This window comes from Enterococcus sp. SMC-9, assembly GCF_021011285.1.
GTDB classification, from domain to species: Bacteria; Bacillota; Bacilli; order Lactobacillales; family Enterococcaceae; genus Enterococcus_C; species Enterococcus_C montenegrensis.
This window is the reverse complement of sequence record NZ_JAILYE010000006.1, coordinates 172,328-287,670: the sequence shown is the minus strand read 5'-3', so window position 1 is coordinate 287,670 and position 115,343 is coordinate 172,328. Positions and strand designations below refer to the sequence as shown.

At 37.3% G+C, this 115,343-nt stretch carries 99 protein-coding genes and 1 other annotated feature (2 of these 100 running past the window's edge); of the genes, 74 read left to right on the top strand and 25 right to left on the bottom strand.

From position 1 onward, the window contains the following. The 4 genes from K4422_RS11340 to K4422_RS11325 form a co-directional block, all read left to right on the top strand. Positions 1 to 549, top strand: the 3' portion of a protein-coding gene (locus tag K4422_RS11340; protein ID WP_230711206.1) for a helix-turn-helix domain-containing protein. It extends 927 nt beyond the left edge of the window; 549 of the gene's 1,476 nt are visible here — the last part of the coding sequence; its start codon lies off the left edge, out of view; the stop codon is at positions 547 to 549. Between the two features lie 241 nt (positions 550 to 790). Beyond that, positions 791 to 1,318, top strand: a complete 528-nt coding sequence (locus K4422_RS11335; RefSeq protein WP_230711175.1) for a GNAT family N-acetyltransferase — start codon at positions 791 to 793, stop codon at positions 1,316 to 1,318. Between the two features lie 96 nt (positions 1,319 to 1,414). Then, positions 1,415 to 2,734: a putative DNA modification/repair radical SAM protein gene (locus tag K4422_RS11330; RefSeq protein ID WP_230711174.1), complete on the top strand. Its 1,320-nt coding sequence runs from the start codon at positions 1,415 to 1,417 to the stop codon at positions 2,732 to 2,734. A gap of 41 nt (positions 2,735 to 2,775) precedes the next feature. After that, positions 2,776 to 3,528 (top strand): TIGR03915 family putative DNA repair protein, encoded by a 753-nt coding sequence (locus K4422_RS11325; RefSeq protein ID WP_230711173.1) that lies wholly within the window; start codon positions 2,776 to 2,778, stop codon positions 3,526 to 3,528. Between the two features lie 518 nt (positions 3,529 to 4,046). Here K4422_RS11325 and K4422_RS11320 read toward each other — a convergent pair. The 4 genes from K4422_RS11320 to K4422_RS11305 form a co-directional block, all read right to left on the bottom strand. Next, positions 4,047 to 5,411, bottom strand: a complete 1,365-nt coding sequence (locus K4422_RS11320; RefSeq protein ID WP_230711172.1) for a hypothetical protein — start codon at positions 5,409 to 5,411, stop codon at positions 4,047 to 4,049. Further along, positions 5,408 to 5,977: an RNA polymerase sigma factor gene (locus K4422_RS11315; RefSeq protein ID WP_230711171.1), complete on the bottom strand. Its 570-nt coding sequence runs from the start codon at positions 5,975 to 5,977 to the stop codon at positions 5,408 to 5,410. Before K4422_RS11315 ends, K4422_RS11320 begins: the two co-directional genes overlap by 4 nt. Before the next feature lie 415 nt (positions 5,978 to 6,392). Beyond that, complete coding sequence (gene argH, locus K4422_RS11310) at positions 6,393 to 7,784, bottom strand: argininosuccinate lyase (RefSeq protein WP_230711170.1); 1,392 nt, start codon at positions 7,782 to 7,784, stop codon at positions 6,393 to 6,395. Between the two features lie 301 nt (positions 7,785 to 8,085). Then, a complete protein-coding gene (locus K4422_RS11305; protein WP_268991035.1) occupies positions 8,086 to 9,300 on the bottom strand; it encodes an argininosuccinate synthase in 1,215 nt (404 codons plus the stop codon). 462 nt (positions 9,301 to 9,762) lie between these two features. Between K4422_RS11305 and rplM the strand changes: the two genes are divergently transcribed. Both rplM and rpsI read left to right on the top strand, forming a co-directional pair. Next, entirely contained in the window at positions 9,763 to 10,209 is a 447-nt protein-coding gene (gene rplM / locus K4422_RS11300; protein ID WP_303754245.1) for a 50S ribosomal protein L13, read from the top strand. 15 nt (positions 10,210 to 10,224) lie between these two features. Continuing rightward, positions 10,225 to 10,617 (top strand): 30S ribosomal protein S9, encoded by a 393-nt coding sequence (rpsI, locus tag K4422_RS11295; protein WP_206903211.1) that lies wholly within the window; start codon positions 10,225 to 10,227, stop codon positions 10,615 to 10,617. A 91-nt stretch (positions 10,618 to 10,708) separates the two neighbouring features. Here rpsI and K4422_RS11290 read toward each other — a convergent pair whose 3' ends face one another. After that, positions 10,709 to 11,896, bottom strand: coding sequence for a tyrosine-type recombinase/integrase (locus K4422_RS11290; protein ID WP_029487383.1), 1,188 nt, complete (start codon positions 11,894 to 11,896; stop codon positions 10,709 to 10,711). Positions 11,897 to 11,943: 47 nt separating this feature from the next. Continuing rightward, positions 11,944 to 12,234, bottom strand: coding sequence for a helix-turn-helix domain-containing protein (locus tag K4422_RS11285; RefSeq protein WP_003128904.1), 291 nt, complete (start codon positions 12,232 to 12,234; stop codon positions 11,944 to 11,946). Between the two features lie 209 nt (positions 12,235 to 12,443). Between K4422_RS11285 and K4422_RS11280 the strand changes: the two genes are divergently transcribed. The 24 genes from K4422_RS11280 to K4422_RS11165 all read left to right on the top strand — a co-directional run bounded on the left by K4422_RS11280 (position 12,444) and on the right by K4422_RS11165 (position 36,612). Next, complete coding sequence (locus tag K4422_RS11280; RefSeq protein WP_230711169.1) at positions 12,444 to 13,277, top strand: helix-turn-helix domain-containing protein; 834 nt, start codon at positions 12,444 to 12,446, stop codon at positions 13,275 to 13,277. 187 nt (positions 13,278 to 13,464) lie between these two features. Then, a complete protein-coding gene (locus K4422_RS11275; RefSeq protein WP_016173357.1) occupies positions 13,465 to 13,812 on the top strand; it encodes an ArsR/SmtB family transcription factor in 348 nt (115 codons plus the stop codon). Next, complete coding sequence (gene arsD, locus K4422_RS11270; protein WP_029487385.1) at positions 13,790 to 14,164, top strand: arsenite efflux transporter metallochaperone ArsD; 375 nt, start codon at positions 13,790 to 13,792, stop codon at positions 14,162 to 14,164. Before K4422_RS11275 ends, arsD begins: the two co-directional genes overlap by 23 nt. 34 nt (positions 14,165 to 14,198) lie before the next feature. Then, complete coding sequence (gene arsA / locus K4422_RS11265) at positions 14,199 to 15,926, top strand: arsenical pump-driving ATPase (protein WP_029487386.1); 1,728 nt, start codon at positions 14,199 to 14,201, stop codon at positions 15,924 to 15,926. A gap of 91 nt (positions 15,927 to 16,017) precedes the next feature. Further along, complete coding sequence (arsB, locus tag K4422_RS11260) at positions 16,018 to 17,076, top strand: ACR3 family arsenite efflux transporter (RefSeq protein ID WP_230711168.1); 1,059 nt, start codon at positions 16,018 to 16,020, stop codon at positions 17,074 to 17,076. A 10-nt stretch (positions 17,077 to 17,086) separates the two neighbouring features. After that, positions 17,087 to 18,172 carry an ACR3 family arsenite efflux transporter gene (gene arsB / locus K4422_RS11255; protein ID WP_016173361.1) on the top strand — a complete coding sequence of 362 codons (1,086 nt, stop codon included), beginning with the start codon at positions 17,087 to 17,089 and terminating at the stop codon, positions 18,170 to 18,172. 14 nt (positions 18,173 to 18,186) lie between these two features. Further along, complete coding sequence (locus K4422_RS11250) at positions 18,187 to 19,848, top strand: FAD-dependent oxidoreductase (protein WP_029487387.1); 1,662 nt, start codon at positions 18,187 to 18,189, stop codon at positions 19,846 to 19,848. Positions 19,849 to 19,876: 28 nt separating this feature from the next. Next, positions 19,877 to 20,050, top strand: coding sequence for a hypothetical protein (locus K4422_RS11245; protein ID WP_230711167.1), 174 nt, complete (start codon positions 19,877 to 19,879; stop codon positions 20,048 to 20,050). A 92-nt stretch (positions 20,051 to 20,142) separates the two neighbouring features. Continuing rightward, a complete protein-coding gene (locus K4422_RS11240; RefSeq protein ID WP_016173364.1) occupies positions 20,143 to 21,078 on the top strand; it encodes an ABC transporter ATP-binding protein in 936 nt (311 codons plus the stop codon). After that, positions 21,071 to 21,841: an ABC transporter permease gene (locus K4422_RS11235; RefSeq protein WP_016173365.1), complete on the top strand. Its 771-nt coding sequence runs from the start codon at positions 21,071 to 21,073 to the stop codon at positions 21,839 to 21,841. Before K4422_RS11240 ends, K4422_RS11235 begins: the two co-directional genes overlap by 8 nt. A gap of 339 nt (positions 21,842 to 22,180) precedes the next feature. Then, positions 22,181 to 23,248 carry a Fic family protein gene (locus tag K4422_RS11230; protein ID WP_172843735.1) on the top strand — a complete coding sequence of 356 codons (1,068 nt, stop codon included), beginning with the start codon at positions 22,181 to 22,183 and terminating at the stop codon, positions 23,246 to 23,248. Between the two features lie 1,081 nt (positions 23,249 to 24,329). Continuing rightward, a complete protein-coding gene (locus K4422_RS11225) occupies positions 24,330 to 24,674 on the top strand; it encodes a PadR family transcriptional regulator (RefSeq protein ID WP_230711166.1) in 345 nt (114 codons plus the stop codon). Beyond that, complete coding sequence (locus tag K4422_RS11220; RefSeq protein ID WP_230711165.1) at positions 24,664 to 25,488, top strand: DUF1129 family protein; 825 nt, start codon at positions 24,664 to 24,666, stop codon at positions 25,486 to 25,488. Before K4422_RS11225 ends, K4422_RS11220 begins: the two co-directional genes overlap by 11 nt. A gap of 63 nt (positions 25,489 to 25,551) precedes the next feature. Next, positions 25,552 to 25,707, top strand: a complete 156-nt coding sequence (locus K4422_RS11215; RefSeq protein ID WP_230711164.1) for a hypothetical protein — start codon at positions 25,552 to 25,554, stop codon at positions 25,705 to 25,707. Positions 25,708 to 26,372: 665 nt separating this feature from the next. Next, positions 26,373 to 27,173: a hypothetical protein gene (locus K4422_RS11210; RefSeq protein WP_230711163.1), complete on the top strand. Its 801-nt coding sequence runs from the start codon at positions 26,373 to 26,375 to the stop codon at positions 27,171 to 27,173. A gap of 263 nt (positions 27,174 to 27,436) precedes the next feature. Further along, positions 27,437 to 27,982 (top strand): helix-turn-helix domain-containing protein, encoded by a 546-nt coding sequence (locus tag K4422_RS11205; protein WP_230711162.1) that lies wholly within the window; start codon positions 27,437 to 27,439, stop codon positions 27,980 to 27,982. Then, a complete protein-coding gene (locus K4422_RS11200) occupies positions 27,948 to 28,343 on the top strand; it encodes an Rgg family transcriptional regulator (RefSeq protein ID WP_230711161.1) in 396 nt (131 codons plus the stop codon). Before K4422_RS11205 ends, K4422_RS11200 begins: the two co-directional genes overlap by 35 nt. 225 nt (positions 28,344 to 28,568) lie before the next feature. After that, positions 28,569 to 29,126: a hypothetical protein gene (locus tag K4422_RS11195; protein WP_230711160.1), complete on the top strand. Its 558-nt coding sequence runs from the start codon at positions 28,569 to 28,571 to the stop codon at positions 29,124 to 29,126. Between the two features lie 28 nt (positions 29,127 to 29,154). Next, a complete protein-coding gene (locus K4422_RS11190; RefSeq protein WP_230711159.1) occupies positions 29,155 to 29,706 on the top strand; it encodes a hypothetical protein in 552 nt (183 codons plus the stop codon). 413 nt (positions 29,707 to 30,119) lie between these two features. Beyond that, positions 30,120 to 30,506 carry an HIRAN domain-containing protein gene (locus K4422_RS11185; RefSeq protein ID WP_206903243.1) on the top strand — a complete coding sequence of 129 codons (387 nt, stop codon included), beginning with the start codon at positions 30,120 to 30,122 and terminating at the stop codon, positions 30,504 to 30,506. A 207-nt stretch (positions 30,507 to 30,713) separates the two neighbouring features. Next, positions 30,714 to 32,210: an McrB family protein gene (locus K4422_RS11180; RefSeq protein WP_230711158.1), complete on the top strand. Its 1,497-nt coding sequence runs from the start codon at positions 30,714 to 30,716 to the stop codon at positions 32,208 to 32,210. A gap of 14 nt (positions 32,211 to 32,224) precedes the next feature. After that, positions 32,225 to 33,580, top strand: coding sequence for a hypothetical protein (locus K4422_RS11175; protein WP_230711157.1), 1,356 nt, complete (start codon positions 32,225 to 32,227; stop codon positions 33,578 to 33,580). A gap of 181 nt (positions 33,581 to 33,761) precedes the next feature. Continuing rightward, positions 33,762 to 35,384 (top strand): type I restriction-modification system subunit M, encoded by a 1,623-nt coding sequence (locus tag K4422_RS11170; RefSeq protein WP_230711156.1) that lies wholly within the window; start codon positions 33,762 to 33,764, stop codon positions 35,382 to 35,384. Then, positions 35,377 to 36,612, top strand: coding sequence for a restriction endonuclease subunit S (locus K4422_RS11165; RefSeq protein ID WP_230711155.1), 1,236 nt, complete (start codon positions 35,377 to 35,379; stop codon positions 36,610 to 36,612). The genes K4422_RS11170 and K4422_RS11165 overlap by 8 nt, the downstream gene beginning before the upstream one ends. Before the next feature lie 24 nt (positions 36,613 to 36,636). Here the strand turns inward: K4422_RS11165 and K4422_RS11160 are convergent, their stop codons facing one another. Continuing rightward, entirely contained in the window at positions 36,637 to 37,557 is a 921-nt protein-coding gene (locus K4422_RS11160; protein WP_230711154.1) for a site-specific integrase, read from the bottom strand. A gap of 20 nt (positions 37,558 to 37,577) precedes the next feature. Continuing rightward, positions 37,578 to 38,105 carry a restriction endonuclease subunit S gene (locus tag K4422_RS11155; protein ID WP_329957734.1) on the bottom strand — a complete coding sequence of 176 codons (528 nt, stop codon included), beginning with the start codon at positions 38,103 to 38,105 and terminating at the stop codon, positions 37,578 to 37,580. Positions 38,106 to 38,204: 99 nt separating this feature from the next. On the opposite strand from K4422_RS11155, the gene K4422_RS11150 reads away from it, so the two are divergent. The 4 genes from K4422_RS11150 to K4422_RS11135 all read left to right on the top strand — a co-directional run bounded on the left by K4422_RS11150 (position 38,205) and on the right by K4422_RS11135 (position 42,968). Continuing rightward, on the top strand, positions 38,205 to 41,258 hold the full coding sequence (locus K4422_RS11150; RefSeq protein ID WP_230711153.1) for a type I restriction endonuclease subunit R: 3,054 nt from the start codon (positions 38,205 to 38,207) through the stop codon (positions 41,256 to 41,258). 130 nt (positions 41,259 to 41,388) lie between these two features. Further along, positions 41,389 to 41,910, top strand: coding sequence for an SWIM zinc finger family protein (locus K4422_RS11145; RefSeq protein ID WP_230711152.1), 522 nt, complete (start codon positions 41,389 to 41,391; stop codon positions 41,908 to 41,910). Further along, positions 41,853 to 42,395 carry a hypothetical protein gene (locus K4422_RS11140; protein WP_230711151.1) on the top strand — a complete coding sequence of 181 codons (543 nt, stop codon included), beginning with the start codon at positions 41,853 to 41,855 and terminating at the stop codon, positions 42,393 to 42,395. The genes K4422_RS11145 and K4422_RS11140 overlap by 58 nt, the downstream gene beginning before the upstream one ends. A gap of 6 nt (positions 42,396 to 42,401) precedes the next feature. Beyond that, the gene (locus tag K4422_RS11135) at positions 42,402 to 42,968 is read left to right on the top strand and encodes a hypothetical protein (RefSeq protein WP_230711150.1); all 567 of its coding nucleotides are present in this window, start codon (positions 42,402 to 42,404) and stop codon (positions 42,966 to 42,968) included. Between the two features lie 186 nt (positions 42,969 to 43,154). Here the strand turns inward: K4422_RS11135 and K4422_RS11130 are convergent, their stop codons facing one another. Then, positions 43,155 to 46,493, bottom strand: a complete 3,339-nt coding sequence (locus K4422_RS11130) for a CDP-glycerol glycerophosphotransferase family protein (protein WP_230711149.1) — start codon at positions 46,491 to 46,493, stop codon at positions 43,155 to 43,157. 209 nt (positions 46,494 to 46,702) lie between these two features. Between K4422_RS11130 and K4422_RS11125 the strand changes: the two genes are divergently transcribed. Then, positions 46,703 to 48,991 carry a glycosyltransferase gene (locus K4422_RS11125; RefSeq protein WP_230711148.1) on the top strand — a complete coding sequence of 763 codons (2,289 nt, stop codon included), beginning with the start codon at positions 46,703 to 46,705 and terminating at the stop codon, positions 48,989 to 48,991. Positions 48,992 to 49,101: 110 nt separating this feature from the next. On the opposite strand, the gene wecB is transcribed toward K4422_RS11125, so the two are convergent. Continuing rightward, a complete protein-coding gene (gene wecB, locus K4422_RS11120) occupies positions 49,102 to 50,223 on the bottom strand; it encodes a non-hydrolyzing UDP-N-acetylglucosamine 2-epimerase (protein ID WP_230711147.1) in 1,122 nt (373 codons plus the stop codon). A gap of 183 nt (positions 50,224 to 50,406) precedes the next feature. On the opposite strand from wecB, the gene K4422_RS11115 reads away from it, so the two are divergent. Continuing rightward, positions 50,407 to 52,737 (top strand): CDP-glycerol glycerophosphotransferase family protein, encoded by a 2,331-nt coding sequence (locus K4422_RS11115; RefSeq protein WP_230711146.1) that lies wholly within the window; start codon positions 50,407 to 50,409, stop codon positions 52,735 to 52,737. A gap of 270 nt (positions 52,738 to 53,007) precedes the next feature. Here K4422_RS11115 and K4422_RS11110 read toward each other — a convergent pair whose 3' ends face one another. The 6 genes from K4422_RS11110 to K4422_RS11085 all read right to left on the bottom strand — a co-directional run bounded on the left by K4422_RS11110 (position 53,008) and on the right by K4422_RS11085 (position 58,832). After that, on the bottom strand, positions 53,008 to 53,838 hold the full coding sequence (locus K4422_RS11110) for an ABC transporter substrate-binding protein (protein ID WP_230711145.1): 831 nt from the start codon (positions 53,836 to 53,838) through the stop codon (positions 53,008 to 53,010). Next, positions 53,838 to 54,788: a prenyltransferase gene (locus K4422_RS11105; RefSeq protein WP_230711144.1), complete on the bottom strand. Its 951-nt coding sequence runs from the start codon at positions 54,786 to 54,788 to the stop codon at positions 53,838 to 53,840. Before K4422_RS11105 ends, K4422_RS11110 begins: the two co-directional genes overlap by 1 nt. After that, on the bottom strand, positions 54,785 to 55,603 hold the full coding sequence (locus K4422_RS11100; RefSeq protein WP_230711143.1) for a carbohydrate ABC transporter permease: 819 nt from the start codon (positions 55,601 to 55,603) through the stop codon (positions 54,785 to 54,787). The genes K4422_RS11105 and K4422_RS11100 overlap by 4 nt, the downstream gene beginning before the upstream one ends. Beyond that, positions 55,604 to 56,407 (bottom strand): carbohydrate ABC transporter permease, encoded by an 804-nt coding sequence (locus K4422_RS11095; RefSeq protein WP_230711142.1) that lies wholly within the window; start codon positions 56,405 to 56,407, stop codon positions 55,604 to 55,606. Between the two features lie 61 nt (positions 56,408 to 56,468). After that, positions 56,469 to 57,746, bottom strand: coding sequence for an ABC transporter substrate-binding protein (locus tag K4422_RS11090; RefSeq protein WP_230711141.1), 1,278 nt, complete (start codon positions 57,744 to 57,746; stop codon positions 56,469 to 56,471). Positions 57,747 to 57,797: 51 nt separating this feature from the next. Continuing rightward, a complete protein-coding gene (locus tag K4422_RS11085) occupies positions 57,798 to 58,832 on the bottom strand; it encodes an ABC transporter ATP-binding protein (protein ID WP_206903258.1) in 1,035 nt (344 codons plus the stop codon). Positions 58,833 to 59,351: 519 nt separating this feature from the next. Between K4422_RS11085 and recQ the strand changes: the two genes are divergently transcribed. Next, complete coding sequence (recQ, locus tag K4422_RS11080) at positions 59,352 to 61,097, top strand: DNA helicase RecQ (RefSeq protein WP_230711140.1); 1,746 nt, start codon at positions 59,352 to 59,354, stop codon at positions 61,095 to 61,097. A gap of 380 nt (positions 61,098 to 61,477) precedes the next feature. Continuing rightward, positions 61,478 to 63,607 (top strand): HelD family protein, encoded by a 2,130-nt coding sequence (locus K4422_RS11075; RefSeq protein ID WP_230711139.1) that lies wholly within the window; start codon positions 61,478 to 61,480, stop codon positions 63,605 to 63,607. 723 nt (positions 63,608 to 64,330) lie between these two features. On the opposite strand, the gene K4422_RS11070 is transcribed toward K4422_RS11075, so the two are convergent. Continuing rightward, positions 64,331 to 64,741: an Ohr family peroxiredoxin gene (locus K4422_RS11070; RefSeq protein ID WP_206903261.1), complete on the bottom strand. Its 411-nt coding sequence runs from the start codon at positions 64,739 to 64,741 to the stop codon at positions 64,331 to 64,333. A gap of 183 nt (positions 64,742 to 64,924) precedes the next feature. Here K4422_RS11070 and K4422_RS11065 point away from each other — a divergent pair, with 183 nt between their 5' ends. The 12 genes from K4422_RS11065 to K4422_RS11010 all read left to right on the top strand — a co-directional run bounded on the left by K4422_RS11065 (position 64,925) and on the right by K4422_RS11010 (position 75,590). Continuing rightward, the gene (locus K4422_RS11065; RefSeq protein ID WP_230711138.1) at positions 64,925 to 65,389 is read left to right on the top strand and encodes a MarR family winged helix-turn-helix transcriptional regulator; all 465 of its coding nucleotides are present in this window, start codon (positions 64,925 to 64,927) and stop codon (positions 65,387 to 65,389) included. Continuing rightward, on the top strand, positions 65,373 to 65,891 hold the full coding sequence (locus K4422_RS11060) for a GNAT family N-acetyltransferase (protein ID WP_230711137.1): 519 nt from the start codon (positions 65,373 to 65,375) through the stop codon (positions 65,889 to 65,891). The genes K4422_RS11065 and K4422_RS11060 overlap by 17 nt, the downstream gene beginning before the upstream one ends. A 20-nt stretch (positions 65,892 to 65,911) precedes the next feature. Further along, complete coding sequence (locus tag K4422_RS11055) at positions 65,912 to 66,622, top strand: B3/B4 domain-containing protein (protein WP_230711136.1); 711 nt, start codon at positions 65,912 to 65,914, stop codon at positions 66,620 to 66,622. A 222-nt stretch (positions 66,623 to 66,844) separates the two neighbouring features. Further along, positions 66,845 to 67,154, top strand: a binding site (T-box leader). A 73-nt stretch (positions 67,155 to 67,227) separates the two neighbouring features. Next, positions 67,228 to 68,784 (top strand): ATP phosphoribosyltransferase, encoded by a 1,557-nt coding sequence (gene hisG / locus K4422_RS11050; protein ID WP_230711135.1) that lies wholly within the window; start codon positions 67,228 to 67,230, stop codon positions 68,782 to 68,784. Further along, positions 68,777 to 70,054 carry a histidinol dehydrogenase gene (gene hisD, locus K4422_RS11045; protein ID WP_230711134.1) on the top strand — a complete coding sequence of 426 codons (1,278 nt, stop codon included), beginning with the start codon at positions 68,777 to 68,779 and terminating at the stop codon, positions 70,052 to 70,054. The genes hisG and hisD overlap by 8 nt, the downstream gene beginning before the upstream one ends. Continuing rightward, positions 70,051 to 71,103 carry a histidinol-phosphate transaminase gene (hisC, locus tag K4422_RS11040; RefSeq protein ID WP_230711133.1) on the top strand — a complete coding sequence of 351 codons (1,053 nt, stop codon included), beginning with the start codon at positions 70,051 to 70,053 and terminating at the stop codon, positions 71,101 to 71,103. Before hisD ends, hisC begins: the two co-directional genes overlap by 4 nt. 40 nt (positions 71,104 to 71,143) lie before the next feature. After that, positions 71,144 to 71,734, top strand: a complete 591-nt coding sequence (hisB, locus tag K4422_RS11035; RefSeq protein WP_230711132.1) for an imidazoleglycerol-phosphate dehydratase HisB — start codon at positions 71,144 to 71,146, stop codon at positions 71,732 to 71,734. Between the two features lie 271 nt (positions 71,735 to 72,005). Continuing rightward, on the top strand, positions 72,006 to 72,629 hold the full coding sequence (hisH, locus tag K4422_RS11030) for an imidazole glycerol phosphate synthase subunit HisH (RefSeq protein ID WP_230711131.1): 624 nt from the start codon (positions 72,006 to 72,008) through the stop codon (positions 72,627 to 72,629). Further along, entirely contained in the window at positions 72,626 to 73,345 is a 720-nt protein-coding gene (gene hisA / locus K4422_RS11025) for a 1-(5-phosphoribosyl)-5-[(5-phosphoribosylamino)methylideneamino]imidazole-4-carboxamide isomerase (RefSeq protein WP_230711130.1), read from the top strand. The genes hisH and hisA overlap by 4 nt, the downstream gene beginning before the upstream one ends. Then, positions 73,342 to 74,097, top strand: coding sequence for an imidazole glycerol phosphate synthase subunit HisF (gene hisF / locus K4422_RS11020; RefSeq protein WP_230711129.1), 756 nt, complete (start codon positions 73,342 to 73,344; stop codon positions 74,095 to 74,097). The genes hisA and hisF overlap by 4 nt, the downstream gene beginning before the upstream one ends. 14 nt (positions 74,098 to 74,111) lie before the next feature. Further along, positions 74,112 to 74,756, top strand: coding sequence for a bifunctional phosphoribosyl-AMP cyclohydrolase/phosphoribosyl-ATP diphosphatase HisIE (gene hisIE, locus K4422_RS11015; RefSeq protein ID WP_230711128.1), 645 nt, complete (start codon positions 74,112 to 74,114; stop codon positions 74,754 to 74,756). Between the two features lie 12 nt (positions 74,757 to 74,768). Then, entirely contained in the window at positions 74,769 to 75,590 is an 822-nt protein-coding gene (locus tag K4422_RS11010) for a histidinol-phosphatase HisJ family protein (RefSeq protein ID WP_230711127.1), read from the top strand. Positions 75,591 to 75,669: 79 nt separating this feature from the next. Here K4422_RS11010 and K4422_RS11005 read toward each other — a convergent pair whose 3' ends face one another. The 3 genes from K4422_RS11005 to K4422_RS10995 all read right to left on the bottom strand — a co-directional run bounded on the left by K4422_RS11005 (position 75,670) and on the right by K4422_RS10995 (position 78,820). Next, entirely contained in the window at positions 75,670 to 76,473 is an 804-nt protein-coding gene (locus K4422_RS11005) for an ABC transporter ATP-binding protein (RefSeq protein WP_230711126.1), read from the bottom strand. Further along, positions 76,470 to 77,381 (bottom strand): ABC transporter permease, encoded by a 912-nt coding sequence (locus K4422_RS11000; RefSeq protein ID WP_206903275.1) that lies wholly within the window; start codon positions 77,379 to 77,381, stop codon positions 76,470 to 76,472. The genes K4422_RS11005 and K4422_RS11000 overlap by 4 nt, the downstream gene beginning before the upstream one ends. 470 nt (positions 77,382 to 77,851) lie before the next feature. Continuing rightward, on the bottom strand, positions 77,852 to 78,820 hold the full coding sequence (locus tag K4422_RS10995) for an ABC transporter substrate-binding protein (protein WP_230711125.1): 969 nt from the start codon (positions 78,818 to 78,820) through the stop codon (positions 77,852 to 77,854). 657 nt (positions 78,821 to 79,477) lie between these two features. Here K4422_RS10995 and K4422_RS10990 point away from each other — a divergent pair. The 15 genes from K4422_RS10990 to K4422_RS10920 all read left to right on the top strand — a co-directional run bounded on the left by K4422_RS10990 (position 79,478) and on the right by K4422_RS10920 (position 102,059). Further along, positions 79,478 to 80,551, top strand: coding sequence for an ABC transporter ATP-binding protein (locus K4422_RS10990; RefSeq protein WP_230711124.1), 1,074 nt, complete (start codon positions 79,478 to 79,480; stop codon positions 80,549 to 80,551). After that, positions 80,551 to 81,435 (top strand): carbohydrate ABC transporter permease, encoded by an 885-nt coding sequence (locus tag K4422_RS10985; RefSeq protein ID WP_206903278.1) that lies wholly within the window; start codon positions 80,551 to 80,553, stop codon positions 81,433 to 81,435. Before K4422_RS10990 ends, K4422_RS10985 begins: the two co-directional genes overlap by 1 nt. 1 nt (position 81,436) lies before the next feature. Then, positions 81,437 to 82,255, top strand: a complete 819-nt coding sequence (locus K4422_RS10980) for a carbohydrate ABC transporter permease (RefSeq protein WP_230711123.1) — start codon at positions 81,437 to 81,439, stop codon at positions 82,253 to 82,255. After that, positions 82,239 to 83,540: an MBL fold metallo-hydrolase gene (locus tag K4422_RS10975; RefSeq protein ID WP_230711122.1), complete on the top strand. Its 1,302-nt coding sequence runs from the start codon at positions 82,239 to 82,241 to the stop codon at positions 83,538 to 83,540. Before K4422_RS10980 ends, K4422_RS10975 begins: the two co-directional genes overlap by 17 nt. A 3-nt stretch (positions 83,541 to 83,543) precedes the next feature. Further along, on the top strand, positions 83,544 to 84,830 hold the full coding sequence (locus tag K4422_RS10970) for an extracellular solute-binding protein (RefSeq protein WP_230711121.1): 1,287 nt from the start codon (positions 83,544 to 83,546) through the stop codon (positions 84,828 to 84,830). A 402-nt stretch (positions 84,831 to 85,232) separates the two neighbouring features. Continuing rightward, entirely contained in the window at positions 85,233 to 86,780 is a 1,548-nt protein-coding gene (locus K4422_RS10965; protein ID WP_230711120.1) for a bifunctional metallophosphatase/5'-nucleotidase, read from the top strand. Positions 86,781 to 87,108: 328 nt separating this feature from the next. After that, complete coding sequence (locus tag K4422_RS10960) at positions 87,109 to 88,206, top strand: lactate oxidase (RefSeq protein WP_206903283.1); 1,098 nt, start codon at positions 87,109 to 87,111, stop codon at positions 88,204 to 88,206. A gap of 426 nt (positions 88,207 to 88,632) precedes the next feature. Then, positions 88,633 to 90,483, top strand: a complete 1,851-nt coding sequence (locus tag K4422_RS10955) for a C40 family peptidase (protein ID WP_230711119.1) — start codon at positions 88,633 to 88,635, stop codon at positions 90,481 to 90,483. A 697-nt stretch (positions 90,484 to 91,180) separates the two neighbouring features. Next, the gene (locus K4422_RS10950) at positions 91,181 to 97,606 is read left to right on the top strand and encodes a Cna B-type domain-containing protein (RefSeq protein WP_230711118.1); all 6,426 of its coding nucleotides are present in this window, start codon (positions 91,181 to 91,183) and stop codon (positions 97,604 to 97,606) included. A 234-nt stretch (positions 97,607 to 97,840) separates the two neighbouring features. Next, positions 97,841 to 98,461 (top strand): PepSY domain-containing protein, encoded by a 621-nt coding sequence (locus tag K4422_RS10945; protein WP_206903286.1) that lies wholly within the window; start codon positions 97,841 to 97,843, stop codon positions 98,459 to 98,461. A 278-nt stretch (positions 98,462 to 98,739) separates the two neighbouring features. Continuing rightward, on the top strand, positions 98,740 to 98,964 hold the full coding sequence (locus K4422_RS10940) for a hypothetical protein (protein WP_230711204.1): 225 nt from the start codon (positions 98,740 to 98,742) through the stop codon (positions 98,962 to 98,964). Then, positions 98,951 to 99,469 carry a GNAT family N-acetyltransferase gene (locus tag K4422_RS10935; protein ID WP_230711117.1) on the top strand — a complete coding sequence of 173 codons (519 nt, stop codon included), beginning with the start codon at positions 98,951 to 98,953 and terminating at the stop codon, positions 99,467 to 99,469. Before K4422_RS10940 ends, K4422_RS10935 begins: the two co-directional genes overlap by 14 nt. Before the next feature lie 12 nt (positions 99,470 to 99,481). After that, positions 99,482 to 100,072 carry a TMEM175 family protein gene (locus K4422_RS10930; protein ID WP_206903288.1) on the top strand — a complete coding sequence of 197 codons (591 nt, stop codon included), beginning with the start codon at positions 99,482 to 99,484 and terminating at the stop codon, positions 100,070 to 100,072. 4 nt (positions 100,073 to 100,076) lie between these two features. After that, the gene (locus K4422_RS10925) at positions 100,077 to 100,373 is read left to right on the top strand and encodes a hypothetical protein (RefSeq protein ID WP_206903289.1); all 297 of its coding nucleotides are present in this window, start codon (positions 100,077 to 100,079) and stop codon (positions 100,371 to 100,373) included. A gap of 321 nt (positions 100,374 to 100,694) precedes the next feature. Next, positions 100,695 to 102,059, top strand: a complete 1,365-nt coding sequence (locus K4422_RS10920; protein WP_230711116.1) for an MFS transporter — start codon at positions 100,695 to 100,697, stop codon at positions 102,057 to 102,059. Positions 102,060 to 102,343: 284 nt separating this feature from the next. Here K4422_RS10920 and K4422_RS10915 read toward each other — a convergent pair whose 3' ends face one another. Further along, a complete protein-coding gene (locus K4422_RS10915; protein WP_230711115.1) occupies positions 102,344 to 103,333 on the bottom strand; it encodes an acyltransferase family protein in 990 nt (329 codons plus the stop codon). Between the two features lie 63 nt (positions 103,334 to 103,396). Here K4422_RS10915 and K4422_RS10910 point away from each other — a divergent pair, with 63 nt between their 5' ends. Continuing rightward, the gene (locus K4422_RS10910) at positions 103,397 to 104,278 is read left to right on the top strand and encodes an alpha/beta hydrolase fold domain-containing protein (protein WP_230711114.1); all 882 of its coding nucleotides are present in this window, start codon (positions 103,397 to 103,399) and stop codon (positions 104,276 to 104,278) included. A gap of 173 nt (positions 104,279 to 104,451) precedes the next feature. Here K4422_RS10910 and K4422_RS10905 read toward each other — a convergent pair whose 3' ends face one another. Then, complete coding sequence (locus K4422_RS10905) at positions 104,452 to 105,054, bottom strand: TetR/AcrR family transcriptional regulator (protein WP_230711113.1); 603 nt, start codon at positions 105,052 to 105,054, stop codon at positions 104,452 to 104,454. A gap of 97 nt (positions 105,055 to 105,151) precedes the next feature. Here K4422_RS10905 and K4422_RS10900 point away from each other — a divergent pair, with 97 nt between their 5' ends. Further along, positions 105,152 to 105,757 carry an ECF transporter S component gene (locus K4422_RS10900; RefSeq protein WP_206903294.1) on the top strand — a complete coding sequence of 202 codons (606 nt, stop codon included), beginning with the start codon at positions 105,152 to 105,154 and terminating at the stop codon, positions 105,755 to 105,757. A gap of 230 nt (positions 105,758 to 105,987) precedes the next feature. Next, positions 105,988 to 106,623 (top strand): LemA family protein, encoded by a 636-nt coding sequence (locus K4422_RS10895; RefSeq protein ID WP_206903295.1) that lies wholly within the window; start codon positions 105,988 to 105,990, stop codon positions 106,621 to 106,623. A 130-nt stretch (positions 106,624 to 106,753) separates the two neighbouring features. Here K4422_RS10895 and K4422_RS10890 read toward each other — a convergent pair whose 3' ends face one another. From K4422_RS10890 to K4422_RS10880, 3 genes are all read right to left on the bottom strand, one after another. Continuing rightward, the gene (locus tag K4422_RS10890; RefSeq protein ID WP_206903296.1) at positions 106,754 to 108,370 is read right to left on the bottom strand and encodes an FAD-dependent oxidoreductase; all 1,617 of its coding nucleotides are present in this window, start codon (positions 108,368 to 108,370) and stop codon (positions 106,754 to 106,756) included. 212 nt (positions 108,371 to 108,582) lie between these two features. Next, entirely contained in the window at positions 108,583 to 109,077 is a 495-nt protein-coding gene (locus tag K4422_RS10885) for a GNAT family N-acetyltransferase (protein WP_206903297.1), read from the bottom strand. 179 nt (positions 109,078 to 109,256) lie between these two features. Next, on the bottom strand, positions 109,257 to 109,721 hold the full coding sequence (locus K4422_RS10880) for a YhcH/YjgK/YiaL family protein (RefSeq protein ID WP_230711112.1): 465 nt from the start codon (positions 109,719 to 109,721) through the stop codon (positions 109,257 to 109,259). 250 nt (positions 109,722 to 109,971) lie between these two features. Between K4422_RS10880 and K4422_RS10875 the strand changes: the two genes are divergently transcribed. The 6 genes from K4422_RS10875 to K4422_RS10850 form a co-directional block, all read left to right on the top strand. Next, the gene (locus tag K4422_RS10875) at positions 109,972 to 110,841 is read left to right on the top strand and encodes an N-acetylneuraminate lyase (RefSeq protein ID WP_230711111.1); all 870 of its coding nucleotides are present in this window, start codon (positions 109,972 to 109,974) and stop codon (positions 110,839 to 110,841) included. A gap of 21 nt (positions 110,842 to 110,862) precedes the next feature. Beyond that, on the top strand, positions 110,863 to 111,555 hold the full coding sequence (locus K4422_RS10870; RefSeq protein ID WP_230711110.1) for an N-acetylmannosamine-6-phosphate 2-epimerase: 693 nt from the start codon (positions 110,863 to 110,865) through the stop codon (positions 111,553 to 111,555). Positions 111,556 to 111,671: 116 nt separating this feature from the next. Continuing rightward, complete coding sequence (locus tag K4422_RS10865) at positions 111,672 to 112,529, top strand: carbohydrate ABC transporter permease (RefSeq protein ID WP_230711203.1); 858 nt, start codon at positions 111,672 to 111,674, stop codon at positions 112,527 to 112,529. A gap of 12 nt (positions 112,530 to 112,541) precedes the next feature. Further along, on the top strand, positions 112,542 to 113,378 hold the full coding sequence (locus tag K4422_RS10860) for a carbohydrate ABC transporter permease (protein WP_230711109.1): 837 nt from the start codon (positions 112,542 to 112,544) through the stop codon (positions 113,376 to 113,378). Between the two features lie 29 nt (positions 113,379 to 113,407). Continuing rightward, a complete protein-coding gene (locus tag K4422_RS10855; RefSeq protein WP_230711108.1) occupies positions 113,408 to 114,748 on the top strand; it encodes an ABC transporter substrate-binding protein in 1,341 nt (446 codons plus the stop codon). Between the two features lie 66 nt (positions 114,749 to 114,814). Then, positions 114,815 to 115,343 carry the 5' portion of an ROK family protein gene (locus tag K4422_RS10850; RefSeq protein WP_230711107.1) on the top strand. It continues 353 nt past the right edge of the window, so the window shows 529 of its 882 coding nt (coding positions 1-529); the start codon lies at positions 114,815 to 114,817; its stop codon lies off the right edge, out of view.

The following is a 115,343-nucleotide window of genomic DNA, read 5'->3' as shown; positions in this document are numbered from 1 at the left end:
GGATTTTTGACCCGTAGCCGTTATTTACATTTTCAATTGTTAGAGACAAGCACGGCATTTGAAAGTATTCAGCCGGAAATAAACATTATTTATTTTCAGCAAAATTTTCCGCGCGTATTAGCATTTTGCAGGCGGTATATCAGCAATCTTAAGCAAACAGCACCTGATTTGTATCGCAAGAAAAAACAGCTTTTACTGCAGTATCTCTTTTTAATTTTGGATTCGTTTCCTAAAAAATTGATTTTGGAAACGATCAATGTGTATGTCGATTTTTCATACGGCAATTTGTACAACCAATTTATCGTAAAAAACCTCGATTTTTTTAAACAGATCGGCGCAAATGTTGTTCCGACAATCAAGGATGCGGATATTCTACTGACAGACTCACGGGAGTTAGGGCAGGATTACCAAAAAGATTGTGTTGTCTGGTTAGCACCGCCACGACCTTTAGATTGGGCCAACTTGGCTCAAAAGGTAATTCAAAAAAGAGAGGCCAAATACAATGGGGAGAATTTAACTGCCACAGGGACTGGTGGTACTTACAAATAATAGTAGCAAATTTTTTGGGGAAGTTTGCTACTATTATTTGTGCTTTTCAGCAGTAAAGAGGCCGCTAATTTTTACTAAAAAATTGATTGATTTCCTAAGATTATCACTGTTAAGAGACGTAAAATGGTAGAAATTAAGCTCAAAAGCTGCAGTTAGGGCAAAACATTTCTGCATTTTAGCTTCGACAATGGTATAGTTGAGTTAAGAAAATACTTAGAAATTTGGCTAAGAAGGTGAGCAGATGGCAGTAAAAACGCGTTTGGCAAACGAGGCTGAAAAAGAGGCGGTCATAGCTTTTTTTAATAAAGGAATGGCACAAATCAATTATCCAATCGTAAGTTGGGTACCAAAAATCTACCCACTGGTAAGTGATATGACAGCCGCCTTGTCTAAAAAAGAACTTTATGTCGCAGAAATTGACGGTCAAATTGTTGGTAGTGTTATTTTAAATCATGAGCATGAAGTAGAATATTCCGAAATTGCTTGGGAAAATCAACACCTTTTGGATGAAGAGTTTTTAGTCATTCATACGCTATTGGCAGATGCTGATTTTAAAGGTCAAAATATTGGACGTAGTTTGTTAGCGTGTGCTAAAGAAGTTGCGCTAAAAAAAGGCTGTCAGGCCATTCGCCTCGATGTCTTTGCGGATAATTTACCGGCAAAAAGTCTCTATGAAAAATGCGGTTACTTATGGCGGGAGCGTAAAGAATTGCGTTCTTTTGATGACCAGGGCACAGATACGTGTGATTTGTACGAATTGCTACTCTAAAAAATTTACAGCAGACGTCTTTTGACAGGCGTCTTTTTTCTTGTTAAAATACAAACATACGTTCGGTTTGTCTTGTCAGAAAAGGTGGTGCCCAAAATGGATTTAACGAAAAAAATCGGCATTTTAGCGGATGCAGCCAAATATGATGTCTCTTGCTCCAGCAGTGGTGTGAGTGATACGAGTCGCAGTGGGACAATCGGCAGTACTGAAGCTGCTGGAATTTGTCATTCTTTTACCGCAGATGGACGCTGCGTGTCGTTGTTGAAAGTGTTGTTTAGCAATGCTTGTATTTTCGACTGCCATTATTGTGTCAATCGTCGTTCCAATCAGCGCCCGCGAGCTACGTTTAAACCAGCGGAATTGGCGAATTTAGTGCTTGATTTTTATCTGCGAAATTATATTGAAGGCTTGTTTCTAAGCTCGGCGATTGTAAAATCACCGGATTATACCTGTGAGTTGATGATTAAAACACTGGAAATTTTACGCTTTGAAAAAGGCTTTCGCGGTTATATTCACGTTAAAGCGATTCCTGGGGCGGATAGCCTTTTGATCGAGCGCTTGGGATATCTGGCTGATCGTATGAGTGTAAATGTAGAGCTGCCTTCAAAAGATAGCCTGCAGCTTTTGGCACCGGATAAAGATCCTTATGAATTATATAAGCCGATGAAACAAATTGCCCTAAAAAAAGAAGAGCAAAATTTACTGCCCGCACTTTACCGTCACAAGACGCCTTTTGTGCCAGCAGGACAATCTACCCAGATGATTATCGGGGCGAGCCCGGAAACAGATCGTGCAATAGTAAAAATTTCCGGTAATTTGTATCAAAAATATCAGCTAAAACGCGTTTATTATTCTGCTTATATCCCGATGAATGATGATTCACTCCTGCCAGCTGTAACGCAAAAGCCGCCTTTGTTGCGGGAGCATCGTCTGTATCAAGCCGACTGGCTCATGCGGTTTTACAATTTTACCCCCGATGAAATTTTGAAAAAAGAACAACCCAATTTCAATTTATATCTCGATCCCAAGGCCAACTGGGCAATTCAAAATTTGGATCGTTTTCCTGTTGATGTGCAAACCGCAGATCTAAATACGCTTTTGCGCATTCCTGGCGTAGGGCCAAAGAGCGCCCGCAATATATTACGCGCCCGCAAATATTATCGGCTTCATTTGAGCGATTTAAAAAAGTTAGGCGTGGTTGTAAAACGTGCCCAATACTTTGTCAGCTGCAACCACGAAAAATTTCCCGGCTTAGTCCAAGATCCCCAGTGGATTATTGAAGCCTTGATTTCAAAACGCCAATTTAAACAGCTGCAGGCTCTTAATACCCAAAGTTTTGGCGAGCAGATGAGCTTGTTTGATGTCGAACGTTTTGAGCGGCAAAAAGGCCAGCAGCACCAATTTGCGTTGCAATAAGACAATACACAATTTAAAGCATCAGAAAGAAGGGATTTGTGATGGTGTGGATGAAAGAAACGATCGACATTTTGGAATACGATGGGACATTGGCGGGTTTTTATACCGTCATTGACCTGTCATTTCGCCGCCATCAATTTCCGGCTGTCGTGTTAAATCCGGCTACAACGGAAAATAATTTATTTCCGCCGGAGTGGATTAAAACTGATGAAAAAAAAGCCGAAAAGATTGCCCGTCGCCTGCAAGAAGTTCTAACACCAAATAACTATGTATTTCTTCACGACGGCTTTAATACGAGTTTGGAAAACAAGGAGACCTACTTGCTTCACGCGTTACATATTGGCCTTGATACCAAAGATAATTTGCAGAACTTTATTGGTAAACCGGAAATTTTAGCACTAGATACAGCAGTCCGTGCTTTGTATGGTGAGGCTCACCAGTACAAAGGTTTTGTTCGATTTGAATATGTGGAGGACGTTTTGTTTGCTAAAATTACGCCCAAACACTACTGTCTGCCGTATATTTGCCCACACTTTGCAAAGCGTTACGTCAATGAAAAGGTCATGATTTACGATGAAACCCATCAATTATTAGCCTGTCTGGAAAATGGCAGCTATCGTTTATTAGAAAATATCACGCTGCCAAAAGATAAGTTTTTACAAGGCAATGATATCGTAGGGGAGCAGTGGCGCGCCTTTTTAGCCGCTGTGACGATTAAAGAGCGCATTAACCCTAGCGCCCAACGCAATCATTTACCATTGCGTTTCCGCTCTGAAATGACAGAATTTCAATAAACTTTTTTTGAGAGCTCAGTGGAAAAATTACGAAAAAAGCAGTCAGACCCCAGTAGGGCCTAGTGGAAAACTTGTTGAAAAGCAAAGAGGAAAAAAACAATCAAAAAACGCTGTAAAAACCAAGTAAAACTAGTAGAAAAACCTCCTGAAAAAGCTAAAAAGCAAAAAAGCAGGCGACCCATCTTTTAAGTTGAAGATCCAAATAAATTTTGGGTCTTTCACTTAAGCGACAAGGAAGTGGTGCGCTGCTTTTTTTGTTTTTCTATTTTAAGGGAAAAAATGAAGTTTTCAAGAATTAGAGCGACAATAAGGCAAAAATTTGAGAAATTAGAAAAAAATTTATCAAGCTTCTGCCTTATAACTAGCGAGTTGACCAAGTTTGCTCAGCTTTTCTTATTGTCTAGCTTCACAAACTAGCTCTCCAAGAAATAAGACGAAATTTCTAAAAATTTGAGGAACAATTTTAAGAAATCCCGCGCTTATTTTTTGAGAGCTGAGGGCGGTTTGTTCCGCTTTTCTTATTTCATTTTTAATTTTTGCTGGTTAAAGGTGATGCTTTTGATTTCTTTGTTATCTTTTAGACCGAATTCGTAACGAAAATTTTCGGCTTTTTTGTGATTGAGCTGATCGTCATATTCAACGGTGGTTGCAAATTTTGTGCCATCTTCATAGTTTAATGTAATCGTCGTACCGCTTAAATTGCCGGTGTAGTTAAAATCAAGGGCGATAGGTGAAAGCTGGATGTTATCTAATTTCAACTCTCCTTGTTGCGTTGTGAGCGTTTGAGAGGAGATTTTGGTTAACGGAAGTTCTTTGGCTTTTTTCAGTTGAATGGCCCAATCTCCCTCTTGGTAAGTTTCCCACCGCCAACCTGTTAAAACAAGTTTTGCCTGAGTTAAATCGGCTTTTTTAACTGGGAAAATGTACTCTTGATAATCTGCGCGACCAGTTTTGTTGTTATGGGTGCCATAATCGACGCTAAAATCAGCGAAAGAATCAATTTTTTTATCATTTATTACTAACTGCGGGAAAACTGCCGCCATTTTGGGTGTATTGGGTATTTTTAATTGCAGATGGAGTAAATCGTCTTTGTAGGCAATATTTGAAATTGTAAACTGGTTATCTAATTTTTCGTTTACTTGTGAAGGTTTAAGGCCAGTTTTCACCAGTTCATTCCAAGATACACCATAATTTTTGGCAACTTCTTCATTTAGACCGCCTCCTTGCGCTTGTTGTTTCGTTAAATCAATCCAGCTCTTTTTGGTTTGTAGTAAGTTTTGCCAATTTGGGTGATAGGTTGTCGCAAAGTCTTTTTTTCCACTGGTAAAGGCCGTTAATTGAAAACCTGAATTTGGCGTATCATCAGCGCCGATTGCACTGGTTACTAAAGTCGCCGTTTTAGTACTGGCATCATAATGGGTCATTTGGGTATTCCCGCCGCCAAACATTTGCCAACGATCAATCATGGTGCTTTCGTCCAAGCGTTCGCCGGTTAAATCGGTTAGTTGGCTGACAAGATATTGATTACTTCCGTCTTTAAAAGAAGCGACGGCTTTTAGTTCCAATCCTTGATCGGTAACGTTTTGACTTAACTTATCAGAATTTAATAAAAGGAGTTCTGTTTGATTGCCAAAGCGTTTTTTGTAAGCCACCGATAAATCATCTCGGAAAGTAAAGCCGACTAATATTAAAGCTAAAGCAGCTGTGGCACCGCTGATTAGCCAGCGGCGTCGTCGCTGGTTTCTTTTTTTAACCAAAGCTTTTTTTGTAGCAAATTTTTGGTGGATGTTATTTTTATTTTCTTTATCAAAGGGCTGTTCGTTATAATGTAACAACTCATCTAACTGGGTATCGTCTAAGTATTCTAAAGGATGTTTTTTCATGTATTTTCCACCTCTCTGAAAAAGGAATTGCGTTCTACCAAACTGCGTAATTTTTTTCGTCCCCGATACAACCGGTTGTCGACTTCTTTTGCTGGAAGTCCGGACTTCTTGGTGATTTCTTGGGGCGTTAGTTCGTAGAAAATTCGCCAAAGTAAAATTTGCCGCGTTGGCTCATCAAAAGTCATAATAAGACTGTAAATTTCCTGCCAAGCCGCTTTTTCTTCCAACTCACTGCTAACTAACTCATCTGTGTTTTCCTCAATGTTCGCTAGTGTTTCGTGTTGACGCCGGCGTGCTTGTTGTAATTTGTTTTTTGTCATACTTTCAGTCATGATGCATAAATAAGTTTTTAGACTCCCTTTTTTTTCATCAAATTTTTCCGGCTGTTCCCACAAGCGTAAGAAGACATCGCTGACTACTTCTTCTAAATCCATGCCGTTTGCCGCGCCGCTGCGACTAGCCACTGCCCATAATAATTTACTGTAGGCGGTAATTAATGTGTTAAAGGCCGCTTCATCGCGCTTTTTCACCCTGCGATAAAAGAGGGTGTTTTCAATTTCTTCCATTACTTCACCACCTCGTTAAGATACGTTGCAAATTAAAACTATTTTGTTTGCTTTTGGTATTTCCTGACTTCACTTATACTACAAACCCAAAAGATTAAATTCCTCACTTTTTTTTTAAAATATGTAGTTTTTTGTTTTGAAAAAGTTGCTGGTGCTTTACGTTTAAATTTGAAAAACAAATTATCAAAATTTTGTCGTATTACGCGCACTCGCGGTACCTTGAGTTCATTTTATTGTTCAATATAAAAAATACCTGGATTAAGAAGTTTGCCGCAAAGCTCACAGTTGCAAGAATGGGGCGATTACTTTTGGTGCTGAAAGCAAGCGACCAAAAGTTTTCTTCTATAATACAGGTATTTTAGCTTTTTATATGATAAAAATTGTCAGGACTATGTTAAATATTGACGCCCGTAGTTTAATCGGCAGCTTTTTCTTTTTGCAGTTGTATTTTGGCGGCTTTGATTTGTTTGTCTACTTGATCAAAACCGGTCCCACCATAAGAGTGGCGGTTTTTAACGGCGTTATAAGAAGATAATTTTTCATAAATGTCCGATTCAATGACAGGTGCGATTTGCTGGTATTCTTCCAGCGGCACATCTTGGAGGAAAATCCCCCGTTGAATGCAGGCTAGGACTAACTTGCCGACAATTTCGTGGGCTTCGCGGAATGGCACGCCGTGGTTGGCTAAGTAATCGGCTAGTTCTGTTGCATTGGAAAAATCCGATTCAGTGGCTTGCGCCATATTTTCTTTGTTAACTTTCATGGTATCAATCATGCCTGCCATAATATCCAGGCTAGTTAAAATTGTTTCCGCTGTATCAAACATGCCTTCTTTATCTTCTTGAAAATCCTTATTGTAGGCAAGGGGCAAGCCTTTCATAACGGTCAAAAGACCAAATAAGTTGCCGTAAACGCGACCAGTTTTACCGCGAATCAACTCGGCCATATCGGGATTTTTCTTTTGAGGCATAATTGAGCTGCCGGTAGAAAAGCTGTCGGTTAATTCCACAAACTTAAATTCATGGGAGCACCACAAAATCAACTCTTCGCAAAAGCGGGAGAGATGCATCATCATAATGGCGCTGTTGCTTAAAAATTCCAAAATGAAATCACGATCACTAACAGCATCCAAACTGTTGGCATAAATATTGCCAAAATCTAGTTCATTAGCCGTAAAAAAGCGGTCGACTGGAAAGGTCGTACCCGCAAGTGCGGCACTACCTAGTGGCATGCTATCAATTCGCTGTAAGTTTTCAATAAAACGCGTTTGATCGCGGGTCAACATTTCATAATAAGCCAGCAGGTGATGGGCAAAAGAAATAGGTTGTGCATGTTGCAAATGCGTGTAGCCAGGCATGACGGTGTGGACATTTTCTGCTGCTTTTCCCACTAAAACATTGCGAAAATGCTGAATTTTTGGCAGCAATTGTTTGACGATATCTTTTAAATATAAATGCATATCTGTCGCCACTTGGTCGTTACGACTGCGGGCAGTGTGGAGCTTGCCGGCAACCGGCCCGATTTCTGCGGCCAAATAAGATTCCAAGTTCATGTGGATATCTTCGTTTCCAATGGTAAATTCTAATTGTCCGGCTGCTAGTTTTTCTTGCAGTTTTTCTAACCCCCGCTGGATTTCAGCGGATTCTTCAGCGCTAATGATTTCTGTTTTGGCCAACATTTTAACATGGGCCAAACTGCCCTTGATGTCTTGTGTTGCCATTTTTTGATCAAATAAAATCGATGCGCCAAACGCGTCAATCCATGCTTCGTTTTGACCGTCAAAACGGCCACCCCATAATTTTGCCACTTTCTCCACCTCATTTGTCAGTTAAAAAAGCTGCGACATAAGTTGTAAGAAAACTCTGGGATAAATCCAACCGGAAATAACTACAGTCCGCTGGATTTGTAACGAATCTTGGGGCTATGAATTAATATAATCACAGCGCTTATTTACGGATAAACGGGGATCCAGCAGTAGCTTCTCTAAGCTGAACACGTCTATTCCAATCTCGATTTGTTAAATTTTAGAGTTTGTATCGTTACCTAACTTATGGCACAGCCATTTGTCTTAAAGTTGATTGTCGGTAAAATAAATATCCTGTTTGTCTTTATTTTACCAAATTTTCTGCTTGCATTTGTGTTTGAACCTCAGCGTGAACTTTGCTTGGCAGGCCCCACAATTTAATGAAGCCAACCGCTGCGTCTTGATCAAAGGTATCAGCAGATGTGTAAGTCGCCAAGTTTTCAGAGTATAAACTATTTTCAGATTTACGTCCTTCCACAATCACGTTGCCTTTTAGTAATTTAACGCGGACGATACCGTTGACATATTTTTGCGTTTCTTTTAGAAAAGCAATTAAAGCGTCAGTTAGTGGATTGAACCATAATGCGTTATAAATAATGTTACTTAATTGCTGTTCAATCATCGGTTTGAAATGGGCCACTTCACGGACAAAAGTTAAGTCTTCCAATTCTTTATGTGCCTTCATTAAAGTCATTGCGCCGGGACATTCGTAGACTTCGCGGGATTTAATGCCAACCAGACGATTTTCCACGTGGTCGATTCGTCCCACGCCATGTTTGCCGGCAATTAAATTTAATTCCATAATAATGTCAGCAAAATTGTAGGTTTCGCCATTTAATGCTACCGGAACGCCTTGATCAAAGGTAATTTCCACGATATCAGCTGTATCAGGTGTATCTTCAATGGCAGTGGTAATTTCGTAAGCTCCTTCAGGCGGTGTTGCCCAAGGATCTTCAAGGATGCCGCACTCACACGCACGTCCCCAAATATTTTGATCAATCGAATAAGGATTATCTAAATTCGCTGGAATTGGTACACCTTTTTTGGCGGCGTAAGCAATTTCTTCTTCACGAGACCATTTCCACTCACGGACAGGTGCAATCACTTTTAATTCTGGCGCTAAAGAATTGATTGCAACTTCAAAACGCACTTGGTCATTTCCTTTACCAGTACAACCATGTGCAACCGTTGTAGCGCCAGTTGATCGGGCTAGTTCAACTAATTTTTTCGCAATTAACGGTCGGGATAGTGCAGATACTAAAGGATAAGACTGTTCGTAAAAAGTGTGGCCTTGCAATGCAATTAAGGCATACTCTTCGGCGAACTCGTCTTTAGCATCGATGGCATAAGAGGCGATTGCCCCCACTTGCAACGCTTTTTCCTTAATAAACGCCGTATCTTTTCCTTCCCCAATATCTAAACAACACGCGATGACGTCATACCCTTCATCGGTCAACCACTTAATGGATACGGAGGTATCAAGTCCTCCTGAATATGCTAATACAACCTTCTCTTTCATAATAAATACGCCCTTTCTGTTGTGCTTTTTTCAGTGTGAGTAAAAATGTGTTGACGCTATCGTATCAAATTGAAAATTAAAAAGCAAGCAAAAATATAAATATTTATACAAAATATTTTTAAAAAAGCATAAATTATACAAAAATAGCTGCTTTATAAAGTTTAGGTTGTATAAAAGAACAAAATCGCTTGAAGAAATCTAAAAATTATTTTCTGAAAAATGATGGAATAAAATGTAACAAGGACTCTTTGTTGAAAAAGTCTTTTTCTAAAAAATTTGATTATTATAGTAGGGAAATAATGGCAGGAAAAAATAAAGTTTAAAAATGCTGGGAAAAGCCGCGACTTTTGATTGACTTTGCGCAGTTTTACCGTTATTATGTTAAATGGTATTGTTTACCCCACAAAGAGCCCCGGAAACTCAAGTGATTGTAAACATTCGAAATTGAAATTGGAGGAAAAAATCTTGCGTACAACATATATGGCCAAACCAGGCGAAGTAGAACGTAAATGGTATGTAGTAGACGCTACTGATGTTCCAATGGGACGCCTTTCAGCAGTCGTTGCTTCAATCTTACGCGGTAAAAACAAACCAACTTTCACCCCCCATGTGGATACAGGTGATTTTGTAATCGTCATTAACGCTGACAAAGTGAAATTAACAGGTAAAAAAGCATCTGATAAAATTTACTACCGTCACTCAAATCATCCTGGCGGCTTGAAACAAGTTTCAGCTGGTGAATTGCGTGCTAAAAATTCTCGTCGTTTGATCGAAACTTCTGTAAAAGGTATGCTTCCTAAAAACACTTTGGGTCGCGCACAAGGCATGAAGCTACACGTTTACGGTGGCGCTGAACATCCACATGCAGCTCAACAACCAGAAGTATTAGACATCACAAACTTAATTTAATAGGAGGGAATTTCATTGGCACAAGCTCAATATATCGGCACAGGCCGTCGTAAAAATGCAGTAGCTCGCGTACGTTTGGTACCAGGTACTGGTAAAATTACTATCAATAAAAAAGACGTTGAAGAATATATCCCACATGCTGACCTACGTTTAGTTATCAACCAACCATTTGGCGTAACTGAAACAACTGGCGCTTACGATGTAATCGTAAACGTAAACGGTGGGGGCTATGCTGGACAATCTGGCGCAATCCGCCACGGTATTTCTCGTGCATTATTAGAAGTTGATCCTGACTTCCGTCTTGCATTAAAACGCGCTGGTCTATTAACACGTGACGCTCGTATGGTTGAACGTAAAAAACCAGGTCTTAAGAAAGCCCGTAAAGCTTCTCAATTCTCTAAACGTTAATCGTTGTTATACCAACGATTTCAAGCACTTTCCATTCAGTTGGAAGGTGCTTTTTTTATTTTGGTTACGAGTTTGGTTACGACTATTTTTTTCAACTTGTTTTTTGCCGGTAATCCTCCAAGTGCTTGACGGTTTCTTTCTGAACTTCTGGATTTACATGCCCGTAAACATTTCGTGTAATCTCTGACGTTTCCGCATGACCGACTAGAGATTTTACGATTAAATCATCCACACCATTGTTTAAAAGGTCACTGACAAAAGTATGTCGTAAGCCGTGGGGTGTTATTTTTGGAAGGTCAAATTTCTTTGAAAGGGCATCAAGTTTATTGTTAAGGTAGTCTGGATGCAAAGGTTGATTCAGTTCTCCCTTTTGAGTCGTATAGGTGAAGATAAATTGATCATCGGTTGGAAAAATATTGACTTGTTGAAGTTCATTAAATTGAACCTTTTTCCATTTTGCCAATAGATTAATAACGGAATCTGCTACTGGAATCGTTCGAAATCGATAGGAGTTTTTCATCCCTTTTACACGTTCGTATTTTCCGGTAGCTTTATTTTTCACCAATTTATGCATAAGGGAAATCGTCTTGTTTTTGAAATCAATATCTGACCAGACCAAGGGATAAATTTCTCCTTTGGCTGCCCCTAATTGATAAATCAAAGAAAGTAACGTATAGTCTCGCACCCCATATTCTTGCTTCATCAAAGTTAACACTTGTTGGATGAGTTCCTTAGAATAGTACTTTTGCTGACGTTTTTTTTCCTTTTTGTTCTTTAGGTCTGCATTTACAGGCATCTCCAACAAATCATAGGGATTCTTTTGGATATAACCTTTCACTAGGGCATAGCGTAATACTTGTTTGGTGTAGGAGACACAGTGTTTATAGTTAGCATAAGGTTTAATGCCTTTTTCCTCATTGCCAAATGCCCACAAAATTTGGGTATCTTCTAATAGGTCATAGGTAATCTTATTAATCGGAACATCCCCTAAGTAAGGAAGAATTCTCTTCTCAAAGCAAGTCTTAGTTCGATCCAAAGTAGACTGCTCATGATGTTGTGTAACGGTGTATTTCTTATCCCACCACATTTGGTAAACCTCTTTGAATGTATAAGAACCTTTCTTCTTTTTCACTTCTCCTTTCAATTTTTTTAGTTTTGCTTCTGTTTCTAAAATCTCTGCTTCATGTTTGCTGTCCGCATAAGCCACATATCGAGAAGCATCCGCCCCCATATAAACATTGACTTTATACGAGCCATTTTCCATTAGACTAATTGCCATTTCTATCTTCCTTTCAAAAATGGCATATCAGTATCACTACACACTCATCATACAGCGCCTTGCTGTGCTTTGGAATACTCCCTTAGCCATTTATCTATCTCTTCTCGCTGGAATCGTACAACACCCCAAAGATGTATCATGGGAAGTCCTGCATCAATCCATTTATCAAGCGTGTTGTTGGCGATACCTAAATACTCACAAGTCTCTTTTTTTGATAAATAGCGATTCTCTAAATGTACGGCTATTCGTGCGTTTCTCACTTCATCTACCATTAAGGTATACATATATTCTCTTAAACTCGTCTCTTGATCAGGCGAAAGTGTAATTTCAACTGCCATTGATTGATCTACCTCCGATCTAGAAGTGAAAAGAAGAAAGGTGCTATTCAGTTCTCAAAGGGCATTTCAAAAGTACTTATAAAAGTACTTTTGTTTATCGTACACCCAATTCGATAGAATGTCAATAAAATAAAGTTCGAAAATAAGTACTTTTGTATTTCGATTATTAAGAAAGTTTGATATGATTAAACTAGAAAAATATCGGAGTGATGAGGACTATGAAAGTTGATCAACAAAGAGTAGCAAAAAAAATCCGTGAAATAAGGACGGATTTAGGCTACAGTATGGCTCAGTTTGGTGAGCTAATCAGTAATTCTCCCAAAACCACAGTTAATAATTGGGAGCGAGGAATTAATCTGCCCAAAGAAGATAAACTAAAAAAAATCGCCTTATTGGGTAAGACGACGGTAGAAGAGCTGTTGTATGGGACGCCAGAGGAAGTACTAACAAATTTATTGAAGGACCATTTTCAGTTACAAGTGAATCCAGCATTTCTACAACAAATGTTGGTATTCTTGAAACAGCAAAAAGTGGATGTCTATGATGAAATGACGATTATGGAGTTTCTGCAAGGAATTATGGATTCCGGTATGTTAGTGGAGAGAAATGATCCGTATCTAACGTATTCCAAAGTTGAAGGAACAGATTCTCTTTATACGGCGGCCGCGGCTAATGACCCATTGGATCCATCACCACGTTATTATGCCTATGTAGACGTTAAGAACAACCGAGTTCATTTGTTGCCTTATACATTTGCGAAGCGACAAAAATATCTATACCATAATTTTCCGGATTTAAGGAATCAAATTGAAATTGATTATTTTACACGAGCTTTTCCAATGCTAGGTGTAGACTTAACTAAGTCTAGAATTATTTACTATGGCTTTGAACGTGCGCAGGAAAAATTGAATATTGTTGAGTATAGTTATAACAGCCAGTCAAAACGATTTGAAGTTAAGAACGAAGATACTACGAATTTTATATACAAGGCTTTTAAATCTGAGGCAAGTAGAATGCAAATTTATTTTTTAAAATTGAAATAGTGCGGTTGATACGTATAATTACTTGATAAATACCATCTATTACTTTTTGAGTGATAGGTAGTATTTACATTTTTGCAGTAAAGGTTTCAAAGTAAAGTAAGAAATAAAAAGACAGAAGCGATTGACAATATATAGATGTTCATCTATATTATTCATAGACATCCATCTATGTAAAGGAGTAGAAGATATGAATTATGATGAAATATCGATAATGCTTAAGGCTCTTGCTGATCCAAAACGTTTAAAAATCATTGATATATTGTCTTGCGGTAGTTTGTGTGCCTGCGATATCTTAGATCACTTTGACTTCACTCAGCCAACTCTTTCACATCATATGAAAGTATTAGAAAAGGCTGGGATTGTCACAGTGACTAAGGATAAAATATGGCATCATTATCAATTAACGGAAAGCTTCGCCGATCAATTTATGGGTTCAATGATGCAATTGTTTTCTGATAAAGATGATTGCATTTGTAATAAACTAAATTGTAATTGTAAAGGGGAAAAAAATGATGAAAAAATTGGAGCTATTTGAACCAGCAATGTGTTGTTCAACAGGAGTCTGCGGTCCATCAGTTGATGAAGAATTACTAATGGTAACCTCAGTATTTGAAAATTTCGAAGGACTGGATTCAATTGACGCTTCTCGTCACAATTTAACCAGTGATCCAGATGCTTTTGTCAAAAATCCAACAATCTTGAAGTTGCTTCAAGAAAATGGTAATGATATTTTGCCGATAACCTTATTAGATGGAAAAATTGTCAAAGAAGGTTCTTATCCAACCTTAGAGGAATTCGGAAAGTATGGAGAGGTTCGCTTTGTAGTTCAATCAGCTAGTTCTGGTAGCTGCTGTGGAGGGAATAATGGGAGCGAAGGCTGTTGTTAATAGACCTCTTTAAAAGGGAAAGGGAGGAGATACAATGCTTCAATATATACCAAAAAAGATAGAATTAACTAAATATCTGTTTTTCACAGGTAAAGGTGGGGTTGGGAAAACGACTACGGCTTGTGCCACGGCGACATCTTTAGCGGAAGACGGCAACCAGGTTATGCTAGTCAGCACAGACCCGGCTTCAAACCTGCAAGATGTTTTCCAAACAAAATTAACAAATAAACCGACTACGGTTGACGGAATTAGCCATTTGAAAGTTGCAAATTTTGATCCAATCACAGCGGCAGAAGAATACAAAGAGAGTATTGTCGGTCCTTATCGGGGAATCTTACCAGATAGTGCACTAGTTAATATGGAAGAACAATTATCAGGCTCTTGTACAGTAGAGATTGCTGCTTTTAACGAGTTTGCGAACTTTTTAACTGATAAAGAAGTTGCAGAGCAATTTGATTATGTAATTTTTGACACCGCCCCCACTGGGCATACGCTAAGAATGCTACAATTACCTTCTGCTTGGAATAATTATCTGGATGAAAATACAACTGGAGTTTCTTGCTTGGGACAATTATCCGGATTGGGTGATAAAAAAGAGATATATGAAAAAGCAGTGGAGACACTTACAGATGCAACCCAAACATCTTTAATTTTAGTGACCAGACCGCAAAAAGCACCACTAATTGAAGCTGAACGTGCTTCCGAGGAACTATTGAAATTAGGGATTAAGAATCAATTACTAGTGGTTAACGGATTATTGAATAATCCTGATGATGTGATTTCTCAGGTAATCTACGGTGAACAACAAAGTGATCTAGAAGAAATGCCAAAGCCTTTGAGCAAATTAGAAAAGTACTATATTCCACTTCGCCCATATAACGTTGCAGGAATAGATAAGCTTCAAATTTTATTGAGTAATCAACAGCCAGCTGTTCACCAACATGAACAGGAACCGATTGAGTTTCCAACGTTAGATTTTATTGTGAGTGAGTTTATTCGAACGAATAAAAAGATTATTTTTACGATGGGAAAAGGTGGCGTTGGCAAGACAACTGTTGCTATTCAAATCGCAGAAAAATTGGCACAATCAGGTAAAAAAGTTCGTTTAGCGACAACGGATCCTGCCGATCATCTAAATCTTTTTATTTCGAATGAGTTGCCAATTTCAATCAGCCATATCGATGAAGAACAGGAACTAGAATCTTACAAAAAAGAGGTTCTTTCAAAAGCTCGTCTGACGATGAATGCGGATGATGTCGCTTATGTCGAAGAAGACCTTCGTTCACCTTGCACGCAAGAAATTGCAGTATTTAGAGCATTTGCGGAAATTGTAGATAAGTCAGAAAATGAAATTGTGGTAATAGATACCGCTCCAACAGGACACACATTGCTTCTTTTGGATTCCACGCAAAGCTATGCCAAAGAAGTTGAAAGAAGTTCTGGCGAAGTGCCATTGTCGATTCAAAAGCTATTACCAAGATTACAAAATAGCAATGAAACGGAAGTATTGATGGTTACTCTGCCTGAAACAACGCCAGTGTACGAATCGATGCGTTTAGATGAAGATTTGAATCGTGCAAAGATTGCTCATACTTGGTGGCTAGTCAATCAAAGTATGTATGCTACCGATACGTCCAATGAAGTATTAAAGGCGCGCGCTACAAATGAAATTGAGTGGATCAATAAAGTAAAAGATCTTTCAGATGGGCATTTTGCGGTAACAGAGTGGGTTCCTAACTTTGACGCAAAATTAGTTCATTAATTTTTTGACCTATATATAGATAACAATCTATATATAGGTTCATCTATTCGTTTGAGGAAAATAAATTTTTTATTCTGCTGGAGATGGAAAAATGAATCAAGTAATTAAGAAATTGTCTTTACTAGATCGATATTTGACATTATGGATTTTTATTGCAATGGCAATTGGTATAGGAATGGGGTATTTTTTTCCCAATATTCCTAAAGTAATAAATCATTTAGAAGTTGGGACGACTTCGATTCCAATTGCAATAGGTTTAATTTTGATGATGTACCCACCACTTACAAAAGTAAAATATGAAGAAATGTGGCGTGTTTTTAAGGATTGGAAGGTACTCTTACTTTCACTAGTTCAAAATTGGATTGTCGGTCCAATTATTATGTTTGTTTTAGCAGTAGTCTTTTTGCACAACTATCCAAGTTATATGGTTGGGTTAATTATGATTGGGCTTGCTCGATGTATTGCTATGGTAATCGTCTGGAGTGAGCTTGCCCAAGGAGACAACGAGTATACAGCTGGATTAGTAGCATTTAATTCTATTTTTCAAATTGTATTTTACTCATTATTTGCATATATCTTTGTCACAGTATTACCGAACTGGCTTGGTTTAGAGACACATACGATTAATATTACAATGGGAGAAATTGCCAAAAGCGTTTTTATTTATCTGGGAATCCCATTTATTGCAGGTTTTAGTTCAAGATTTATTTTGATCAAAATGAAAGGGAAAAAATGGTTTGAAACTAAGTTTATCCCTAAAATAAGCCCAATAACTTTGGTTGCATTACTATTTACAATTATCGTAATGTTTTCCGTAAAGGGTGAAAAAGTGATTGAGTTGCCATTAGATGTAGTTCGAATTGCTATCCCACTACTATTCTATTTTGTAATTATGTTTTTTGTATCATTTTTACTCTCAAAAAAAATGGGCACAAGTTATCCAATCGCGGCGTCGTTATCTTTTACGGCTGCAAGTAATAATTTTGAACTAGCGATAGCCGTAGCAGTAGGTGTATTTGGGATCAATTCGGGTGAAGCATTTGCGGCGGTTATTGGCCCCTTGGTCGAAGTTCCAGTTTTAATTGCTTTAGTGAATGTTGCTTTAAAATTTAAACAAAAATATTTTTCGAAAGAAGGCGCAAGCCATTAGGAGGAAATAAATGAGTTCAGAGAATGAAAAACAAGGATTAGGTATTTTTGAAAAATATCTGACGTTATGGGTAATTGTGTGTATGGTTATTGGGGTGCTAATTGGAAAATTTTTGCCGAGCGTTCCTGACACCTTAAGTAAGTTTGAATATTATCAGGTATCAATACCTACAGCAATTTTGATATGGTTAATGATTTATCCAATGATGTTGAAGATTGATTTCACTAGTATTGTTAGTGCAGCCAAAAAGCCTAAAGGATTAGTTGTTACCTGCGTGACAAACTGGTTAATCAAACCTTTTACAATGTATGCTATATCCGCTTTTTTCTTCTATGTGATTTTTAAGAATCTTATACCTATAGAATTAGCAAAAGAGTACGTTGCTGGTGCTGTTATATTAGGTGCTGCACCTTGTACAGCTATGGTATTTGTATGGAGTTATCTAACGAAAGGTGACGCAGCATACACTCTGGTACAAGTAGCGATCAATGATTTAATTATTTTGATTCTATTCGCACCCATTGTAGCGTTTCTACTTGGTGTGGACAATGTTGTTGTTCCAATGGGAACATTGCTATTATCTACAGTTCTTTTTGTAGTAGTGCCACTACTTCTAGGTTTCGTTACTAGAGTAATGATAATAAAAAATAAAGGTAAGTACTATTTCGAAGATGTCTTTTTAAAGAAATTTGACTCTGTTACAATCATTGGATTATTGCTAACGTTGATTATTATTTTTTCTTTTCAAGGTGAAAAAATATTAGCCAATCCAATTCATATTTTATTAATTGCAATTCCACTAACCATTCAAACGCTACTAATTTTTACTATTGCCTATGGGTGGTCAAGGTTTTGGAAGTTGCCTCATGAGATTGCCTCACCAGCTGGAATGATTGGTGCGAGCAATTTCTTTGAACTAGCGGTTGCTGTTGCGATTTCACTTTTCGGCCTACAGTCTGGCGCGACTTTAGCAACAGTTGTAGGAGTGTTAGTTGAGGTACCGATCATGTTGCTATTAGTAAAGATTTCCAACAATACTAAGTCATGGTTTGTTAAGTCAGGTGATACTAACCAAATTGAAAATCTATATGAGTAGTTGGGGTGCATAGTATGAAAATAATAATCATCGGGTCTGTTGCAGCAGGAACAAGTGTTGCTGCAAAAGCGAGAAGGAACACAGAAGAAGCGGAAATCATTCTATATGATAAAGATATCGACATCTCATATTCTGTTTGTGGAATTCCATATGCTGTTGGAGGAGAAGTTGAAAAATTCGATGAATTGACTCCACGGAATGCTGAGTGGTTCAAAAAGAGATACAACGTAGATATTCATACTTCGCATGAAGTACAACGTATTGACCATAAAAAGAAACGTATTTACGGACTAAATTTGATTACTAGAAAGTCGTTTTCAGATGATTATGATGCATTAGTATTTGCAACAGGTTCAATTTACAATACACCGGCTATATTCTCTAATAGACAATTTGAAAATGTATTTCAAATCAAAAATGTTTCCAGTGGTAAAAATATTCACAACTTTATTAAGACTAATAAAGTAGAAAAAGCTGTTATTGTAGGTGCTGGATATATTGGGTTAGAGATGGCTGAACAATTACAGAGACAAGGAATAGCTGTTTCGTTACTGCAACGAGGCAACCATCCAATGTCTCATTTAGATTGGGATATGGCTATAAGAATAGAGAACGAAGTAGCAAAACAACAGATTGATTTTAGGCCAAAAGAAACGGTTGTTGAATTAGTAGGTGAAGAACAACTAACTGCTGTTAAGACTTCAAAAGGGAATGAATTATCAGCCGATTTATTTGTATTGGCAACAGGAGTAAGGCCAAATACAGAATTGGCTCAAACCATAGGAATAGAGTTGGGCAAAACGGGAGCAATTAAAGTAGACAATAGAATGGAAACCAATTTGAAAAATGTCTATGCAGTAGGGGATGTAGCAGAAAGCTACAATCGCATTACTCAACAACCAATCTATCGTCCCTTGGCTTCGACTGCGAACAAGATGGGTAGAATTGCTGGTGACACAATTACTGGTGGCTCTTTACGATTTAAAGGAATATTAGGAACCGGTATTTTGCGCTTTTTTGATTTAGCCATTGCACAAACGGGTCTTACTGAAAAGGAAGCTCTTAAAGAAGGATTAGAAGTTGCCGTTTTATACAATATAAAACCAAATAAACCTGATTACATGGATGGCAAAGAAATGGTCATCAAAGCAATAGCAGATAAAAGCAGCGGTAGAGTTCTGGGTGCCCAAATTATCGGTTATGACGGAGTAGATAAAAGAATCGACGTGCTTGCTACGGCTATTTCCTTTGGAGCATTGGCGGAAGAACTGTTTGATTTAGATTTAGCTTATGCACCACCATTTTCAACAACCAAGGATCCCGTTCATTATACTGGAATGGCCTTAGATAACGCGGTGAAGAGAAGAGCGCCTTTGATGTCCCCGATTGAGTTAATTGAACGACAACACAGAAAAGAAAAGTTACAGATAATTGATACAAGATCCAAAAAGCAATTCGAAAAATCAAAGGTTAAAGGAGCTATTCATATTCCATTATCTGATTTGAGGACACGCTACGATGAGTTAGACAAGAATGTTTTGACAATTACGTACTGTAATAAAGGTGTTACCGGGAATGCTGCACAAAATATACTGTTAAACGAAGGATTCAAACACGTGTACAATCTTTCCGGAGGAAACAAAAATTATCAAGAAATTTATGAGAATATTGATTAAATAGTAAATTGCTGAGGTAATATAATTTATGTCTGAAGAAAAGAGAGCCGTTGCTAGATTATTTGGGATGTCACTGGCATTTATTCTAGCTAAATTACTAAATTATCCAATTAGTATTGGAATATTTATCAACTTTATTACGCTAATTTTGGTATTCTATTTATTGGCCAAAAGGAAAGAAAAACAAAGTAAGAAAAAATAAGGTCATGTGGTCAATTGACCACATGCCTTTTTACAGTATAAAAGTTAGAGCGACTTCTAATTTAAGAATTGTTTTACGAAAGGAAAAAGTATATGGAATATGCACTTGAAATAACGAATTTAAAAAAAATCTATGGAACAGGTGTTGAGGCATTACGTGGAATTGATCTCCAAGTTGAAGAGGGTGATTTCTATGCCCTTTTAGGGCCCAATGGTGCTGGGAAGTCGACAACCATTGGTATTATTACTTCTCTTGTCAATAAAACATCTGGAATGGTAAAAGTTTTCGACTACGATCTTGATAAAGACTTAGAAAGAGCAAAGCAGCAAATTGGTCTTGTACCACAAGAATTCAACTTCAATCCATTTGAGACTGTTCAACAAATTGTAGTGAATCAGGCAGGTTATTATGGTGTTCCGAGAAAAGAAGCATTGAAGCGCAGTGAGAAGTATTTGAAGCAATCAAATTTATGGGAAAAACGTAACGAACGTGCTCGGATGCTCTCTGGCGGGATGAAGCGCCGGCTGATGATCGCTCGAGCACTAATGCACGAACCAAAGCTATTAATTTTGGATGAACCAACCGCTGGGGTGGATATTGAACTGAGACGTGAAATGTGGTCCTTCTTAAAAGAATTAAACGAAAATGGAACCACTATTATCTTGACCACTCATTATTTGGAAGAAGCTGAAATGCTTTGTCGACACATAGGGATCATTCAATCAGGAGAATTGATTGAAAATACTAGTATGAAAGAACTTCTATCCAAATTACAATTTGAAACATTTATTTTAGATCTAGCACCTCATGATGCAGTTCCTAAGATAGAAGGATATACGTATTCTTTAGAAGACGATCTGACTTTATCAGTGGAAGTTGAACGAAATCAAGGAGTAAATGATATTTTTAATCAACTCAGTGATCAAGGGATGAAAGTTTTATCGATGCGGAATAAATCTAATCGTTTAGAAGAGTTATTTTTGAAAATCACCGAAGAAAAAAGATTTTTGGAGGAAACCAATGCGTGATATTTATCTTACTGCTTTAAAAAGTCTTGCTATTAAGGAAACTAACCGTTATCTACGTATTTGGGTACAAACTCTGGTGCCACCAGTTATAACGACATCGTTGTATTTTATCATTTTTGGGAAAATGATTGGTGGCCGAATTGGAGATATGGGTGGGTTCACTTATATGGAATTTATCGTACCCGGATTAATTATGATGTCAGCAATCACAAGCTCATACGCTAATGTATCTTCATCTTTTTTCTCTCAAAAGTTCCAAAAAAATATTGAAGAGCTATTAGTTGCTCCAGTACCAACACATATCATCATTTGGGGATTTGTTATTGGTGGGTTAGGACGAAGTATTCTCGTAGGATCACTTGTAACGATTATTTCCTTATTTTTTGTGCCACTTAATGTTCATTCATGGATTATTGTTATTCTCACGTTATTAATGACTGCAATATTATTTTCATTAGCTGGTTTGATAAACGGTGTTTTTGCTCAATCTTATGACGACGTATCGATCGTACCCACCTTCGTTTTACAGCCGTTAACTTATCTAGGAGGAGTATTTTATGCGATATCGATGTTGCCCCCATTCTGGCAAGGTGTTTCAAAAATAAATCCAATTGTTTATATGATCTCAGCGTTTAGATATGGATTTTTAGGAACAACCGATGTACCAATAGCTATGTCGATTACAATACTTATTTTATTTATTGTTGTTCTTTATTCTATTTGTTACTATTTAGTCGATACAGGTAGAGGGTTAAGAAGTTAATGCTTTTACAATGATATCCCATTTAAAAGCTACAAATTAACATCGAATAGTTGTTTTTTTGAAGATCAGTCACAACTGATAAAAGCAATATCAACATTTAGAGCTTTAATTGTAGCTCTTACGTAGAATTTACTCTTTTTCCTAAAAAATCTACCAGTTAAAAGAAATTGGATTATCGAAGCTCACTAAAACTTAGTTTATTTGAATTGAATTTGTGAAATACTTTTAGGGCTTTTTGTATTTGAATAGTAAAACTAATGTGATGATGAAATATAGTTTTCTCCGCCATTATTTGTTTTTCTCCGCCAAATAAGATAAAATGGCGGAGAAAAGAGGTGAATGGCGGTGAAAGAATTTGATTATCATGAGTTGAAAAAGCTCTCTCTTAGTCATGATTTGCTAAATATGCTGACCAAGATTCATGATTATAAGGGGAAACAAGAACTGTATATTGCCACAAAACCAGAGATTTTAGGCAAACTGACAGACTTGGCTTTGATTCAAAGTACAGAGGCTTCCAACAAAATTGAAGGAATTGCAACAACAGATGGCCGCTTGAAGCAAATCGTAGCGGAAAAAGTAAAACCTCGTAATCGGGATGAAGAAGAAATTGCCGGTTATCGAGATGTGTTGAAACTGATTCATGATAGTTACGAGTATATTCGCGTCGTGCCCAACGATATTTTAACGTTACACAAAAATCTATATAATTACTCGGCTAAAAGTTACAAAGGTAAGTTTAAAAGTGGCGATAATGTTATTACGGAAAAAGATTTAGATGGTAACGAGCGAGTTCGGTTTGTACCAGCGCCTGCATATTTGACACCTGATTTAATTGATGAGCTGTGCTACCAATACAATCAAGCCATTCAGAAGGCTGAGATTGATCCCTTACTGCTGATTCCTTGCTTTGTTTTAGACTTTCTCTCAATTCATCCATTTAGTGATGGAAATGGGCGGATGTCTCGTTTATTGACATTGCTGTTGCTGTACAAGTCGGGCTATTTAGTCGGCAAGTACATCAGTATTGAGATGCTGATTGAAGAATCGAAGCAAACTTACTATGAAGCGTTACAGGCGAGTTCTGTGGGATGGTTGGAAAATGAACAAGACTATACGCCGTTTGTTCGCTATCTTGTGGGAATCATTTTGCGAGCCTATGAAAACTTCTCAGAGCGTTTCGAGATTATTATCAATCAGGAGCTAACACCAGCAGAGCGGGTAGTAGAAGAACTAGAGAAGTCTTTTGAACCTCTAAGCAGAGCTGACATGGAGAACTTGTTGCCGGATATTAGCCAGCGAACGATAGAACGGGCCTTGGCTGGGCTACAAACAGAGAATAAGATTCAAAAAGTCGGGCAAGGCCGTTCGACTAAGTATCAGCTAATAAATGAATTCAAATCGTAATACGATTCACGGGCCATTAATAGAAGCACAAAATCGGTAGTTTAAAATTCAATGAGGCTAATTGAAACTTGCATAACTAAAAATATTAGCTCAATACACTATTTGAAACTCGCTAAAACCAGTGAAAACAAAGTGTGAACTTTTTTAAATTAGTTTACACTTGTCAATAAGTGCTTATTTCCTTGGTATAACAGTGTTTGTACGTAGTTTTTCGATTGTTTTTCGTGTTTTTGTACCCCCCTGTTAGATAGGGGGGGTGAAACAACACTCGCGGGCTAGCGCCCACTCGTGTTCAAGGCGAACTCTTTACGAAGGGGAATTCGCTTGAGGCGAACCCCTCCGCAAAGAGCGCCTAACATTTGGAGGATTTGTTCTTTTATCTTTGACTTTGCAACGTTAAAAAGACCACATGGGTTTACCATGCAGTTTCTTCAATGGAAAGATAAAAAAGAAGTGTAGTAGATACTGATATGCTCTGAATTTGTCGTAACCAAATTGTCTTACGTTCAAAATTGGTTACGAATCGTGGTTACGAGTGCCTAAAATCGACTGAAATCCAGTACAAATCTTGAGGCGAAAAATACTGATAAATCAGCATTTTTGATATTCATTGATTTAAAATAACACAGTTGAACTGCCAACCAGGTCTTAAAAAAGCTCGTAAAGCTTCTCAATTCTCAAAACGTTAATTACTGGAGTCGTTGCGAATTTATTTGCTTACGAATACAGTATGGGACGGAGATTTTGCAAGAAATCGAGTACCATTCAACTGAAACGTTTCAGACACTTTCTCATTGCGAGAGAGTGTCTTTTTTTGTTTACTTGCTAAATAATTGCTATCGAATTGGATTGCTTAAAAAATATTACAGCAGGTCTATTTTTGCCGCTACGATAATCAAAAAATTGTAAATTCAGCACTTCAATCTGTAATACCAACAATTAAATACTATGTACAGCCGGTAAGATTGCGGATGTCATTTTTACTCAGATATATTTATAAGAGGCACTATCTTGCTTTACAAACTAGTTGAATATCTTTATACTGTGACTATATTGTAAAACAAGTTAGATAGGAGACGACATGGCTCAAAAATCATCATCGCAAATGTTAAAAGGAATTTTGTCTGGTAGTATTTTGATTCTTTTGGCTGAAGAATCTTTATATGGATACACATTAAGTGAAAAATTAGCAGATTTTGGTTTTGCGGAAATTCCCAAGGGAACAGTTTATCCGTTATTGCTTACTCTGGAAAAAAAAGGATACATTGAAGGACGTATGGAAGTTTCTCCGGATGGTCCCCAGCGAAAGTATTATTTTTTAACTGAAGCAGGAATAAAAGAAAAAAATAGCTTCATTCGGCAGTGGAAACAGCTAAAAAGCAACGTAGATTCTTTAATAGAAAGAGATGAAAAAAATGAAAACTGAAGATTTAATCCAATTAAATGCTGACTTGCAAACTAAGCTGACAAAAGTAAATGAAGAGTATTACGGTGATCTTTTGGTCTATGTGCGTACAATGTCTTTTTTGCGAGATGAGCAGCAAACAGAGGAAGTATTACTAAGTATTTTACAAGACATTTTAGATGCACAAAAAAGTGATATTACGGCTGAAGAATATTTTGGTAAAAATCCTAAAGAATTTGCTGACGAAATTTTGCAGCAGTTGTCCGTCAATCTTATAGATACGGGTAAGTTAGTCATTTATGCAATAGGGGCTTATTTTTTATTTTCAGCATTACCGAGCCTAATCAATCCAACGACTGCTTTTGATTTGGGAACTTTTTTTGTCACAGGTATTTATGTAGGATTTTTCTCGGTTGCAGCTTTGTGGTTGTTAGGAAAAAGCATCTATCAGTCACAACGGCCTTTCAAAGTGACGGCAGCGCTTCTTGGAGCTCTTTTATTTATCGGAGGAATAGCACTGAGTATACGCATCTCTACCCCGTTAAAAGTTTATTTTAATGGCTTATTGGGAAGTGTTGTTATTTTAATAATCGCGCTTATTATCGGGTATATTTTATCAAAGCAGGCTGACAAAAAACTTTGGTTGCCGTTTGTGCCTGTTTTAAGCACAAGTGCATTATTGGGTATTCTTTCTCGTGTACCGATATTTTCAAACTTCTTTGATTTTTCAACACAACATGGAAAAATTGTTCTCATTATTATGTTGAGCATTGCTTTGTTTCTTCAATTTATGTTGTTAATTTGGATCGGCCGCAAATCTAAGCAAGCGAAGTAGTCAGAAGAAAAGTTTGCAGTCAGCAGTGTTGATGCTTCTCGTTCAGTACAACATAATGCTTACATGTCTACACTAGAATCAATGATTTGCTATGTTTATAAAAAAAGTGATCAAGATTTTGAGTGGGGAAATTTGTTAGGTGATCGTAAAAAAAATCGAAAAAGATGGGGAGACTTTGCAGGTTATCTGCTCTTATTCAATACCTTAGGAAATCGCTAAAAGCATAAGAAATATAAAGTCTAAAAAGCTAGTATTCTTTAAAACGGCTGAAGGATAATAAAAAGTTTGTACTGAAATAATTAACTGATCTCCCAAGTCTCATAGCAATACTAAAATTATAAAGAGCCGTATAAATCAGATATTTGAAATTATAGAATTATTGGAGCATACAGAATATAATCGCATCGAAAAAAACAACAAAAGAAAAGAGTTAGAGGGAAAGTTCATGGACACCAAGAGCTTATGATTTGGATAGATACAGTTCAAGAAGAATTTGAGAGTGGCAAATTGATTAGATAAGACGTTGTACTATTTATGCTGACTTTTATTTTAAGAGCTTGTAAAATGAGCTACCTCACTTGTTAGGCTGAATAAGCATTCAAACTAGTAGTCAAATCTCATGTATATTCAGAAGAAAATTGAAATTGATAAAGTGCCATATTTTGATACGATAAAATAAAGTTTGTATTTTTATTGTATTTAGTTGGGATGTTTTTCAGATAGTATTCTGGATTGGTACATGGAACATATTTTGTTCTTATTTCAATAACTCCTGCGTGATTCTTTTCTAGAAAGTAATCCGGTTGCGAGTATATTGTTAGGTTACTATTAAAGTGTGGAACAATTGTCATGATGTTTTTTTAAATAATTTAAGGGTGAATATTATGAAAAGAATGAGATATGCTGCTATGTTAAGCGCAACTTTATTATCCTTAACATTCTTAGTAGGGTGCAATACTCATGAAAAACAAAGTATGTCTAAAATTTCTAGTGATACTACAACTGCTACCAAGAAAGAGGATACTTCTGATTCAAGTGAAACATTAGAATCTAGCTCAGCTACCTCTTTAAAAACTTCTACCAGCGACTCCTTGGAATTTACTAGTGAGACTGAAAAAGACATACAGTCCGTTAATGTCAAAGAAATTCTATCTACTGATAACGTTCAGAAATATGTAGACGCTTACAATGAGTTTACCATGCAAGGTAACCCTTTTCCTCCAACTCAACGAGGGCTCACTGTAAGTAATGAAATATATTCTGCATCTGGATTAGAAGGTACTGAATATGGTGATAGATTTTGGGGCATAATTGATTATTATGGGAATGCAGTTGAGCAAGGTTGGATTTCGCAAGAGCAAGCTAGTCAAGCAAAAAAAGAAGCTATCAACAAGCTACAAAGTGGGGCATATGCGTTACATTCGAAAAATGAAACGCAGCAGGTTACTGCTGAAAATGCAGCTCAATATGCAGAAAAATTTAATCAAGAAACTTTAGGCTGGGCATTACAATATATGCAAACAATACAAGATAGTGAAGAAAATTTTCAGGTATATTTTATCAGTCAAGACCCTACTGAAAAAGCAAAAAAGGGCTATTTTCTAGTAACAAAAGATAGAATGGTATCCAGATATTCAAACGGTGGGGGAGTATTATCAGATCCAATAGAGGTAACTTTACCTTAAAAACTTTTGCAACATTTTGGAAGCGTTCTTATTGCGAGAGAGTATCTTTTTTGTTTGCTCACTATATTAAAAATAAGGTAACGATTGTTTAACTTGAGAAATAATTTAGCTTAGATAAAGTAAATTTAGTTTCTTTTTTATCGTGTAGACCCCCAATATGAAGAAAAGTATCAAGCATAGTTTCGCTTTTTTTTTTAACGATATTTTTTTGAGGTAAACTGAAACTAGTAAATTTAAGCAAACGTGAATGGAGGTGTCATCAGATGACGGAAAAAAATTATGGCGAAACCTTTAGAAAAATCCGTAAAAGTAAAGGTTTTACAGTTAAAGAAGTAACTGATGGAATTGTAAGCCCGCAATTTTTAAACAAATTTGAAAAAGGCGATTCAAAAATAACGGTTGATAATTTAACACTACTGTTAAATCGAATCTTTATGTCATGGAAAGAATTCATGCAAATTCATGATGGCAACACGCTTGATCAACTTGAGAAATTCAGTAATGTGGCAAATCAGTTAATCTATTCAAAAAAGTACTATGAACTTGACCAACTTGCTAAGCAATTTGAAAAAGCATACGAAAGTGACGGATTTGCTAAAGATCTTCATCTTAGCCTAATTATAAAAGCAGGGTTTTATTACAACATCAATAAAACCATTTCAGATCAAGATATTAAGTCCATACGTAAGCATTTGCAGCAGATTGATAACTGGTATGAATATGAAAACTTTATTTTTGGTAGTTTTATTCATTTTTTTGCCAGCAGAAGATGTGATGCTTTACTACAAGCGCGTAGCCAGAAATTTTGAGCGACAAAGAAAAGAGCATATCGATGATAGGCCAGAGACAGTTCAATTAATTACCTTTATCGTTAGTTTTTTTGTTGATCGTCGAAGACTAGATTTGGCGCAAGAAGTGATTAATGAATCAAGAGAATATATGGAAGTAGATGATGATCCGACCGATCTCTTTTATCGTGTCATCTATAAAAGTAAAGTAGCCTTGATTAAAATTTTGCAAGGAAATGTAGCGGAGGGGAAAGCTGAATGTGAGGGATATATCCAGGCGTTGAAATTGATTGGTAATTATCCGACAACGATCAATAGTTTGTTTATAGATTTAAACAAGGCATTGTCAGAGGTGAATAACAGTCAAAATGGAACCAAATAGGAAATTGTATTGTCTCAATTAATCGAGTAATGCCCAACAATAAATGATAAAGGCATTGCAGAAACAAAAATAAAATAAATAGTGTGTATGTTAACTACTTTTTGAAATGCTTTCTGACTTTAAGGTCAGGAATTCTTGTATGGAATAAATGGTTTCACATTTAGAAAGAGTATCGTTTTTAGAAATCGTAAGGTATTGCTAAAAAGTAAGTGAGGAGATTGTGAGATGGCAGAGTTAAGCGGAAATACTGTACCAGGGATTACAGAAAAAGAGTTTCAAAATATTAATAACTATATTTGTCAATCAATAGATTCGGGAAGTTATTACTTATTGAAGGGTGGTAGCGTAGACGCAGCTGATGCAAAATTTGGTAATCCGAAAATTACAACAAATGTTGTGATGCGATATGCCGGATTTTTTGGAAATGGAGCGGACAAAGGTCCAAATTGGATAAAAAAATTCAAGCAGAGTCATCCTGCTATTAGCGATGATGAAATTTATGATTTGTGGGGAAATTATTTACATAATCTATCTTCGTATTATATTGAAGGAGATAGATATATTGCAAGTCCAAGTTTCCGATCTGTACTACTAGATTATGCACAACAAAAAGCAAATGCGACTACGACTACACCTTACCGACCAGATTTATCACCGCGAAGATCTAATAATGCAAGACCAGAAAGTACAAATAAGGCTGAAGAAGATGGTTCTCTGGCAGTGGTAGGTTGTGCTGGTATTTTGATTATTTTGGTAATTATTTATTTTGTTTTTATTAGATAAAATTATTGAGATGTAAAGGAGAATTGGTATGAATAAAAGAGCTACAGAATTTGAAAAATGGTTAAGGTTAACTGAACAAGCGAAATCCAATAAAGCTGAAGTGATTGGCAAGGGCATTAGTAAATTAAATATTCCAGGTGAAACAGAAGCTGATTTTTACAAGCTGGATACTGAAGAAGCGGCAAAAGAGAAGATTGCTTTTTATCGGCAACAACCAAATTGGCAAGAAGTAAATAAGGCTGTCAGCAACGGCTTATTTTTGGCAGTTCTAAATCACTATAGTGAATTTATGAAGGAAAGAGAATTTGTTACGAAAGCACAAGCGCAATTTGAAAAATGGTTACGTGATAACGACTTAGCAAAATCGAATAAGGCAGATGTTATTACAAAAGGAATCTATAAATTAAATATTCCAAATGAAACAGCAAGCAAATTTTTTGCTTTACCAACGTCGGATTTGATCGAAAATAAAATTGCCTTTTACAAACAACAACCGCAATGGGATGAAGTAAATAAAAGCATGAGTAATGGCTTATTCCAAGCTGTTTTAAACCATTATCTTACGTACAAACGAAGCTAAAAGTTTAGTAGAGTAAACGCTATTGTTGTTTATGAAATAGTCTTACTGAGAAATTATTTTAGGTGTTGATTATGCTCCATACAAAGGCAAATCAATCCTAGCTACGCTACAAAAAAATATTGTAAAAAAACGTTGAGGATTGACCTTTATGCAATTTTGGTTGAAATTCTTACAAAATCAATATGTGTAACAGACATCTCCAATAAATGAGATGTCTGTTATTTATATTTGTTTAATTTATTTTTTTTTAGTTGTGAAAGTAGGCTCATTGCTGCTAACTGTCTTTTGTGATTGAAGAAATTTTTACAAAAGGAAAAGTAGGACAAAGGTTCTATCTTTCGATTGTGGCTCACAGCCAGAATTTAGTCTGCAATTTGCTATAATAGAAGAAAAGAAGAGGTGGAGGGTTTAAGATGTCAGAAGAATTTTCACCAAAGGCTGCTTTTGAATCGATTCGGCAACAACGCTATGAGCCAAGTCGTTTTTTTATGGACTTTCATATTGCTGGGTTTGCTTATTATGATGGCTTGGAAGTTATTGAGAATTTAAAGATAGGAAGGGTGGTAAATTTAGTAGGCGAGCCAGATAATCCTCGTGATCCTGAAGCAGTTGCTATTTATTATGAAGGGAAAAAATTAGGTTATATTCCTAGCAGTAAAAATACGATGTTCAGTACTTTTTTGTATTTTGGACACAGTGATTTGTTCGAGGCGCGCATTCAAACTGTCAATCTTGAAAACCATCCTGAACGACAATTCCGCGTAGTGGTACGAATAAAAGATAACCGCCAAGAAAAATAACAGCGTTAAAAGCTCTTTGATCTGTGTAGGCAGGATCAAAGAGCTTTTATTCTCGCTGGAAATGGGAGTATTTATAGGTAAATGTTATAATTTATGTATGCGCTGTTATTTATCAAATTTAAACTCTGATTAGAGAAAAAAACTTTAATCGGATTTAGTTTATGTTAAATCTTATTTTATAGTTAGTAGTAATGAGGAGGCAAAGCGATGTCAAAAAAGGAAAAGTTTATTAACGAGATGGAAAAGATTCTAAAAGATCTTGGGGCACAAACAAGGGGAAAGAAGTCAAATAAGCTATACGTTCTACGAAAAGCAGTTCATGAGGATCTTACAGTTGATGGAGAAAGTAAGCAGAATTTTATTGGGTTTATTAGAGCAGGTCAAGCAGAAAGCGGGCCGTACGCTGGGCTATCATTAAAGGTTAACCCTGGGATAAATCATTACCGTATTTCACTGGATATAGGTAGTTTAGGCTTTGGAGATGACTATCAACTGGCTGCGACTCCTGGTGTTAAACGAAAATTTATGCGCTTGCAAAAGGATCTAATGAATTATGCTAAAGAAAAATCTTCAGGAAATGATGCTGCCAATTTTCCCTTGAAATGTTTTTGTGCAGTAGACTTTACAGATGATAGTGAAAAGCAGTATTTAAAGAGTTTAGAGGCTGAATATGTTGATGATAAAATTGATTCACACACACAAGACCTATTTGTTGTAATGGTAGAAAAGCCAAATTTCGATGTGATGGAAAACAAGCAAGAGTGGGAGAAAGAAATTTTTTGGCGAGTATTTAAAGCTGTCGCGGCAGTTTACGCCGAAGTAAGAAACTGGCCGAATACGAGGGCGCAAAAGAAAACAGCAACGGACTATTTAGAAGCAATATGTTTAAAAAAAGACAATACAATTGATGAGATCACAGAAGTAAAGAATTTACTTGAGAAGAGAAAATATGTTGTTTTACAAGGAGCACCAGGAACTGGGAAAACTCGGTTAACAGGTAAACTGCGCTCCGATTTTTCAGATTATGTATTTACCCAGTTTCATGCGGAAACAAGTTATTCTGATTTCATCGGTGGTTACCAGCCGAGTGTCTTAGGTGATAATGTAGTATATCGCTATGAAAATGGACCGTTACTACAGGCGATTAAAAAAGCTCAGGAAAAGTCTAATGAAAAAGTATTATTGATTATTGATGAAATTAATCGCGCTAATTTAAGCAATGTTTTAGGAGAGGCGTTCTATTTATTTGAAAAGAGTGATGAGGATACACGAGCTGAAATTTCTCTGGGAAAACAAACAGATGGACAACCAGAATTTAGAATTAAACAATTGCCTGAAAATTTATATGTTGTGGCAACAATGAATACTTCAGATCGTTCTTTAGCGGTAGTTGATTTTGCTTTGAGAAGAAGATTTATGTGGTATACATTATTCCCACAATCTTTACCAAATAATACATTCCATTTAGAGCAGTTTAACAAAATAAATGAAATTTTTGAGATGTATGCTTCTAGCGAGGAATTGTTATTACAACCAGGACAATCTTATTTTATCGCTGATAGTGAAGAGGAGATGAAAGAGCGAATAGAATATGAATTGCTACCTTTAATCAAAGAATACTTAAATTTAGGCTTTTTAACAAACGCAGCAGATCATTTCAATCAATTTTTCATTGAAGAGATTGATCAAACGATCGATCTATAAGGAGAGTGGTGGCTTTGGGAAAAGATCAGTCTATGCCAGCAATCCTAGCGACGACGTTTGATTCTTTTGAATATGTTTTGCCAAAAAAAGCGATTAATGATAAACGTTATATCAATGAATCTAATGCCAGTTTTATTAGTTTGAATCGTGATACGCTTGAATTTTTAGGGATTCAGCCGGTTTTAAATGATAAAAAGATTGTTTTAGAAACAAGCACTTTTGTAGGTGCTGCGCCGCTTAGATTTCCTGGGAAAATTAGTAAACCGCTAAGCGATATTATTATCCGTCCGCGGTATAATGCAGAACAATCACTGGATTGGTTTGCCTGGATATCTGAGCTGGCAGAATATAGCGACTACGAAATCAACCTTGAAAGAAACGTCCAATTGAAATTAACACGAACAAATGGAAGTAAGCCACCGAAGTTTATTTTGGCAAAAGATGTTGTAAATGCCTTTTATCCTGTTTTACAAAAACAATCTTGGTATCAATTTGAGAGCTTGAAGGTGGTCCTTCAACAACCAAAAGGTAAAATTAACTGGTCAGAGTACGCTCGAAGGTCCTATCAACCGGAGAAACGGTTAGAATTTCCAACGACATTAAATAGATTATCTCAGAATCATCAAGAATTTGAACGAGCACTTTCAATTTTAAAGGAATCAATTCGCTTATTGCGCGGTAATGAAGCCCCACAAAATATCCGAATTGGGATGGCAGAGAAGTTGAATAGAACAAGTCATTTGCTGAATAATTTTAAACAGGTTTCAAATTCAAAGTTAGTAACAGAAAAATTTTTTATACAGCAAAGTGATGCGTTGGATGTTCAAAAGTTAAAAGTTATTTTGAATAATTATATTGAAAACTTTAAAGAAGATAAATATGCGTGGCGCGTTGATTTCTCTGAATTGTTTGAAAGATATGTGCAAAAGATAATTAGTCAAGTAGTGATTATTTCAGCACACAATGAAAAAATTAGCCGTTTTGTTGAAACAAAAAAAAGAAGTTCCAATAAAATTTTGAAATTATTACCTAAATATTTAGAGCCTGATTTAGTTGTAGAAATCAATGATCAGATAATAGTCATTGATGCAAAGTACAAATCTTATTTTTATCCCAGGTCGCAATCTGTCACGCTAACACAAAGAGAACGACTTAGAGCGGATGTTCATCAAGTGTTAGCTTATGCAAATTTGAAGAACGCTAAAATAGGTGTTCTGATAGCTCCCACTGCTGACGTCGATTTACAAGTTGAAGTTGTTAAATACGCAGGAACGAAAATTGCTGTCATTGGGCTACCAATTGATATTAAGAAAATTCAATATCTAAGGACAAAACTGCGAAAAGTCTTAGAAGATTTAGTTAAAGATTAATCATCCAAAATTTTGATGTGAATATGGCGATAGTAAAACTTGATTTAGTCAGGTGTTATTGCAATGTAAATAAAACTTTAAAATGGGATTGCAATATAAAAAAACAAGGGTAAATTTAAATGTGAAGATAATTGTTTTACAGACAATTGGATACTATAAGAAAAATTGAGGAGATTGGGAAATGGCAGAATTAAATTCAAAGACACTGTACCAAGCATTATGGAATAGCGCGGATATTTTGCGTTCAAAAATGGATGCAAATGAATATAAAAATTATTTATTGGGTTTAGTTTTCTATAAGTATTTATCTGACACAATGTTATATTCCGCAGCTGAACTATTAGAAGTAGAAGTTGCTGATTTAAACGAGGCACAAAAAATTTACGAAGAAGCTTTTGCAGATTCAGAAACCAAGGACGATTTAATAGAAGAGTTAAAATACGATTATTCCTATGCTTTAGAGCCCAACTTAACCTTTACGGCGTTAGTGGCAACGATTCATAAAGGGCGTTTCCAACTAGAAGATTTGGCGCAGGGGTTTCGTAATATTGAGCAAAGTAGCGAATTATTTGAAAACTTGTTTGAAGATGTCGATCTGTATTCTAAGCGCCTGGGTGCAACACCGCAAAAGCAAAATCAAACAATTTCTGCTGTGATGAAGGAATTGGCGACATTAGATATCGCTCACGAAGGGGACGCTTTAGGGGATGCCTATGAATATCTGATTGGTCAATTTGCATCTGATTCTGGCAAAAAAGCGGGTGAATTTTACACGCCGCAACCTGTTTCAACGTTAATGACGCGAATTGTTTTATTGGGAAAAGAAGATCAAAAAGGCTTTACTGTTTATGATCCGACAATGGGATCAGGTTCGCTGTTATTAAATGCAAAAAAATTCTCCCATGAACCGAATACAATTAATTATTTTGGGCAAGAATTAAACACATCAACTTATAACTTGGCGCGAATGAACATGATTTTGCATGGTGTCGAGGTGGGGAATCATCACTTACGCAACGCCGACACTTTGGATGGTGACTGGCCGACAGAAGAGCCAACGAACTTTGACGCAGTACTAATGAACCCGCCGTATAGTGCCAAATGGTCGGCAGATGCAGGCTTTTTAGAAGACCCGCGTTTTTCTAGCTATGGTGTTTTGGCGCCAAAATCTAAAGCGGACTTTGCCTTTTTATTACATGGTTATTATCATTTAAAAGATACCGGCGTTATGGCAATTGTTTTACCTCATGGGGTGTTGTTCCGAGGCGCTGCGGAAGGGAAAATCCGCAAAATTCTTTTAGACAATGGGGCAATTGATACGGTCATTGGCTTGCCAGCGAATATTTTCTTTAATACAAGTATCCCAACGACAGTTATCATCTTGAAGAAAAATCGCACCACCAAAGATGTATTATTTATTGATGCTTCAAAAGAATTCACAAAGGGTAAAAATCAAAATGTATTAGAACCCGAACACATTAATCGGATTCTTGAAACTTTTCAAAAACGAGAAGATGTGGACAAATATGCTCACGTCGCTGCGTTTTCTGAAATTGTTGAAAACGAATATAATCTAAATATTCCAAGATACGTGGATACTTTTGAAGAAGAAGCACCAATTGACTTGGGAGAAGTAACAAAAGAAATGCAAACAGTTCAAACACAAATTGAAGATGCTAACAGAGAACTAGCAAAAATGGTACAGCAGTTAACAACAGATGAACCTGCGCTACAAGCTGACCTAGCACAGTTTCTCCAATTTTTAAAGGTATCAACGACACAAGGCGGTGAAAACCATGCCTGAAAACAAACCAGCAATTCGTTTTAAAGGATTTGAAAATGATTGGGAACAGCGTAAGTTGGGGGACATAGTTACTAGGGTAACAAGGAAGAACACAAACTTAGAATCAACCCGTCCTCTAACTATCTCAGCGCAGTTTGGACTGGTTGATCAAAATACCTTTTTTAACAAACAAATTGCTAGTAAGGATGTCAGTGGGTATTATCTTTTAGAAAAAGGTGAATTTGCATATAATAAAAGTTACTCCAACGGCTATCCGTGGGGGGCAATTAAACGCTTAGATAAATATGATATGGGTGTGTTATCGACCTTATATATTTGCTTTAAGCCTGTTGATATAAATTCAGATTTTTTAGCTTCATATTATGATACGAATCGGTGGTATAAAGAGGTCTCCAAGCATGCAGCTGAGGGGGCAAGAAACCATGGCTTACTTAATATTGCGGCATCAGACTTTTTTGAAACAGAACTCGTAGTACCTGCGAATCAAAACGAGCAAGAACAACTAGCTAACTTTTTCAAGACGTTAGACAACACCATCACCCTTCATCAGCAACAATTAGAAAATTTGAAAAAAACTAAAAAAGCTTACTTACAAAAAATGTTTCCGAAAAACAATGAAAAAGTTCCTGAAATAAGATTTGAAGGATTTGCTGACGATTGGGAACAGCGTAAGTTGGGGGACATAGTTACTAGGGTAACAAGGAAGAACACAAACTTAGAATCAACCCGTCCTCTAACTATCTCAGCGCAGTTTGGACTGGTTGATCAAAATACCTTTTTTAACAAACAAATTGCTAGTAAGGATGTCAGTGGGTATTATCTTTTAGAAAAAGGTGAATTTGCATATAATAAAAGTTACTCCAACGGCTATCCGTGGGGGGCAATTAAACGCTTAGATAAATATGATATGGGTGTGTTATCGACCTTATATATTTGCTTTAAGCCTGTTGATATAAATTCAGATTTTTTAGCTTCATATTATGATACGAATCGGTGGTATAAAGAGGTCTCCAAGCATGCAGCTGAGGGGGCAAGAAACCATGGCTTACTTAATATTGCGGCATCAGACTTTTTTGAAACAGAACTCGTAGTACCTGCGAATCAAAACGAGCAAGAACAACTAGCTAACTTTTTCAAGACGTTAGACAACACCATCACCCTTCATCAGCGTAAACTTGATTATTTGAAAGAAATGAAAAAAGGATTATTACAAAAAATGTTTGTATAGAAGGTGCACTTTGCACCTTCTATTTTATATGCCAGCTAGATAGCGCATGATTTTATCGTTGTCTTGATTTTCAAGTTCTTGGATGATATGCAGATAAGTCTGTTGCGTTGTTGTCATGTTGGAGTGGCCAAGTCTTCTAGCAACGCTGGCAATTGAAACTCCCGCAAAAAGCAAAAGAGAAGCATGTGTATGACGTAGACCATGAATTGAAATTACAGGGATATTTGCACAGCAACAATATTTTTTTAAACGATTATTAATCGTTGAATTATAAATACGGTTGTCAACAAAAATTGGCTTATCTGAAGGCAGTTGCGTAATAAGTTGAGCAAACTGCATCATTGTTTTCCAATCGACAGGAATTTTCCGCTTAGAAGAAAAATTTTTAGTATCTTGAAATCCACCATTTTGGCTTTTATAGTTCCACGTCTTTGTGACGGAAATCGTTTGGTAAGCAAAATCAAAGTCTGCCGGCGTTAATGCTAATGCCTCAGAAAAGCGCAAGCCGGTCTTGGCAATTAATAGAATTAGCCAATCTTCATTGATATAGTCAGGAAGAGTTAAGGTATCAAGTAGTTTTTGTAAATCAAATTGGCTAATATATTTCATTTTCTTTTCTCGAGGAATTTTTCCTTTGATAACAACTTTTCTTGTGGGATCACTTGGCAATAATTGATCATCTAAAGCGTCGATAATAGCGCCCTTTAATTGATGGTGGAAATCCATCGTTGTTTGTTTTTCATGAGACAAAGCATATTGATTCATGATTTTTTGATAATTTTTCCGATCTAGTTCTGAGAGTTTCAAATGTGGTGAAATCTTTTTCAACCATTGGTAAGACATACGATATTTTGCCAAAGTAACGTCTCTCACTGCACCAACTTTGTACAAATCAATCCATTCTGCATAGTATTCGTGAAACAAAACAGTCGATTCTTTGAACATAACAAACGCCTCCTTAAAATTTATGTATATAAATCAAATTTTCCAATTCGCTGATGAAGGGTGATAGTGTCGTCGAGTTGTTTGAAGAAGATTCCTATTTTTTGTTGTTCATCATAACTGGGAAAGTAAATTTCCAAATTTTTAACAATCGAACCCGATAGATTTCCTTGACCACCTTGAAGATATTTATCGATAATACTTTGTTTTTGTAGTCGCAACCATTGCATAATAAAACGAGAATTGTAACTTTCATTTGGTTGTATTGCAAGAATTGCCTGATTGATAGCTCCTTTTATCTGCGAAATACCAACCTCTCCACTTGTTGCCCCATATAAGGCATAAAGAATATCTCCAATTTCAACCATTTTTGCAGATGATTCTTTTAATCCCTCATCAGTTAAGAATAGTTCAGTCTGACTACTATTAATTTCTGCTGAACGAATGAATGGAATGTTTCCTCCATAGTATGCTCGATTATTTGCCAAGGGTGTTCCTCCAGAATATGAATCTGTTACTTCCCCCAACTTACGCTGTTCCCAATCATTCATTAGCTTAATTTCTATCCAACATTAAAAAATAACGCTAAAAATGATACCGCTTTTTTTATGTGGTATAATTTTTTTGAGTATATAAAGTGGGTGGAAATAATGACAAAGTTTACTGGAGAGCAGATATTAGAAGATACATTGATTCAAAAATTAATCACAGGTGAATCACAATGGGTTTATCGGGACGATTTACATACAGAAGCAGAATTGTGGGCGAATTTGCGGCAAAAGTTGGAAATTAATAATCAAGATGTTCTAAAAGGCGTGCCATTGACGACGCAAGAATTTCGTCAGATTCAAAATCAGTTGAGTTTCCCCAATTTTTACGAGGCAGCACGTTGGTTGGCTGGTGAAAATGGCGTGGCAAAGGTTCAAGTGCAACGAGAAGACGCGGCGCTTGGGACAATTCGTTTGCGAGTGATTAATCGCCAAGATGTGGCAGGGGGAATTTCTTCTTATGAGGTTATTAATCAATTTAAGTCAGAGAAGCGGAAAATGGAAGATCTTAATCGACGTTTTGATGTTACGTTATTGATTAACGGACTGCCAATGATCCATATTGAATTAAAAAATCGGCGCCATCCATATATGGACGCTTTTCGTCAAATAAAGAAATATGTTCGGGAAGGAAAATTTACAGGGATTTTTTCTTCTGTGCAGATGTTTGTGATTTCCAACGGGACAGATACACGCTATATTGCGAGTGCACAAGATACAAAGTTAAATGAACAGTTTCTAACTAAGTGGGTGGATAAAGATAACAATCCAGTCAATGATTATTTGGAGTTCGCTGAAGAAGTGTTAGCAATTCCAATGGCTCACAAGATGGTGACGCAGTATACGGTAATTGACAGTGAGAAAAAAGCGTTGATTTTACTTCGGCCTTATCAGATTCATGCAATTGAAGCAGTCAAAGTTGCTTCTAAGCAACATAAATCTGGCTATGTTTGGCATACAACCGGTTCTGGTAAAACATTGACTTCTTATAAAGTAGCGCGGAATTTATTACAAATTCCATCTTTGAAGAAAACCATATTTATTATTGACCGCGTCGATTTGGATCAACAGACGACCTCTTCATTTACATCATACGCTGAAAATGACACGATTGAAATTGATGGCACAGATAATGTGAAGGACTTAATTAAAAAGTTACTCTCAGATGAGCGCAATGTTTTGGTAACAACTATTCAAAAGCTAAATCATGTGATGAAACGTTTTTCTGGTAAGGAAGGGACAAAACGTTACGAGCAGATGACGCAGTTGAAGGTAGCTTTTGTAGTAGATGAATGCCATCGTGCAGTAAGTCCAAGTAAGAAAAAAGAAATTAGCGAATTTTTTGTTCAATCTCTTTGGTATGGTTTTACTGGCACACCGATTTTTAAAGAGAATGCAAAGAAAGAACAAGGAAATCTCCCTCGTACAACGCAGCAACTTTATGGGGAACGACTTCATGAATATACAGTTAAAGAGGCCATTCATGATCGTGCAGTTTTAGGCTTTCAGGTGGAATATAAGTCGACTTTTTCTGAAGAAGAATTGGATCGAACGCTTATCCAATTAGCTGGTGAAAATAAGTTAGATGTGGATGCGTTAGAGCTGGAAGAAAAAGAAGCAAAACTACCGAAATCGGTTTATTCAAATGAAGAACACATGTTAGCGGTAATTGACTCGATTTTGAACAAGTCACGAAACAAATTGGGTTTTCGTAATGGTTCAGGCAAGACCTATAATGCAATTTTGACCACCTCGTCTATTTCTCAGGCACAACGGTATTATGAACTTTTCCAGCTAGTGAAACGTGGAGAAACAAGTATTACAATCGATGGAGCGACGATGCGTACTTTGCCAGACTTTCCGAAAGTGGCGATTACCTATTCAATTTCAGAAAATGAGGAAGCTTCAATTACAAATCAAGAGAAAATGAAGGCTGCTCTAAAGGACTACAACAAAGAATTTAATACAGATTTTACGATTGAAACAATGCGAGCCTACAATCGTGAGGTTAATAATCGACTGGCACGAAAAAAAGAAGCCTACTTAGCGCGGTCAGAACAAATTGATTTAGTCATTGTGGTAGATCGGCTTTTAACAGGGTTTGATGCCCCCTGTTTATCGACCTTATTTATTGATCGGCCGCCAATGCAACCCCATGAGTTGATTCAAGCCTTTTCAAGAACGAACCGTCTCTTTGATAAAAATAAAAAGTACGGTCAAATTGTAACGTTCCAAACACCGAAGACTTTTGAACAAAAAGTAAAAGAAGCCTTGGTTTTATATTCCAATGGTGGTGAAAATTATGTATTAGCGCCTGATTGGGAAGAGGCGAAAGATAATTTCTTAAAAGCCTTAGAAAATTTACGTGAAGTTGCCAATCAGCCTAGTGCCATCCAAGTGGATAATTTGAATGCTGCTGAGTTGAAGAAATTTGTAAAGGCGTATCAGAAATTTGATCGGACTTATGCAGCAATTCAAGTTTACACTGACTTTGAGCCAGAACAAATCGGCACAGAGTTTCCCATTCAAGTAAGAGAAATTGAAGAGTATAACGGTAAATATGTGAATGCGATTGAAGAATTACGTGGAGGTGATGGTCCCGAGGTAGTTGATATCGATATTTTCTACGAATTAGCAACTGTCAAAACTGAAGAAATCAATTATGAGTATATCTTGCTGCTGATTCAAGCTTTCGTACCTAGTGGCGATGACGAATATGAACTAGTGGCAAAAGAAGATCAAAAGGCGACAGCAGAAGTAAATCGCTATATTGATGATTTAGCAAAAAACAACGAAAAACTTGCAAGTCTGATCCGTAAGTTGTGGCAAGATGTCATTTTGAACCCGGAAAACTATCGGGATCAAAATATTTCCAATATTTTGGAGACCATGATCCAAGACAAACAATATCAGATGGTCAAAAATTTTTCTAAAAAATGGCAGGTTGACGAAAGTGATGCACGTTATCTGGTGGCAAACTATAATCCGAAGAAGCAACATCAAGTTGGCGAAAAAGAACTTGTCCGTCCTGAAAACTTTGAACGCTACAAATCAACCTCAGGACAAACATTATCAAGGATAAAATATCGCAAGCAAGTTCGCAGTGATTTTAATGAATTAATGGAAAAAGAAATTTTACCGTTACAAAAGCGGTAAGTAGTTGCAATTTATAGAGTGGAGAAATCCACTCTTTTTTTGAAGGGATATTCATTTCCCCTCTCCATATTTTTCCACTATAATCAACGTATCAAAGTATGTTCCCATGAAAAACTAAGAGGTGCAGTCAGTGAACTGGCAAGCGTTGTTTGAACCACAAATTTTATTTTGTGGTGAAGAATTATTTGAAGAAGATAAAGTAATTTCATTTGAAATAAAGGGTAGTGAGATTTTTGCTGAAGTAGAAAGTTCTGCGGGGGAAGTCTACTACGAAGTTTATCTTCGTTTGGATCAGACAAAGCAGAGTCTAGTAGCGATGACTTGTGATTGTCCCTACGCAGAATCTGGTCGGCACTGTAAGTACGCAGCGGCGACGGCCTTTTGTTTTTATGCGACAAATAAAAAAGAATACTTACAGCAAGCTTCTTATGAAGAAGTTTTGTCTTTAATTCGTAATGTAGAGGGTAGTGAATTACGAGCATTTTTATTAGCTGAAATGGCTCACAATGTAGCATTGCAGGCGGCTTTTTTACAACGCTTTGGTAAAAAAATCGGCCTACAGGTGAGAATCAATTTGAATTTTACCGCGAGAAAGTGCAAGATATTTTTGATACGTATGCTGATTATGATGGTTTTATGGATTATGAAGTAACGGGTGAGTTTGAAGCTGATATGACTGATTATCTAGCAACAGAAGGGGAAAATTTGATTGCTAGTCGAAATTTTGCGGCGGCTTTTGAATTAGGGCAAGCTAGTTATGAATTACTGCACGAAATTGATATTGATGATTCTAATGGCGTGATGCTGACAATTCTGACTTATATCACTGAATTGTGGGAAGAAGTCATGGAAATTGCTACTGCTAAAGACATAGAGCCTTTTTTTATCTGGGATACCCAACGATTAAATAACAAAGAAGACTTTTTTACAGAAGACTTAATTGCGGTTTTGACCAATTTAGGTGAAGAAAAATCGGAATTTGCTCTTAGAATTGTCAAATTTGCGGATGAGAAAATGCAACAGATAGAAGCAGGGGATGAGTTTGCCTATACTTTTGTGCTGTGGTTGGAAATAAAGTTGAAATTTGCGGCCAATGAAAAAGAACGTGAAAAAGTGTATCAAAAATATTGGGATTAACCTAACGTGCGGAATTTTAAGGCAGATATTTTATGGGAAAAGGGCAAATTGTCTGAAGTTGAAAAATTATTACAGGAAAATTTAGTAATTGATCAAGCTGACCCATACTGGTTGAGTGAGTGGCACGAACTATTGAAAATATTGTATTTGCAAATGCAGGATATCCCGAAGTATGAAGGGGAGTTGTGGGCATTACTGTTAGTTCACAACAAAGGTTCTGAATCGATTTTCCTTGAAATGAAAAATCATTTTGGGGCTGAAAAATGGCCAGCGGTAAAAGAAAAAATTTATCAAAAGTTAGCAGATTCAAATGAGATTGAAAAGCTATTCGCACTGGAAGCAGATTGGCGTTTGTTATTGGACCACACGAAACAAACGGGGAATTTTGAATTAGTCTTACGACATGCGGAGGAAATTAAAGCAGCGTTTCCCAAAGAGTTAATTCAAATTTTTACTGAGGTCATTAGAGCAGAGGCAAAAACAGCCGATATGCGGCCGAAGTATCAGCAAATCGCGCAAAAATTACAGAAATTGAAAAAATTACTGGTGGCATTGTGGCAGCCAGTCTTTTAAAAGAGGAATTACTGCAAAAATATCCTCAGCGTAGTGCCATGAAAGATGAATTGCGTCGTGTGTAGAGATTTATAATTAAGAGGTCATAATATAGACAAAGTCCCAGACCAAATCAAAAAATAAAAAATTTGATTCAGTTTGGGACTTTTATTAAAAAAATTATTACCTGAACAGTAGACTCTAGTGCTATTTATTTGGTTCAACTTCTTGGTAAAAGTTATTGATTGCTTGTTGGTTATAGGCAAGATAGTCAAATTTCTTGAAAGAACCCTTAAAGTTGAAAATGCGTAACATTCCTTCGTAGATATCTTCTGTTTCAGTACCGTTAGTTAACATGCCATAAGTCTCATCTTTCCCGATGACCTGGACGTTGGCAGGAATATTAGAAGCTAATATTTTCATGCCCAATGTTAGGCTTTCTAACAATACCATGGGTTGCCCTTCATAAAGTGAAGGTAGAATAAAGACGTTTGCCTGCGCAACAAAAGCAAATGGATCTTGCATGTGCCCTTTTAGAAAGACGGCGCTTTCCAGTTGAAGTTCAGAAATTTTATCTGCTAGTTGTGATTCCAAAGGTCCTTTTCCTAATATATACAATTTAGAATCCGAATGTTTTTGATGAAATTTAGCAAATCCTTCTATTAATTTTATCTGGTTTTTTTCAGGTGAAAGTCTGCCCATCGTTACAAAATTAAAACCTATATCCATCTCTTCTTTTATGTTTGCCAAGGACTGATTTGTTGCGATTGATTCGTTTAATCTTTCTCGATAAGTTTCCCAAGGTGTTAAGTCAATATTATTAGTTTCGGTATAACCAATTACTTGCCCATTGACAAGAATACGCGCATAGGCTTGCCCGTCGACAAATTGTATTTCATTTATGAAAAGGGGCGTGTTTTTATAATCTGACAATACTTCTTCTAATATTTTTGAACCAGTAGTTTTTGGTGGCTCACTATAAAGGAGTTTATTTGTCGAACTCGAATTTACGAGACCGTAAATTTTAGTAGTCACTAAGGTATCAGAAAAGCCTATTCTTTTTTCTTTATCAATTTTTTTTGTGCGATTATTAAAGTATAAAGCAAGTGGAGAACCTGAAATCAATGTATGTGTTCGAGTCAAGCATCTGACAGCAATAAAGCCAAGTTCTTTTCCTAAATAACGAACTCGATAGTAATTGCCTTGATCGGTTTCCCATAATTCAGTTGCTTCAAGGTATTGGCCTTTAAAATATTCTAATTTTGTAAGTGCCTCACGAGGTGTGCCATCCAAATTTAGATGCTTCCAAATGCGGTAAGAAAGGTAACGAGAAATTGTACCGATTATATGAATCTTCTTATGATTAATTACATTTACGGGACGTTCAACCAGTAGATTGCTCTCAATCCAACCAACATACATACCATTTATTGAAACTTTACTGTACGTTAGATCGTCTAAGGTGCATTGCGCAAATTCTGAAACTTTATCTGTTTTTTTGATAGTAAAGGTTGTTGCAGTATTATTTTGAATAGCCGACATATTTTTATAAACAGTTATTTCACCATCACGATAAAAAGATAAAAACCTTCTATCAACTACAATATTCTGAATATCCGTACTGCTTGGCAGACTAAGTTGATTAGAATCTTCTTTTGATTCTAGTATTTTTTCAATGTTAATCGTATTAACAACATAACCCATTTGACTATCTGTTATATATCTTGCAAGCTTTTCTTTGTTAACATCCATTGTCATAGGAGAGACGCTTAATAAGCGATTAAATTTATAATAGAGAGTAAAGAGTGCGGTTAGATTTCTTAGCATTGGCATTTTACCGTTCACTTCACGATGCGCATCTGCATACAAGTCATTATGCATGAAGGCACAATACTTGTCAGCTTGTGCACCGAGAATATAACGTCCCCAAAAATAACTATAACCGCTAAAATCAATGGCAGTATCGAATTTCAAACTAGCAGTTAAACGATTTGTTTCTCTTCGATAGCCAATTTCAGGATAATTATTTCGTCTGTTATCTGGAACGCCACGAGCCATGAATTCTCGATTTATACGTCGTTCTTTTTTTGTCAAGATATCAATTCCAAAACGGAAAAGAGGGCGAACATTTTTATTCATACGATTGTAATTGTTTTCTACTTCTCGAGAAGTAGGAGGATTACCAATAACCGTTACATCGTATTTGCTATAATCAATATTGTTTGTCAAATTAAGAAAGCTTGTTGTAATTCCGTTGTCTTTCATACCACCAGGATAAAGTAAAAGTTTGGTTTTATTGGAGTCTACCTTTCGTACTCTAATTTTGTCAGATACCTGCTGTTTAAAGATATAGTCAATATAACGTTTTGTAGTTTTACCATCGTCATAAGGAACCATCCTTTTTTTCAACTGAAGATATCTTTCTTTATAAGGAGCAGTACTAGCTTCAATGTTTTCAATTAAGTGAATGAGTTCTGTGAGATTTTCTGCAGCGGGTCCAGGTAATTCATCATCTTTCAGATACATGCCACGTTCATATTCGTATAAATCTTTGTCCCAAACATAAAATAAAATTGGTTTATCCGTTACCAAATAGTCAAAAAAGATAGAGGAGTAGTCTGTAACCAATAGATCAGTTGCAGCTAATGCTTCATTGGCATCTATATAATCGGAAACTAGGTAATCTTTAATTCGATCATCTTCGCTAACAACGTCAAAAATGAAGGGATGAACTTTAACCAAGACTTGATATTTTTTTTTGAATTTATTGGCTAAAATCAATGTTTCATTAATTATTTGTTCAACGTCATCATTTGCTTGATTTACATTCTTACCTTTCCAAGTGGGTGTATAAAGAATAATTGGTAGGGTCGAATCTACTTTTACACCGTAACTATTAATTTTCTTAATAGCTGTTTCTCGTGACAGGTTAATTGTTTGATCAATTCGCGGGTAACCACCCTCTAAAACTTCTCCTGGGTAAATACCGTCTAATTTATAGCCTTTAATAAAAATATCGCTAGTATGAGCATTGGGAGATAATAGATAATCTGTCATTAAAAAGTTACGTAATACATTTTGAGATGCAGAAATGGAAAAGGGAATGTCAAATCCCATGTATTTTAAAGGTGTACCATGCCATGTGTTAATGTAAACTTGACCAGACCGTTTGCTGAAAAAAGACTCGAAAGTTGAATTTGAAATTAAGTATTTTGCACTTAGTAAAGCATTAACATAAGCGATGGTCTCTCTAACAACAAAGGTAACTTTATGACGTAAGTTTTCAGGTATAATATTTTTGATACTATCTTCATCTTTGTTAATAACCCAAACGTGCTGGAATTTTTCATAAACTGGTTGATTAGCCAAATATAAAAACATTGCATAAGGAGAGTCGACGATTGATTTACCATCTCTGGTCTCATATACAATTTTATTTTCATCTATGGGCATAGATTCATAATTTTCGGCATAATATAGTCGCATTTTATGATTAATTGAGGGGTTTAAATGCGAATAAATTTTTTTTATCTTTGTTTTCAACATAATCTCCCTTTCTTATTGTCTTGAATATCCATTCTCAAGGACTTTTGAGTGCTATTGAAATAGCCACAAACCTCTTATAGTTTACACTATTTCTAAAGTAAAAGAAATGTATGGAAAATCAGTAATAAATTGAAACTTTCTCAAATCATGGTAGACTAGAAATGTTCTAAAAATAGATAGAGGATAATTATTCAGAATAGGAAAATATTATGTCGATAATTACGAAGTTGAAAAATAAAATAATGTCGCCTCATGAATTGCGTTATTTAGCATACCGAAAAAGAGCGATTGAAAAAGATACAATCTTATTTGAAGGTTCGCATGGGCGTAACGTTGAGGGACATATATATGCACTAGCAACATATTTGAAAAAAAATTCAAACTATAAAATTGTGATAGCTGTTAAAAAAGGCGCTAATATTCCTGAAGAACTCACAGATAATTGCGTTCAACATATGAGTAAACAATATCTTCTTTATTTGGCAACCGCAGAAATTTTAATAAATGACACTTCTTTTTGGTCTTTTTTTCATAAACGTAAAGAACAAAAGTATTATATTTTTTGGCATGGAACGCCTTTAAAATGTCTTGGTAAATCAACACAAGTACAAGGTTATGGTAATGTACAGCGTAATTTAGCTGCTGCAGATAAGATATTTATTAATAATGAGTTTACTAAAGAAAAGTTAGCAAAAGATTTTGGGATTGAAAAAATTGTTAAAAATGAATTTGTTGTAGGCCCCTCACCACGAAATTCATTACTATTTGAAGATAATAATGTGGTTAAGGGACGGATTGTTTATATGCCAACGTGGCGAGACAATCGTAGTGATACAGATGAAATACGTACACACTTACAAGAATTAGATAAATCATTAGGACAAGAAGAAGTTTTTGTTAAGCTACATCCTTATGAAGCAGATCAATTAAATATTGAAGAGCTTAACTTAAATCATATTAAGCCTTTTCCAAAAGATATTGAACTATATACTTTTTTGGCGACAGCAGAAAAGCTAGTAACCGATTATTCGTCAATAATGTTTGACTTTGCGGTTACAAAACGGGATGTTATTTTATTCACGTATGATCAAGATGAGTATGAGGCAGAACGGGGAATGTATTTTTCAGTAAATGAATTACCGTTTAAGCAAGCGAAAACAATTTCTGAATTGGCACAATCGTTACTAGAACAAACAGTTACGACATTTAATCACATTAATAGTGAATTTAACCCGTCTGATTCCAAAAAAGGTACACAAGAAATTGCCGATTTCTTATTTAATAATAAGGAAACGAAAAGAATCAAGCGTTTTTTTAATTGGAACGGTAAAGAGAACGTTTTAATTTATGCCTATAAATTTGATAATAATGGTATAACAAATTCTTTATTAAATTTGCTTGCTAAAGTTGATTTGACTAAACGAAATTATATCATCACATGGCCAGAGGGTTTAATTGACGACAATCGTGAAGCTGTAATCAAAGGGCTTCCTAACGATGTCTTCACTTTTATTGAGTCTGGTAAAACTCAGGCAACATTTTCTGAAATGTGTCACACGTTTGCTTATATGGCTGAATTTCCAACAAATAAAAAGTTAGTAGCAAAAATGTATCAAAGAGATTTTGATCGTATTTATCCGAACGTAAATGTTCATACCTTTATTCACTATCCTGGTTACGACCGATCTTATGCAGTTTGGACTTGGGCGTTGCAGTCGCTTGGGATTAACACAATGATATTTGTTCATACGGATATGGAAAAAGAATTTCAGATTAATAAACACTTGAAAAAAGAAATTATATATGAAGCATATGGAAAAGCGAATCATGTTGTTTGCGTCTCTAATACGATTGCTAAAAAGATAAAAAAAGAAGTTCCTAGTGCAAATATAACAACAATGAATGTTCTATTGAATCCAGAGCGGATCAAGATATTGGCACAAAAGCCATTTGACGAATCAATACCTGTAAAGTTAAGAGATGATTTTTCTTCGCCTGATGTCAAAGTATTCATTAATATTGGACGCTTTTCAAAACAAAAGGGAATTGACCGGCTTATTGCGGCGTTTAACCAGCTGTCTCCTGATGAAAATACGCGCCTTGTAATCGTGGGAAGTTATGGTCCTGAAAAGGAGACGATTCTTAATCAGATCGCAATATCAAGTCGAAAAGAGGATATCTATTTGTTCTCTCAATTGGATGCACCTTATAATTTGGTAAAGGCTGCAGATGCCTTTGTTTTCAGTAGTCGTTACGAGGGATTCGGTATGGTGGTTTTTGAAGCACTGGCTGTGAATACGCCAGTAATCATGACCGCCGTTCCAGAAACGGTAGAGGCTTTAGGCGATCAAAATGGTGTAGCGTTAATCGTCGAAAATAGTACGATGGGTATTTTACTGGGTTTAGAAAAATTTTTGGCTGGAGAAGTGCCAATGATAACTTTTAATTTTGATAAAATGACTGAAAAATCACTTGAGGTCTGGGAAATGCTGTTTTAATTATAAAAAGTTCTGTCACAGTCAACCTTGACTATTGACAGAACTTTTTTATAAACAACCTAGAGAAGCAACATTCTGCTATCTATTTTTTTCTTTGTTACATTAATTTTTTAGTGGATATGTTTTTCAAAGTATTCGGCAATTACTGAAACGATTTTTTTACTAGCTTTACCGTCTCCATAAGGATTTTCAGCATGAGCCATTCGGTCATATTCAGAACTATCTGTAAGCAAGGTAGAAACTGCATCATAAACTAATTTTCTGTTTGTTCCAATTAATTTAACTGTCCCCGCCTGAATGCCTTCAGGTCGTTCGGTGGTATCGCGTAATACTAAAACGGGTACACCTAGAGAAGGAGCCTCCTCTTGAATACCGCCAGAGTCAGTTAATACGATATGACAACGAGACAGAATGTTTTGAAAATCAACGACGTCGAAAGGCTCAACCAAGTGTATTCTCGTGTTATTTCCCAATACTTTTTTTGCAAGGTCACGTACAGCAGGGTTTTTATGCATAGGGAATATAATTTCGACATCTTCAAAATCATGTGCGATTTCTTTTATTGCGGTAAATACATTTTCCATTGGTGTACCTAAATTTTCTCTTCTATGCATAGTTACTAAAAGACGGCGAACACTTGAACCATTGCTTGAAAGAATAGGGTTCTGATAGTTTTCTGAAATAGTAAATTTCATTGCGTCGATAGCAGTATTACCAGTCACGTAAATGGCATCATCGGCTTTATTTTCTCTTAGTAAATTTTCTTTACTCTGTGAAGTAGGAGCAAAGTAAAGATCTGAGAGGTCGTCTGTCATTTGTCGATTCATTTCTTCAGGGAAAGGAGAATACTTATTCCATGTACGTAAGCCGGCTTCTACATGTCCAATAGGTATCTGGCAGTAAAAGGCTGCCATTGCTGCGGCAAATGTTGTGGTTGTATCACCGTGAACTAAAACCATATCAGGATTTTCTTTTTTTAAAATATCACCAAATCCATTAAGTACGCGAGAAGTAATATCAAAAATAGTTTGCCCTTGACTCATGATATTTAAATCATAATCAGGATCAATATCAAAAATATCTAGTACTTGATCTAGCATTTCACGATGTTGCCCTGTGACAACAACTTTAGGATCACACCAAGTCTGACTCTGCAACTCCTTAATAAGTGGTGCCATTTTGATAGCTTCTGGTCGTGTCCCAAACACGCTCATGATTTTAAGCTTGTCCATTTACATACTCCTTGTCTACATATTGAAGTTTAAAAATACGAGATTCTTTAAGAGAATAGCACGCAAAAAAAGAAAAATCAATTTTAAGAAAGCGCAAACATTAAACTTTTGACTTCATTGAATTCTATATAAATATAACGTATAATTGTTCGATGATGTAAGTGAACTGAAAGAGGGGTATCCATGATTCAACCAATATATGAGAATAGACTTATCGCGGATTGGTCGTTGTTAACAGATACAGTTTTAGAATTTAAATTGTTAAATTCTAATGAAATATTTAACGTTGATTTTGCCCAAATGGTGGGCAAAGTTGAGGTTTTTACAAGTAGCACTTATAAAGAAACTTCATTTGAAATTATTGGTGTTTTTATACTCTCACAAGTGAAACAATATATTTTTATTGAGAATGGCAAGGTTTTTGTTGCAGACCATATGTCTATCGATGATAGCGGTCTTAAAGTAAACATAAATTTTTTTGATGAACGTTTCTACTTAGATAGCACAGCAGCACAGCTTTCAATCAAAGATAGTAAATCTGATTGGTGTTATTTGGTTGATGAAAAGATTTTCTTCTTGAAGAGCGCACAAGAAGATGAAAAGATTTTTGTCGATACTCCTATTTCAGGAAGTGATAATCCACATCTTTTCTTTAGAATTACAGTTGACAAATACAATGCTTTTTTTGAGGTTTATCGCAACTCCGCTAGATATGTAATGAAATATCTCAGATATAGAACTCTTTCTGAACAATTACCCAACTTTTTAAGGATAGATTGTTTAACTTTTAATAAGATAAAAATAACTTGTGAGAATGATGAATTTATAATTTCAAGAGATAGACTAGGGAATGGTAGACAAAAGATAAGTATTTTGAAAAACCATAAACTAGATCATCCGTTATTCTTTGAAATAAATGGGAACATGTTTGTGATAGAAGCAATAAAAAATACGTTGTATATTCAACTTGTAAAAAAAGATGATGGACTTATTAAGAAATTTTCTCCGAGGGCTATGAGAGTATTTCATTATTTTGTTTGTTTTGGTTTATTGAAGTATAAATTTGATGTTATGAGCTTAGACTTAAAAAAGGTAATGACAGGATACGGATTACATGTAGGAAATGTACACAATTTTCGGGGAGTTTTTTTCTTTGTGGTTGATTTAAATAAGATGGGTAAGGTTACGAGCTTTCATAATCGTTTATGGCTAGGCGAGTTTATACACAGATTGAAAAAAAGTGATATAGAAGATGCCCAGAATATTTCAATTGCTAATTATAAAAACAACTCAATATTAATGAGGTTCAATAATCAAGGCATGCTGTCAGTCTCTGTTGTACCAAGGAGTAAACAGTATGAACTATTTAATCGATTGAAACAAAACGTTGCATATTATCTTGTAAGAGCACGAAAAAGAATCTTTGGTTACAAACCAAAAATTAATCTTTATTTTGAAAAAGATTGTAGTCGGGCAGAGGAGTCTGGTTATCGAGTATTTCAAAATGTTATGTTGCAAAAAAAATTGGAATCGCAAAATTTTTATATTTTAGATGAAAGAGCAAGTTACTTTGACGTAATAAAAAAGAAATATCCAGATAACTTAGTAAAAAGATTCTCATTTAAACACTATTATCTACTTTTTTCAGCTACGAATTTGATATCAAGTGAATTGAGTAATCATGTTGTGGAAGTTCGTGTTTTAGTAGAAAAGCTTACAAAAAAAATCAATTCAACGCCTTTATATTTTTTACAACATGGTATTATGTTCGCTAAACCTGTTGAAAATCCAATGGCAAGAGGATTTTATAAATCCGATATGAGCTTTACTTTAACTAAAAGTGTGATTAGCTCAGATTTGGAAGCAAGAGAGTTTTACAAGATGGGGTATAAGGACTCTGAATTAATGAAAACTGGTTTAGCTACTTTTGATTATGCAAAAAGAGATAGTGATGCTGATAAAATCGTATATATGCCTACCTATCGTTATTGGGAAGAGAAAGCTATCATTAATGGACAACTTAATGAGACAAGTTACTTTTACTCAATTATGGAAGTAGTTAGAGAATTTGAAAAAAATGGATTAATTGATAGATTGTTAATAACACCGCATAATAAACTTTCTGAATATATCTTGAATTATATGCCAGAATACAAACATATCATTTGTGATAACCCTAGTATTGCGTTAACTAAAAGTTGTATTTTTATTTCAGACTATTCTTCTGCTATTTATGATGCTATTTATCGTGGTGCATATCCGATATTTTATTGGAAAGACTCAGAATATCTGATTAAAAATTATCAAGCTACTCCTCCTGTAAATGTGGATAATGCTCCTGGAGTAATAGCGTGGGATGAGAAAGAATTAATGACCAATGTTATACAAGCCATTAAAAATAATTATGAAATCGAGCCGGAAAATCTAATAAGGTATCGAAGAATTAATGAATTTTATGATGGGAAAAACACTAAAAGAATTATCGAAGTCTTAAAAAAGGATAGTGTGATTTAATTTTTTTAGGAAATATAAGTATAGTCTTCTGTTGGCTTCCAATACAAAACTGCTAGTTTATTGGAAACCAATGAAGGCTATTTTTCATTCCAAACCAACGAATATCCCTGTTCTTTTGCGTAATAATTATTACGCAAAAGTTCGCGCTAAAATTTTTCAAAAAGATTCTGCGTCAAAAATTTCCGCCCAAATTTCCCAACAATATTTTCTCATGAAAATTCTGCAACAAAACACCGCAACGTCAAAATTTCTTGTCAAAAATAACTTCCTCTAAAATACCTTCCGCAAGCAATCGGCTGCTAGATACTTTTGGTTTACTTCGCCTGTTTGCCACAAGAAATCTGCTAATAATTCAAAATCTTTAGCCGCATAATTGTGCTGTTCTTCAAATGTGAAGTGGCGCAAGTTTTCGGCGGCTTGTGGTGTATAGTGGGCAACTTTTATCGCTTGAGCGCACTTTTCAGTAGCTGATAGGGCGTTGAAGTCTTGGGCAGCGGCTTCTAAGGCGCGGTGGAAATTGGCAACTGTTTCGCCATTGTTATCATAAAATTTACGATCAAAGCACCACATCACCATATTTTTGTTTGAATTTTTGGAGTGCCATAAAATTTCAGTATCGGGCTGACTTTTTAAGATGTCTGTGATAAATGGTTCGATGGCAACGAGGCCGTCAATTTTCTCATTTTGCAGCAGGTCCATCCGCTCGTAGGTGTTATCGACCCACACGATTTCAGGCTGGTTGAGGATGTTTTTTAAATCATGAGCCATAAAAAAGGGAAACAGTCCTTTACGGGCGACCCCGATGCGCAGCCCTTTTTTGGGCGCGTCTTTTTTTACTAGCAGTTGAATGGTGCGGGTCAAATCAGTGGTGACGACAGCGTCTTTTCCTTGCTGGCGGTAGTTAAAGTAAAAGGTTAAATCCCCCATCATAGCATCCACATCATCGGCGACAAAACTGCTTTTTTGTGCGAATTGGAAAGTTTCGGCAATCGTTAAGTCAACGGGGACACCAAATTTTTCAAAGTAGCCGAGTTTATCGGCAAAAATTACAGGTAACACGAGGGGATTGATTTTATTTTGAACCAAACGGATTTTTTCCATTATAAGTACTTCCTTCCCATGATTTGGATGAAAAATAAAAGGCTCATCCAAGTGTTAAAGTGATAAATCAACAGTAAGGGGCGAGGGCCATATTCTTTGCCCATTTCAGGGTAAACAGCCGGAATTTTCCAATAGTCTTTGTACCAACGTTGCCAGCCTTGGCGGTAAAAAATCAAACAGCCGACTAAAAATTGCCACCAGGGAATGGTTTGCGTTGCCAAAAGAATTACCCAACAGCTAAACAAGAGCAAAAATTCAGGTATCACAAGTAAAATGGCATTGCGAAAACCGATGACGTGAGGCAATGTTACCCGCACGCCGCGATCTTTTTCGTAGTCGCCCACGTTATTGGTGGACATTAAAAAGACGGTTAAAATCATGGGAATTACACTATATACAAGTAGCTGCCAACTGCCACTGCCAATTTGCACCCTAGCTGCTAAGTAACAAGCAAGGCCACCGACAAAAAAGCCAGAGACGATTTCTCCTACTGGATAAAGCAGGTAAGGTTTTGGACCTAAGGAATACGTAATTGCCGCCAGTAAACCAACTAATCCCCAAGCGAGCAGCCACAAATCTTTGGTGAGAAAAACCAGCAGCAGACCACAGCTGCCGCCAAGGGCAATCATGAGGAGTAAAACAAAGACAGCATCCAAAAATTTGGCATCGCCACGAACCAAGCCCTCGCTCCTTTTGTGGTGGGTAAAGGTTGCTTCATTTTCTTCTTTGGCTAAATAAGCGCGCATTTCATTGGCGGTATTGGCGACAATATTAAAGCAAAAGCCGGCAATAAAAAATAAAATCACGTATAAAAAATGGATTTCTCCTGTCAAATATGCGCCAAAAAAGCTCCCGCTTAAAACCGGCAGTCCGGTGGCAAAGCCAGTCCGCACTTCCATGACAGTATAAGCACGTTTTGAAAAACCGTGTAAATAGGTTAGAACATTCAACTTTTGACACCTCCTGCCAAACTTTCATAAATATATTTTTGCAATGCTAAAAAGACCAGTAGCATCGGAATAATGCTTAAAATCACCAAGGCACAAATCACTTGCCAGTTGGTTTGATTAGGGCCCATAAAGCGGTAAAGGGCAGTAGCAACTGTCCCGTGCTCTGAACCAGGTAAATATAAAAAGGGAATATAAAAATCGTTGTAGATGCTAATCATTTTTAAAACGATCACTGTGCCAGTGGCTGGCCGCAATAATGGAAATAAAATTTTGCGATAGATTTGAAAATAACCAGCCCCTTCTAACAGTGCCGCCTTATCTAATTCAACGGGGATTTTTTCATACATTTGCAAATAGACGTAAATCATGACAACATCTGCTCCCAAATAAATTACAACCGGGGCAATTAGGCGATCGTAAAAACCTAACGCGGTGATAATTTTAAAAGTAGAAATTTGGGAGACGACCATCGGGACCATCGAAATTAGAAAATAAGCCCCAATCACCAGCTTTTTAAAAGGAAAATCAAATCGATTTAAAACATAAGCGACCATTGAGCCAATTAAAACACTGCCGCAGACACCGCAAAAGACTAAAATGAAGGTGTTGATAAAGGCTTGGGGCAGATTGCCAGTGGTAAAAGCCAGCCGATAATTTTCAAAGTGCCACTGTGTTGGCGGGGTAATTCCGCGGGTGGCGTTAAATTCTTGGTAAGTTTTAAAAGAGCCAAAAAAAACGGTCAAAAGCGGATAGCAGCAAATAAACAGCCAGGCAATTAAAAAGAAATATTTACTAGTTTTGGCAATCATTCGCATTTATTTCTCCTCCTTTTGAAAGCGTTGCTGGGCTAAACTTAAGAAAATCACAATGAAAGACATTAAAACTGCTAGACTAGAGCCTAGGCCGACTAATTTTTGATCAAAGGCGACTTTTATTGTTTGGACTAAAAAAGTCGCGGTTCCATTGGCACCATTGGTCATAATCAAGGGGATTTCAAAGGCGGAAACAGCCCCAATGGTGAGTAAAATAAAGTTCAATTTTAAAACGGTGCGAATGTTTGGCAAAATAATATAGCGGGTTTGTTGCCATAAATTGGCGCCTTCTAAACTAGCAGCTTTTTGATACACTTTAGGCAGACCTTGAATGGCGGCAAAATACAGTAAAAAACTCGTGCCTAAATGGCGCCATAAGGAAATAAAAGCTAATGTATAATTGGCTACCGCCGGATCCCCCAGCCATAAGCGAATAAATTTGCCTAAATGTAAAAACTGCAAAAGCTGGTCAAATGAGCCGTCTGGTTCAAAGAACAGGCGGAAAATCAAAGAAGTGGCCACACCACTGATCATAATGGGAAAAACAATCACAGCCTTAAAAATATTTTTGCCGTAGGTTTTTGTCGACAATAAAATGGCTAAAGCTAGGGCTATCATGATTTGTAAAAGACCAGAACCTAAGTAAAAGAGATTGGTTTTAAAGGCCTGAAAATAAACCGGGTCCTGCCAAATGGTGATATAGTTTTTAAAGCCGACAAAGTTTTTTTCAACTGAAAGTCCGTCCCAATCGGAAAAGCTGTTGTAAATTAACGTTCCAATCGGCAAGAGGCCAAAAATTAGTAACAATAAAAGCGGTAAAGAGAGAAAAAGCAGAATGGTCTGCTTTTCCTCTCTTTTTAGGCTGCGCTTATTCATGGGCTTTTGCTGCAGCCTCCCATTTTTTCTCTAGGCTTGCGACATAATCTTGATAGCTTTCATTTTGATCAGGGTATAATGCGATGTTTACAGTTTTTTGTAAAACATCCGTTAAGCGGCCAACACCGACTTCATTTGCAATAGCGCTATATGTGGCTTCAATAGCAGGGTCTGTTGCTGGGGCGGTTAAGATGACGTTGTTTTCTTTAATCGCTTTTTGCTGGCTTTCATTTAATTTGGCTTTAACAGGTGTCATGCCGCCCATATCTTTGGCAAAACCAGAAGCAGGATCAATGAAAAAGTCTAGGAAAGCTTTGGCAGCGACTTTATTTTTAGAATTTTTGTTAATGCCAATCACAGAAGGTGCACCAAGAGCTAAGCTGGTTTTACCAGCTAATAAATGTGGAAATGGCATAATGTTGATGGTATCTTTGCTTAATTTTTGAATTGGGGCGACATCTTGGGAGCCACTCATTAGCATGGCGATTTTGCCATCCGCTAATTGTTGTTGTGCTTGTTGGGTTTCTAGGGTAACGGGATCTTTTTCAATTAAACCAGCTTTTGCTAATTCGTAAATAACATCCATGACTTCCCGAATTGGTTGCCCGTCTTTAAAGGCAGTTTTACTTGTCACCATTTCTTTTTTGAAGTCTTCACCACCATAAGAAGACAACGCACCTGCCCAAACAGCTAAACGTTGGTAATTGGTATAAAAGGCAATCGCACCAGTTTTTTCTTTAATCATTTTAGCGTCTGCGATTAATTCATCGGTTGATTGGGGTAATTTATCAATGCCGGCTTTTTTGAAAACTGCTTCATTGTAAATTAAACCCAATGAGTTTAAAACAGTCGGCAAGCCGTATGCTTTGCCGTCGTAATCGGCTTCAGTGACGTCCAGATAATCTTTTTCCATCGCTTTTGTTGTGCCTAGCTCTTCAAAGTATTTACTGTAATCTTGTGGTTTGCCTGCCATTGAAAAAGGCACAAAAACGACGTCACCATAATCTTTGGTGTTCATGCGATTGGCGATGTATTGATCGTAATCAGTGCCAGCAGACTCCCATTTAATGTCTGTAATCTCAGGATATTTTTTCTTAAAATCTTTTTCCATTTGATCATAGAGTTTATCTGCATCTGTACGATTGGTGACAACGGTCAATTCACCGCTGACTTTATCGTTTTCTTTTGTGTTTGCTTCTTTAGAATTGCCGCAGGCTGCTAAAAATAAAGTTGCCGCCGCTACTGCCATCCCTAAATAAATTTTCTTCATGTTCTTTCCTCCAATAAAATAAAAATAAATAGCTGTTTGGTCAGCTAAAATTTACAAATCAAAAAAGAGTAGTTTGCTGGTATCAAAAGTAAAATGAACGCGTTGGCCCATTAAATTGCTGGTATCCTGGTATGTTTTGACTGAAAGTATGCTATCTTGCCACGCAAGCTGTAAAATACTGCTGCCCCCATAATACCGAATTTCTGTGACGACCCCTATTTCTAAAGGAGCCGTAAATTCACCATCTTTGTGTGAAATTTCACGAATATGAAGATACTCACTGCGAATGGCGACTAATTTTTTTGACTCCTGGGGAAATTGCTGCTGCAATTTTTGCGGCAATTTACTAAAAGGAAATAAATTAATCGCAGGGCGGCCAATAAATTCTGCCACAAAACGGTTCTGGGGTTTTTCATAAACTTCGTGGGGTGTACCAACTTGCTGGATAAGGCCGTCTTTTAAAACAATGATACGATCGGCTAATGACATGGCCTCTTCTTGGGAATGGGTGACAAACAAAGTCGTCGCCTGTAATTTTTTATGGGTAGCTAAAATTAAATCCCCCACTTGATCTTGTAATTTGGCATCTAAATTGGATAAAGGTTCATCCATTAAAAATAGCTTGGGGTTACGCACGATTGCCCGCGCTAAGGAAACCCGCTGTCTTTGTCCCCCAGATAAGTTTTTGGGCAAAACATTTACTACCTCTGTCAAACCTAACTCTTTTGTTACCCAGTCTAATTTTTCTTGTCGTTCTTTTTTTGCTGTTTTTCGAATTTTCATGCCAAAAGTAATGTTTTCTGCCACCGTCATGTGGGGAAATAAGGCATACTCTTGAAAGACTAACGCCATATCGCGGTCTTTAGGTGCCAATTTTGTAATTTCTTGGTCAGCTAAAGTGATTTGCCCGCTACTGGGTTCTTCAAAACCGGTCAAAATATTTAAAAGCGTCGATTTTCCACTACCGCTGGGTCCAACGATGGCAATAAATTCACCTTTTGCCACATCTAAAGAAAAATCTTGCAGCGCTTTTGTCTTTTTATGGGGATAAAGCTTGCTGATATTTTGGATTGATAAATAACTCACAGCACAACCTCCTGTTAGCTGAAATTCGCCTCACCAAGCTTACACTTTTTTTGTTTATGCGTCAAAATACGACAAGCAAAATAAAATATGTATGAAAAAAAACTGAGAAAAAATAAAAATATATTGTCATTTTATTGCGTAGTTAGTTGTAGCGAAGAATTTAATGAGTAAAAACACGCTACACCAATATAATTGCGGTGCACTAAGATGAGTAGCTTTGAGGAATAGCTTTTTAGTAAGAAACGGAGATTTTCAAAATTTTTTGCGCAAATCACAATCCAAAAGATGTTGGATTACACCTCAAGCTTCAAGAAGTTTTCACTTATGGCCAAAGAAGCTCCTTTTAGCACAGCATTTATACGCAAATAGGAATTTCAGACAAATGAATGTACCAGCACTTTATCTGCTAACCATTCGCCGAATTCTTACAACCTTTTTTTACAAAGTTTTCCATGTTAAGATGAGTGACAAGAGAAGCTGAATCAAAAGCCGTAAAAAGTAGTGAGAAGAGGATTATACGTGGATGTTTTAACACAATTATTAAAAGAAAAATTTGGCTATGAAAGTTTTCGCGCAGGTCAATTGGAGTTAATTCAAAAAGTTTTGAAAAACGAAAATGTGCTGGGAATTATGCCAACTGGTGGCGGCAAATCCATTTGCTATCAGCTGCCGGCTCTTTTATTAGATGGCTTGACGTTAGTTGTATCTCCTTTAATTTCTTTAATGAAAGACCAAGTGGATGCATTAAATGAAATGGGAATTGCGGCAACTTTTGTCAACAGCAGTCTGTCACAAGAAGAAGTGAGTGTGCGGCTAAAAGATGCTGCTTACGGAAAATATAAATTGGTTTATGTGGCACCGGAACGATTTGAGATGTTTTCTTTTAAGCAATTGTTGCAACAAGAAAAAATCAGCCTCATTGCAGTGGACGAAGCCCATTGTATTTCCCAATGGGGGCACGATTTTCGCCCCAGCTATTTGCAGTTAGCAAAAGAGATTAAAGCATTGCCTCAAAGGCCGGCAGTTATTGCGCTAACGGCTACGGCAACGCCCCAAGTTGCGGCAGATATTGAAAACAGTTTAGAAATTCCAGCTAACAATAAAGTACAAACCGGCTTCGCGCGGGAAAACTTGGCTTTTCAAGTGGTAAAAGATGCCAAAGACAGCTATTTATTAGAATACTTACGGGTCAATGCCAATCAAGCGGGTATTATTTATGCCAGTACGCGAAAAGAAGTTGAGCGGGTGTATCACTTGTTGAAAAGCAAAAAAATTGCGGCCGGCTACTACCATGGCGGTTTAACAGAAGCAGCCCGCACTAGAGCACAGGAGGCTTTTTTATTTGATGAAATTAAAGTGATGGTAGCAACCAACGCTTTTGGCATGGGGATTAATAAAAGTAATGTCCGTTTTGTCATTCACGCGCAAACGCCGGGAAATATTGAATCTTATTATCAAGAAGCAGGACGTGCAGGGCGAGACGGCTTACCCAGTGAAGCAATTTTGATGTATGCGCCCCAAGATTTACAGGTACAGCAATTTTTTATTGATAATTCCGATATGGAGATTGATTATAAGCAAAAAGAATATTTGAAATTGCGGGAAATGAGTCAATATGCCCATACTGAAATGTGTCTACAGCGGTATATTTTACGCTATTTTGGCGAAGACGGTCCTGAGTGTGGACATTGTAGTAATTGCTTAGACGAACGGGCAGTTGAAGAGATTACCTTAGATGCGCAAAAAGTGTTGTCTTGTGTAAAGCGCATGGGAGAACGCTTTGGTAAAGCATTAATTAGCAAAGTTTTGACCGGCTCAAAAGATCAAAAAATTACCCAATGGCATTTTGAAAAGTTATCCACCTATGGATTGATGAAAGACTGGAGTCAAAAAGATGTCAGCCAATTGATCGACTTTCTAACGGCAGAAGGCTATTTAACGCCAACGGAGGGACAATTTCCTTTGTTAAAAATTTCAGCTACAGGTAAAAATGTGTTGTTGGGTCAGCAAAAAGTGATGCGCAGAGCACAAGTAGTGAAAAAATTGGCACCAGATAATGAACTATTTGAAAAGCTGCGGCAATTACGCTTGGAATTAGCCTCAAAGCAAAATTTACCTCCTTATGTTATTTTTTCCGATAAAACTTTGTATGAATTAGCAGAAGTTCAGCCCCAAACTACATTAGAGATGTTGCAAATTAAAGGGGTGGGAGAAAATAAATTGGCGAAATATGGCGAAGCCTTTTTGGAAGTATTACAAAAATAAGCTCTGTTTATAACGAAGTAACCAAATTTGATTTAAAACTCTGGTAGCAACATTTTGAAAGTAAACAAAAAAGTTCCCATTTTGACTTTTTAGTTCCTATCTTTAAAAATGTCACCTACAGGAGTTTTTTTGTTCAAAAATCTTAATTTGTGTAGTAATGAAGGAGTATAGAGATACTTTGCGCTTATTTTTGAGAGCGGATCATCGATAGAGATTTTTTTTAACGAAGTTTAGCTGTAAAAAATTTAGTGCTTTATGAAAAGTAACAGCATAAAGATTGCGATAATAGAAGTAGGGGTGTAGAATAGTTTTCCGCTTACAAATAGCGACACAAATGCAAATTTAGGAGTGGTGTTCGCATCGACACACAAGCAGAAGAAATGTATTTGAAAAAAGTTTATCACGCCTTGCAACAAGAACAAGAAAAATTGACTGAAACTTTAGCACAAGGGCAAAGTGCTGGGATTGCTGCTTTACAAGAGATGGCCCAGGATGTGCGGTTAAATTTTGATAATTTTGCTGATAATCTGGATACCTATGCCCAATTGGAAATGAAAAATCGCGAAATTGACCAACTGAACTTAAAGCAAGAAACCGCAGCAAATCGCCTCGCGCAAGTGGAGCGTTTATTGCCCCAAGCCTATTTTGGTAAAGTTGCGGTGGATTATTTCGACAATGAAAAAAGCCAGCCTTTTTATATTGGCATCAATGGTTTTAGTTCGGAGAATGAAAATTTAGTTTATGATTGGCGTTCTCCAATTGCTGAGTTATTTTATAATAACGTTTTGGGGAAATCCCACTATTTGGCTAATGGCGCAGAAATTTTTGTTTCCATCGATTTGCGGCGGCAGTTTGTCATTGCCTATGATCAGTTAAAGCATTATTTTGATACCAATATCGCTATTGAAGACGACGTTTTACTTGCGGCACTAGAAAATAGTGCCACTGAGCAGATGCAAGCTATTACAGCCACGATTCAGCAAGAACAAAATGTTATTATTCGTGATCTGGCTGCTGAAATTATTTTGGTGAACGGTGTTGCAGGAAGTGGAAAAACTTCTACGATTATGCAGCGGATCGCCTATTTACTTTATTCTTTCCGCCAACAAATTAGCGCCGATGACGTGTTGATTTTATCCCCCAATGATAAATTTATTCAATATTTAGCTAACGTCTTGCCGGCCTTAGGTGAGAAAAATCCTCGGAATTTGACGTGGCGTAAGTTACTGGTGTGGCAGTTAGATAAAGAGTTGGAAACAGAAAGTGATTACTTTGAGCGGATTACGAAAAATGACGTTTCTGACCAAACAGAAATTCTCCGTAGTCGAAAATTTGCTGAATTTGTTGCCAGTGGCAGTTCTATTTTGCAACAGGGGAATTATTTTCAAGCAATCACACTAAAGAAAAAAGTGATTATTAAAGCAGAGTTATTAGCCGAAATGTTTGCTACGACGCCACCAGAGGCAAGTTTTGGTGAGCGACTTCAAGGGGTAGCAGCCAAATTAAATAGTTATTGGCAGCGACGTTTGTTAAAGCAAGCGCAGAAAAAAGCGTGGCAAGATCGTCTCTTAGCCTTATCGGAAACGCAACAACAAAAATATTTTGGACACCTATTGCAAGATGAGTCACCTAAAACACTACAAAAATATACACATAAGCTGTTGCAACAAAAATTTGCTGCTGTCACGGCACAAATTGCCGACTTTTCGTGGCTCCAACCAGAAAAAATGTTGGCAGATTTATATCAAGCCTACACCAATGAAACCTATTTGGCCGCAAAAGTAATGACTGTCGATGAAGCGACGATTGCGTTATTCATCCAACACCGCTTTATCCAAGCCAGCCCGCTTAGCCGGATGCAATATGTTTTAGTAGATGAAGTGCAAGATTATACACCGGCGCAAATTTTTCTACTAAGCCAATTGTTTAAAGCCAGCCGTTTTACTTTAGTGGGAGATAGCAACCAAGCAATTTTTAATACAAATACGGACTTTGCGACGATTGCGGCGATCTTTGAAACTTCTAAAAGACAAGTTACCCGCTATGATTTATTAAATAGCTATCGGTCCAGTGGTGCAATTACAGCCGTCTTCCAGCAATTAGCAGCCCAAGAAAACTTTACTATTGTGCCTGTGCGTCCCAAGGGTAAAGCAGTGACAGTAAAACACCTCGCCAAACTTTCAGATTTAAGAAACATAATAAATGAAATGAAGCCTGTGACGATTATTACGAAAACACAAAAAGAGGCCGATGATTTAACTAAATGGTGGCAAGGTCAAAATGCTGCTTTAAAAAAAGAAGCTAAGGCAAGAGCAGAAGTCACCATTTTACCAATCAGTTTGGCTAAAGGCTTGGAATTTGATCGCGTAATTTTGTACAATACCATAAAAGAAAATTATGCTAACGATCGCGAACGTAAAATGCTATATACGGCAGCCTCCAGAGGAATGCAGGAGCTTACGATTACGTATTTTGACGGATTAACACCATACCTTAAATTTCTAGCCTAAAAAAATCCACTGTAAAAACACGTTTAAGTGCTTTGACAGCGGATTTTAAATTTTTTTTAAATTCTATCCTGTCTTGTTACTTGCGAGCTTTCCGGTGCATTCAGCTTTTCTATGATCTAGCTTCATGCACCAGCTCTCTGCGGTAACAAGCCAAAATCTTGAGAAATTTGGGAAACAATATATCAAGATCCTGTCTTGTTACTTGCGAGCATTCCGGTGCATTCAGCTTTTCTTAGATCTAGCTTCACAAACTAGCCCGCCAATAAATAAGCCGAAATTTTTAAAAATTTGAGTAGCAATTTTCAAAAATCCCGTACTTATTTTTTGCGGACTGCCCAAGTTTGTTCAGCTTTTCTATGTGTCCAGCTTCATGAACTAACTCTCAATGACAATAAGTCAAAATTTTAAGAAATTTGAGGAACAATTTATCAAAATTTCGTCTTATTGCAAGAGAGTTGAACGAGTTCATTCAGCTTTTCTATGATCCAGCTTCATGAACCAGCTCTCTGCGGTAACAAGCCAAAATCTTGAGAAATTTGGGGAACAATTTATCAAGATCCTGTCTTGTTACTTGCGAGCTTTCCGGTGCATTCAGCTTTTCTTAGATCTAGCTTCACAAACTAGCCCGCCAATAAATAAGCCGAAATTTTTAAAAATTTGAGTAGCAATTTTCAAAAATCCCGTACTTATTTTTTGCGGTCTGCCCAAGTTTGTTCAGCTTTTCTATGCTTCGGCGTCAAATTTTACTGTGACGTTGCCGTTGATGGCTTTTGTATAGGGGCAAATATTTTCGGTTTCTGCCATATATTTTATGGTGTCTTCTTTACTTAAGCCTTCAATTTTGCCAATTAGAAGGACTTCTAAATGCAAGGTGGTAAAATCTGGCAAGTCGCCAAGCAAGCTGACTTCGGCACGGATCTCACGTTTTTTATCACCTAAACCATCACGTTCTAGTGGAAATTGCATTGCGCCGTTAAAACATGCGGAAAGACCAGCGGCAAATAATTCTTCAGGGTTGGTATAACCTTCTTTTTTTACACCTGTTGTTAAGACATCCAAAGACCCTGTGACAGATTTACTTTCTCCTTCGCGACCACCTGTGTTAATCACTGTTGAAGTTGACATTTTTTTCATCTGTTTTCCTTCCTTTCAAAAAATAATGCTTTAAACATTTGCAACGATAAGGCGTTTTCACCTTCAAATTAACCGTATCACGATTGTAAATAAAAACAAAATGAAGTGCTTGTGTTTTTTTGTTGCAAATACAATAAAAATATTTTAAGATAAACTTATCGCTAAACTGAAATGAGGAAAAATATGACGGATATTTTACGTGATTTAGGTAAAATTGCGCGAGCACTAGATTCTATCGCGAATATTGAGTTTAAGGAATTTGCTTTAACCCGCGGGCAATATCTTTATTTGGTTCGGATTTATGAAAATCCCGGAATCATTCAAGAAAAACTAGCCGAGATGATTAAAGTCGATCGTACCACAGCAGCCCGGGCCATTGGGAAATTGGAAAAGAATGGTCTAATTGAAAAGCAGCCGCAATCTGACAATAAAAAAAATAAATCACTTTTTGTGACCAATAAAGGAGCAAAATTGGCCCCAGTTATTCAGGCGGAAAACCAATATTCCAATAAAGTTGCATTAAAAGGATTTAGCGAACCAGAAATGCAGCAATTGGCGGCCTATTTGTCACGGGTAGAAGAAAATATCGCTTCAGAGTGGGAATTAGTGAAAAAAGGTGTGACACGACAGTATGACAGTGAAGATTAGTGCAGTAAAACAAGCAGAGCTTCAAACGTTAAAGGAAATCAGCGAGACGACGTTTAAAGAAACCTTTGCAAAAGATAATACGCCAGCAGATCTCGCTATTTTTTTGCAGCAAAATTATAATTTGAAACAACTCCAACAAGAGCTGGACAATGGCGATTCCTTTTTTTATTTTATTTATCAAGACGCGCAATTAGCTGGTTATTTAAAGCTAAATATTGGCGAGGCGCAAAGTGAAAAAAGTAGCAGCGAAAGCTTAGAAATTGCGCGTATTTATATTTTGGCGGCTTTTAAACGGCAAGGTTTAGGCCATGAGCTAATGCAATTTGCAGAAAAGGTAGCAAAAGAAAAACAGAAAAAAGAAATCTGGTTAGGTGTCTGGGAATACAATCCAGTAGCAATTGCTTTTTATAAGAAAATGGGGTTTGTCAAAAAAGGAGAACACGTTTTTACGATTGGCACAGATGATCAAACAGACTGGGTCATGACAAAATATTTGAATTAAAAAATCTTGGAGGGAAATAGATGAAAAAAATTATTGTAGATGAAAACTTTTGGGAGCTCTTTCCTGAAGCTGAAATTTTTATCGTAACGGCAAAAGAAATTAATAATCAGGTTAATGAAGAAGATGATCCGTATTTTTCTGATTTATTAGCAAGAGGCAAACACGATGCGCAAAAATTTTTGACGGCAGACTCTTTTAGTCAAAATGAAGTCATTCAAGAATGGCGCCAGGCGTTTAGCCAATTTAAAACTAAAAAAGGTGCCCGTTCGTCAATTGAAGCTTTATTAAAACGGGCGAGCCAAGATCGTACGTTTAATCCCATTAATCCTTTGGTGGACTTGTATAACAGCGTCTCATTGAAATATGCCGTTCCTTGTGGAGGAGAAGATATCGCCTCAATTTCAGGGGATTTGCATTTGGGTAAAGCCAAAGGGGGCGAAAGTTTCAAACCGCTGGGAGCTAACGAAGATGCCCCGGCGCTCCCTGAAGAAATCATTTATTATGATGAAGTTGGTGCTGTTTGTCGCTGTTTTAACTGGCGAGAAGCCCAACGCACGATGCTACAGGAAAATACAACGGACGCAATTTTGGTCATTGAAGCGATCAATGCGCAACAAGCTATGCGGGCTAAGATGGCGGCGGCCGAATTAAGCCAGCTGATAGAGGGCTATTTTAAAGTTAAAACAACTACCGCAACGTTAACTAAAAAAACACCGGAACAACAAATTTAATAAAAAAACTGTAAAGGATGAAAGTGGCAAGCAATTGTATTGCCAGCAAGTAATTTCTTTGCAGTTTTTTTCTTTTTTTAAAGATAAAAAGGATAACTATCGTATTATTTGCAAATTTTTATCAAGCTAGCTAAAATTTTTAGTGAGAAGTGATAATATTCACAAAAAAGTGTTTGACTTTTCTGACAATTCAACTTAGAATATAACACAACCAATTTTATATTTTTGACGGTGAAAAGAAGAGTAGTAAAAAAATACTGTAAAGAGAGCCTTTGGTTGGTGAAAAAAGGACAGTTACTTTTTGCGAAACACATCTTGGAGTTGCATGTTTGAAAAAAGTAAAAGATGCCGGGTTAGCCCGTTACAGCTGCGGTCATTGTTGGATGACTAGACAAAAAGGCTGACGACTAAAAGTGCCAAGATACGCACATTTATGAAAGCAATAAAATGCACCGTTTGTTAGCTTGATCGCTTGAGGTCTATCTTTGGATAGATAAATTGAGGTGGAACCACGCATTTTAGCGTCCTCTGACTTTGTCAGGGGGCGCTTTTTTTCAACTATTAAAGTATAAAAGTATAAAATTTTTGCCAGGGGAGGGAATTTAATGGAGATTCCAGTAAATATTTTGCGCCAAGAAGAATTAGCAGCTTTAAAATTGCGGGCTTTATATGAAAAAGCAAACTTTAACTTGTTTTGCTTAAATAGTTTTGAAGAATACAACTTTTATTTGGAGAAGAAAAATTTTTTAGCAGATGACGATGTGATTAAATTTAATGCTGCTGACGGGAGATTGTTGGCTTTAAACCCCGATGTCACGCTATCGATTGTCAAAAATACACCAGCAAATGAAAGCAGGCGCCTATATTACAATGAAAATATTTATCGCCATAATCGCCACACGAATGAATATCAACAAATGAATCAAGCCGGCATCGAGATTATTGGCGACGTGTGCCGTAAAGCCGAATTAGAAGTGATTCAACTGGCGATTGCATCTTTAGAAGTAATTGGTCAAGCAAAATTGGAATTTTCCCACAGTGGTTTAGTAGCCGCAATTTTGGCTTTATTTCCTGATAACCTTCAAGGAGATGTTTTCAGCAGTATTAAAAGTAAAAATGGCGAAGATTTGAAAGTATTGGCGCAAACGGCCAATTTAAAAAAAGATATGACGCAAAATTTGTTAGCACTTTTGCGTTTGAGTGGTGAAATCAATGAGTGTTTGAAAATAGCTTTGGAACTAACTAAAGGCTTGCCGCAAGCGCACCAAGCGTTATTAGAGCTAGAGGAGTTAGCGGCAGCATTACTAAAAGAAGAAGTTACGCCCCGTTTGTTATTTGATTTATCGACAGTCAACGATACCAATTATTATAGCGGGATTATTTTTCAAGGCTTTGTCCCGCAAGTGCCACAGGCGATTTTATTTGGCGGTCGTTATGATGGCTTGCTGCAATCTTTAGGTAAAACACAAGCTGCGATAGGTTTTGGCATTCATTTAAATGCCATTGGCAATAAACAAGATAGTCTAAAAAGTGAACAAGACGTCATCAATATTGCGCTGCCAAAAGGGCGAATGGGAGAAAAGATCTATCAAATGTTCCACGATGCCGGTTTGTGTCAGGAAAATTTGTTGGATGAAAGTCGGAAGCTGATTTTTACCGATGAAAAAAAACAGCTTCGCTTTTTCTTAGTGAAGCCGAGTGATGTGGCTAGTTATGTTGAACACGGTGCTGCGGATATCGGGATTGTCGGTCGGGATATTTTATTGGAAACAAAAGCGAATGTTTTAGACGTTTTGCGTTTTGCGATTGGGCAATGTGATATCGCCATTGCTGGTCCTAAAAATTTTCAAAAAGATACGAGTCGTCCGCTAAAAGTGGCGACCAAATATTCCAATATCGCGCGAACTTATTTTAGTAGCTTAAGCCAGCCAGTGGAATTGATCTATTTAAATGGTTCGATCGAATTAGCACCTTTAGTGGGATTAGCAGATGTGATTGTGGACATTGTCGAAACCGGCACCACCTTAAAAGAAAACGGCTTGGCTGTTTTGGAGAAGATTACGGATTCATCGGCCCATTTAGTTGTAAATAAAACATCTTGGCGCTTTAAACAAAGGCAGATTAAAGAAATCATTCAGAAAGTGGGGGCAAAAAATGATTAAAATTTTACCAGAGTCAGAAGTAGATTTAGCGCAAATTACCACGCGCACAGCTGGGAATACCGCTGAATATACGCAAGTGGTACAAACAATTATTGAAGACATACAAGAAAATGGAGATGCGGCATTAACGGAATATACTAAAAAATTTGATGGCGCAGTCATTTCTGATTTTAAAGTAACCAAAGCAGAAATAAAAGCGGCTATGACAGCGTGTGACCCCGCCTTTTTAACTGTTTTAAAAAAAGCACAACAAAATATTGCCGCCTTTCACGAAAAACAAAAAGAAAATGGGTTTATGCTCGAAAAAGAAGGTGCTGTGATGGGGCAGCGGGTGATTCCCTTAGCTAAAGTGGGTGTCTACGTGCCAGGGGGGACGGCTGCTTATCCCAGCACCGTTTTGATGAATGTCATCCCGGCTAAAATCGCCGGTGTCAAAAAAATTGTGCTGGTGACGCCACCGCAAAAAGACGGAACGATTGCTCCGGCAATTTTAGCCGCTGCTAAAATTTGTGGCGTTGATGAAATTTATAAAGTCGGCGGTGCCCAAGCTATTGCAGCTCTAGCCTACGGGACCAAGACCATCCCGGCAGTAGATAAAATTACAGGGCCGGGGAATATTTATGTCGCAACTGCTAAACGCCTCGTATACGGCCAAGTCGACATTGATATGATTGCCGGTCCGAGCGATGTTTTAATTGTGGCAGATGAAAGCGCGAAGCCGAATTTTCTAGCGGCTGATTTATTAGCCCAAGCCGAACATGACGTAAATGCGCAAGCCATTTTAGTCACTACCAGTAATGAAATTGCCCACGCCACAGCAAAAGAGATCAAAAAACAAACGGCAACTGCGCCGCGTAAAGAAATTATTACCGCGTCTTTGGCAAATAAAGGTTGCATTATCGTAGTGTCAGATTTAGCGGCTGCTTTAGCGATTGCCAATGAAGTGGCACCAGAACACTTAGAATTGTGCATTAAAGAACCTTTTGCAGCTTTAGGTGCTATCACGAATGCGGGGAGTGTTTTTTTGGGCAACAATACACCCGAAGTTTTAGGTGATTACTTAGCAGGCCCCAATCACACGCTACCAACTGAAGGAACCGCGCGTTTTTATTCTCCGTTATCCGTAGCAGATTTTCAAAAGCGTTCCAGTTATTTATATTACGGAGAATCTGCCTTACAAGCAGTCTGTGACGATGTGATTTTATTTGCTGAAACGGAAATGTTATTTGCCCATGCAAATTCTATGAAAGTACGAGGGGGTAGTCGATGAATTATTTTGCAGCAAAACTTGCAACACTTGCGCCTTATGTTCCCGGTGAACAGCCACAAGTTGAAGTGATTAAGCTAAACACCAATGAGAGTCCGTATCCACCGGCCCCAGCTGTTAGTGAGGCAATCGCAGATGCAACAAAAACTTTAGCCCGCTATCCCGATCCTGATTGCCAAAAACTGCGGCAAGCCCTAGCGCAGCATTTTGCCGTTACACCAGCAGAAATTTTTGTCGGCAATGGCAGTGATGAAGTTTTGGCCTTTTGTTTTCAAGGATTAATGAATGCAGGCGTGGCTTATCCTAATTTGACTTACGGTTTTTATCCAGTTTTTAGCCAACTGTATGATATTGCGGCAAAAGAAATTCCTTTAGCACCGGATTTCAAATTGAATTTAGCGGATTACAAAGATGAAACAGGAACCGTAATTTTTGCAAATCCCAATGCACCCACAAGTCTGGGTTTACCAGCAAAAGAAATTGCCGCTTTTGTGGCAGAAAAGCCAGAACGGCTCGTGATTGTCGATGAGGCTTACGTGGAATTTGGTGGTGAATCTATGATTTCTTATGTGAAAGAATACGAAAATCTTTTAGTTGTCGGCACTTTTTCCAAGTCGTGGCAATTAGCAGGAGCCAGATTAGGCTATGCTGTGGGGCAACCAGCCCTGATTGCCGCCTTGAATAAATTGAAATTTAGTTTTAATCCATACAGTATTAATACCATGACCGCCGCCGCCGGCATTGCCGCGTTAGCTGATAGTGCTTACCACGCTAGCTGTTTAACGCAAATTATCAGCGAACGGAAAAAAACGGCCGCCGCATTAAAAAAACTAGGCTTTACCGTATTGGCTAGTCAAACCAACTTTTTATTTGTCACCCATCCTAAAATTAGTGGTGAAGTGATTTATGAAAAATTAAAAGCACAGCAGATTTTTGTACGCTGGTTTAATCAGCCCCAAATTAAAGACTATATCCGCATCACGATCGGCACACCACAGCAGATGCAGCAATGCCAAGTGGCAATTGCCCAAATTATAAAAGCAGAAGTTTAAGTTCAAATAAAAATGCAGGATACAAAAGGAGGCCAAAAAAATGCGTCGTGCAGAAATTATCCGCAATACGAGTGAAACAAAAATTAAGTTGAAGCTAAATATCGATGGCACCGGTCAGCAAGTAATTAAAACAAAAATTGGTTTTTTAGATCATATGTTGGAATTATTTACCCGTCATGGTCGCTTTGATATTGAACTGGAATGTGATGGCGACATAGAAGTTGACGGGCATCACACAACAGAGGATATCGCCATTGTTTTAGGACGAGCTTTTTCAGAAGCTTTGGGCGATCGACGAGGAATCAAACGCTATGGCAGTATGATTTTGCCTATGGATGAGACGCTGGTGATGACCGCACTAGATATTTCCGGACGAGGCATTGCTTGTTTGAACGTGCATATTCCCGCTAGCCAAATTGGCGGCTTTGATACGGAATTAGTGGAGGAATTTTTTATCGCCTTTGCTAGAGAGCTGGGAGGTGCCATTCACTTGCAACAATTAGCAGGAAAAAATAGTCACCATATTGTGGAAGCTTGCTTCAAAGGTTTTGGGCGCGCATTAGCAGAGGCCTGTGGGATCAATGAAGTATCACCAGATGAGATTCCTTCAACAAAAGGTACAATTTTGTAGGCAATAAATCGAGTTGTCGTAAGTTCAAACAGTTCGGCATTAAAAAAGTCAATTCAGGTGACCAAAACCGTCACATAAATTGCCTATGTATAATGCTCACTGTTACCCCGAACTTGGGACAACATCTAATAAATCGAGTTGTCGTAAGTTCAAACAGTTCGGCATTAAAAAAGCCAATTCAGGTGACCAAAACCGTCACATAAATTGCCTATGTATAATGCTCACTGTTATCCCGAACTTGAGACAACATCTAAAGGGGGGAGAAGTTTTCGTGATTGCGATTATTGATTATGGTGTGGGGAATTTGTTTAGTTTGCAGAGCTCGTTGCATTTTATTGGCGCGGATGTGATCGTCACACGTGATGTGGCAAAAATTCAACAGGCAGATAAAATTTTATTGCCGGGAGTGGGGGCTTTTGGCGATGCAATGGGGAAATTACAGAACAGTGGTTTGGCAGACGTAGTGAAAACTGAGGCACAAAATGGAAAGCCATTGTTAGGAATCTGCTTAGGGATGCAGCTGCTTTTTTCTGAAAGTCATGAGTTTGGTGTTCACAAGGGTCTGGATTTAATTTCTGGCAGGGTGGTCTCTTTGAAGTCGGTCTTTGACAAGCAGCAAATTGAATTAAAAGTACCACAAATTGGTTGGAATAAATTAGTTCTAAAACAAGATTCACCGCTATTAAAATATGTAGCACAAGGGGATTTCGTTTATTACGTCCATAGTTATTATGCCAGTGAGTGTGACAAAAGTGTGGCGGCTTTTAGCGATTATGGGGTGGAAATCCCAGGGTTGGTACAAAAGGGAAATGTTTTTGGTACCCAATTTCATCCTGAAAAAAGTGGTGAAGTGGGCTTGAATATTTTACGGGCATTTACGGAGGTGAAGGGATGATTATTTTACCGGCAATTGATTTATACGACCGCAAAGTTGTACGACTTTATCAAGGAGATTACGACCAGCAGGAAGTTTTTGGCGCTGATCCCCTTGAATTTGCCAAAAGTTTTGCCATAGCGGGTGCAAAATATTTACATTTGGTCGATTTAAATGGGGCCAAAGAAGGCACGAAAAAGCAATTTGATTTGGTAGCAGAAATTGTACAGCAAACGGATTTATTTGTTGAATTAGGCGGCGGTATCCGTAGCGAAGCAGATATTGAAGATTGTTTGGCAGTCGGCGTAAAGCGGGTTATCTTAGGAACGATCGCACAAAAAAAACCAGAATTTGCAAAAGCTATGATCGCCAAATACGGTGAAAAAATTGCGGTTGGTGTCGATGCTAGAGAGGGAATGGTGGCTGTTAACGGTTGGCTTGAAACCACCCAAACAGACGCTTACACGTTTTGCCAAGAATTAGTGGCAGCAGGTTGTCAGACGATTATTTATACAGACATTGCTAAAGACGGTACTGGCGCGGGGATGGATATTGCTGCCTATCAGAAATTAAATCAGTTGGGCTGTAATATTGTAGCTTCTGGTGGTGTGGCAACAATAGAAGATATCAAAGGACTTGTTCAAGTAGACACATATGGCACGATTGTCGGAAAAGCTTTGTACAGTGGACAACTGGATTTAGCGGCGTGTCTTTTTGCCGCGGAGGTGAAAAAATGATTGCCAAACGAATTATTCCTTGCCTTGACGTGCGGGATGGCCGCGTAGTAAAGGGTATTAATTTTGCAGGAATTAAAGATGTGGCGTCGCCGGTAGAGCTGGCAAAAAAATACGATCAAGCAGGCGCAGATGAGCTAGTTTTTTATGACATTACTGCTTCAGCGGAAAATCGCGGCTTGTTTACTGATATTTTGCAAGCGGTGGCCAAACAAGTTTTTATTCCTCTAACGGTTGGCGGGGGCATTAATACAGTTGATGATTTTGATCGGGTATTAAAATGCGGCGCCGATAAAGTTAGCGTTAATTCAGGGGCAATCAAAAATCCGCAACTGATTGCTGACGGGGCACAACGTTACGGTTCCCAATGCGTCGTTTTATCAGTGGATGTAAAAAAAGTTGCGGACAAGTGGCACGTTTTTACCAAAGGTGGCAGAGAAGATACCGGGATTAATGCTTTGACGTGGATTAAACAAGGAGAAAAATTAGGCGCTGGCGAATTGGTCATTAATTCGATGGATACCGATGGCGTGAAAACAGGCTTTGATTTGGACTTGTTGCAGGCAGTGGCCGATATTTCCCAATTGCCGATTGTAGCTTCTGGTGGTGCAGGTAGTAAGGTTGATTTTTATCAACTATTTCAAAATCCGCGAATTGATGCGGGACTAGCAGCTTCTATTTTTCATTATGATGAGATTCCAATTCCAGTGTTAAAGCAATATTTACTAGAGAAAAATATTCCAATCCGCAACTGAGAGGGGACAACCAAATGGAAGTAAAAAACTTGAACTTTGACGAAAATGGCTTGATTCCTTGTGTGGTACAAGACTTTTATACAAAAGAGATACTGACGCTAGCGTATATGAATGAAGAAAGTTTACAAGCCACATTGAAAGATCGGCAAATGACTTTTTTCTCCCGCAGTCGGCAAGAATTATGGCGCAAAGGAGAAACAAGTGGTAATAGACAAACGTTGATTTGTTTAAAAGCAGACTGTGACCAAGATGCGTTAATAGCAGAAGTAATTAAGGCAGGACCGGCTTGCCATACGGGGGCAGAAAGTTGTTTTAATGAACTTTTGTTTAAAGACAGTGCCCAAATAAATATTTCGATTCCAGAGCTTTACGAATTGGTTTTAGGGCGTAAAGAGGCACCGCAGGAAAAAAGTTATACCAGCTATTTATTTGCCAAAGGAAATGAAAAGATTTTGAAAAAAATCGGTGAGGAAGCAACAGAGGTGGTTATTGGCGCGATGAAAGAAAGCAAGGAAGAGACAACTTATGAAATTTCTGACTTGATTTATCATTTACTCGTTTTAATGGCCAATAACAACATTACGCCAGCTGAAATTATGGCCGAACTTTCCCGTCGTCAAGTGGTGGATCAAAAGACCAAGCAAGAGACGATGAAATAAGGGGGTGCGGCAATGTTTTATTCAAACGCCCATACTCACAGCGATTGGTGTGACGGAGAAAATACCTTAGCGGAAATGGCGCAAGCAGCTGAAAAGCTAGGCTTTACCGATTTAGGTTTCACCAGTCATTCACCAGCTCCTTTTGATCTTACCTGCTTAGGTGTGAAAGACGAAAGTGCCTATCAAAAAGCCGTACGCAGTTTAGCTGAAAAAAGTTTGCTACAGATTAGTTGCGGATTGGAATGGGATTATTATAGTAAGACACCGATTAGTGGCTATGATTATTTTGTCGGTTCTGTCCACTATTTGCCCCCGCGAGCAGGTGTGTATCGCAGTGTGGATGATACGCCGGAAAATTTTGCTAAAACTTTACAGGAGTGGTATGACGGTGATTTTTTAGCTTTGGCGCAAGATTATTACGATTTAGTTGTAGCACATATTACACAAAACCAGCCCAAAATCGTTGGTCATTTTGATTTGGTTACAAAATTTAATGATACGTTACAGTATCTAACCGCTAAAAATCAAGATGCCTATGAACAACTTGCTTTAACTGCTTTAAAAAAAGTTGTTGCAGTTATTCAAAAATATGATGGTTTGGTGGAAGTCAATACTGGTGGCATGAGTCGAGGGTGGAAAAAGCAGGCGTATCCGGCCAAATTTTTGTTGAACTATTTAGCCAGTGAAGAAGTGCCAATCATAATCACCAGTGATACACATCAAGTAGACACTTTAGCATATGCCTTTGAGGAAACGAAAAAGATTCTACAGTCAGTTGGCTTTAGCAGCAGTTGGCAGTTAAAGGAGCGAAAATTTGTCCCTGTAGCCTTTTAATAAAAAGCAAAAAACCCTCCAGCAAAGTTAGTATTTTTTGCTGGAGGTTTTTTTTTGGACAGAAAATTTCGTATCTTTTTTAAACTAGTAATAACTGATCGTCTTTTAAATTTTCACCGCTATTTTGATGAAACAGCGTCATCAAATCAGGTACTGTCAATTGACTTTTCTTTTTGCCGGCAATATCCACGACAATTTTGCCTTGATGGAGCATGATTAAACGATTGCCGTAACGAATGGCGTCTTTCATGTCATGGGTCACCATGAAAGCCGTCAGTTTTTCTTCCTTAATTAAACGCTCTGTCAGATCCATAACTGTCGCTGAAGTTTTCGGATCAAGGGCAGCCGTGTGTTCATCTAACAAAATTAATTCGGGACGTTGTAAGGTCGCCATGAGCAGCGTAATCGCTTGGCGCTGACCGCCAGATAATAAACCAATTTCTGCATTTAAACGTGTTTCTAAACCTAGATGTAGCGTGGCTAATTTTTCTTTGAAAAATTCTTTTTGCTTTAGTTTGACGCCCATTGAAAAGCCGCGGGAATGGCCACGTTTCATGGCTAAAGCCAAATTTTCCTCCACTGTTAAACGAACAGCAGTCCCCATTTTTGGATCTTGAAAAACCCGACTAATATCTTTGGCCCGTTTCGTAACAGACTGGCGGGTAATATCAGTTCCATTTAACATAATTTTTCCAGTTTCAGTTGGAATTGTGCCTGCAATGCTATTTAAAAGCGTGGACTTACCTGCGCCGTTTCCGCCGATAATGGTAATAAAGTCGCCTTTGTTCATGGTTAAGTTGATGCCTTTTAAAACGTGATTTTCATTAATTGTGCCCCGTTCAAAAGTTTGCTGTAAATTTTGGATTGCTAAGACTTCACTCATGCTTTTTGGCCTCCTTTACCAGCTTTTGGCAGGAATTTTTGGCGGAATTGTGGCATTGCCAGACAAATAACTAAAACGATAGCCGAGGCAATTTTTGCATCCCCTGGTTCGACGTTAAATTCAAAAACAACCCCTAAAATTAACCGGTAAATAATCGCGCCTAAAACAATTGTTAGCATGCGCACCAATAAGGTTTTATTGTGGAATAAAACTTCTGCGATGATAATGGAAGCCAAACCGATAACGATCGTTCCCACGCCAGAATTCAAGTCGGCAAAGCCGTTATTTTGCGCTAACAAAGCGCCAGAAAGTGCAACACAGCCGTTTGAAAGCATGTATCCAATCATTTTCATATTGTCGGTATTGATTCCGTTTGCCTCACTCATGGCCAAATTATCACCGGTCGCACGAATTGCCAACCCGATTTCGGTGCGGAAAAATAAAAATAAAATGAAGACAACCAGCAACGTAAAAGCAGCACCGGCAATAATGACGGCATTAACTTTTTCAATGCCTAAAGCTTGCAACCCAGAAAAAACGGTTTTTTCCCCTAACAATGAGATATTGGGTGCACCCATTACGCGATTGGTAACGGAATAAAGCCCCGTCATGGTAATAATCCCCGCTAAAAGAGCAGGAATTTTTAATTTGGTGTGTAAAATCCCTGAAACCAAGCCTGCTAAAACACCGCCTAAAAATCCTAATAGACTAGCTGCAAAAGGGTGGATACCATTGGTGATGCTAATTGCTGTAATACCCGCGCCTAAGGGAAAACTTCCCTCGGCTGTTAAATCGGCAATATCTAAAATGCGGTACGTTAAAAAGACGCCGATACCTAACAGTGCCCACAATACTCCTTGAGATGTGGCAGACTGCACTAAGATAAAAATCGTGTCTAAAATATTCATACACTTTCCTCAAATCCTAATTATTTTTATTCAAAAATTTGTTGCTTTAGTAGAACCACCTTTGCGCATAAGTGCGTAAGTTCCTGGAGCTCTTCCAATTGTCCAGCTTTATAAACTAACTCTCGGCGACAATAAGCTAAACGCTTAAGAAATTTGAAGAGCAATTTATCAAGCGTTTAGCTTATTGCTTGAGAGCTGTGCAAGTTCGCAAAGCTTTTCATCATGTCCAGCATTACGAACTAACTTCCTTCGGTATTAAGTCAAAATTTTAAGAAATTTGAAGAGCAATTTATTAAAATTCCGTCTTAATACTTGAAAGTTAAACGAGTTCGCAAAGCTTTTCTAGTTGTCTAGCTTCAAGTGCCAACTCTTTGGGAAAAATTCAAAAATTTAGATTCTGATAAAGAGCATCAGAATGCAAATTTCTGATATTTTTCCAAAGAGCTAACCGGCCCTTTCAGCTTTTCTAGTTACTCTGGGGTTTTGATGGATGCTGGGTCGATGCCGATGGCTTTGGCCATATCGTCGTTGATTACAAGTTCTAATTTTTTTGCTGTTTCAACTGGCGTAGTGCTTGGCTTTTCATCGCCCTTGAGAATTTTTGCTGCCATTTGCCCGGCTTGTTTGCCTAGTGATTTATAATCAATGCCAAAGGTTGCCAATGCGCCGCCGTCTACTTGTTCTACGGAACCTGCGATAATAGGTGTTTTCGTTTGTTTTGCGACTTCGCCGACAACTGCTGCAGCAGAGGCAAAGGTGTTATCAGTGGGAACGTAAATGGCATCGACGTCTTTTGCCAAGCTAGTTGTGACTTGCTGTACGTCATTTGTAGTGTTGGCGGTCATAACTTTTACTTTCACGCCGGCATCTTTTAAAGCCGCGTTTGCCAGATCTGCTTGGATTTTTGAGTTGGTTTCGCCGGCGTTGTACATTAAGCCAACAGTTTTCGCTTCTGGGACGATACTTAAGAGTAATTGAATTTGTTTTTTGATTGGCACCATGTCAGAAGTACCGGTAACATTTCCTCCTGGTTTTTTATCACTGGCTACTAACTTTGCCTCTTTTAAATCGGTCACAGCTGTTACGACGATGGGGATATCACTGGTCTCGTTAGCCAGAGATTGTGCCGCTGGGGTAGCGATCCCTAACAGAAGATCAGGTTTATCTTTGAGTAATTTTTCACTCATACTTTTTAAGTTGTCCTGATTATTTTGGGCATTTTGATAAGCTAAGGTCAAATTATCGCCTTCTTTGTATCCACCGGCAGCCAGGCCTTCTTTAAACCCATCATAAGCCGCATCCAGCGAACCGTGTTCCACCAATTGTAAAACACCGACAGTTACGCCATCTTTTTCGCTAGCCTTCTTTTCTGTTCCACATGCCGCTAAAGTTAAGGTTGCAATGGTTAATAAACACAAGCCCAATTTTTTCATTTTCATATTTTTTCCTCCTATAATATCTGATTTTTGCTAAAAGGTCGGTCACTGTAAAAAAGTTGTGAGTAAAAAAAAGCCATCTAGACACGTGGGTCTAAATGGGCGGGAAAACTTCTTCATAATTTTTCGCGACCATTTAGTTGAAATGGCCTGCTAAAAAGCTCTAGCCATCATAGATAAAAGCAAGTTGTGCCTGCTGTCTCTATGATGTTCACAGTGACAGCACTATCTAAAATAGCTAAAGTAGAAAGTATTTACATGATTTAATTTGCTGTTCATAAAAATCCCTCCACTTTTTGAATTAGTATCAGTATAAGGGAACATAATTAGCAAAGTCAATAATATTTTTGAAATTTTCTGAATATTTTTGCGAAATAAATTTCGCAGATTTTTTTAAACCAACATCAAAATAAAATTTTTTTGTTTTTTGAAGAGTATGAAATAATAACTAAAATTTTCCGATTTTTTCCAAATTGCTGAAAACAAAATAAGGCCGGAAATCCTTGTGAAAAACGTGCTTAGCGCTACTTAACTCATTTTCCAGGAAAAAGAAAAATGAGAAAAAAATAAAAGAATCTCTCATCGAACTCTATAAACTTACTGTTATGAAAAATGCTAGAATTAGCATTGCAGGTAAAAATAAAAAAGGGAGGATTTCCCATGATTGAAGTTATCGATCTTAAAAAAGTATTCGATAATGGTTTTGAAGCGTTAAAGTCTGTAAATTTCACCATTGAAAAAGGTGATCTGGTTTGTTTGTTAGGTCCAAGTGGCTGTGGCAAATCGACAATTTTAAATTTGATCGCAGGTTTATTAAGTCCTACTGACGGTGATATCCGCTTTGCGGGTAGCTCTGTAGTAAAAACAGAACCTAAAGATCGTAATATCGGTTTTGTTTTCCAAAACTATGCCCTCTATCCCCATATGACTGTCTTTGAAAATGTGATGTTTCCATTAACGGTTGGGGATAAAAAAATGCCTAAAAATGAAGCGATGAAGATTGCGGAAAAATACATGGCGTTAACCAACATTGAAGAGTTGAAGGACAAAAAACCTGGTACACTTTCTGGAGGACAACAACAACGGGTAGCCATTACCCGGGCTTTAGTACAAAATCCAGAAGTTCTATTATTAGATGAGCCATTGTCTAACTTAGATGCCCGCTTACGTTTGAAAATTCGCGAAGAAATCCGTCGCTTGGTTAAAGAAGTCGGGATTACAACGATTTTTGTTACCCACGACCAAGAAGAAGCACTATCGATTTCTGACAAGATTATTTTGTTAAATGAAGGTGTAATTCAGCAAAATGATGACCCCCAAAATCTTTACCTAGAACCAAATAATTTGTTTGTAGCTAAATTTATTGGTAATCCAATTATCAATATTTTGCCCGTCGAAGTAAAAAATGGCATGATGCACCACGATGCTTTTAGTGTGCCAGTTGATCGTTTTATGGCGGCCCGTTTTAAAGAAGAAATGCCAGATGGCGACTACTTTATCGGAATTCGTCCAGAAGATGTATTGCCAGTAGATGGCGCCGGTGCTTTTCAAACAGTTATTGCCGGTGTTGAATTAATTGGCCGGGAACGTATTTTAAACTTTGATATTGATTCCCATCACTTAAAATCGATTGTCAGCATCGAAGAAGATATTCAAGAAGGAGCGCAGCTGACCTTTGATTTTGCTTACCAAAAAGCCTTTATCTTTAAAGCAGATGGGACGCGAATCTACTAATGTTTAAAAAAAATCATTATAATCCTGAAAATCAGCCAAAAGCATGGCTCTTCCTTCTGCCTTCGCTAATCGTCATTATGATTTTCAGCATTTATCCATTGTTCCGTTCGCTCTTTATGAGTTTTCAAAAAGGGACGCTAATTAATCAAGAATATGCTGGGATTGAAAACTATCAAAAAGTTTTATCTGATCCGGTATTTTTTAAGGCTTTAAAAAATACCGCATTATATGCCTTTACCGTTGTTCCAATCGCATTAATTATCGGTCTGGCGATTGCCTGGATTATTTTTGAAAAAGTGAAACACAAAAGTTTCTTTGAAACGTTGTTTTTCATGCCTTATGTCACCAGTACGATTGCGATCGGGATTGTTTTTCGTTACTTTTTTAACGGCTCCTATGGGATTATCAATTTTCTTTTGAGTAAAGTTGGTATTCCAGCTATTAATTGGTTAGATGATGTGGACATGAGCATGACCACGTTGATTATCTTTGGTATTTGGACTAGCTTGGCGTTTAACATCATTATTTTATTAGCTGGATTACGGAATATTGATCCAGAACATTATAAAATTGCGAAGATGTTTGGGGCCAAAGATGGTGAAATTTTCCGTCGGATTACATTGCCGCAATTGGTTCCAACTATTGCCTTTTTGCTGACGGTTAATATTATTGGCGCTTTTAAAGTGTATACCCAAGTTTATGCATTGTTTGCCGGGCAGCCCGGGATTGCCAAAAGCGCGACGACCGCCGTTTATTATATTTACGATAAGTTCCACATTGCCGGTCGTCCCGGCATTGCCATGGCAGCGACTGTCATTTTATTCTTAGTTATTTTGTTCTGTACGTTTATCCAACGTCAAATCATGAAGAAAGTGGGGGAGTAGCGTGAAAAAAGTCGTAACCATTGTGGCGTTAGTCTTTTTAGTAGTGCTAGGCATTATCACCTTGTTCCCATTTGTTTACATGGTTTTAGCAGGGCTTATGACCTATAGCGAGGCTACGAGTATTCCGCCGACCATTATCCCAGAAAAATTCCAGTGGGCTAACTATGCAGCGGTCTTTTCAAAAGCACCATTTTTACAATATTTTATTAACACAGTTTTTGTCTCTTTGGTGACAACCATTGCGACCTTGATTACTTCGGTTTTGTCTTCCTTTGCATTAACTAGTTTGGAATTTAAGTTTAAAGGTTTAGTTGTGGGGATTATGGTGTCCTTACTGATGGTACCTTATGAATCAATCATCTTTACCAACTACAATACGATTGCCAAAATGGGGCTATTAAACAGTTATGCCGCTTTAATTATTCCTTTTTTAACAAGTATTTTTTACATTTATTATTTGAATAGTTACTTAAAAGGAATTTCAAGTACCTTTTATAAAGCAGCAAAAATTGATGGTGCTTCTGATTTAGAATATATTTGGCGTATTTTAGTTCCAATGTCTCGTCCAGCGTTAGTGACTGTCGGGATTTTAACATTTATTTCCAGCTGGAATTCTTTTTTATGGCCATTACTTGTGACTAACGAGAAAAAATATCGCTTGTTAAATAATGGACTTGCAGCCTTTACGACCGAAAGTGGGAGCGATGTGCATTTGCAAATGGCAGCTGCAACATTAACCGTAATTCCCATCTTAATTATTTATTTGATTTTTAGAAAAGAAATTATTCGAGGAGTGGCAAAAAATGGTATCAAAGGGTAAAACCACCATCACTTTTCATAGTGGTATTTTAACCATCGGCGGTACTATTATTGAGGTCAGCTATGAAGATGCGCATATTTTCTTTGATTTTGGTACGGAATACCGACCAGAATTGGGCTTAAAAGACGATAGTCTGGCAACACTTTTGAAAAATCGTTTAGTACCAGAATTAAAAGGTGTCTATGATCCGCGGTTAAATTATACGTACCACGGCGAAGATGAGCAAAAATATAATGAGACGGCAGTCTTTTTATCCCATGCTCATTTGGATCATTCTAAAATGATTAATTATTTAGACCCTGAAATTCCCTTATACACCTTAAAAGAAACAGCAAAGATTTTACAAAGTTTAAATCGTAATGGCGACTTTCTCATTCCTTCACCTTTTGAAAAAGCTAACTTTACCCGTGAAATGACCGGCCTTTTAGCCCATGATGTGGTGGAAGTTGGAAAAATTAAAGTAGAATTGGTGCCAGTGGATCACGATGCCTATGGCGCTTGCGCATTATTAATTCATACACCAGATGCTTTCATTACTTATACGGGTGATTTACGGTTACATGGCTATGACCGTCAATTTACGCTGGACTTTTGTCAAAAAGCTCGGCATACCGATTTACTAATGATGGAAGGCGTCAGCATTAGTTTTGATGAAAGAGACAATGAAGATATCAAAGTTTTCAGCGAAGAAGATTTAATCGCGCAACTTGTGACACAAATTGCAGCAAATAAAAAGCGTCAATTGACCTTTAATGGTTATCCTGCCAATGTGAAACGCTTTGAACAAATTATTAAACAGTCTCCGCGCACGGTTGTTTTAGAAGCCAATATGGCAGCTTTGATGCAGGATGTTTTTGATATGAACGTCCCATATTATTATCCGTTAAATTCTGATGCTACTATTTCTAGCCTAGATTCAAAACTAGAAATTTCTTATGAAGAACTACTGGCAGATGACCACAAATATTTGTGGCAAGCCGTAGCAAACTTCGAAAAATTACAAAGCGGCGGTCTGTATTTCCACATGGACGCGCAGCCTTTGGGGGATTTTGATCCCAAATATCAAGTCTTCTTGGATTTACTCGCCTTGAAGAAAGTGGAATTTGTCCGGCTGGCTTGTTCAGGACATGCTTTTCCACAAGACCTCGATGCCATTGTTTCAATGATCGAGCCTAAAATTTTGGTTCCAATCCATACGTTAAAACCAGAAAAACTGGAAAATCCGTATGGCAAAAGAATACTTCCCACCCGTGGGGAAAAAATCACTGAGTTCAAAGGAGAGTAAGAAATGAAGTTCAAAAAATTGGGTACAGCAGTATTGGCAACTGCCGCAGTTTTTGCATTAGCAGCATGTGGCAACGGTTCAAAAGAAAGTTCTAAAGGCGACAGCGACAAAATCGTAACGTCAATCGACAAAGACACAACGGTTACATTTTGGCATGCAATGAATGGCGCACAAGAAGATGCTTTAACAAAAATTACCAAGGATTTCATGAAAGAAAATCCAAAAATCAAAATTGAATTGCAAAACCAATCACAATACTCAGACTTACAAGCAAAAATCAACTCAACACTACCTTCACCAGATGATTTACCAACAATCAGCCAAGCGTATCCAGGCTGGTTATGGAACGCTGCACAAGATGATATGTTAGTGGATTTGAAACCTTACATGGATGACAAAACCATCGGCTGGGGCGACCAAGAAGCAATTCGCAAACCTTTATTAGAAGGTGCGCAAATCGAAGGTAAACAATACGGTATTCCATTTAACAAATCAACAGAAGCTTTGGTTTACAATGCTGACTTGTTGAAAAAATATGATGTTGCAGTTCCCAAAACTTTAGCTGAATTAAAAGAAGCATCTAAAACAATTTACGAAAAATCAAATCATGAAGTTGTGGGTGCGGGCTTTGACTCACTAAACAACTACTATGTTATCGGGATGGAAAACAAAGGGGAAGACTTCACCAAAGACTTAAAATTTGATTCTAAAAAATCAAAAGAAGTTATTGATTATTATTTAGATGGCGTGAAAGATGGTTACTTCCGTATCGCAGGTTCAGACAAATATTTATCTGGCCCATTTGCAAACGGTAAAGTTGCAATGTTTATCGGTTCAATCGCCGGTGAAGGTTATGTGAAAAAAGATACTGAAGGTAAATTTGAATATGGCGTTGCACCACGTCCAGAAAAAATTAACTTGCAACAAGGTACTGATGTTTACATGTTCAACAGTGCAACTGCGGAACAAAAATCGGCTGCTTTCATGTATTTGAAATACTTGTCTTCACCAGAAGTACAATTATACTGGGCTGAACAAACCGGCTACATGCCAATCTTGCAATCTGTCTTGGAAAGTGATGAATACAAAAAATCACCAAACACGAAAGTACCTGCAATCTTAGAAGATGCAACCAAAGACTTGTTCTCGATTCCAGTGAAAGAAAATGCTGACCCTGCTTACAATGAAGTTCGGGCAATCATGGAAAATATCTTGTCTAACCCAGACAAAGATACTAACAAATTAATCAAAGATTCTGTGCCACAATTACAAGATGCGTGGAATCAATAATTTATAGTAAAAAGCTCCGCTGACTTGTTTGGTTAGCGGAGCTTTTTTTGTCTTATGTCCTAGAGTTGGAGGGTTCCTTTAGCTTTTTTTCGCTAAAATCTAGTGTTTTAATTTCTAAGAGAACAATTGGTCTTCAAGTAAAAATTTTTGTATTTTATGGTATGATGACAAAGGAAAAACTTTAAAAATTTCAGTGATTGTATAGGCTACAAAGGTTTGATAAAGAAGCAAAATTACCGATTTACTATTGCTCGCTAAGGATCAATTTTTTTGTGAATGTCTGAATACTAAACAAACTCTTCGTGCTAAATACTGACAATAAGGCGTAATTTAGCTGAATTGTAGCTTATTGTGAAAAAGTTTGTAAATCTTTTATAAAAAAATGTGGGAAAGGAAGAAAAAATGAAATTAACTATTTTAGCCACAAGCGATATGCACGGCTACATTCAACCAACCAACTATGCGGAAAAAGGAGCAGACTTACCTTTTGGCACGGCCAAAGTTGCGACTAAAATGCAAGAACTAACAGCAAAAGCAGATGGACCGGTCGTTAAAATTGAAAATGGTGACTTTATTCAAGGTTCACCGTTAAGTTATTACGCCGCCAAACAAAAGCAAGACCCAGTAGAAATCACGAAAGTCATTAATCATATGGGCTATGATGTGGGATTGTTGGGAAATCATGAGTTTAACTATGGACTACCTTATTTAGAAAAAGCAATTAAAAGCTATAATCACCCAATTTTGGCGGCAAATGTTTTAGACAAAGATGGCAAACCTTATTTTGGCGATCCCTATGTTATTTTAGAAAAAGCGGGCGTCAAAATTGCGATTTTGGGTGTGGTGACACAATATATTCCCCATTGGGAGCAACCAGCAACTGTTAAGGATTTAACTTTTAAAAGTTTAGTGGCAACCGCTAAAGAATACGTGCCCAAATTGCGCGAGCTAGCTGATGTTGTTATTGTTTCTTATCATGGTGGCTTTGAAAAAGATTTAGTAACAGGTGAAGCGACCGAAATGTTGACTGGAGAAAATGAAGGATATGAATTGTTGCAAACTGTCAGTGGCATTGACGCTTTTGTAACAGGCCACCAACACAGAGAAATTGCTACGGTGGTTAACGGTGTGCCGGTCATTCAACCAGGATTTCGGGGAAATTACATTGGTAAAATTACGTTAGATTTAAATAAAACTGGTGACAAGTGGCAAGTAAGCAATCCTGCTGCTGAAATTGTGGCGACAAAAGATGCAAAGGCGGATGGAGAAGTTGTTGGCTTAATTCAAGAATTGGATCACGAGTTGGAAAATTGGTTGGATCAGCCTGTGGGTAAAGTTCAAGGGGACATGCACATCACTGATCCAATGGGAGCGCGAATTAGTGAACATCCGTATATTGAATTTATTAATCGCGTTCAAATGTGGGCCAGTGGGGCTAAAATTTCGGGTACAGCCTTGTTTAACAATGAAGGAAAAGGCTTTGGTGAAGTTATCACGATGCGAGATGTCATCACCAATTATATTTATCCGAATACATTAGCTGTTCTAAAAATTACCGGTGCAGATTTAAAAGCAGCTTTAGAACAAACGGCAAATTATTTAGTGTTAGAAGATGGCCAAATCGTCTTTAACCCGAAATTTATTGATCCAAAGCCACAATATTATAACTACGATATGTATGAAGGTATTGATTATGCTATTGATTTGAGTAAACCTTATGGTGAAAAAATCACGAAATTACAATTAGCCGGTGCAGATATTTTACCTGATGACAAATTGGAAGTTGTCATGAACCAATACCGCGCAGTTGGTGGGGGCAACTATGCTATGTTTAGTGCAGATAAAATCGTTAAAGAAATTCCGCGGGATATGACAGAAGTAATTGCCGAATACTTGCAAGCCCATCCTGTTTTAAAAGCAGAAGTAAACCATAACTTTAGTGTGAAATGATCACAGCATAAAAGTCTCACGTTTTTGTTTTTCCCACCTGTTTAACAGGTGGGAAAATATTAAATGTGGGGCTTTTTGTGTAAAGAAAGTATATTTTTTACAAAAAAAGTATTGCGTGACTGCTTAGTGCTTAGTATTACGAACTAACTTGCGGCGACAATAAGTCAAAATTTTAAGAAATTTGAGAGACAATTTATTAAAATTCCGTCTTAATACTTGGAAGTTAAACGAGTTCGTAAAGCTTTTCCATTCCAAGTATAAATAGTTGCTTACTTTTAATAAGAGAGTTAAGATAAACACGTAATTTACAAGAGAGAAGGAAAGTCTTATGTATCATACAAGTAATGAAGAACATCCTATTGATATCGTGAATATTGCCTCATTGGAAGGCCGCGTGAAAGAACGCATGGAAGTTGGCGCTTTTGGTTACATTCGTGGCGGTTCTGAAGACGAATGGACGATGAAAGAAAACACTGCTTCTTTTATGAATAAAAAAATTATGCCGCGTATTTTACAAGGTATTGATCATGCAGACTTATCAACAAAATTGTGGGATATTGACTTGAAGACACCAATTATTCAAGCGCCTTCTGCAGCCCAAGGTTTGGCTCATGAAAAAGGTGAAGCGGATACCGCAAAAGGGGTTGCTGCTGCGGGTTCTATTTTTTCAATTAGTACGTACGCGAACACAACCATTGAAGATGCAGCTGCTGCAGCTCCTGATGCACCACAATTTTTCCAATTGTATATGAGTAAAGATGACGGCTTCAATGAATTTATTTTAGACAAAGCTGTTAAAGCCGGTGCTAAAGCAATTATTTTAACTGCCGACTCAACATTGGGTGGTTATCGTGAAGAAGATATTATCAACCAATTCCAATTTCCACTACCAATGCCTAATCTAGCTGCTTATTCTGAACAAAGTGCAAGTGGTAACGGTGAAGGTAAAGGAATTGCCGAAATTTATGCGGCTGCAAAACAAGGTTTAGTTCCAGAAGATATCAAAAAAATTAAAGATTTAACACACTTACCTGTTTTTGTTAAAGGAATTCAATCACCTGAAGATGCAGATTTAGCGATTAAAGCCGGTGCAGATGGTATCTGGGTCTCCAATCATGGTGGTCGTCAATTAGACGGCGGTCCTGCTTCTTTTGAAGTTTTACCTGCTATAGCAGAAGTTGTCGACAAACGTGTGCCAATTGTATTTGACTCTGGTGTACGTCGTGGGGAACATATCTTTAAAGCTTTAGCTAGTGGTGCTGATCTAGTGGCTATCGGTCGTCCCGTTATTTATGGTTTGAATTTAGGTGGGGCTGAAGGCGTGAAATCTGTCTTTGATCACTTAAATAAAGAATTATCAATCACGATGCAATTGGCTGGTACGAAAACAATTGCAGATGTAAAGAAAACAAAATTAATTGATTAATTTTGATACGTGGCTGTAATGGAAATATTTAACTTTAAGAATAAGTGTATTCTCAAAAAAGGTTCTTATATTTTGTTTTGATCGCAATTACTTTAAGCAATTACAAGTAAGCCAAATTTTATCGCTTAAAAAGCTAGGACAAGTTATTTGTTCTAGCTTTTTTTTTTTGCAGTGATGGGCAGCAAAATGAGAAAATAGAAAGCTAAAAAAATAGTCAAGGAGGTAAGTAGCTGTTTTAAAATAACTGTTGATATATAACCAGGTTGTTGTATTAAATTGATTTATTCAGATGCGGTAGGCGTTGTTTTCTGCTAATTTTTATTACGAGTGTCATTTTTCGAACAAAAAAAGAAAATCGCATTGTTTGAAGTCTCTTGAAAGAACATGCTAAAATAAAAGGGAGTAAAATGAGAGAGGGATGAGAAAATGAAGTGGAGTATGGGATTGCTTTTAACTTTACTAGGTTTTCAAATGGCAATTGTACCGCCGGAAACTGTCGATTCATCACAGGTTGAAACAAAAAAAGAGACGGTTACAACGAATGTTTCAGCCGGTACTACTGAAAGTTCAGCCTCAAAAGAAAGTGAAGAGATAAGTGATGCAACTGCAAGTAGTAATGTGATTGAACCAGATGGAACAGAAACAACAGATGCCAATAATTTGCCCCGCGCCCAACGGAAATTACCAGAAATTAAAAGCTCTGCTCCTCTGCAATCACCTTTAACTGCTGCACAAAAGGCACAAATTAACGCGTTACCAGCAGTAAATGAAGCACAGCTCAATCGCAATCTTTATGCGCGGAGTAGCACGACAATGACGACAGAGCAGCAAAAAATTGTGACCGAAGTAAAGCGTCACTTAAATAAACCCTATCGTTGGGGAGCAGCCGGTCCCAATGACTTTGATTGCTCTGGGTTAGTTCAATACGCTTATTTGAAAAGTTTAAATATCCCCTTACAGCGGGTGACTTACCAACAAGAAAAGCAAGGTACAGAAGTTGCGCGAAGTAGTGCAAAAGGGCAAAATTTAAATTTGAAAGCAGGGGATTTACTATTTTATGGTCCCCGGAATGCCACGACCCATGTGGCGTTATACATTGGAGACGGACTTGCGATTCATGCCCCTTATCCGGGTCAGCGTGTCTCTGCTTTTGCCATTCAATATTTTTATCCAGATTTTGCTCGTCGAATAATCAAAGATGAACTGCCCGTTATTAAAAATGGAACGAGTATTACGATAAAAAGTGGTGCGTTGAGTTATTCAGATGGCAGTTGGATTCAAAGTGCTGATCGCAATCGGGCCTATACAATTACCGGGTATAAAAAAATTACTGAAAAATGGGGCAGCCGCAAAATATATGCCGTTAAAGAATCCAAAAAATGGCTGTATGAGTTAGATGTTCAACCGCAAACGAGTAGCTATGGATTACTAGGCAACGGCACCATTTTTAGTCTAAAAAGTACGGCGGGTTCGTATCAAAGTGGCGGTAAAATTACAGCAAATGACAAAAAGAGTGCTTTTGTGATTGACAGTGTTCGCTATATCCCCAAAAAATTTGGGAGCATTCGCGCCTATCGTGCCAAAGGGAGTAATCGTTGGTATTACGAGTGTGATGTGACACGTCAGGTTAGCAGCTATTCACAACTTGGAATAGGCACAGTGTTTCGCTTGAAAAAGACGGCGGGTTCGTATCAAAGTGGCGGAAAAATTACGGCAAATGACAAAAAGAGTGCTTTTGTGATCGACAGTGTTCGCTATATCCCCAAAAAATTTGGGAGCATTCGTGCTTATCGCGCCAAAGGGAGTAATCGTTGGTATTACGAATGTGACGTGACACGTCAGACCAGCAGCTTTAAAGAGTTAAAAGTCGGGACTAAAGTTGTGACGACTAGCCGCGCTACGCATTATCAAACAGGTGGCAAAATTACAAGTGGGGATAAGAATAAAGTCCACCAAATTGAAAGAATGCGTTTGATTCCCAAAAGAGGCATTCATATGCGGATTTATAAGATGAAAGGCTCAAGCCGCTGGTATTACGAAGGGGATGTGGCTTTACAAATGAGTAGTTTTAAAGTGCTAAAAAAAGGACAACGGTTAAATGTTAAAACTTCAGCGCGCTCTTATCAAAGCGGCGGTTGGATCTTGAAAAGCGACTATAAAAAAACTTTTACCATCAAAAATGTACGAGATATTCGCAAAAAATATGGCAGCATTCGCGCCTATCAAGTTAACGGTAGTAACAAGTGGTATTACGAAGCAGATGTTAAAGGGAAGTAAATCTGGTGAAAATTAAAGAAAGACAGAAACAAAAGTAGGATGACTTTTGTTTCTGTCTTTTTTTTGCTCTAGTCGTAATGCTAACCAATAAAACAGGAATTTTGCTAGCTTTTAAAGTCGATCAGCTAGTTGACGAACTTTAGCTTTATTTGTGAAATTTTTATTTATCGTTGTTCTTTTTAATGGAAAAAGTCAGTCAAAGTTAATAAAAATATTTCTTTATTTTGATTGGGATAACAAACGCTATTCATAGCGGAGAAAATTATTTTTGTTGATAAATTGCAATATTCTAGATGATAATAATTTTTTAACGATAATAATTATCGTTATTTTGTCTAGAAATGATTATTTTTGAAAAATAAAGAATTGCTAAAAAACAAACTTTTTATTAAAAAAACGGGAGTGATTTTATTCACAATTAAATAAAAATATGGTAGATTTTTATATAACAACCATTATATAAGATTTGTTTTTTACAAAATGAGTAAAATAAGCAGTTCTTATTATGCTGGATAAGCAAGCGAGACGGGAGGCGAGGATTCCAACAAATTTAAAAACAAGCAAGACAATTATATTTTGACCGCAAATCAAAAAGTGATTTGCGTTATTTTCGTTTTTACTGAATTTTTAGCAGCATAAGAAAACGAAATATTGTGGGGGAATAACATTTTTTTGGGAAATAAGGGAGGATGCAATTATGGAAAGAAAACAAAAAAGATTTAACTGGATAACATTTTTGACAATCTTGTTGACGCTTTTTCCGTTTGGGGAGGCACTTTTTAGTGGCGGAGCAGTTTTAGCGGCAACAGCAACAGATAAAACTATGCATACTGTTTTTCAAAATGAAGCAGGTAATGCCCGAATCACCTATAGTGTGGATGAAAAAAATAAGGAAATACAGTGGTTGATAGATTACAACAAGGCTGCTAGTGAATTACCCCGCGCCATTGGTTTTTCACTTAAAAGTGGCAACGAAGAAGTGACACCAACGGCAATTCAAAGTAATGCAGGTGACATCTTTACTTATGCCGCTGGTTTTTTACAGACCACTGCTGAAAAAACAGCACAATTAGGCCATCAAGTTGCTTTTACTACGCCATATCGACATCAACTGACGATTACACCGCAAATTTTGGCTTATGATTTAAAAGGTGGAAAAACAGATTTATTAGCACAAACCACACCGCTAACGGTAACACTGCCAGCTCTGTCTGCCAAAAAAGAAACGCAGTCAACCAGTAAACCTGCAGAAAAAGGCAATGAAAACAATAGCACAAGGAGTAACGCCAAAAATCAGGTGCTACAACGCGCTACAGCGCGTACAAAGGAAAAAGGCAATGAAGCCAATCTGGTGGACTTAGATACAGGAAATTTTTTAGGGGATAATCAAACAATTTTATTGAATGCTACTTTAAAAGACGATCAAAATCAGGAAATTAAAGATGGCGATAGCATTGTGATTGGTCAGAATATTCTTTTGGAATATAACTGGCAATTACCTGAAGGTCTGCGTAAAGAAATGCTGGGTTATACAGCTAATGCAGGGGACAATGACTTTCAAGGGGATTATTTTACTTTTAAATTACCAGAAAATTTCCACATTCATCCTACAACAGCTGATCAAACAATTTCAGGCGAGTTAAAAGATGGGCAGGGGATTTGTTTTGGTCGTTTTAATATTCAAGCAGATGGAACGGTAACTCTTCATTTTTCCGATAATATTGAAGGACGCAACGATATTTCCGGTACTTTTTATGTCGCTGGTACTGTCAGTGACGTAAAAGGAAATACAACGGGAAATGTAGAGGTAAAAGTTCCCTTTGTCCAAGAAGATAGCGATACGACAGTTCATATTGAAGAACCTGACTACAAAGCTTTGGAAAAAACTGTTGGTAAAGTAAGCTATGGCAGTAGTGAAAAGGCCAATGTAACGTGGACAATTATCGGCAATAAATATGGCACAGAAATGACAGCCGGTAAAATTACAGATACATTACCTGAACATCTGACGTGGACTAAAATTACGGTTTATGAATACGACGTAGCCGATGTGAAGCCTGATGGAACATTAAATGGTACCGGCAAAGATGTTACCAAGTCGGTTGTCATTGGCAGTGACAAAACCAAAGTCGCTGTGGACTTACCAACGCCGACAAGTAAAGTTTATAAAGTTGTGGTAGCAACAGAAATTGATTTAACAAAACTTTCTTTGGATAAAGTAGTGAGCACTGATGGAAAAAAAGTGACTTATACTAGCCCAGATATTAAAAATGAAGCACACTTAACTGCAAAAGAAGGTTTAGATTTGACGGCAGTGGCCTCTACTACTGTCGTGGGCAGTGCTACTGTGACGAAAAGTTATGTGGAACAATATGGCGAGATTATTAACTGGAATATTGTTTACAAGCAAAAAGATGCCAGTTTGCCAGCAGTCGATATTTATGAATTACCGGATGGAAATCAAGATTTTTGTACCAAAGATGGAACACCAATTACAACGGCAAAGCAGCTGCAAGATTATTTACAGGAAATAACAGTACCCAAAACACAAGTTACCGTCAGACAAGATGCCGGCAAATATGTTATTACGATTCCAAAAGGAACAAAAGGACAAGTGAGCATTCCGATTTACACCAAATTAAAAACAGGTACTACGGTAACTTCAGTAGCCAATACTGCTTCTTTTACTGATAATAGCGGCAGTAAAGGCACACATCATTTAACCAGTGGGGTGGTAAAAGAAGTCAATGGTAAGGCTGTTGACTTTACGAATAAAACCATTCCTTGGGCAATTACGATTAATAAAAAACGCAGTGGTAAAAATGATGCAATCAAATTGGATAAATGGTCAATCACCGATACATTGCAAAATGACATGTATATTCCAGCTAGCACTGCAGCAGATTTAAAAGGAAAAATTACCGTTACCCGTTATGACAAGAATAATAAGTTGGTAGGGTCATTTACTAATTTTACCGTTACCATCGATGAAAAAAATGCCAATGGTGTTACTAAATTTACCGTTAGTTCTACGCTAGAAAAAGCTTCTGATGATTATTTTATTATTCGTTTTAAATCAAATTATGAAACATTAGCCGATACGATGGTGAATCAGGTTGTTTATAACTATTCAAGTAACGGCGTAAAAGGCCAACAAAATGGAGAAGGTAAATATGAACATAAAAGCTACTACAATATTGATTTAGATAAAGCCGGCACGTACCGCTATGATAAGAATACTAAAAAACACTATGTAAATTGGGGCGTGACGATTAACGCACAAGGGCACTATTATGGTGAAGATGCACAGGTCGTCGATGTCTTAAACCCCGGGCAAACATATGTGGAAAATAGTTTTAAAGTCTATGTTAAAAAAGGGGATAACTTTGAAGAAGTTACAGAAAATCCACCTTTGAAGCTGCAAAATGATAATGGAAAGTTAACGATTACCGGTTTTAAAGCTGGCGAGCAGACAATTTATAAAGTTACGTTTGATGTAGTAGTAAAAGATTTAGAAAATGAAAGCAATATCCCCTCTGGAATCGTGAAAAACACAGTGCAATATAGCGATCGTAATAATGCAGAGATCAAAAAAGACGCACAGCTTAGTCTAGACAATAACAAAGCCTACGTTACCAAAGAAAAAAATGCGGCAGGGGTCGTGACAAATGATCCGGATTACCCGGGTAAAAAGATTACAGCCTATCAGGTAACAGTAAATCCAGCGGGCTTCATCTTGTACAACGTGAATGTTGCGGATGAACCAAATGAATTTTTAAATCTTATTCCAGCAAGTTTTAAAATTATGGACGATAACTACGAGTTGAAATTAAATCAAGACTACACGGGGAGCGTTACACCGCGAGGTTATATTATTACACTGACAGGTCCATATGAAAAATTGGAAAAAACATTACAAATCACCTATAAGGCAGAGGTCAATCCAATTGGACAACCGGGAAAAGAAATCCAATTGAAAAATACTGTCAAAGTAACAGGTGATAATATTACGCAAAAAGAAATCACAGATACAACAGAAGATAAATTCAAAATTTCAGATGCTGGTGGGACCGCACAAGGTGTTACCCATAAAATCACGTTGCACAAAGAAGATCAGCATAGCCAAGCAGCGCTGGAAAATGTTCGTTTTGATTTGTATCGCAAAGGATCTGACGAAGCAATTGATACCAAGCAGACAGATACTTCAGGAAATTTGACATTTGAAGGACTAACTTATGGAGAATATATCATAAAAGAAGGCCAAGCATTAAGTGGTTATTATATCAGTCCAGAATTAAAAGCAGGAATAAGCGTAGTAATCAAAGAAAATGGTAATTCTCAAGCGCAAACCATTTCTTTGAGCTACACAAATGAGCAAGTCGGAAATTTAAAACTGATAAAAAGTGATGCCGGAACAAAAGATAAGAAATTAGCAGGTGCCGTTTTTGCCTTGTACCATGCAGATGAAAAAGGCAATGCCACAACCCAAGTTACAGAAGATGCGCATGGTAAAAAACTAGGTGCAACGGATACCCATTATTTCACCACGCAAAATGACGGTACTATTTTGGTCGAAAATTTACTTCCGGGTAAGTATATTTTTAAAGAAATTACAGCGCCAACAGGCTATGAATTACCGCAAGATTTGTATAGCACAGTGGTGCAAGTAAAAGCTGACGCAACGCAAACAGCAACTGTAACCAAGACAAATGAAGTTTTAAAAGGTACGATTCAGTTGAAAAAAGTTGCTGAAAAAACGTTAACAGCATTGCAAGGAGCGGAATTCACCTTAACGAGTGAGCCCCTTCAGACACCTGTAGTTAAAATGAGTGAAGCTGATGGTAGCTTTGGTTTTGATTTAGCATATGGCTACACTTATACAATTACGGAGACAAAAAATCCCAATGGTTATAAAGGCGATTTTGTCTTAACGCAAATCGCTTTAAATGAACAAGGAAAAGTGACAGTGGCAGGTAAAGAATTAACAGATGCAGTTTACTCTGTGACCAATAAATTAATCACGACTGAAATTGCCGGTACTAAAACATGGAATTTAAAAGGCAATGATGAAGCGGGCGTCATGCCAAATGAAATTACAATTCAATTGGAACGAAAACAAGCAAACACACCGGATGCAAATTATCAAATTGTTGATGAAGTTAAGACAAATGCGACAAAAGGGTGGCACTATCAATTTAGTAATTTACCAGTTTATGATGTTGATGCCGCTGCTGGTGTGAAATTTAGCTATCGGATAAAAGAAGCTCCCTTAGCTGGTTTTGACAGCCAAGTTACAGGAACTTCACTTACCAATACTTTAAAGACTCAAAATATTAGTGGTGAGAAAACTTGGGATGATTTGGCTAAAAAATATGCGGTCATACCAACTTCTATTACGGTGAATTTAGAGGTCAGTTGCGATAATGGAAAGAACTGGCAAGCTTTCAGACGCAACCAAGCTCCTGTTAAGGCAGTCGTGAAAGCGCCGAAGTGGGCCTATAGTTTTACCGATTTACCGTTGTATGATGAACAAGAAAATCGCCTCACTTATCGGGTGAAAGAAGATGTTCCTACTGGTTTTGTAAGTCATGCCAATGAATACAATTTGCACAATGAAATGGAGACGACAGAAGTTAGCGTTGATAAAATTTGGCTTGATCAAAGTGATCACTATGGCATGCGCCCAGATGGACTAGACTTTACGTTAAAAGTCAAAGTTGAAAAACAGTGGGTAGATTTTGAAGATGTTTTTAAAGTTGACAAGAAAATCACCTTGCATAGCAGTGATAGCGATAATATTTGGCATGGCACATTTACCGATCTGCCAAAATACGATGCCGCTGGAAGTTTGATACAATACGGCGTAGCCGAAAATTTAGTGGGGATTAAAGAAGCCTATACCCCGCAAGATGAAGAAGCTGGAGCCGACCATTACGTAAAAGAAGTTGCCGAAAATGGAAGGGTAACGTTTACCAATTGTCTGCGGGAAATCTCAGTGAGTGTGACTAAGCAATGGCAAGATTTTGATAATCAATTTGAAAGTAGACCCGAAATTGTAACCTTTGAATTGCAGTCTTGGCCAGAAGGAACACCAGAAGCATTAGCCCAAGTTGTAAAAACGCCGACAAACAAGACAGGCCGTTATCAATTAAGCGGTCCAGATTATGGGACGGTGACAGTCAGTGGGTTGCCAAAAGCCGATCATACGCAAAAAACGTTGCATTATAAATTTGTGGAAGTAAAGACTGCCGCTAACTATGAAGCTATAACGAATTTTTCTGCTGATGGCAGTCAAGTGATTACAAATCAGCTAATTACCACCAGCGTTGCAGGAAAGAAAACGTGGCAAGATGCCAATGATGCGGCAAAAGCTCGTCCAACCCAAATTAAAGTCCAACTTTTGCAAAATGGTCAAGCTCTGAATGGTGCAGCTTACAGGAAAATTGTGACCGCTGCTAATGATTGGCATTATGAATTTAGCGACCTGCCAAAATTTGATCCAAATGGCAAAGCTTATGTTTATTCCGTCAAAGAATTGGATATCCCGACCGGTTATGAAGCCATTGTCAAAGACATGGACATTACAAATTACTTGCAGAAGGTGACCTACAATGTCCAAAAAGTTTGGGTCGATAATAACGCAAGTAGTCGACCAGATAAAATTTCTGTCGCGTTAACTGCCAATGACCAAGTAGTGGCGACTGCTGTTTTGTCTGCTGATAATTCGTGGCAGTATACGTGGGAACAAATGCCGCAAATTGACGAAAATAATCAGGTGATCAACTATCAAGTTGTGGAAGTTGAGGTGCCAAATGGCTATGGTGTAACCTATGCACAACAAGGAAATGATTTTGTGGTAACCAACACGTTGTTGACTACGCCGGTTGTACCTACTACACCAGTAATACCAACAACGCCTACGACACCAACTAATACACCAACTACTTCACTGCGGGCAAGATTGCCACAAACAGCGGGCACACTATCTGATACAACAAGCACAACGACGCGCCGCCGTTTACCAAATACCGGAAGCAAAAATACTGCTTTACCATTTTATGGTTTACTAGTATTGCTTAGTGTTGCTGCTTGTGGCTGGTTTGTTTACCGTAGAAAAATATAATCATGTAGTTAAAAAACAGTACCTACTAGGATGTAAACAGTAATTTTACTGCTTACTTGGTAGGGCTGTTTTTTTTATAAGCTGCTAGTTGTCAGCCAGTCTGACTGCAAGGGAGCCTAAAATATTTTTTTAAATATTAAAAATAACGCACAATAGCTCCTGGCAGTAGCATTTCTTGTCAAAAACAGGTAACATGAATTTAATGAGAGTATACTTTGACAAGGGGGAAGGGATATGAAAAAACTTATTTTAACCACAGTTGTATTGAGCGGGTTAATTTTAGCTGGCTGTCAAAACAATAATGACAAAAATAATAACAATGCAAGTAGCGAAAGTACGACGGTAACCTCAAGTGTAGCAACAAGTGAAAATCAAACTTCAAGTAGCAAAGTAGAATCAACAGTTACTGATAAAAATGGAATTATCATGCCGAAAAATGAATTGTTTGAAGAAACGTTAACTAAATTTAAATCTGCCCATACAGAAGCGATTATTACCAACTTTAAATGGGAGGCGCAAGGGCCAACCGGTCAAGTTGAGATTGAAGGCGAAGACAGTAGCCAAGAATACAACATGATTTTTGATCATAGTGGCAAACTAATCGGCGATACCAGCAAAGTTAACGATGATAAAAACTGGCAAGAAGATGAAGTGAAAACCGATGCGGTGTTGACTTTGACAGATGCAATCAAAAAAGCACAAGAGCAAGCGGATGGATCAATTACTTCTGCTGAATTGGAAAAAGATGATGGTGTGACCAAATGGGAACTAAAGATATTACACACCAATCAAGAAATTGAAATTACACTGGATGCACAAGGTGGCAAGGTTTTAAGTAAAGAAATAGATGATTAAAGCCTAAGACTGTGACTATTTGTTGCAGTCTTTTTTTTATTTTGAGAAAAGTACAAAATTTTTTTACAGTAAGAATAACGGGACCTAATCAAAAATACGAAAAAATTCGCGCGATTTTTCCAAAGGATAAGCTGTGGCATAATTTTTTTGTGCCAGAGACCTTTCGTCAATTTTTTCTAGGTGTAAAATCTTTGGAAAACAGCATTTAGACTAAATTGTCATGATTTTTGCAAATATTTGTTATAATACGTAAAAAAGGGGGGAGTCCGTTGGCAGAAATGCGAAAAAAACGCCTGATGCAAGTAGAAAATCAAGTAGTATTGCCTTTAAGTCAGGAGTTTTTAACCAAAAATAATTTACAGGCTGACAGTATTGTGAATGTCGATGAAGCACTATTAGCACAAGCTTTGACGGAACTTTCCAAAGAAGATATTTTAGAAGATGTCTTAGCAAAAGTGATGAACCAATATGCAGATGAAGAGGAAAAAAATGATGGAAATTAGACAAGCGCAACCAGGGGACTATCCGGCTATTTACCAACATGTACAACAAGCTTTTAAAACAGCGCAAGTATCCGATGGGACAGAGCAAGATTTTGTTGAAGCTTTGCGTAAAAAGACAACATTCATTCCTGAATTGGAATTTGTAGCAGTTGAAGAAGGTAAAATCATTGGACATGTTATGTTAAGTGAACAAGAGGTAAAGACTGAAGACACCCATACGCGCAACTTTTTACTGTTAGCACCATTAAGCGTCGACTTTAATTACCGCAATCAAAAAATTGGGGGAGCTTTGATGGAAACGGCATTTAAAAAAGCTGTTGCGCTAGAACGTCATGCTGTTTTTTTAGTGGAAAATCCAGATTACTACAGTCGCTATGGTTTTTCTCAAATTCAAACTTTTGGCTTGAAAAACAAAAGCACGATACCTGATCAATTCATTTTAGGGCAAGAATTGGTTCATGGTGTTTTGGCTGATATCAACGGAGAATTGGAAATTAAAGAATAAGGAGTGGTTACAATGCCCAAAACACGAATTGAGGCATTTACCGATGCGGTTATTGCGATTGTAATGACCATTTTGGTTTTAGAATTACATGAACCAAACGGCAGTACCTGGCGTGCTTTTGCTGGGGTGGAACATCAATTTGCGATTTATTTAATTAGCTTTGTTTCTTTAGCAGTTTATTGGAATAATCATCATCATTTATTTAATATCGTCAAAAAAGTTGATGGCTGGGTCTTGTGGGCGAATAATTTATTTATCCTCATGATGACGCTATTCCCGTTTGCGACAGCTTGGATTGGGGATTATCCGACTGAGTTAGCGCCGCAATTGTTGTATGGCTTGGTTATTTTCGGCACGGATCTGGCGTATTGCCTGCTAGGCTTTGCCTTAGTGCGGGTGAATGGTAAAAATTCAGAAGTCGGAAAACTTTTTGCCCATTATCCAAAGATCAAAATCACATTGGTCATGAACATCATCGCCTTATTAGCGGGCTGGTTAATTCATCCTGTCAGCGTTTTAGTGGTAAATGCGTTGATGTTGGTGATGTGGTTTATTCCTGAAAAGAAAATTGAAGAGTTGAGTCATTTAAACGAAAGAAAGTGATGAGATGTTTGAAACCTTTGCACAGTTAAATTTGCATGTCACGGAGATGCCAGTGGAGCTGGAAGATAATTCTCCTGTTTATCGGGGGTTTCTAAGAGAACTGCCCCAAATTGTCGGTGAAGGACATTCCCGGCAAGAATTGTACCGGCAATTGGCTGAAGGGTATGCAGCATATCGGCAAAGTTTGGTTGAAGAAAGTCGCGAAGAAGCGCAAACCACGTCATTATTAAGCGCCGAACAACTGTTAAAATATTATGACGGGGAAACTTTTGACGGTTTTTCTATCGATACGAAGGCGTAACGCTAGTAAAAAATGTAAAATATATGCACTAGCTTTATCCAGCAGTTTTTTTACCTTAAAAAGTAAGCTGTCCTCTTGACCAAGCTGGTAAAAGTCAGTACAATGACTTTTGTGAATATTTTCAAATCGTACAGATAACACGTTTTTGACGTGTCGAGAGAGAGGCGGTTTCTATTTCGGTAGAAACTGCTTCTCTTTTTTTGGGCTTAAGGGTGACTTTTTGTAAAGCTAACAGCGCATAAATGCTCTGCGTGTAAATTTGAAAGCCAACCTTCCTCAGACAGCTCAAGTTTTTGTACTTATTGGAGAATTAGGAGGAATTTGATGGAGAAAAAAATTCACTTATTATTAGCTGTTTTGGCAACTGGGATGATGTCCTTTGCCGGTGTTTTAATTGAAACGGCGATGAATGTCACCTTTCCAACTTTAATTAGCGAGTTTGGGATTACGACGGGTCAAGTACAATGGGTAACGACGATTTATTTGTTGATTATTGCAATTATTGTGCCCTTTTCAACTTATTTATTGAAAAACTTTCAAATCCGCACGTTGTTCTTGGCGTCCAATCTTTTATTTATTGCCGGACTTTTGATTGATTTTTGGTCGCCAAGTTTTCTAGTATTACTGGCTGGACGCCTATTACAAGGTATTAGTACGGGGATTGCGTTACCGCTAATGTTTCATATTATTTTAACCTATACGCCAATTGAAAAGCGAGGTGCAATGATTGGCATTGGAAATTTAACTACTTCCATTGCACCTGCAATTGGGCCGACTTATGGCGGTGTGTTAACTTCAGCTTTAAGCTGGCATTATATTTTCTTATTTTTAGTGCCGGTCTTATTGCTTTCTCTGATTTTAGGATTATATGCGATTCCGGCAATGGCAATCAAAAAAGGCGGCAAGTTGGATCTTTTCAGCATGGCGGGAATTATTTTGATGTTCACGGGCTTTTTATTGTTCTTAAATCAACTGGGCTCATTATTTAGTATCATTCCGCTTATCGTGGGACTTTTAGGCTTAGCTTTGTTTTATCACCGAGCTACAACGGTTAAAGAGCCGCTAATTCGTTTAACTGTTTTAAAAAATAAAGGCTTTCGTCTATTTTTATTAGGCTTTTTGGTTTGTCAATTTCTACTGTTGGGAATTTCTTTTGTCTTACCCAATTTTGTCCAAATTGTAATGGGCAAAGATGCTTTTATAGCTGGACTTGTGATGTTGCCAGGAGCTGCTGTGGGGGCTGTTTTAGCACCTATTTCTGGACGAGTATTGGATAATTATGGGGCTAAAAAGCCAATTCTATTTGGTTTAACCTTGGTGACAATTGGCTGGTTGGCCTTGACGCTTTTGTTACGTACACCAATTTTACTGGGCTTTGTGGCAGCTCATGTATTTTATATGATTGGCATTGGTTTTTCTTATAGCAATATGATGACAACTGGCATGAGCCAAATTGAAACAGAAATGTTTGCAGATGGGAATGCGATTTTCAACACACTGCAACAATTTTCCGGTGCTGTTGCCACCGCAATTGTGGCAACGATTATTAATTTAGCGCAAAAAAGTCAATCAGATTACCAAGCTGGGACTATTTTAGGTTCGCAGCTATCATTGATTTTTCTATTTGTTTTAGTTGTTTTCGTCTTTATCGGCTGTCTACGCTACTTTAAAGCTACGGCTAAATAAAAAAACTGGGCACAAACTCGGCGGCCAAAATTTTGGCGCAGCTTGTGTCCAGTTTTCATTTTTTTAAGACGATAAGTCAAAATTTCAAGAAATTTGAAAAACAATTTATTGTAATTCCGCCTTATTGCTAGCGAGTAAAACGCGTACAAAAAGCTTTTCTATCTGTCTGGCTTTTTGAACTAACTCGCTGTGACAATAAGTCAAAATTTCAAGAAATTTGAAAAACAATTTATTGTAATTCTGCCTTATTGCTGGCGAGTAAAACGCGTACAAAAAGCTTTTCTTTATTCAGGCATAATCAATTGATCGATTTTTTTTAAGACGATTGCTAGGGCGTGGGTAACTTTTGAACGGGATAGAATATAAACCGTTAAAAGAGCGCCGCCAACTAAAAGTAAGCCATGTAACAAAGGATTCTGAATAAATTCGCCTAATTGAACGACCGGAGCAATCAGATAAATGTGCAGCAGATAAATTGCCAAAGTATTTTGGCCCCAAACCGTATAAAAATGCCGCTTTTCGGTTGCCATTACTAAAAAAGCAAAAACAAAAGCAAAACCTAACGCATAAAGACACATGTCAGCTAGGATATTTTGCCAGAGGGGGATTTCAAATAAGTCATAAGCACGATCACCCCATAAAATTTCTGGAGGCAGTTGGGCTTTTACCCAAATAAAAGCAGTCACCAATCCTAAAATTACCACTAGTAATCCTAATACGCGTGAAAAAGGGAAACGCCGTAGTTTTTCAATCATTTTCCGGTCGGTATAATAACCGGCCAAAAAGAATGGGAGAAAACCTAGCGTACGAGCCATGGCCATGTAAGTACCAAACTCTGTTAATAAACCGGAAAAAATACCGACGATAAAACTAAAAAGTAAAACATGGCGTACTTTGATTAAATCAGGTAAGAGCAGTCGCCAAATGAACATACAATACAAGTACCACAGCGTCCAGCCGGGATTTAAAATAGTAATCGTTTCAATTTTACCCATTAATAACAAGATGATACTTAAAATAAAGTTCAAAATAAGATAGGGAATCAAAAAAGTTTTGACCGCGCTTTTGCGCCCCTTTTGTACCCGTTTGGAAAAATAACCGGAGATAAAAATGAAAACTGGCATATGGAACAAGTAAATAAAAACGTAGAAGAACTCTGCTGTTTGGTTGTTTAACCGAAAGTATTCCAAAGCGTGACCTAAAATCACCAAAAAAATTAAGACACCTCTTAAATTATCAAAAAGCAGTTCTCGTTGTTTTGAAATAATGGACACCTCCTAGTCCGTCAGTTATGCTAGAGATAACACTATTGTACCACTTTTTCAAGGAGGGATGAGATGCGTTATTCGGCAAAATTTGTCAAACAGGTTTTTAAAGTAATTCAAATGAAAAAATTAGTGGGGATGTCCATGGTGGCACCGCCAAAGCGCCGCAATATCAATATCCGACAGTTAGAAAACAGCGACTTGCCGCAAAAGCGCAGTGAAATTAGTGGTCGTGAACTGATTACATTATTTCCACCCCATGTGACCAATAAGCATGTGCTTTATTTACACGGTGGCGGCTATGCATTAGAAGCATCGCCTTTTCATAAACAAATTCAAGAACGTTTTGTTACACGCTTTAATTTAAAAGTAAGCTATTTTGACTATCCGCTAGCACCAGAAGCGACAGCTGTCCAAACCCTAGCGGCAACAAAGGAAGCTTTTTATCACCTGCGTTACTTATATCCAGATGATGCGTTTTATATCTTTGGAGATTCTGCTGGGGGCGGTTTATCAATGAGTTTAGCGCAGCATTTACGGGATGAAGCAGCTGCAAAACGGCCGAAAAAATTAGCGCTAGCTTCCCCTTGGTTAGATGTTTCCGTGAGCGATCCCCGCTCTAGTGCACTAGAAGAAAAAGATGTCTTGTTGGAAAAAGATCTGCTAACTAAAGCAGGGGCGACGTATGCGGGGAATTTAGCTGTCGATGATCCGTTAGTCTCACCGATTTACGGGACGTTTGAAAACTTAGGGGAGCTTTTAGTCATTAGTGGAACAGATGAAATATTGTATCCTGATGTTTTGCGCTTAAAAGAAAAAGTTGCAAATGTTGCTGGGACAACGTTAAGTTTAGTCATTGTTCCAGAGATGATGCATGATTTTGTGGTTTATCCTTTGAAAGAATCGTTGCAGTATGTTGATGAAATGGGCGAGTTTTTTGCAGAAGATAAATGAAAAAAGCTAGCCAGACGACCTTTAACTCTTAAAATAAAAACTGCCGCAAGGAATTTTACAGTTTTCCTTGCGGCAGTTTTAACTTTGTTCTCTATGAAAAAGCCATTTTTGCAAATTTAGCGCTTATGGTTTAGGGCAGAAGGATTTCCTTTAGCCTTTTTTTATTAGTTTGATCAGGCTCTTTTTGGCAGCATTTTTTTCATTAAGTCAAATTGAGCAGCCAATTGTTCGTGGGTAATTCCGCCAGTAAGTGCCATGACGCTCATCCCTTCAATGACGAACATGAAATTTTCAGCAATGGCGGGAATCTTTTCATCTTGTAAAACACCCTGTGCGACCCCTAATTCTAAAATTGCCAAGATGGTATTTTTCGTTGCGGCAAGTTGTTCTTGCTGAAATTTATGATCAGCAGCCGTTTTGTGGGTGAAATAATACTCGTACATCGAGCGGAGTAGACTGTTTTCCATTTGATTTAAAAGGCGATCTTCGTGGCTTTCAAAATAGTCATTTAGTAACTCTTCAAAAGGCGGATTTTTAGTAATCGCGTACCGAATATCATCAAATTTACGATTAGAGCGCTGTTTAATAACTTCCATAAAAATTTGATCAACCGAATCAAAGTATAAATAAATACCGCCTCGACTGATACCAGTTGCTTCGATAATATCCTTCATCGTCACATCAATTAAGCCTTTTTGGCGAAAAACTTCTCGGGCATTATTTAAAATGGCTTCTCGTTTTTGCCGTTTACGTTCGGCGTTGGATAAATTTTTCATTTTCTCACCTCAAAATTAGTGACACGCGTGTCATTTTCTTGTATAATCACTTCAATGACACTAGTGTCATTATAATTGAATTAAAAGGAGAACTCAAATGAATACGAAAAGTAAAAGTTATCGCATTGCCATTCGTGCTATTTTGACTGCTATTATTATTTTACAAGCAATGGTGCCATTTTTAGGTTTTATTCCATTGGGGATTACGAGCTTGACGATTATTCATATTACAGTCATTGTCGCAGCAATCGTTTTGGGAACCAAAGACGGGATGTTTATTGGTTTAGTGTGGGGAATTTGCACGATTATCCGGGCCTTTACTTCACCGACGACCCCTATTGATACAATGGTCTTTACCAACCCGATTGTTTCAGTCTTACCTCGGATTCTTGTTGGTTTGGTGGCGGGGGTTTTATTCCATTGGTGGTATAAGAAAAAAGGCAATTTATATGTCGCCTCTATTTTAGCTGCTATTGGGGGCACGTTAACCAATACGATTTTAGTCTTAACTTTTATGGGGACGCTTTACACAGGACCGGTTGCCTCAGCTTATGGCGTTGATCCCTCAGGTTTATTAAAAGTTTTGGCGACAATCGTTGCAACAAATGGTATCAGCGAAGTGATTGGTGCGGTTATTTTAACTCCGATTTTGGTCAAAGCGATTTTTACAGCAACGCATTTAAAACCAGCGTATCATTCATAATTAATACGAAGAAAACAGCAGGATGATTGTAATCCTGCTGTTTTTTTCTATCAGGAAAGTAAAAAAATTCAAGTACTTGAAACATAAATTGCAAAAAAATGTGACGCTATTTTGTTAAAATCACTGCTTTTTAGAAAGTTATCAATGAAATTACCAGATTTTAGGGCTGATGCTAGGATTCATGTATAAAAATTGCTATCATGAAGAAAAGCAGTCGAAAAGGAGTCGAGATGAAAAAGAAAAGTGTATTATTATTTTTACTAAAGTTGTTTGGGTTGAGTTTTGTGGGCTGGTTATTCTGGTTGTTTATATTTGCTATCTTCACTCCAGAAGAAGCACAAGAAGTTTCTGAAGTGTTAAGTAAACTTGGCTTAGTTTTAGGTTTGTGTACAGGCTTACTTATTTCCATTGGGTTAAATTACAATCAGGCAACGAAGAAACGACAAAAAATTAAAGCGGCTAAAAGTAATATTTTAATCGTAGAAGAGCGGGAAGATTCTTTATTGGACAAGGCCAATAAAGTGGTTGAAAGATATTTGGCACATGAAAAAGAAATTCTGATAAATAAAGAGGAGCCGACTACTTTTACAGTAACGGGAGCATTACAGTTTCAAAACTTTATTGAAAACCACCCTCAAACAAAAGCAAATGCGCATATATCGGAATTACTCAACCAAATTAAAGATTGCGAGAATACACTTGCGAATTTCAAAATTAGGTATAATTCGGATGTGGAAAGCTACAATTCCCTTATAAATAGTATCCCCCTGTCAGTATTAAAGGGTGTATTCCATTTTGAAGAAATCGCGTATTATGAGCGCGACCTTGAGTCAGTAACGTTAACCGATGAAATGTTAGATTTCTAGAAAACTTACGCTTGCATCTGCGCTATTGAAATAATGTCCTTTTTTAAGGAGAAACCTATAATTTTGTTAATAAAAAGCACGAAAAGTTTAAACAGCTTTTCGTGCTTTTTACGTATATTGACTTGATCAACTAGTTTTCTTCGATCATTGTTGCTTTAATACCAAAACCTGCTAAAATGCGGGCTGCCGTATAGGTGTTTAAGCCTTTGCGGAAAGTTAAGTAAACTTTTTTGTCCGTTGGAATTTCAGCGATACGTTCCCGCAACTGACTTAAAGGAATATTAGCTGTTGCTTCTACGCTACCACTTTTGGCTTTGCCGGGTTCTCTCACATCTAGGAAATAAGCATTTGCTAAATCTTCTTTGGAAATCGCTGCTACTTGGATCGTTTCGGCCACTTTGGTCACTTGGTTAATGCCCACATAACCGGCAATATTCACGACGTCACGAGAAGAAGAGTAAGGTGGTGAATAAGGGATTTCAAGATCTGGCAAATCAAAGACAGACAAGTTTCCGGTAATGGCAACAGATAGTTGACCAATCCGTTTGTCGACACCTTTTTTACCAACTGCTTGAGCGCCTAAAATTTTTCCAGTTTGTCCGTCAAAGATTAATTTCAAGTTTAATCGTTCCGCACCGGGATAGAAATAGGCGTGGTCAAATGGTGTGATAAAAATTGATTTGTAATTTGTGATACCGGCAGCTTTTAGCATATGTTCAGTTAAACCAGTATAGCTAGCAGTATAATCAAAAATTTTCGCTACACCACTACCAAGGTAACCACGATAATGAAGATCGGCACCATTGATGATGTCAGCTAATAAATGGCCTTGGCGATTAGCTGCACTAGAAAGCATACTTGGTGTTGGTAACCCAGTTACGATACTTGTTGTTTCGATAATATCGCCAATGGCATAAATGTCTTCAACATTTGTTTGCAAGCGATTATCAACTTTTACTTGCCCAGTTTTTGATAATGCGATACCAGCGGAGGCAGCTAATTCATTGTTTGGTGCCACGCCGGTTGCAAAGATAATCATATCTGTTTTTAGGGTATCGCCATTTGATAGGTGAACAGTGTGACCGTGATCACTGATTTCTGTGACCGTCGTATTTAAAACGACATTTAATCCATGTTCAATTAAATGATCATAAATTAAATCAGCGATTTCTGTATCATAGGGGAAAGCAACCTGTGGTAATTGATCAATTAACGTTACATCTAATCCACGTTCTTTAAAGTTTTCGGCTAATTCCAAGCCCATTACGCCGGCACCTAAAACTGTCACGCTTTTTGGATTTTCGTTATTCAAAAATTCCATGATTTTATCAGCATGGGTTACATTTCGTAAAATGAAACCATTTTTAGCTTCGTCGGCACCTTTAATTGGCGGAAGTGTAGGACGAGCGCCTGATGCCAAAATCAAACGATCATAATTGTCGATTTTTTGGGTATTATCAGCCAAATTTTTCACAACAACAGTTTTGTTAACCGGGTCGATGCTCGTAACTTCATGTTCAATTAAAACATCGATATTATTTTTTTCTTTTAATTGTGCGGGTGTCCGTTCAATCAAGCTATCGCGATCTTTAATAACACCGCCTAAATAATAAGGTAACGCACAACTAGCAAACGAAATATTTTCACCACGTTCATATAAAACGATTTCATGAGTTTCATTTAAACGACGTAAACGAGTGGCAAAAGAAGGTCCGCCAGCTACGCCGCCAACAACGATAATTTTCACAAGAAAACAGCTCCTTTTTTCTGACTTACTTGTATAGTAACTGTTTTTTTTAAGGGTGGCAAAGAAAAACACTTACCAAAAATAAGCGTCAAAAGCTTGCTGCAATGCACTTTATGCGCATAAAAAAACCACCAAATTTCAAAAGAAAAATGGTGGTTTTTGCACAAAATCAAACGAGCTTGAAAAGCTAACATCGTGAAGTTTGTTACGAATTATAATTTGCGTTTAAAAGCATAGACAGGCATTAAGACACCAGCCACAGTCCCGATTTTTTCTTCTTGGAAAGTATAACCTTGTCGTTGCCAAAATTCTTGTGCCCGCGGATTATTTTTCAAAATACCCAACCGAATTTCGGTGCCCCCTGCTGCTTTTATTTGTGCCATAATTTGGTCATGCACGTGTTTTCCAATTTCTTGATCCCGCATTTTGGGCGTAAGCAGCAATAGGCCAATCATCCAAGCTTTTGGCGTGGGATGATCTTTCACAAGATCAAGAACACCGATTAAACGATTTTGATTGTTAAAAATGCCGTAAAGTGTTTTATCTTCTACTTTTTTTTGAGGGGGCAAAGATGTGAGTAAATCTTGTGCTTCTTTGGCTGGATTTGATTGTCCAGTAGCCAGCGTCATATAATCACTAGCTTCTTGACAAAGTGTAGTAATAGCTGGTAAATCTTGGTTGGTTAAAATTTTTAATTTGTAATCCATGGATTATTAAACTCCTTTGGTATAGAAAAAAATAAATAATTCACTTGGAATTATGAAATAAACAATAAGCTTTATTCTAACATGGAATTCAAAAATTATAAATAACGAAGAATTTGGAAAGAGAAAATTTGAATAGGAAAAACGGTTGACAATATTAATAAATGTCAACCGCTTTTTTATTATCTGAGTTTAATTTTAAAAACCATTTTTTCGACAGTTTCGCTTTTAATGTCAGTTTTTACACCAGTTTTGTGGGCTTCATCTGTCCAAAGTAATAACATATTTTCCTTATCGGTCCCGCTGTTTAAGGTAATGAAATGATTACTCGCTCCTTGTAACAAATAATAATCATTTTCCTCATGGTATTCACTAGCAGTTAGTTCTTGTGAGTCCTTTAGGTAAATTCGTTCGGTTCCTTGTAACATCAAGTGAAAATCGATTTCTTTTCGATGTGCTTCCCAGCTTCTATTTGTAAAAGTATCTGTTTCATATTTTAGATATCGTACTAATACTTGTTCGTTTAATTTTTTCTCTGTGAATTTCCATGGTTCTCTTTGCCATCTAGTAACAAACGCATGAATTATTTTGAGTTGCGCTTGTATTTCGCCAAGTTGATCAAGTTCTTTGATGTTCGTTATTAACAAAAAAATCCCTCCATAAAATTAGAATGTTCTAATCTCAAATCGGATTAGAAATCGTTTACAATGTAACCAAAGAAAATGATTTTATCAACGCTTTTATTGTGTAAAATTATTTTCATGAGAAAATCAGCGTGGAATTTAGCCACGAAAACATAGATAATAACCGTTATAGAAAAATATTTTCATCAAAAAATAATACAAGAAAATAATTATCGTGGTATATTGAATTTATCAAATAAATGGAGGCGCTATCATGGCACAATTAATAACAGCATTATTGGTACCTTTTGATGCAGAAGGTAAATTGATGGAAGACAGCTTAAGACAAGTAGTTGAGTACAATATCACTGAAAATAAAGTAGATGGACTATATGTTGGTGGCAGCACTGGAGAAAATTTCATGTTGGATATCACAACTAAAAAAAACATCTTCAAAATTGTAAAGGAAGTTGCTGCAGACAGAATTGAATTGATCGCTCAAGTTGGGTCGCTAAATATTTATGAGGCAAAAGAGCTAGCTGCTTATGTTGTCAATGAATTAGGTTATCGAAAAATTTCTTCAGTGACACCTTTTTACTATAAATTTGATTTTGAAGAAATTAAAAATTACTACTTTGAAATTGTAAGAGACGTTGAGGCTGAACTAATTGTTTATTCTATTCCAGCACTGACAGGAGTTAATTTCAGTGAAGATCAATTTGGTGAGCTTTTTGAAAATCCAAAGATTACAGGAGTGAAATACACAGCAGGGGATTTTTACTTAATGGAACGTTTGCGTAGCCGCTTCCCAGATAAGTTGATGTATTCAGGTTTTGATGAAATGCTTTTACCAGCAGCAGCTGTAGGAATTGATGGTGCAATTGGATCCACATTTAATGTAAATGCCAAACGTGCACGTCAGATTTTGGAGGCTGTCGAACAAAATGATTTTGCAACAGCGCGTAAAGTACAAGCGGAAACAAACGATTTAATTCAAAAAATATTAGATAACGGATTGTACAATACACTGAAATTAATGCTAACTGAAAAAGGTGTTGAGATGGGCTATTGTCATTTACCAATGAAACGCTATACAGAAGCCCAAGTTGAGGTGGCTAAAGAACTTGTGAAAGACTATATGTAATTTGTTTTGGGGGAATAAGTAATGAAGAATGATTTTCTATCTGAAGTTAAAGGCAATTTAATTGTATCTTGTCAGGCTTTACCAGAGGAGCCGCTCCATAGTCCGTTTATTATGAGTCGTATGGCAAAAGCGGCGTTAGAATCGGGGGCAAAAGCAATTCGAGCGAATACAATTGCCGACATTCAATGTATTAAAGATGCTAATGAAACATCTGTAATTGGCATTATCAAAAAAGAGTACGGTGACAATCCTGTGTTCATTTCGCCGACTTTAAGGGAAGTTCGTGCTCTTTGCAGTATTGGCTGTGAAGTTGTAGCAATGGATGGTACATTGCGAACACGACCAAATGATGAAAAATTAGCAGATATCGTAGCGACAATTAAGGAAGAGTATCCTGCAATCTTATTGATGGCGGATTGTTCAAATTTAGAGGATGCCAAGTATTGCCAAGAGTTGGACTTTGATATTATTGCTACTACGCTTCATGGTTATACAGCAGAAACGAAGGGACAAGATATCGCTGATAACGATTTTGCTTTGATAGATGAGATGACAAAAGTGATTCATAAACCGATTATCGTGGAAGGTAACATTGATACACCACAAAAATTGGCGGCAGTTATGAAAAAAGGCGTCTGGTCGGTTGTAGTAGGTAGTGCGATTACCCGGCCACAGCTGATTACAAAAAAATTTGTTACTGCACTTGAAAGTTAAATTTAGAATTCGACGTATTTTGCGCCGAATTCTAGTTGAAAGGGGATAAGAAATTGGAAAAAGCACAACGCTTAGATGTCGGAAAAAAAACGAAGACAAAGAAAAAGTTTCGCGGTATTGATAATCCATATTCCGGCTATGCCTTTATTGCACCGCAAATTCTATTGATGTTGATTTTTATTGTGTATCCAGTTTTAAAAGGCTTTAAAATGAGTCTCTATGAAGTATATGGTATGGATAAATATTTTGTCGGTTTGCAAAACTTCATTGATTTGTTTCAAGATCCAATCTTTGTGAAGTCGATTTTTAATACGATTTTCTTTGTCGTTGCGATTGTCGTGGCTACAATTGTTTTTGCTTTATTTGTAGCGACCACGGTTTACGATAAGAATCCTAAATACGTATCATTTATTCGAGGGAGTTATTATTTACCAGTAATTGTTTCAATGGTGGTTATGAGTATTATTTGGAATTTCTTGCTTAATCCTTCCAACGGTCTGATTAGTTATGCCTTAAACAATATCGGTATCGAAAATGTTAACTTACTAGGAGATAGCCGAACAGTAATGCCAGTAATTATTTTTGTTACCTTTGTGGGAAATGTAGGTCAAGCTATTATTTTGTATATTGCTGCTATGATTGGACTACCAGCAGATTTATTTGAAGCTGCACAGTTGGACGGTGCTACTAGATGGCAAAGAATTCGTCATATTTTAGTACCTTTAATGCGGCCAACAACTATTTACTTAACAATAATCAATATTATTGCAGTGTTGAAGATTTTCGTCGTTATTCAATTATTAACTGGAGGTGGACCTAATAATGCTTCTGTGACAATGATGTATTACTTGTACCAAAACGCCTTCATTTACAACAATACCGGTGCAGCTTCAGCAATTGGTGTTTTAATGTTTATTATCGCAATGCTGTTTAGTTTACCGCAGTTAAAGACATTTCTAAAATCAGAAAAATAAGGAGGTCATCTCGTGTTAGCCAAATTAAAACGAATGGAAAAATTTGATCTAATTACCAATATTATCGTTTTTTTCCTAGCGCTATGCTTCTTGCTGCCACTTTTTTGGTTGTTAACCAATACCTTTAAAACTTCGCCAGAAATATATAAAATGCCACCGGACATATTACCTAAAAAGTGGTTTACCGGCAACTTAACCGAATTATTTCAAGGTCAACCGGCTTTTCAATGGATTTGGAATAGTTTTATTGTCTCATTTCTAACAAGTTTATTCAGTGTATTAATTTCTGCTTTAGCAGCTTATGGTTTTGCAAAATTACATTTTAAAGGTCGGACAGTACTTTTTATTATGGTAATTGCTTCAATCATGGTGCCTAAAGAAACATTTATTGTTCCATTGTTTGATGTGATTATTGGCTTAAACTGGATTGATACCTATCAGTCGATGATCGTGCCCAACTTAGCGACTGGTTTTGGTACGTTTATGTTATATTCCTTTTTTAAAGATATCCCGGAATCTTTACGAGAATCTGCTAAATTAGATGGGGCTAACGAATGGACAATTTTCAGTAAACTTATGCTCCCCATTGTAAAACCGGGAATTGGTGCACTTTTTATTTTGAATTTTGTTACGGCATGGAATGACTATTTATGGCAATTACTGATGGCTCGCAGCAAAGAAATGAAAACGCTAACGATTGGTGTAGCCAGTTTACAGCAAGATATTAACCCTAATATTGGACTTCGAGTAGCAGGAGCTGCAGTAGCAGCTTTACCAATGCTTATTATCTTTATCTTATTTCAACGATACTTTACGAAAGGAGCCACTGCAGGCGCGGTTAAAGAGTAACAGTGCTTGTGACGGAGAAGATTATTATCATGAAAAAAATGTTTTTAAGCTTGATAGCAGGAATCGCTCTTTTTAGTATGGCTGGTTGTAGTTCCGCTAATGCCAAAGCGCAAAATGAAATTGATGTGTGGTTAACACCGCAGTGGAAAGGTACTTATAGCGCAGATGAAAAAAATGCGGATTACGATAGTTTCTTGAAGACAGCTGCCAAGATGTATGAAAAGTCACATCCTAATGTCAAAATCAACGTCCAAGTAGTACCTGGGGATGAGCGGGATAGCAAAATGAGTGTGGCTACGCAAACAAATACGTTGCCAGATGTCTTTTTTGACTCTACCTTTGTGTTATCCACTTTTGCACATCAAGGTCTATTGGAACCTTTTAACGCTGTAATTGATAAAAATAATGAAGCTGATATTTCTGATGCGATTTGGAATAATGTTCAAATTGACGGGAAAACATATTTTTATCCGTTTGCTCAAAATCCTGGCACATTAGCTTATAATGCAGACATGTTTAAAGCTGCTGGTTTAGAAAAGTATATTGGTGGTGAACATGAAATTGCAACATGGACAACCGATGAGTTCTATCAAATTTTGACAAAATTGAAAGAAATCAATAGTAAAGTTGCCCCATTGGGATTCTTTTGTAAGAATAATCAAGGAGATACATGGAATATGATGTATCTACGAATGTTTGGCAATCAATTCTTTGATGAAAAAGGTGAGCTGGTTGTAAATGAGGAGTCCGGTGTAAAAGCGCTAAGCTTTTTAGAGAAACTAAAAGAAGAAAAATTAATTGCAGCTGGCCCAGAGTCTCTAGTAAGTAATGATGTAAATGCGATGTTCCAAAATCAGCAAGTGGCCGTCAGTTTTACTAACGCAATGTTATTTAACGGGATGTTAGGTGCGATGAAGGATAGTACGGTAGAAAGGTTTGATACTAGACTGGCCAATGTGCCAGGAAAGAGTACGCCAGTTTCATTTACCTACGTACTTGGTTCAGGTGTCTTTAATACAAATGGAGAAAAACGAAAGGAATTGGCACAGGATTTTGTTAAGTTCTATTCAGAAAATAAAGAATTGGTAGAAGCAAGTACCAATTTCTTGCCAGTCCGTAATAGTGTCGCGGACGAACATAAAAAGGATTTACCTTATCTAGATGCATACTTAGCAAACGATAAGTATGTAGTGAATTTTTCTAATAATAGTCCAGGCTATGCTGAAATCCGCAATGCTTTATATCCAGAATTGCAAGCAGTAATGACTGGTGACAAAACACCACAGGTTGCTCTAGATAATTTTGTGAAAACAGGCAATAAAGTTATTGATCGCGGTTTACGGCGATCAAAAGCACTGGAAAATAAATAATTTATAAGCCGGTAAGTCTACTGACTTACCGGCTTATATTACTTTTTTATGAAAGGAATTTTCTAAATGACAAATTATTTCTGTATCGATATCGGAGGTACGAGTATTAAAAGCGGTGTCTATAATGAAAAAGGAGAGGCAATTTTCTTAAATAAAGCAACGCCTTGTCAAAATACTGAATCAAAAAATATGATTTTGGACACCGTTCTTGACTTAACAGAACGTATATCAGTAGAATATAGCATAGCCGGTGTGGCAATTTCCAGTTCTGGTGTGATTGATCCTGATAAAGGCGAAGTGGCATATGCTGGTTATACTATTCCAAATTTTCAAGGAACAAACTTCAAAAGGGCAATTAAAGATAAATTTAATTTACCTTGTGAAGTTGAAAACGATGTTAATTGTGTCTTGTTAGCTGAGGCGTGGCAAGGACAATTATTGGAACAAAAAAACATTGTTTGCTTAGCAGTCGGAACTGGTGTAGGCGGTGCTGTTTATCAAAATGGTGAGCTTGTGCGAGGAACGAGTTTTTGTGCCGGAGAAGTTGGCTATTTAAATGTGGATGGCCATAAATTTCAAGATTTAGCCTCAACAA

What these genes read in the sequence shown, in the direction of transcription:
- K4422_RS11335 (WP_230711175.1), top strand. Translation starts at nt 791, where the DNA reads ATGGCAGTAAAAACGCGTTTGGCAAACGAGGCTGAAAAAGAGGCGGTC.
- K4422_RS11330 (WP_230711174.1), top strand. Translation starts at nt 1,415, where the DNA reads ATGGATTTAACGAAAAAAATCGGCATTTTAGCGGATGCAGCCAAATAT.
- K4422_RS11325 (WP_230711173.1), top strand. Translation starts at nt 2,776, where the DNA reads ATGGTGTGGATGAAAGAAACGATCGACATTTTGGAATACGATGGGACA.
- K4422_RS11320 (WP_230711172.1), bottom strand. Translation starts at nt 5,411, where the DNA reads ATGAAAAAACATCCTTTAGAATACTTAGACGATACCCAGTTAGATGAG.
- K4422_RS11315 (WP_230711171.1), bottom strand. Translation starts at nt 5,977, where the DNA reads ATGGAAGAAATTGAAAACACCCTCTTTTATCGCAGGGTGAAAAAGCGC.
- K4422_RS11305 (WP_268991035.1), bottom strand. Translation starts at nt 9,300, where the DNA reads ATGAAAGAGAAGGTTGTATTAGCATATTCAGGAGGACTTGATACCTCC.
- K4422_RS11290 (WP_029487383.1), bottom strand. Translation starts at nt 11,896, where the DNA reads ATGGCAATTAGTCTAATGGAAAATGGCTCGTATAAAGTCAATGTTTAT.
- K4422_RS11285 (WP_003128904.1), bottom strand. Translation starts at nt 12,234, where the DNA reads ATGGCAGTTGAAATTACACTTTCGCCTGATCAAGAGACGAGTTTAAGA.
- K4422_RS11280 (WP_230711169.1), top strand. Translation starts at nt 12,444, where the DNA reads ATGAGGACTATGAAAGTTGATCAACAAAGAGTAGCAAAAAAAATCCGT.
- K4422_RS11275 (WP_016173357.1), top strand. Translation starts at nt 13,465, where the DNA reads ATGAATTATGATGAAATATCGATAATGCTTAAGGCTCTTGCTGATCCA.
- arsD (WP_029487385.1), top strand. Translation starts at nt 13,790, where the DNA reads ATGAAAAAATTGGAGCTATTTGAACCAGCAATGTGTTGTTCAACAGGA.
- arsA (WP_029487386.1), top strand. Translation starts at nt 14,199, where the DNA reads ATGCTTCAATATATACCAAAAAAGATAGAATTAACTAAATATCTGTTT.
- arsB (WP_230711168.1), top strand. Translation starts at nt 16,018, where the DNA reads ATGAATCAAGTAATTAAGAAATTGTCTTTACTAGATCGATATTTGACA.
- arsB (WP_016173361.1), top strand. Translation starts at nt 17,087, where the DNA reads ATGAGTTCAGAGAATGAAAAACAAGGATTAGGTATTTTTGAAAAATAT.
- K4422_RS11250 (WP_029487387.1), top strand. Translation starts at nt 18,187, where the DNA reads ATGAAAATAATAATCATCGGGTCTGTTGCAGCAGGAACAAGTGTTGCT.
- K4422_RS11245 (WP_230711167.1), top strand. Translation starts at nt 19,877, where the DNA reads ATGTCTGAAGAAAAGAGAGCCGTTGCTAGATTATTTGGGATGTCACTG.
- K4422_RS11240 (WP_016173364.1), top strand. Translation starts at nt 20,143, where the DNA reads ATGGAATATGCACTTGAAATAACGAATTTAAAAAAAATCTATGGAACA.
- K4422_RS11235 (WP_016173365.1), top strand. Translation starts at nt 21,071, where the DNA reads ATGCGTGATATTTATCTTACTGCTTTAAAAAGTCTTGCTATTAAGGAA.
- K4422_RS11230 (WP_172843735.1), top strand. Translation starts at nt 22,181, where the DNA reads ATGGCGGTGAAAGAATTTGATTATCATGAGTTGAAAAAGCTCTCTCTT.
- K4422_RS11225 (WP_230711166.1), top strand. Translation starts at nt 24,330, where the DNA reads ATGGCTCAAAAATCATCATCGCAAATGTTAAAAGGAATTTTGTCTGGT.
- K4422_RS11220 (WP_230711165.1), top strand. Translation starts at nt 24,664, where the DNA reads ATGAAAACTGAAGATTTAATCCAATTAAATGCTGACTTGCAAACTAAG.
- K4422_RS11215 (WP_230711164.1), top strand. Translation starts at nt 25,552, where the DNA reads ATGTCTACACTAGAATCAATGATTTGCTATGTTTATAAAAAAAGTGAT.
- K4422_RS11210 (WP_230711163.1), top strand. Translation starts at nt 26,373, where the DNA reads ATGAAAAGAATGAGATATGCTGCTATGTTAAGCGCAACTTTATTATCC.
- K4422_RS11205 (WP_230711162.1), top strand. Translation starts at nt 27,437, where the DNA reads ATGACGGAAAAAAATTATGGCGAAACCTTTAGAAAAATCCGTAAAAGT.
- K4422_RS11200 (WP_230711161.1), top strand. Translation starts at nt 27,948, where the DNA reads ATGCTTTACTACAAGCGCGTAGCCAGAAATTTTGAGCGACAAAGAAAA.
- K4422_RS11195 (WP_230711160.1), top strand. Translation starts at nt 28,569, where the DNA reads ATGGCAGAGTTAAGCGGAAATACTGTACCAGGGATTACAGAAAAAGAG.
- K4422_RS11190 (WP_230711159.1), top strand. Translation starts at nt 29,155, where the DNA reads ATGAATAAAAGAGCTACAGAATTTGAAAAATGGTTAAGGTTAACTGAA.
- K4422_RS11185 (WP_206903243.1), top strand. Translation starts at nt 30,120, where the DNA reads ATGTCAGAAGAATTTTCACCAAAGGCTGCTTTTGAATCGATTCGGCAA.
- K4422_RS11180 (WP_230711158.1), top strand. Translation starts at nt 30,714, where the DNA reads ATGTCAAAAAAGGAAAAGTTTATTAACGAGATGGAAAAGATTCTAAAA.
- K4422_RS11170 (WP_230711156.1), top strand. Translation starts at nt 33,762, where the DNA reads ATGGCAGAATTAAATTCAAAGACACTGTACCAAGCATTATGGAATAGC.
- K4422_RS11165 (WP_230711155.1), top strand. Translation starts at nt 35,377, where the DNA reads ATGCCTGAAAACAAACCAGCAATTCGTTTTAAAGGATTTGAAAATGAT.
- K4422_RS11160 (WP_230711154.1), bottom strand. Translation starts at nt 37,557, where the DNA reads ATGTTCAAAGAATCGACTGTTTTGTTTCACGAATACTATGCAGAATGG.
- K4422_RS11155 (WP_329957734.1), bottom strand. Translation starts at nt 38,105, where the DNA reads ATGAATGATTGGGAACAGCGTAAGTTGGGGGAAGTAACAGATTCATAT.
- K4422_RS11150 (WP_230711153.1), top strand. Translation starts at nt 38,205, where the DNA reads ATGACAAAGTTTACTGGAGAGCAGATATTAGAAGATACATTGATTCAA.
- K4422_RS11130 (WP_230711149.1), bottom strand. Translation starts at nt 46,493, where the DNA reads ATGTTGAAAACAAAGATAAAAAAAATTTATTCGCATTTAAACCCCTCA.
- K4422_RS11125 (WP_230711148.1), top strand. Translation starts at nt 46,703, where the DNA reads ATGTCGATAATTACGAAGTTGAAAAATAAAATAATGTCGCCTCATGAA.
- wecB (WP_230711147.1), bottom strand. Translation starts at nt 50,223, where the DNA reads ATGGACAAGCTTAAAATCATGAGCGTGTTTGGGACACGACCAGAAGCT.
- K4422_RS11115 (WP_230711146.1), top strand. Translation starts at nt 50,407, where the DNA reads ATGATTCAACCAATATATGAGAATAGACTTATCGCGGATTGGTCGTTG.
- K4422_RS11110 (WP_230711145.1), bottom strand. Translation starts at nt 53,838, where the DNA reads ATGGAAAAAATCCGTTTGGTTCAAAATAAAATCAATCCCCTCGTGTTA.
- K4422_RS11100 (WP_230711143.1), bottom strand. Translation starts at nt 55,603, where the DNA reads ATGCGAATGATTGCCAAAACTAGTAAATATTTCTTTTTAATTGCCTGG.
- K4422_RS11090 (WP_230711141.1), bottom strand. Translation starts at nt 57,746, where the DNA reads ATGAAGAAAATTTATTTAGGGATGGCAGTAGCGGCGGCAACTTTATTT.
- K4422_RS11075 (WP_230711139.1), top strand. Translation starts at nt 61,478, where the DNA reads ATGTATTTGAAAAAAGTTTATCACGCCTTGCAACAAGAACAAGAAAAA.
- K4422_RS11070 (WP_206903261.1), bottom strand. Translation starts at nt 64,741, where the DNA reads ATGAAAAAAATGTCAACTTCAACAGTGATTAACACAGGTGGTCGCGAA.
- K4422_RS11065 (WP_230711138.1), top strand. Translation starts at nt 64,925, where the DNA reads ATGACGGATATTTTACGTGATTTAGGTAAAATTGCGCGAGCACTAGAT.
- K4422_RS11060 (WP_230711137.1), top strand. Translation starts at nt 65,373, where the DNA reads ATGACAGTGAAGATTAGTGCAGTAAAACAAGCAGAGCTTCAAACGTTA.
- K4422_RS11055 (WP_230711136.1), top strand. Translation starts at nt 65,912, where the DNA reads ATGAAAAAAATTATTGTAGATGAAAACTTTTGGGAGCTCTTTCCTGAA.
- hisG (WP_230711135.1), top strand. Translation starts at nt 67,228, where the DNA reads ATGGAGATTCCAGTAAATATTTTGCGCCAAGAAGAATTAGCAGCTTTA.
- hisD (WP_230711134.1), top strand. Translation starts at nt 68,777, where the DNA reads ATGATTAAAATTTTACCAGAGTCAGAAGTAGATTTAGCGCAAATTACC.
- hisC (WP_230711133.1), top strand. Translation starts at nt 70,051, where the DNA reads ATGAATTATTTTGCAGCAAAACTTGCAACACTTGCGCCTTATGTTCCC.
- hisB (WP_230711132.1), top strand. Translation starts at nt 71,144, where the DNA reads ATGCGTCGTGCAGAAATTATCCGCAATACGAGTGAAACAAAAATTAAG.
- hisA (WP_230711130.1), top strand. Translation starts at nt 72,626, where the DNA reads ATGATTATTTTACCGGCAATTGATTTATACGACCGCAAAGTTGTACGA.
- hisF (WP_230711129.1), top strand. Translation starts at nt 73,342, where the DNA reads ATGATTGCCAAACGAATTATTCCTTGCCTTGACGTGCGGGATGGCCGC.
- hisIE (WP_230711128.1), top strand. Translation starts at nt 74,112, where the DNA reads ATGGAAGTAAAAAACTTGAACTTTGACGAAAATGGCTTGATTCCTTGT.
- K4422_RS11010 (WP_230711127.1), top strand. Translation starts at nt 74,769, where the DNA reads ATGTTTTATTCAAACGCCCATACTCACAGCGATTGGTGTGACGGAGAA.
- K4422_RS11005 (WP_230711126.1), bottom strand. Translation starts at nt 76,473, where the DNA reads ATGAGTGAAGTCTTAGCAATCCAAAATTTACAGCAAACTTTTGAACGG.
- K4422_RS11000 (WP_206903275.1), bottom strand. Translation starts at nt 77,381, where the DNA reads ATGAATATTTTAGACACGATTTTTATCTTAGTGCAGTCTGCCACATCT.
- K4422_RS10995 (WP_230711125.1), bottom strand. Translation starts at nt 78,820, where the DNA reads ATGAAAATGAAAAAATTGGGCTTGTGTTTATTAACCATTGCAACCTTA.
- K4422_RS10990 (WP_230711124.1), top strand. Translation starts at nt 79,478, where the DNA reads ATGATTGAAGTTATCGATCTTAAAAAAGTATTCGATAATGGTTTTGAA.
- K4422_RS10985 (WP_206903278.1), top strand. Translation starts at nt 80,551, where the DNA reads ATGTTTAAAAAAAATCATTATAATCCTGAAAATCAGCCAAAAGCATGG.
- K4422_RS10975 (WP_230711122.1), top strand. Translation starts at nt 82,239, where the DNA reads ATGGTATCAAAGGGTAAAACCACCATCACTTTTCATAGTGGTATTTTA.
- K4422_RS10970 (WP_230711121.1), top strand. Translation starts at nt 83,544, where the DNA reads ATGAAGTTCAAAAAATTGGGTACAGCAGTATTGGCAACTGCCGCAGTT.
- K4422_RS10965 (WP_230711120.1), top strand. Translation starts at nt 85,233, where the DNA reads ATGAAATTAACTATTTTAGCCACAAGCGATATGCACGGCTACATTCAA.
- K4422_RS10960 (WP_206903283.1), top strand. Translation starts at nt 87,109, where the DNA reads ATGTATCATACAAGTAATGAAGAACATCCTATTGATATCGTGAATATT.
- K4422_RS10955 (WP_230711119.1), top strand. Translation starts at nt 88,633, where the DNA reads ATGAAGTGGAGTATGGGATTGCTTTTAACTTTACTAGGTTTTCAAATG.
- K4422_RS10950 (WP_230711118.1), top strand. Translation starts at nt 91,181, where the DNA reads ATGGAAAGAAAACAAAAAAGATTTAACTGGATAACATTTTTGACAATC.
- K4422_RS10945 (WP_206903286.1), top strand. Translation starts at nt 97,841, where the DNA reads ATGAAAAAACTTATTTTAACCACAGTTGTATTGAGCGGGTTAATTTTA.
- K4422_RS10940 (WP_230711204.1), top strand. Translation starts at nt 98,740, where the DNA reads ATGCGAAAAAAACGCCTGATGCAAGTAGAAAATCAAGTAGTATTGCCT.
- K4422_RS10935 (WP_230711117.1), top strand. Translation starts at nt 98,951, where the DNA reads ATGATGGAAATTAGACAAGCGCAACCAGGGGACTATCCGGCTATTTAC.
- K4422_RS10930 (WP_206903288.1), top strand. Translation starts at nt 99,482, where the DNA reads ATGCCCAAAACACGAATTGAGGCATTTACCGATGCGGTTATTGCGATT.
- K4422_RS10925 (WP_206903289.1), top strand. Translation starts at nt 100,077, where the DNA reads ATGTTTGAAACCTTTGCACAGTTAAATTTGCATGTCACGGAGATGCCA.
- K4422_RS10910 (WP_230711114.1), top strand. Translation starts at nt 103,397, where the DNA reads ATGCGTTATTCGGCAAAATTTGTCAAACAGGTTTTTAAAGTAATTCAA.
- K4422_RS10905 (WP_230711113.1), bottom strand. Translation starts at nt 105,054, where the DNA reads ATGAAAAATTTATCCAACGCCGAACGTAAACGGCAAAAACGAGAAGCC.
- K4422_RS10900 (WP_206903294.1), top strand. Translation starts at nt 105,152, where the DNA reads ATGAATACGAAAAGTAAAAGTTATCGCATTGCCATTCGTGCTATTTTG.
- K4422_RS10895 (WP_206903295.1), top strand. Translation starts at nt 105,988, where the DNA reads ATGAAAAAGAAAAGTGTATTATTATTTTTACTAAAGTTGTTTGGGTTG.
- K4422_RS10885 (WP_206903297.1), bottom strand. Translation starts at nt 109,077, where the DNA reads ATGGATTACAAATTAAAAATTTTAACCAACCAAGATTTACCAGCTATT.
- K4422_RS10875 (WP_230711111.1), top strand. Translation starts at nt 109,972, where the DNA reads ATGGCACAATTAATAACAGCATTATTGGTACCTTTTGATGCAGAAGGT.
- K4422_RS10870 (WP_230711110.1), top strand. Translation starts at nt 110,863, where the DNA reads ATGAAGAATGATTTTCTATCTGAAGTTAAAGGCAATTTAATTGTATCT.
- K4422_RS10855 (WP_230711108.1), top strand. Translation starts at nt 113,408, where the DNA reads ATGAAAAAAATGTTTTTAAGCTTGATAGCAGGAATCGCTCTTTTTAGT.